Annotated in this window: 75 protein-coding genes and 1 other annotated feature (1 of these 76 only partly in view); of the genes, 29 read left to right on the top strand and 46 right to left on the bottom strand. The window is 42.4% G+C overall.

Annotated features, from left to right (window positions below; all coding sequences use genetic code 11):
* Positions 1-558 precede the first annotated feature (558 nt).
* The 3 genes from clpB to rluD all read right to left on the bottom strand — a co-directional run bounded on the left by clpB (position 559) and on the right by rluD (position 4,998).
* A complete protein-coding gene (gene clpB, locus L4D20_RS19795; protein ID WP_428803309.1) occupies positions 559-3,132 on the bottom strand; it encodes an ATP-dependent chaperone ClpB in 2,574 nt (857 codons plus the stop codon).
* Between the two features lie 151 nt (positions 3,133-3,283).
* A complete protein-coding gene (gene pgeF, locus L4D20_RS19790; protein WP_428803308.1) occupies positions 3,284-4,021 on the bottom strand; it encodes a peptidoglycan editing factor PgeF in 738 nt (245 codons plus the stop codon).
* Complete coding sequence (gene rluD / locus L4D20_RS19785; RefSeq protein WP_428803307.1) at positions 4,021-4,998, bottom strand: 23S rRNA pseudouridine(1911/1915/1917) synthase RluD; 978 nt, start codon at positions 4,996-4,998, stop codon at positions 4,021-4,023. Before rluD ends, pgeF begins: the two co-directional genes overlap by 1 nt.
* A 129-nt stretch (positions 4,999-5,127) precedes the next feature.
* Between rluD and L4D20_RS19780 the strand changes: the two genes are divergently transcribed.
* The 6 genes from L4D20_RS19780 to yjjX all read left to right on the top strand — a co-directional run bounded on the left by L4D20_RS19780 (position 5,128) and on the right by yjjX (position 12,625).
* Positions 5,128-5,850, top strand: coding sequence for an outer membrane protein assembly factor BamD (locus tag L4D20_RS19780; protein WP_428803306.1), 723 nt, complete (start codon positions 5,128-5,130; stop codon positions 5,848-5,850).
* A 117-nt stretch (positions 5,851-5,967) separates the two neighbouring features.
* Complete coding sequence (locus L4D20_RS19775; protein ID WP_428803305.1) at positions 5,968-7,416, top strand: MltF family protein; 1,449 nt, start codon at positions 5,968-5,970, stop codon at positions 7,414-7,416.
* A gap of 328 nt (positions 7,417-7,744) precedes the next feature.
* The gene (gene hpf / locus L4D20_RS19770; protein WP_428803304.1) at positions 7,745-8,071 is read left to right on the top strand and encodes a ribosome hibernation-promoting factor, HPF/YfiA family; all 327 of its coding nucleotides are present in this window, start codon (positions 7,745-7,747) and stop codon (positions 8,069-8,071) included.
* Between the two features lie 108 nt (positions 8,072-8,179).
* Positions 8,180-8,302, top strand: a sequence feature (Phe leader region).
* A gap of 11 nt (positions 8,303-8,313) precedes the next feature.
* Positions 8,314-9,489, top strand: coding sequence for a prephenate dehydratase (gene pheA / locus L4D20_RS19765; RefSeq protein WP_428803303.1), 1,176 nt, complete (start codon positions 8,314-8,316; stop codon positions 9,487-9,489).
* Between the two features lie 252 nt (positions 9,490-9,741).
* A complete protein-coding gene (locus L4D20_RS19760) occupies positions 9,742-12,126 on the top strand; it encodes a putative bifunctional diguanylate cyclase/phosphodiesterase (RefSeq protein ID WP_428803302.1) in 2,385 nt (794 codons plus the stop codon).
* Complete coding sequence (gene yjjX / locus L4D20_RS19755; RefSeq protein ID WP_428803301.1) at positions 12,089-12,625, top strand: inosine/xanthosine triphosphatase; 537 nt, start codon at positions 12,089-12,091, stop codon at positions 12,623-12,625. Before L4D20_RS19760 ends, yjjX begins: the two co-directional genes overlap by 38 nt.
* Positions 12,626-12,737: 112 nt before the next feature.
* On the opposite strand, the gene trpR is transcribed toward yjjX, so the two are convergent.
* Positions 12,738-13,031 carry a trp operon repressor gene (gene trpR, locus L4D20_RS19750; protein ID WP_428803300.1) on the bottom strand — a complete coding sequence of 98 codons (294 nt, stop codon included), beginning with the start codon at positions 13,029-13,031 and terminating at the stop codon, positions 12,738-12,740.
* 58 nt (positions 13,032-13,089) lie between these two features.
* The gene (gene sltY, locus L4D20_RS19745; protein ID WP_428803299.1) at positions 13,090-15,039 is read right to left on the bottom strand and encodes a murein transglycosylase; all 1,950 of its coding nucleotides are present in this window, start codon (positions 15,037-15,039) and stop codon (positions 13,090-13,092) included.
* A 255-nt stretch (positions 15,040-15,294) separates the two neighbouring features.
* Between sltY and ettA the strand changes: the two genes are divergently transcribed.
* Positions 15,295-16,962 (top strand): energy-dependent translational throttle protein EttA, encoded by a 1,668-nt coding sequence (gene ettA / locus L4D20_RS19740; protein WP_428803298.1) that lies wholly within the window; start codon positions 15,295-15,297, stop codon positions 16,960-16,962.
* A 222-nt stretch (positions 16,963-17,184) separates the two neighbouring features.
* The gene (locus L4D20_RS19735) at positions 17,185-17,559 is read left to right on the top strand and encodes a PilZ domain-containing protein (protein WP_428803297.1); all 375 of its coding nucleotides are present in this window, start codon (positions 17,185-17,187) and stop codon (positions 17,557-17,559) included.
* Positions 17,560-17,653: 94 nt separating this feature from the next.
* Here the strand turns inward: L4D20_RS19735 and tyrA are convergent, their stop codons facing one another.
* Together tyrA and L4D20_RS19725 are read right to left on the bottom strand one after the other, a co-directional pair.
* Positions 17,654-18,781, bottom strand: a complete 1,128-nt coding sequence (tyrA, locus tag L4D20_RS19730) for a bifunctional chorismate mutase/prephenate dehydrogenase (protein ID WP_428803296.1) — start codon at positions 18,779-18,781, stop codon at positions 17,654-17,656.
* A 13-nt stretch (positions 18,782-18,794) separates the two neighbouring features.
* Positions 18,795-19,868, bottom strand: a complete 1,074-nt coding sequence (locus L4D20_RS19725; protein WP_428803295.1) for a 3-deoxy-7-phosphoheptulonate synthase — start codon at positions 19,866-19,868, stop codon at positions 18,795-18,797.
* Between the two features lie 236 nt (positions 19,869-20,104).
* Between L4D20_RS19725 and L4D20_RS19720 the strand changes: the two genes are divergently transcribed.
* Complete coding sequence (locus tag L4D20_RS19720; protein WP_428803294.1) at positions 20,105-21,781, top strand: LytS/YhcK type 5TM receptor domain-containing protein; 1,677 nt, start codon at positions 20,105-20,107, stop codon at positions 21,779-21,781.
* Positions 21,782-21,790: 9 nt separating this feature from the next.
* The gene (btsR, locus tag L4D20_RS19715; RefSeq protein WP_428803293.1) at positions 21,791-22,510 is read left to right on the top strand and encodes a two-component system response regulator BtsR; all 720 of its coding nucleotides are present in this window, start codon (positions 21,791-21,793) and stop codon (positions 22,508-22,510) included.
* A 98-nt stretch (positions 22,511-22,608) separates the two neighbouring features.
* On the opposite strand, the gene nagZ is transcribed toward btsR, so the two are convergent.
* The gene (gene nagZ / locus L4D20_RS19710) at positions 22,609-23,592 is read right to left on the bottom strand and encodes a beta-N-acetylhexosaminidase (RefSeq protein ID WP_428803292.1); all 984 of its coding nucleotides are present in this window, start codon (positions 23,590-23,592) and stop codon (positions 22,609-22,611) included.
* Positions 23,593-23,710: 118 nt separating this feature from the next.
* On the opposite strand from nagZ, the gene L4D20_RS19705 reads away from it, so the two are divergent.
* Positions 23,711-24,826 carry an anhydro-N-acetylmuramic acid kinase gene (locus L4D20_RS19705; RefSeq protein ID WP_428803291.1) on the top strand — a complete coding sequence of 372 codons (1,116 nt, stop codon included), beginning with the start codon at positions 23,711-23,713 and terminating at the stop codon, positions 24,824-24,826.
* A gap of 17 nt (positions 24,827-24,843) precedes the next feature.
* Positions 24,844-25,779 (top strand): N-acetylmuramic acid 6-phosphate etherase, encoded by a 936-nt coding sequence (gene murQ / locus L4D20_RS19700; RefSeq protein WP_428803290.1) that lies wholly within the window; start codon positions 24,844-24,846, stop codon positions 25,777-25,779.
* Positions 25,780-25,903: 124 nt separating this feature from the next.
* Here murQ and L4D20_RS19695 read toward each other — a convergent pair whose 3' ends face one another.
* Positions 25,904-26,245 (bottom strand): DUF2799 domain-containing protein, encoded by a 342-nt coding sequence (locus L4D20_RS19695; protein ID WP_428803289.1) that lies wholly within the window; start codon positions 26,243-26,245, stop codon positions 25,904-25,906.
* 280 nt (positions 26,246-26,525) lie between these two features.
* On the opposite strand from L4D20_RS19695, the gene L4D20_RS19690 reads away from it, so the two are divergent.
* Positions 26,526-28,010 carry a carbon starvation CstA family protein gene (locus L4D20_RS19690; RefSeq protein WP_428803288.1) on the top strand — a complete coding sequence of 495 codons (1,485 nt, stop codon included), beginning with the start codon at positions 26,526-26,528 and terminating at the stop codon, positions 28,008-28,010.
* A gap of 193 nt (positions 28,011-28,203) precedes the next feature.
* On the top strand, positions 28,204-28,506 hold the full coding sequence (locus L4D20_RS19685; protein WP_428803287.1) for a hypothetical protein: 303 nt from the start codon (positions 28,204-28,206) through the stop codon (positions 28,504-28,506).
* 35 nt (positions 28,507-28,541) lie between these two features.
* Here L4D20_RS19685 and L4D20_RS19680 read toward each other — a convergent pair whose 3' ends face one another.
* Positions 28,542-29,423 (bottom strand): LysR family transcriptional regulator, encoded by an 882-nt coding sequence (locus tag L4D20_RS19680; protein WP_428803286.1) that lies wholly within the window; start codon positions 29,421-29,423, stop codon positions 28,542-28,544.
* A gap of 176 nt (positions 29,424-29,599) precedes the next feature.
* Here L4D20_RS19680 and L4D20_RS19675 point away from each other — a divergent pair, with 176 nt between their 5' ends.
* Positions 29,600-30,031 carry a DoxX family protein gene (locus L4D20_RS19675; protein WP_428803285.1) on the top strand — a complete coding sequence of 144 codons (432 nt, stop codon included), beginning with the start codon at positions 29,600-29,602 and terminating at the stop codon, positions 30,029-30,031.
* A 90-nt stretch (positions 30,032-30,121) separates the two neighbouring features.
* Here L4D20_RS19675 and ispH read toward each other — a convergent pair whose 3' ends face one another.
* The 6 genes from ispH to murJ form a co-directional block, all read right to left on the bottom strand.
* Entirely contained in the window at positions 30,122-31,084 is a 963-nt protein-coding gene (ispH, locus tag L4D20_RS19670) for a 4-hydroxy-3-methylbut-2-enyl diphosphate reductase (RefSeq protein ID WP_428803284.1), read from the bottom strand.
* A gap of 36 nt (positions 31,085-31,120) precedes the next feature.
* Positions 31,121-31,552: an FKBP-type peptidyl-prolyl cis-trans isomerase gene (fkpB, locus tag L4D20_RS19665; protein WP_428803283.1), complete on the bottom strand. Its 432-nt coding sequence runs from the start codon at positions 31,550-31,552 to the stop codon at positions 31,121-31,123.
* Positions 31,553-31,686: 134 nt separating this feature from the next.
* Positions 31,687-32,202 carry a signal peptidase II gene (gene lspA / locus L4D20_RS19660; protein ID WP_428803282.1) on the bottom strand — a complete coding sequence of 172 codons (516 nt, stop codon included), beginning with the start codon at positions 32,200-32,202 and terminating at the stop codon, positions 31,687-31,689.
* 83 nt (positions 32,203-32,285) lie between these two features.
* On the bottom strand, positions 32,286-35,126 hold the full coding sequence (ileS, locus tag L4D20_RS19655) for an isoleucine--tRNA ligase (RefSeq protein WP_428803281.1): 2,841 nt from the start codon (positions 35,124-35,126) through the stop codon (positions 32,286-32,288).
* A gap of 63 nt (positions 35,127-35,189) precedes the next feature.
* Positions 35,190-36,125, bottom strand: a complete 936-nt coding sequence (gene ribF / locus L4D20_RS19650) for a bifunctional riboflavin kinase/FAD synthetase (RefSeq protein WP_428803280.1) — start codon at positions 36,123-36,125, stop codon at positions 35,190-35,192.
* 68 nt (positions 36,126-36,193) lie between these two features.
* Complete coding sequence (gene murJ / locus L4D20_RS19645; RefSeq protein ID WP_428803317.1) at positions 36,194-37,756, bottom strand: murein biosynthesis integral membrane protein MurJ; 1,563 nt, start codon at positions 37,754-37,756, stop codon at positions 36,194-36,196.
* Between the two features lie 257 nt (positions 37,757-38,013).
* Here murJ and rpsT point away from each other — a divergent pair, with 257 nt between their 5' ends.
* Entirely contained in the window at positions 38,014-38,274 is a 261-nt protein-coding gene (rpsT, locus tag L4D20_RS19640) for a 30S ribosomal protein S20 (RefSeq protein ID WP_248009945.1), read from the top strand.
* Positions 38,275-38,430: 156 nt separating this feature from the next.
* Here rpsT and L4D20_RS19635 read toward each other — a convergent pair whose 3' ends face one another.
* Together L4D20_RS19635 and nhaR are read right to left on the bottom strand one after the other, a co-directional pair.
* A complete protein-coding gene (locus L4D20_RS19635) occupies positions 38,431-38,733 on the bottom strand; it encodes an ArsR/SmtB family transcription factor (RefSeq protein WP_428803279.1) in 303 nt (100 codons plus the stop codon).
* Between the two features lie 147 nt (positions 38,734-38,880).
* Entirely contained in the window at positions 38,881-39,768 is an 888-nt protein-coding gene (nhaR, locus tag L4D20_RS19630; RefSeq protein ID WP_428803278.1) for a transcriptional activator NhaR, read from the bottom strand.
* A gap of 401 nt (positions 39,769-40,169) precedes the next feature.
* On the opposite strand from nhaR, the gene L4D20_RS19625 reads away from it, so the two are divergent.
* Positions 40,170-41,315: a Na/Pi symporter gene (locus tag L4D20_RS19625; protein ID WP_428803316.1), complete on the top strand. Its 1,146-nt coding sequence runs from the start codon at positions 40,170-40,172 to the stop codon at positions 41,313-41,315.
* A gap of 200 nt (positions 41,316-41,515) precedes the next feature.
* Here L4D20_RS19625 and L4D20_RS19620 read toward each other — a convergent pair whose 3' ends face one another.
* The 5 genes from L4D20_RS19620 to rppH form a co-directional block, all read right to left on the bottom strand.
* Positions 41,516-42,367, bottom strand: coding sequence for a thymidylate synthase (locus L4D20_RS19620; RefSeq protein WP_428803277.1), 852 nt, complete (start codon positions 42,365-42,367; stop codon positions 41,516-41,518).
* A 9-nt stretch (positions 42,368-42,376) separates the two neighbouring features.
* The gene (gene lgt, locus L4D20_RS19615; RefSeq protein ID WP_428803276.1) at positions 42,377-43,192 is read right to left on the bottom strand and encodes a prolipoprotein diacylglyceryl transferase; all 816 of its coding nucleotides are present in this window, start codon (positions 43,190-43,192) and stop codon (positions 42,377-42,379) included.
* An 80-nt stretch (positions 43,193-43,272) separates the two neighbouring features.
* Positions 43,273-44,064: a sulfite exporter TauE/SafE family protein gene (locus L4D20_RS19610; protein ID WP_428803275.1), complete on the bottom strand. Its 792-nt coding sequence runs from the start codon at positions 44,062-44,064 to the stop codon at positions 43,273-43,275.
* An 8-nt stretch (positions 44,065-44,072) separates the two neighbouring features.
* Positions 44,073-46,319 carry a phosphoenolpyruvate--protein phosphotransferase gene (ptsP, locus tag L4D20_RS19605; RefSeq protein ID WP_428803274.1) on the bottom strand — a complete coding sequence of 749 codons (2,247 nt, stop codon included), beginning with the start codon at positions 46,317-46,319 and terminating at the stop codon, positions 44,073-44,075.
* 7 nt (positions 46,320-46,326) lie between these two features.
* Positions 46,327-46,845 (bottom strand): RNA pyrophosphohydrolase, encoded by a 519-nt coding sequence (rppH, locus tag L4D20_RS19600; RefSeq protein ID WP_428803273.1) that lies wholly within the window; start codon positions 46,843-46,845, stop codon positions 46,327-46,329.
* Positions 46,846-47,467: 622 nt separating this feature from the next.
* Here rppH and mutH point away from each other — a divergent pair.
* On the top strand, positions 47,468-48,133 hold the full coding sequence (gene mutH, locus L4D20_RS19595; protein ID WP_428803272.1) for a DNA mismatch repair endonuclease MutH: 666 nt from the start codon (positions 47,468-47,470) through the stop codon (positions 48,131-48,133).
* An 8-nt stretch (positions 48,134-48,141) separates the two neighbouring features.
* Here mutH and L4D20_RS19590 read toward each other — a convergent pair whose 3' ends face one another.
* Complete coding sequence (locus tag L4D20_RS19590; protein ID WP_428803271.1) at positions 48,142-48,453, bottom strand: DUF6482 family protein; 312 nt, start codon at positions 48,451-48,453, stop codon at positions 48,142-48,144.
* Between the two features lie 144 nt (positions 48,454-48,597).
* On the opposite strand from L4D20_RS19590, the gene L4D20_RS19585 reads away from it, so the two are divergent.
* A complete protein-coding gene (locus L4D20_RS19585; RefSeq protein WP_428803270.1) occupies positions 48,598-49,632 on the top strand; it encodes an NADP(H)-dependent aldo-keto reductase in 1,035 nt (344 codons plus the stop codon).
* Positions 49,633-49,673: 41 nt separating this feature from the next.
* Here L4D20_RS19585 and L4D20_RS19580 read toward each other — a convergent pair whose 3' ends face one another.
* The 5 genes from L4D20_RS19580 to brnQ form a co-directional block, all read right to left on the bottom strand.
* A complete protein-coding gene (locus L4D20_RS19580) occupies positions 49,674-49,925 on the bottom strand; it encodes a DUF1127 domain-containing protein (protein WP_428803269.1) in 252 nt (83 codons plus the stop codon).
* A gap of 509 nt (positions 49,926-50,434) precedes the next feature.
* Positions 50,435-51,772: a cyclic-di-GMP-binding transcriptional regulator VpsR gene (gene vpsR, locus L4D20_RS19575; RefSeq protein WP_428803268.1), complete on the bottom strand. Its 1,338-nt coding sequence runs from the start codon at positions 51,770-51,772 to the stop codon at positions 50,435-50,437.
* A 326-nt stretch (positions 51,773-52,098) separates the two neighbouring features.
* Complete coding sequence (lysS, locus tag L4D20_RS19570) at positions 52,099-53,631, bottom strand: lysine--tRNA ligase (protein ID WP_428803267.1); 1,533 nt, start codon at positions 53,629-53,631, stop codon at positions 52,099-52,101.
* Between the two features lie 30 nt (positions 53,632-53,661).
* Positions 53,662-54,760, bottom strand: a protein-coding gene (prfB, locus tag L4D20_RS19565; protein WP_428803266.1) for a peptide chain release factor 2 whose coding sequence is annotated in 2 segments (ribosomal slippage) — positions 53,662-54,684 and positions 54,686-54,760 — 1,098 coding nt in all. Because the reading frame shifts where the segments join, the coding sequence is not laid out codon by codon here.
* A 143-nt stretch (positions 54,761-54,903) separates the two neighbouring features.
* Complete coding sequence (brnQ, locus tag L4D20_RS19560) at positions 54,904-56,220, bottom strand: branched-chain amino acid transport system II carrier protein (protein WP_428803265.1); 1,317 nt, start codon at positions 56,218-56,220, stop codon at positions 54,904-54,906.
* Positions 56,221-56,527: 307 nt separating this feature from the next.
* On the opposite strand from brnQ, the gene L4D20_RS19555 reads away from it, so the two are divergent.
* Both L4D20_RS19555 and srmB read left to right on the top strand, forming a co-directional pair.
* A complete protein-coding gene (locus L4D20_RS19555) occupies positions 56,528-57,247 on the top strand; it encodes a tRNA1(Val) (adenine(37)-N6)-methyltransferase (protein WP_428803264.1) in 720 nt (239 codons plus the stop codon).
* 90 nt (positions 57,248-57,337) lie between these two features.
* Positions 57,338-58,558 (top strand): ATP-dependent RNA helicase SrmB, encoded by a 1,221-nt coding sequence (gene srmB, locus L4D20_RS19550; protein WP_428803263.1) that lies wholly within the window; start codon positions 57,338-57,340, stop codon positions 58,556-58,558.
* A 210-nt stretch (positions 58,559-58,768) separates the two neighbouring features.
* On the opposite strand, the gene prfC is transcribed toward srmB, so the two are convergent.
* Positions 58,769-60,358: a peptide chain release factor 3 gene (gene prfC, locus L4D20_RS19545; protein ID WP_428803262.1), complete on the bottom strand. Its 1,590-nt coding sequence runs from the start codon at positions 60,356-60,358 to the stop codon at positions 58,769-58,771.
* A gap of 218 nt (positions 60,359-60,576) precedes the next feature.
* On the opposite strand from prfC, the gene L4D20_RS19540 reads away from it, so the two are divergent.
* Positions 60,577-62,640, top strand: coding sequence for an EAL domain-containing protein (locus L4D20_RS19540; RefSeq protein WP_428803315.1), 2,064 nt, complete (start codon positions 60,577-60,579; stop codon positions 62,638-62,640).
* Between the two features lie 12 nt (positions 62,641-62,652).
* Here L4D20_RS19540 and rimI read toward each other — a convergent pair whose 3' ends face one another.
* From rimI to ubiT, 4 genes are all read right to left on the bottom strand, one after another.
* Positions 62,653-63,096: a ribosomal protein S18-alanine N-acetyltransferase gene (gene rimI, locus L4D20_RS19535; RefSeq protein ID WP_428803261.1), complete on the bottom strand. Its 444-nt coding sequence runs from the start codon at positions 63,094-63,096 to the stop codon at positions 62,653-62,655.
* Positions 63,097-63,104: 8 nt separating this feature from the next.
* Positions 63,105-63,506 (bottom strand): DNA polymerase III subunit psi, encoded by a 402-nt coding sequence (locus tag L4D20_RS19530; protein ID WP_428803260.1) that lies wholly within the window; start codon positions 63,504-63,506, stop codon positions 63,105-63,107.
* 65 nt (positions 63,507-63,571) lie between these two features.
* Positions 63,572-64,078, bottom strand: coding sequence for a GNAT family N-acetyltransferase (locus L4D20_RS19525; protein WP_428803259.1), 507 nt, complete (start codon positions 64,076-64,078; stop codon positions 63,572-63,574).
* Positions 64,062-64,589 (bottom strand): ubiquinone anaerobic biosynthesis accessory factor UbiT, encoded by a 528-nt coding sequence (gene ubiT / locus L4D20_RS19520; protein ID WP_428803258.1) that lies wholly within the window; start codon positions 64,587-64,589, stop codon positions 64,062-64,064. The genes L4D20_RS19525 and ubiT overlap by 17 nt, the downstream gene beginning before the upstream one ends.
* A gap of 252 nt (positions 64,590-64,841) precedes the next feature.
* Here ubiT and L4D20_RS19515 point away from each other — a divergent pair, with 252 nt between their 5' ends.
* The 3 genes from L4D20_RS19515 to L4D20_RS19505 all read left to right on the top strand — a co-directional run bounded on the left by L4D20_RS19515 (position 64,842) and on the right by L4D20_RS19505 (position 68,954).
* On the top strand, positions 64,842-66,881 hold the full coding sequence (locus tag L4D20_RS19515; protein ID WP_428803257.1) for an EAL domain-containing protein: 2,040 nt from the start codon (positions 64,842-64,844) through the stop codon (positions 66,879-66,881).
* Positions 66,882-67,027: 146 nt separating this feature from the next.
* A complete protein-coding gene (gene ubiU, locus L4D20_RS19510) occupies positions 67,028-68,041 on the top strand; it encodes a ubiquinone anaerobic biosynthesis protein UbiU (protein WP_428803256.1) in 1,014 nt (337 codons plus the stop codon).
* A 34-nt stretch (positions 68,042-68,075) separates the two neighbouring features.
* Positions 68,076-68,954 carry a U32 family peptidase gene (locus L4D20_RS19505; RefSeq protein ID WP_428803314.1) on the top strand — a complete coding sequence of 293 codons (879 nt, stop codon included), beginning with the start codon at positions 68,076-68,078 and terminating at the stop codon, positions 68,952-68,954.
* 70 nt (positions 68,955-69,024) lie between these two features.
* Here L4D20_RS19505 and L4D20_RS19500 read toward each other — a convergent pair whose 3' ends face one another.
* The 5 genes from L4D20_RS19500 to rpsO form a co-directional block, all read right to left on the bottom strand.
* Positions 69,025-70,362, bottom strand: coding sequence for an MATE family efflux transporter (locus L4D20_RS19500; RefSeq protein ID WP_428803255.1), 1,338 nt, complete (start codon positions 70,360-70,362; stop codon positions 69,025-69,027).
* A gap of 100 nt (positions 70,363-70,462) precedes the next feature.
* Positions 70,463-70,870, bottom strand: a complete 408-nt coding sequence (locus L4D20_RS19495; protein ID WP_428803254.1) for a MarR family winged helix-turn-helix transcriptional regulator — start codon at positions 70,868-70,870, stop codon at positions 70,463-70,465.
* A 140-nt stretch (positions 70,871-71,010) separates the two neighbouring features.
* Entirely contained in the window at positions 71,011-71,958 is a 948-nt protein-coding gene (nlpI, locus tag L4D20_RS19490; RefSeq protein WP_428803253.1) for a lipoprotein NlpI, read from the bottom strand.
* Positions 71,959-72,085: 127 nt separating this feature from the next.
* On the bottom strand, positions 72,086-74,209 hold the full coding sequence (gene pnp, locus L4D20_RS19485) for a polyribonucleotide nucleotidyltransferase (protein WP_428803252.1): 2,124 nt from the start codon (positions 74,207-74,209) through the stop codon (positions 72,086-72,088).
* A gap of 425 nt (positions 74,210-74,634) precedes the next feature.
* Entirely contained in the window at positions 74,635-74,904 is a 270-nt protein-coding gene (rpsO, locus tag L4D20_RS19480) for a 30S ribosomal protein S15 (RefSeq protein WP_017035498.1), read from the bottom strand.
* A gap of 222 nt (positions 74,905-75,126) precedes the next feature.
* Here rpsO and mtnN point away from each other — a divergent pair, with 222 nt between their 5' ends.
* The 4 genes from mtnN to L4D20_RS19460 all read left to right on the top strand — a co-directional run bounded on the left by mtnN (position 75,127) and on the right by L4D20_RS19460 (position 78,363).
* Positions 75,127-75,822, top strand: a complete 696-nt coding sequence (mtnN, locus tag L4D20_RS19475) for a 5'-methylthioadenosine/S-adenosylhomocysteine nucleosidase (protein ID WP_428803251.1) — start codon at positions 75,127-75,129, stop codon at positions 75,820-75,822.
* A 45-nt stretch (positions 75,823-75,867) separates the two neighbouring features.
* Positions 75,868-76,821, top strand: a complete 954-nt coding sequence (locus tag L4D20_RS19470) for a cobalamin biosynthesis family protein (protein WP_428803250.1) — start codon at positions 75,868-75,870, stop codon at positions 76,819-76,821.
* Complete coding sequence (gene btuF / locus L4D20_RS19465) at positions 76,822-77,673, top strand: vitamin B12 ABC transporter substrate-binding protein BtuF (RefSeq protein WP_428803249.1); 852 nt, start codon at positions 76,822-76,824, stop codon at positions 77,671-77,673.
* Positions 77,674-77,742: 69 nt separating this feature from the next.
* Positions 77,743-78,363, top strand: coding sequence for a TRIC cation channel family protein (locus L4D20_RS19460; RefSeq protein WP_428803248.1), 621 nt, complete (start codon positions 77,743-77,745; stop codon positions 78,361-78,363).
* Between the two features lie 143 nt (positions 78,364-78,506).
* On the opposite strand, the gene L4D20_RS19455 is transcribed toward L4D20_RS19460, so the two are convergent.
* From L4D20_RS19455 to secA, 7 genes are all read right to left on the bottom strand, one after another.
* Positions 78,507-80,537 carry an oxidoreductase gene (locus L4D20_RS19455; protein WP_428803247.1) on the bottom strand — a complete coding sequence of 677 codons (2,031 nt, stop codon included), beginning with the start codon at positions 80,535-80,537 and terminating at the stop codon, positions 78,507-78,509.
* Between the two features lie 160 nt (positions 80,538-80,697).
* Positions 80,698-81,711, bottom strand: a complete 1,014-nt coding sequence (locus L4D20_RS19450; RefSeq protein ID WP_428803246.1) for a helix-turn-helix domain-containing protein — start codon at positions 81,709-81,711, stop codon at positions 80,698-80,700.
* Positions 81,712-81,799: 88 nt separating this feature from the next.
* On the bottom strand, positions 81,800-85,030 hold the full coding sequence (gene carB, locus L4D20_RS19445) for a carbamoyl-phosphate synthase large subunit (RefSeq protein WP_428803245.1): 3,231 nt from the start codon (positions 85,028-85,030) through the stop codon (positions 81,800-81,802).
* A gap of 16 nt (positions 85,031-85,046) precedes the next feature.
* The gene (carA, locus tag L4D20_RS19440) at positions 85,047-86,186 is read right to left on the bottom strand and encodes a glutamine-hydrolyzing carbamoyl-phosphate synthase small subunit (RefSeq protein ID WP_428803244.1); all 1,140 of its coding nucleotides are present in this window, start codon (positions 86,184-86,186) and stop codon (positions 85,047-85,049) included.
* A 535-nt stretch (positions 86,187-86,721) separates the two neighbouring features.
* Positions 86,722-87,531, bottom strand: a complete 810-nt coding sequence (dapB, locus tag L4D20_RS19435; protein ID WP_428803243.1) for a 4-hydroxy-tetrahydrodipicolinate reductase — start codon at positions 87,529-87,531, stop codon at positions 86,722-86,724.
* Between the two features lie 114 nt (positions 87,532-87,645).
* Positions 87,646-88,044: an 8-oxo-dGTP diphosphatase MutT gene (mutT, locus tag L4D20_RS19430; protein ID WP_428803242.1), complete on the bottom strand. Its 399-nt coding sequence runs from the start codon at positions 88,042-88,044 to the stop codon at positions 87,646-87,648.
* Positions 88,045-88,129: 85 nt separating this feature from the next.
* A protein-coding gene (gene secA, locus L4D20_RS19425) for a preprotein translocase subunit SecA (RefSeq protein ID WP_428803241.1) crosses the window boundary here: on the bottom strand, positions 88,130-88,426 show its 3' portion. Its footprint extends 2,436 nt past the window's final position; only the last 297 of its 2,733 coding nucleotides appear in the window; its start codon lies off the right edge, out of view; the stop codon is at positions 88,130-88,132.

Raw genomic sequence — 88,426 nt, 5'->3', positions numbered from 1 at the left:
GCTCAATGAATACTGACTTCAAAACTAATATTTACCGAAGTAAATATGTAACTTTAAAGCTATTACCATTCCAACAGAATGGTAATGAATTGACTGTGCCAAATAACTACAAGTAGTTATTCGTATTGGTCACTCAGTTCATTGAAGCCCAAGTGTTTCCGAAGAAACTGTTTTACCGCTCTTTATAAAAAGAGAAGAAAACATTTTGGATTTTCATCAACGAGTGCCCACACAGATTGATAGGTTTAAATTATTAAAGAGCTTTGCTTATCGAAGTCTTCTTCTCTAAGCGGACGGCCATTCTATCGATTTAAGTTTCAGTGTCAAACACTTTTTGAAATTTAATTCTTTCTGACTTTCCGTCTAACTGATTACCGCTGAAGCCTTATGGCGTCTGCCGTCTCAGTGGTTGCGCATTATAGAGTTATTCGATTCCTACGCAAGCCTAAATTCAATAAAAGTTGGCTTTTCCGCTTCGCTAGCACAACAAAGCATCGATACGCACAAAAAAGGAGCGAAACAATATGTTTAACTCCTTTTTTCTATCATCAAAGCAAACTATTGATGAGCAATAATTCGTTCATCATTAACAAGTAACTGTACTTTTTTATCTGGATCGACTTTCCCAGCCAATATTGCTTTCGCCAGAGGGTTTTCTACACTTTGCTGTATTGCTCGTTTTAATGGTCTTGCACCGTACACAGGATCAAACCCAACTTTTGCAATGAATTCTAACGCTTCATCGGATACCTCTAATTGGTATCCACTCTCGTCCATACGTTGACCCAAACGATCAAGCTGTATTGAAGCTATGGATTTGATGTGCTCTTTACCTAAAGGATGGAATACGACACTTTCATCGACGCGATTGAGAAATTCAGGTCTGAAGTGTTTATTTACCACCTCCATGACGGCATCTTTGATTCCTTGGTAATCAAGAGACGCAAAATTTTCTTGAATTCTCGTAGAGCCTAAATTGGATGTCATAATTACAACGGTATTACGAAAATCAACAGTACGACCCTGTCCATCGGTTAAGCGACCATCATCTAATACTTGTAGAAGAATGTTAAATACATCCGGATGCGCTTTCTCTACTTCATCGAGTAAGATAACGGAATAAGGTTTACGACGAACGGCCTCCGTTATATAGCCACCTTCTTCATAACCGACATAACCAGGGGGAGCACCAACTAACCTAGCCACAGAGTGTTTTTCCATAAACTCTGACATATCGATGCGAACCATTGCGTCTTCGCTATCAAACATAAAGTTTGCCAGTGTTTTACAAAGCTCGGTTTTTCCTACACCAGTAGGCCCTAAAAACAGAAAGGAACCAATCGGTTTATTTGGATCCGATAAACCCGCCCTACTGCGGCGGATAGCATTAGATACAACTTCTACTGCTTCTGTTTGTCCAATAACTCGTTTATGTAACACGTCTTCCATTTGCAGTAATTTTTCTTTCTCTGCCTCTAACATTTTGGAAACAGGTATGCCTGTTTGTTTGGAAAGGACTTCCGCGATCTCATTATTGGTGACTTTATTACGTAACAGTGTCATTTCTTGCATTTCAGCTTGAGTGGCAAGATCCAACTGTTTTTCTAACTCAGGAATTCGTCCGTATTGGAGTTCAGACATTCGGCTTAAATCGCCAGCGCGACGAGCAAAGTCCATGTCCATTCTGGACTGTTCTAGTTCAAATTTTATATGTTGCGTACCTGATAATGCCGCTTTTTCTGCATTCCACACTTCTTCAAGCTCCGAAAATGCACGCCCTTTCTCTTGAAGCTCTTCCTCTATAACAAGTAGGCGCTTAGTACTGCCATCATCATGTTCGTTAATAAGGGCCTGTTGCTCGATTTTTAACTGAATAATTTTCCGCTCTAATTTATCAAGCGATTCAGGTTTGGAGTCTATTTGCATTCGTATGCTAGAAGCTGCTTCATCGATGAGATCAATGGCTTTATCTGGTAACTGACGATCCGATACATAGCGATGAGATAAACTCGCAGCGGCAACAATGGCGGGATCGGTAATCTCGACATGATGGTGAAGCTCATAACGCTCTTTAAGACCACGTAAAATAGCAACGGTATCTTCGACCGTTGGTTCTTCGACAATCACTTTTTGAAAACGGCGCTCTAAGGCTGGATCTTTCTCAAGGTATCGACGGTATTCATCAAGTGTTGTGGCACCAACGCAATGAAGTTCTCCGCGAGCAAGCGCTGGCTTTAACATATTGCCAGCATCCATGGAGCCCTCACCCTTGCCTGCGCCGACCATGGTGTGAAGTTCATCAATGAAGAGAATGACATTTCCCTCTTCTTTCGCAAGTTCATTAAGTACTGACTTCAAGCGCTCTTCAAACTCACCTCGGTACTTGGCACCAGCAACAAGCGAACCCATATCAAGAGAGAGTACACGTCGGCCTCTTAGACCTTCGGGTACTTCACCATTAATGATTCTTTGTGCAAGACCTTCAACAATTGCTGTTTTACCTACACCCGGCTCACCGATAATGACAGGGTTATTTTTGGTACGGCGTTGTAAGACTTGGATCGTGCGTCGAATTTCATCGTCACGGCCAATAACAGGATCTAATTTCCCTTGCTCGGCTCGTTCAGTCAGATCGATGGTAAACTTTTCCAATGCCTGTCTTAACTCTTCTGCATTTTGGTCATTTACTTTTTGCCCACCGCGAATTTTATCAATTGCTCCACTGACCTTCTTCTCTGTTAGCCCAACTTCTTTTAATAACGTACCAAGAGCGCCGTTATCTTCTAGAGCTGCGAGTAGAAATACTTCAGAGGAAATAAATGAGTCTTGACGTTTTTGAGCGACTTTGTCACACATGTTAAACAGTGTACCCATTGCACCTGATAACTGAACATCGCCACCAATACCACTGACTTTTGGTAAGCGATCAAGGATTTCACTCAACTTAGATCTTAAATGAGGAACATCTACATCTAGCATGGTGAATAAAGGACGAATAGGGCTACCGTTTTGATCAAGCAAAGAGACCATCAAATGAACAGGTTCAATATATTGATGATCACGCCCAAGCGCTAATGACTGCGCATCCGAAATGGCGATTTGAAATTTGCTCGTAAACCTATCTAAGCGCATGCCAATGTTCCTAACCTAATAAATGAGTGACTATTTACTAGAAAGATGGCTACTGGCGGCTAGATTTTCAAGGGGAAAGGTAATGAACTGATCGAAAAGGTGATACTTACAGTGCTATAGAGAGTTATTAGCGATTATATAGAGCTATATACTAAGAGGGCTCGATCCAAATAAATACAGCTTGGCGGCCTGTAATACCGTCGCGTCGATATGAAAAGAACTGTTCTTTCTGCTGATAAGTACACAAATCACTGGAATAAATATTATCTACGCCTAATTTATTTAGACGCTGTGTCGCTAACATTGTCATATTTGCTAGCCACTTATTCGCTCTTTTCGTCGGCCTAAAAGCTTGTTCAGCCTTTATATCAAACGAGGTAAATGCTTCTAATACATCTCCGCCCACTTCAAAAGACTCCGCGCCTATGGCGGGACCTAACCACGCAATGACATCACTACTGCTATCGAACTGAGCAATCGCATTCTCTAGAATACCATCGGCTAACCCACGCCAACCCGCATGAACAGCCGCCACTTGAGTACCTGAAGAATTGGTTAATAGAACAGGAAGACAATCAGCCGTCATGGCACTACACACGACATTCGGTGAACGAGTATACGAGCCATCAGCGTCGAATACATGTTGCGTAGGATGAGTCACTTCAACAACGGTTGTAGAGTGAGTTTGATTTAGCCAGATAGGAGCTGTCGGCATTGCTGATTGTTGAGCAAATAGATCTCTATTTTGCTCAACAATGGCAAGTTCATCCCCAACATGGGTTCCTAGATTTAACGCTTCATAAGGTGATATTGAAAAACCACCTATGCGTGTCGAAGCAACAGCTTTTATACAGCTAGGAACATTCCAGTTAGGAACGAGAACATTCATCAATAATCGTCTTCAGAATGGTTTTCTTTTGCATCTTCACGTAATGCGTCTGTTATCGCAACCATGTCATCAGGCACAGGGGCATGGAATTCCATGGTTTCACCTGTTACTGGATGCTCAAAGCGCAGCATTACAGCGTGTAGTGCTTGGCGTTGAAAGCCACGAATCATCTCTGTCACTTCTTCACTTGCATCTCTAGGAATACGCGCTCGGCCACCGTATGCAGTATCACCCAATAGTGGATGTTGCAGGTAAGACATATGAACACGGATTTGGTGAGTACGACCAGATTCAAGGCGTAAACGGATACGAGTATGCTCTCTAAAATGTTCAGCAACGCGGTAGTGAGTAACAGCCGGTTTACCCATTGGAGCAACAGCCATTAGAGTACGCTTTGTAGAGTGACGGCCAATAGGCTGGTCAACTTTACCACCTGCGGTCATTTTACCAATCGCGATTGCTTCATATTCACGAGTAATCTTACGCTTTTGCAGCGCACGAACCAATCGCGTTTGAGCCGGTACCGTTTTAGCTACAACCATTAAACCGGTTGTGTCTTTATCTAGACGGTGCACGATTCCTGCACGCGGAACTTCGGCGATATCAGGGTAATGAAAAAGCAAAGCGTTTAGCACTGTGCGATCTGGAGTTCCAGCTCCTGGGTGAACAACAAAGCCAATAGGCTTATTGATAACCAAAAGATCATCATCTTCATAGACAATATCAAGAGGAATATCTTGCGCTTCCCAACGTTGTTCATCTTCAAGCTCGGCTTGAACTGTGATCACTTCACCACCCATCACTTTTACGCGGGGTACGGTAACCACTACACCATCAACTTGAATTTTACTGGCCAAAATCCACTCTTTAATGCGAGAGCGTGAGAAATCGGCGAATAATTCCGCAACTGCTTGGTCTAATCTTTGACCGAGCTGGCTATCTTTTACTGTATTTGTTAATTCTATCTGCTGGGCCATATCGAACTTTTTCAAAAACTGTGAGACTAATGCTCACTACTGTGGAAAAATAAGCGCCATTGTATCTGTTACGACGAAGAAAGTAACGGAAGCTTAAGAAATATTTAATTCAAGGAATCAGCTCCTGACATGAAACACTATACTTTATCCGGTTTACTCGCTCTCACATTACTGGTTGGTTGCTCTAGCAGCGATGAAATCGTTCCAGACGTTCCGCCATCAGAGCTTTACTCAGAAGCTCAATTGTCATTACGCTCTGGAAACTGGTTAACAGCAATAGACCAACTAGAAGCGCTTGATTCTCGTTACCCTTTCGGTGCTTACTCTGAGCAAGTTCAACTCGATCTCATCTATGCGTACTACAAAAATGATGATTTGGCGTTGGGTCTTGCAACCATTGAACGCTTTAGTCGCTTAAATCCAACTCATGATAGATTGGACTGGGTGCTATACATGCGTGGCCTAACACATATGGCCCAAGATCGTAATTTCATGCATGACATATTTAATGTTGATCGAAGTGATCGAGATCCTGAGCCAGTTAAATCAGCCTTTGCTGACTTTAGTAAGCTTCTTCAACGTTACCCTGATAGCCAGTATGCCAATGATGCTAAAAAACGTATGCATGCGTTAAAAAACCGCTTAGCTGACTATGATTTAGCAACCGCTGATTTCTATTTACGACGTGAAGCATGGATTGCAGCGATTAACCGAAGCCAAGAATTGCAGAAAACCTATCCAAATACTGAAGCCGCTCGAAAATCACTTAAGATTCAGCTAGAAGCTTACGAAAAGTTAGGCCTTGAGGACTCTGTCACTAGAACAAAAGAGCTCATTGAATTAAATAAGTAAACAATTAAGCTTTTGATTTAAAACCGCTTCTTAGAGGCGGTTTTTTTATGTCCATATTTGCTCATGCGCCCATTTAGTCTTACCCTTACAGTATCAATTAGTAAAGGATGACTTATTGTGCCGCTCAAATACCGCCACTGGCTTTTATTGATAATTTTCGTTATAAGCATACCAATAGCTTCCGCGTTAGAATTATCTCCACTACAAAAAACACCTTATAAGGGAGATTTCGACGCTCTCAAAAATAAAGGCGTTATTCGCGTCTTAGTTGCTGCGGACTTGGGGTTTTACTATATAGAGGGCGGGCGTCCAAAAGGAATAATTGCGGAGCTGCTTTATCATTTTGAAAAACAGTTAAAGAAAACCTCACCTTACTTGAACCTGCAAGTTATCCCTATCCATCGAGATGATTTATTACAATCGATTGAAAATGGCTATGGTGACCTTGCCGTTGCTAATCTAACAATTACAGATAAACGTAAACAGCGCGTTGACTTTAGCTCTCCAGTAATCCGAAACGTAAGTGAGCTTATTGTCACCCAGCAATCAGAAGCCGAACTCACCTCTTTTGAGCAGCTTAGCGGTAAAGAAATTTGGGTTCGTGCTAGCTCTAGTTATTTTGAGAGTCTCCAAGCGATCAACAATCACTTAAATTCAATCGATGAACCACCGGTGTTCATTCAATTCATCGAAGAAACTCTGCAAGACTATGAATTGATGGAGATGATTAATTTAGGCCATATTAAAGCGACCGTTCTCGATAGCCACAAAGCTGAGCTATGGATGAATACGCTCGAAAATTTGCAAGTTCACCATGCTTTACCATTACGTGAAAATGGTGAAATAGCATGGGCAATGAGAAAGAATAGCCCCCAGCTAAAAAAAATCACCGACCAATTTCTTCGCTCTTCTCGCTCAGGAACGCTATTAGGTAATGTCATTTACAATAAATATATCGACGATACCCGCTGGCTGGCTCGCCTTCTAAACCCCAAAAAGATAGAGCGACTAGAGTCCTTATATTCCATTTTTGAGCTCTACTCTGAACAGTATGAGTTTGATCCTCTCATGATGTCCGCACAAGGCTTTCAAGAATCAGGTTTGGACCAAAGTAAGGTTTCTCATAAAGGCGCTGTTGGGGTAATGCAGGTACTCCCCAGTACAGCCAAGGACCCAAACGTTAATATTCCGAACATTAAAAAGGTCGACAACAATATCCATGCTGGTGTGAAGTACATGCGCTTTATACAAGATCGTTACTTTACCAACGATGATATTACCGAAGACGATCAAGTTTACTTCACTTTAGCAGCTTATAATGCAGGGCCCGCTAATATCAGAAAAATGAGACGACTCGCCAAGAAACATGGCTATGATCCAAATGTGTGGTTTAAAAATGTCGAAATTATCACCAGGCGAAATATTGGCAGAGAGCCTGTCACCTATGTCGCTAATATAAATCGCTACTATGTAGTCTATAAGCAGCTTTCCGCATTGGAGCAACTTAGAGCAGAAAGAAACGCGAGCGTAACCCAAACAGATCTTCTGCCGATAGAGGCTAAATAAGCTAAAAACTGTTCTAGTTATAAGGTGAGAAACTGGTGTGATCATCGTCACATCAGTTGCTGATTGTAAAATAGACAGGGAGATTTATTAGGCTGTAGAAAGGCCCCAAAAGTCGGATAATATTTTGCGTGCTACCTTACTCAATTTAATTATATTTCGTTAAATAACAAGCTTTTCTTTTGTCGAACAACAAGACTCTTTGCGTAAGATCACATTTAGTTTTCATTAGTAATAATCGGCAATAAATAATGACAAAGATCACATTTTTTTCTCCTCAGATAAGTAATCTGGAGTTAACCCATAAGGGACGACACAGAGGAAAGCATCTATGAAAGTAAACATCACTGGTAAAAATATTGAAATCACCTCTGCTATCCGTGAGCATATAGAAAGTAAATTTAGCAAACTAGAAAAGTGGCAAGTCGATATCATTAAATGCCAAACAAGCTTTAGCGAAGAGCCTAACAAGCAAAAGAAATTTGAAGCAGTCCTTACTGTACCAAAAGGCCAGCTAGTCGCTTCAGCAACCCATGAAGATTTATACACTGCTGTTAATGAGGTCGAACAGAAAATTGAACGTCAGTTGAACAAGTTACGTCACAAGCCGGAAGCTCGCCGAGCTGAAAAACCTGAGCTAGAAGAAGAAGTCGAATAAACCCAAATTGAATGAAAGTAAAAATAGCGCTGAAAAGCGCTATTTTTTTGCTTGACGCTCTAAGCTTGCTTGCTTATTGTGGTTAAATATTCACTTGCCCGTGACCACTATGCAAATTCAGCTGTTTTTTTTCGACTTCTTTTTTCTCCAATAATTTTTGGAGGCTAGACCGTTTGTAGAAGATAAGTCAAAAACGAACAGAAAGCCTCCCAAGTGGGAGGCTTTTTTATAAAGGAAATATAATGACCGACAGACAATACTCACTTGAAGAAATTCGTAATCGCCTCAACGAATTAGATGATCAATTACTCAGCCTGATCTCTGAGCGACGAAAAATGAGTATTGAGGTAGCAAAAAGTAAAGTTGAAACCTCAAAGCCAGTTCGTGATGCAGACCGAGAGCAACAGCTTCTCGTTAAGCTAATTAACAATGGCCAGAGTAAATACGACCTTGATGCTCCATACATTACAAAACTCTTTCATACCATCATCGAAGATTCAGTGTTACTTCAGCAAGCTTACTTGCAAAACTTAGCGAATCCTCAGAGCCGTAAACCGCTAGCACGAGTCGCATTTCTTGGTTCACAAGGATCTTATTCGCATCTTGCAAGTCGCGAGTTTTTCAGCCGTAAGAACACGGAACTGGTTGAGCTAAACTGTGAGAGCTTCAGAGATATTGCAAGCACTGTTGAATCAGGCCATGCCGATTACGGTGTCCTGCCAATTGAGAACACAAGCTCAGGTTCCATCAATGAAGTGTACGACTTACTGCAACACACCACGCTTTATATCGTCGGTGAGCTCACTCAACGTATTGAACATTGCTTAGTTGCAACCGATGAAATTCGCATCGAAGAAATTAAAACGCTTTATTCACACCCTCAACCCCACCAGCAGTGCAGTGAGTTCCTTAATCACTTAAAAGGGGTGACGTTAGAGTCTTGTGCCAGTACTGCTGATGCAATGCAAAAGGTTAAGCAATTGAATCGCCGTGACGTCGCAGCTATTGGCAATGCATCAAGCGGTAAGATTTATGGCTTGCAGCCAATTCAAGGCAACATTGCCAACCAAACAGAGAATCACACCCGCTTTATCGTAGTGGCTCGTAAGCCTGTCGAAGTGTCACAACAAATACCAGCTAAAACAACACTCATCATGTCAACATCCCAAAAAGCGGGCTCACTGGTTGAAACCCTACTGATACTGCAACGCTATGGGATTAATATGACGAAATTAGAATCTCGTCCAATCATGGGGAACCCTTGGGAAGAGATGTTCTACGTCGATTTACAAGCGCATTTAGATTCCGAACACATGCAATCAGCGATTCAAGAGCTGACAAAAATCACCAAACACCTCAAGGTATTAGGCTGCTATCCGACTGAGAACGTGAAACCAACTCAAGTCAAGCTTCAATAACTCTACATCTGTCTAATAATTAGTCGTAACTAGCTGACACTTTAATACGCAACCCGTAGAATGTTTAATTCGAATGGATTCGTGATAAAGGTCAGCTTTTTTTATACGTGTAAAATAGCTGACCTTTATCGATATATTGAAAAGTTAATAACTCAAGGTTTAACTCACTATTATGATGTTAAGGATGACACCAAAATATTGGGCAAACGTAGGTCTAACTATGGCTATCGTATTACTTATGGCTAGGACACTATGAAGCTCAATACTCGAATCTTACTGCTTGTCGCTCCCGTTATAGCTTTAAGCGCCGCTCTCTCGGGCTATTCTATTTTTGAAAGCCAAAAGGATGCACTACTTAAACGAGAAGAGAGCTATCTGCAACTCAATATGGAAAAGCTTGCTGGCCACTTTCGTCATTCTGTCTCTGTATTAAACAGTTACTCCTATACCCTGACTAAAAGTGACATCATTCGATACTACTTCCACAATGAAAATAGCCCTTATCGAGACTTGGAATTAATCGACAACCTAAAACGATCGATTACTTCCCTAGAGTCCGGCGCTGATGTAAATGGTCGACTGGCTATATTGGATAAGAATCGTAAGACAAAGTTCTACGTCGACAGCAGAAGAGATAGCTTAGACACTTTGGACCCTAAAATACGAACTTACGCTGACCATATTTTTACCACGACAAAAAGCGTAACTCACATTGGCTATACACAAAACTCACAAGGGGAAGGCGTACTGGTCCGTTACGATGTTCTTAATCGAGACAGTTTAAAACCACCAACGGATTTTAAAAATGAAGATGCCTTTTTCGTAGTAGTTTCTGTCTCCCTTAATGCATTCAATCAACTTCGTCAGCAGATCGAGTTTGATACCAAAAGCAGTATTTTCTTTACCGAAGACTCAGTCATCCCTGAACTGCTTGTTCCTGAACCCTCTGAGTTAACTCAAACGGTTAAGCTTAAAAACGATTTCTACGCAACACTCGATCCGGCGCATTTCATCATTAACAATAAAATCTATGCTATGGGGAAAAACTTGGCTGCCGCCTTTGGGATTTCGTCGTTATTGACAGTTTTAATTCTGACATTTTTGCTCTACCGGCACGTGATTAGTCCCATATCTCGTTTGGATAAGCAATTGAGTGAAGTTGAAAATAACCAAAGAAAAAACATTGAGTTATTTGAAGGGGACGATGAGGTTGCCCACCTTTCTCGACGCTTTCATGAAATGTATCAAGAGTTAAATACCACCTATCAAAAAACCAAAGCTCTCGCTGAAAATGATCATCTGACCCAATTGGCAAATCGCCATCAGTTTCACCAACTTGCCGAACGAGCGTTGTCGCATAAGCGTTCCAACAAACAAGTTTGGATCCTTTACATCGACCTAGATAATTTCAAATATGTAAACGATAAATACGGCCATACCGTAGGTGATAAGTTGCTTGTTAACTTTGCCCATCACATTCAAGCGCTAAGTAATGAGTTCCATAAAAAACACAAAGTAAAATGCCTTGCCTCTCGATTATCTGGTGATGAATTTGCCATTTTCATCTCATCAAAACACCATGATAGTGATGGTCATATTATTAAGACCTTTACTGATAAACTGCTTGAGCCTATTCAAAAGAATCACGACTCGTTACTAGGTAGCTTCCCTGTAACCGCAAGTGTCGGAATCGCAACTTACCCTAAAGATGGGCAAGACATTCACTCCCTTATATCTAGAGCCGATACCGCTATGTATCAAGCTAAAAGAGCGGGTAAAAATCAAATTGGTTACTACTCCAAAGAGATGGACCTAGTGGTCAAACGTCGCACTCAAATTGAACGCGCGTTAAGAAATGGCGACATTGAAAAAGAATTCCACTTAGTCTATCAACCCTACTTTGACCGACAAGGCAAGAATGTGGCTGGAGTAGAAGCACTGCTTCGCTGGAACTCAGTAAAATTAGGTATCGTTCCTCCTAGCGAGTTTATTCCTATTGCGGAGCAAACAGGGCTATTTGGTAGGATTGATCGCTGGGTTATTCAAGCCGCATTTACTGATTTCAATGCCTTACAAGCCTTATTCGATTATGATATACAACTCGCTATTAACCTCTCATCGGCAGAGTTAGACTCTCTCCAGTTGGCTAATTACATTCAACAACATGCTCAAAAGAAAAACGTAAGACCGAATCTTATCGATTTTGAAATCACTGAAACCTTTGCTGGTGACTCACAAAGCTTCCCATTACTTCATGAGCTAACGATTCAAGACTACCGTTTGGCGATTGATGACTTTGGTTCAGGCTACACGTCTATTACTCACTTGGTTCAATACCCAGTCCAAAAAATTAAACTTGATCGCTTTTTCTTAGAAACTCTGATAAAAACAGGCAATGAAAAAGTCATTAAACCTTTGATTGATCTCTGTCATTCACAATCAATGGTTGTCACTGCCGAAGGTATTGAAAACGAAGAGATGCACTACTGGCTCTCAGCGTATCAATGTGATTATATGCAAGGCTTTCACTTTGCCCATCCACTTTCATTAGATGAACTGAGAATATGGCGTGAGAACTTGATTGAAGGAAATTTAGAACATGAGCGTAAAGAACAAAGTCGTCATAGCTTCGCTTAACCCCGCTAAGATACGTGCGGTTGAGAGTGCATTTAGCGAAACATTTCCGGAAATGTGTTTTGAATTTGTTGGAGTATCTGTTGCTAGCGAAGTCGATGACCAGCCGATGTCGAATCAGGAAACTCATCTAGGCGCACTAAATCGAGTAAAAAATGCCAAGCTTGAACAACCTAATGCTGATTACTACGTTGGGCTAGAAGCTGGTATAGAAGATAACATAACCTTTGCATGGATGGTAATAGAGTCCCTGCATCAACGTGGAGAGTCTCGCTCTGCAAGTTTAATGTTGCCACCAGAAGTCATTAAAAAGCTCGCAACGGCTAACGAGTTAGGTGATGTGATGGACGAGGTATTTGGTACTCACAATATCAAACAGCAAGGTGGTGCTATTGGGTTACTCACTAAAAATCAACTCAGCCGAAGCGGTGTTTACCATCAGGCATTAATCTTAGCATTAATACCATTTGTAAACCCAAGCCACTTCCCTAGCAATTTATAATCAAATGTCACACTAAGTTCAGTTCAACACCTTACAAATCAAATCTGTAGCTTTTTCCTTAAGCTTATACCCCGAAAGAAAACTAGGCTATCTAGTCATCGATAGCCTAAGTTTACTTCAGTAGTAGCTTCGCTATCTGCTCTCTTTCTTCTTCAGATTTGGCTTTTAGCTCATTAGATCCGCGAGTAATCGTTGCTACACCTACCCCAAGCATTTGGCTTACTTGTCTTTGTGATATTTCACCTTTTAATAACTCACAAACAATATTGGCTCGAGCTAACAGCGCATCTCTTTCATCAGATGTCATTAACATCGTCAGCAGCAACTCATGTTGCTGCGTATCTGCTGCATGTTTAACTAAATCCATTAATTGTTGCCAATCACGGTATTGAGGCTCTAATGACATATTACCACTCGATTCAAAATTAATGACTCTATTGTAGAGCCTTCAAACGCCATTGGAATCAATATTTTGTTTTCACTTCATGTTCGTTGAGAAATGCACCATCAACGCCCATTAAATCTCGGTAATAGGTCTCAAACATCAATATATTTTGCACGTATCCGCGCGTCTCTTTAAAAGGAATAGATTCGATAAACGCATAAGCGTCCAGCTTTTCATCGGTTCGTTTACGCCACTGTGTCACACGATGTGGCCCAGCGTTATACGCTGCTAATGCAAAAATTCGATTATTGTCATACCGCTCAAGTAGTCCATCTAGATAGTGGCTTCCTATTTCAATATTTTTACCCACTTCATAGAGATCGTTTTTCCCTTGATAGCTTAATTGGTATTTTTTAGCCGTGTACTTCGCGGTCGAAGGCATAATCTGCATGATGCCTCGAGCCCCAACGGGTGAACGAGCTTCACTGTCTAATGCACTCTCTTGACGTGCCAGTGACATTAAGGTGATGGGATCTATATCATGTTTATTGGCATAGAGATTAAACCATTGCTGGTGAGCAATAGGAAAACGAATGCTGGTGTTATCCCACATCTTGGCTGATATTGAGGCAGTTACCGATAAATGGTGCCAACGTTGAATTGACGCATATGCAGCAAGCATCTCCTTCTCCTTGCTTCCACTGCGTTGTAATAACCAGCGCCACTCACTTTTAGCTGCGGTGATCTTATCAAGTTCAATCAACTCCTGAATTCGAGCCAATGCTGCTTTGTGGTGCTGAATTCGGTTTTTATCTAACGTTATCGTTGTGACTGGATATTGAATAGATTGCTTCATCTCCTTTGCGGCTGCGACACTATAAAAGTTTCTAAGACCAACAATTTTCTCAAGACGGTTATGTCCGCTATAGGCGTCACCCAATTCAATTTCAGAGCGGCCCAACCAATACTGCCAACGTGGGTCTTGCTGATAAGATTTAGGTAACAGCGCGGCCCAACTCTGGACCCCTTGCCAGTCGACATGCTGAATAGCAAGTCTGATTCTTCGTTCGATTAACGAACGATTTTCCGTTGTTTTTATCGCTTTGTCACGCCACTTAGAAAGCTCTTCAGAGTCAGTATTTATCAAACGAAAAGCGATGAAATCAGCCAATTCTTGTTTTTTATCTAAAGTGTAGTGCTGCCCTTCAACAACCTTATCAAACACTTTTTGAGCTTTTTCCACATCTTTTCGAGCTAGCTTTTTTAATGCGTATTCACTTAGCTGTTGATTGTAACTGTTTACTTTTTGCTTTTTAGCAAAGACACCGACAGATTCAGGGTTGCGATACAGTGACTTCATCTGCTTTGCTTGATTAATGGCTGATGGGCTATTCAACTGCTTCATCAGATAACCCATAAGATTGCTATTTCTCTCTTTAAAGGCGAGTAACATACGCTCTAAGACTAATTGTTCTGTTTTTAGACCCGCAGTATCCCATGCATCAAATAAAGGGTCACAGGCGTCAGCGACACTACCTCCACTCAACCAAAGCTTTTTAGCACCTTCAAAAGCTTTCTCTTTATCCCCTACTTGCGAATGAGCATTGTAGTAGTGACATAAATAAGTCTCCCCTTTTGGCGGCTTAGTTTGAAACTCCAAAAGAGTTTTCCAATCCCCCTTCTTTGCGAGCAAATCTAAATAGGGCGCTCTTATGCGATAAGAGAATGGAAAGCTTTCATAGCTCTCGATAAAGTCATTAACTTGCGTAGGGCTCTTAGAGTCTAACTCAGAAAAGAAGGCACGATAGTCCACATAAGGAGTCAGTGGATAAGACGCTATTTTAGAGCGCATCAGGCGAAATTGGTCAACTTGATGGTTGTCTAATAGCTCTTGCGCCTGTTGATAGAGTTCGCGTTGACTGGATAAATCGGACGATGATTGTGCATACGAAGTACCGCAAATCAATGAGCTAACTGCGATCATTGACGTTAGAAGGCGCTGCGGCGGAGTGAATAGCGTAAACTTCATTAGCTCTCTTCCTGTTGAGATGAGTTTAGGTAAGACTTAATTACGCTAATTCTAGTCTCAAATGTAAAGCCTTTGTTCACAAAAATAGATAATTTAATAAATTTGCGACAAATTTATTTAAGTTTATCTGAATCCCTTTTTTCTTTGAGACTTGTTCATATTATTCCTGAGACAAAAGATACGTCCTCGGTAACAAAACCATCTCAATTGGTATAAAATAACTCCTTTGTACCCTTAAATTAGGAACGATCGGCAATGGCTGAATACGTATATACCATGTCTCGGGTGAGCAAAACTGTGCCACCTAAACGTCAGATTCTAAAAGACATCTCACTAAGCTTTTTTCCTGGTGCCAAAATTGGTGTTTTAGGTCTTAACGGTTCTGGTAAATCAACCCTACTGCGTATTATGGCAGGCATCGATACTGATATTGATGGTGAAGCACGTGCACAACCAGGTCTAAAAGTCGGTTACCTACCTCAAGAGCCTATTCTTGATGAATCAAAAACCGTTCGTGAAATCGTTGAAGAAGCCGTTTCTGATGTTGCAGGTGCTCTAACTCGCTTAGATGCGGTTTATGCTGCTTATGCAGAACCTGATGCAGACTTTGATGCGCTAGCGAAAGAGCAAGGCGAGCTAGAGGCGTTAATTCAAGCAAAAGATGGGCACAACCTAGATAACGCTCTAGAACGCGCTGCTGATGCACTACGTCTTCCTGAGTGGGACGCAAAGGTTGAATTCTTATCAGGTGGTGAACGCCGCCGTGTAGCTATCTGTCGCTTACTTCTTGAAAAGCCTGACATGTTGCTACTTGATGAACCAACCAACCACTTGGATGCAGAATCTGTTGCATGGCTTGAGCACTTCCTCGTTGATTACAACGGTACTGTTGTGGCGATTACCCACGACCGTTATTTCCTGGATAATGCAGCCGGTTGGATTCTTGAGCTTGACCGTGGTGAAGGTATTCCATGGGAAGGTAACTACACGTCTTGGCTAGAGCAGAAAGATGAGCGTCTAAAGCAAGAGAAATCAGGTGAAAGTGCTCGTCAGAAGACCATTGAGAAAGAACTTGAATGGGTTCGTCAAAATCCTAAAGGCCGTCAAGCTAAATCTAAAGCACGTATGGCACGTTTTGAAGAGCTAACAACTAACGATTACCAAAAACGAAATGAAACTAATGAGCTGTTCATTCCGCCTGGTGAGCGCTTAGGTGACAAAGTTCTTGAAGTAAACAACTTAACTAAGTCTTTCGGTGATCGCGTTCTTATTGATGACCTATCGTTTAGCATGCCTAAAGGTGCCATCGTGGGTATCGTAGGTGCCAATGGCGCTGGTAAATCAACACTATTCAAGATGTTAAGTGGTGCAGAGCAACCAGACTCAGGAACCGTTGAGCTTGGTGAAACCGTTAAACTGGCTTCTGTTGATCAATTCCGTGACAGCATGGACGATAAGAAAACAGTATTCCAAGAGATCTCTGAAGGCGCTGATATTATTAAGATCAACAACTTCGAAATCCCTGCTCGCGCATACTGCTCTCGTTTCAACTTCAAAGGCAATGACCAACAGAAGATCATTGGTGATTTGTCTGGTGGTGAACGCAACCGTGTTCACCTAGCTAAACTTCTAAAAACGGGTGGTAACGTACTGCTACTCGATGAGCCAACCAATGACCTTGATGTTGAAACACTACGAGCTTTAGAAGAAGCGCTTCTTGAGTTCCCTGGCTGTGCCATGGTTATCTCGCATGACCGTTGGTTCCTAGACCGTATCGCAACACACATTCTAGATTACCGCGATGAAGGACAGGTTAACTTCTACGAAGGCAACTATACTGAATACAGTGAATGGCTGAAAAAGACACTTGGTGCTGCGGCAGTAGAGCCACATCGTATCAAGTACAAGCGTATTACTAAGTAACTCTTATTTATTAATACTCTGATAGACCTGTAATCAAAGGCCGCTCAACTCTGCGGCCTTTGTTGTTTCTGCTGTATGATACTTTTATTCTAAATTGACTGTGTAAAAGTCGTTCTACGAGCTGCAACACATTGATGCTACAGTCGCTTTGCTATGATAAGAAAATATGTGTTTAGAGTACGCATGCATTAACATGAGTACTTAAAAAGAAGAGAGTTTACTATGGTTGAAAAACGTCGATTTTCAAGAGTTATATACCAAGCACCAGCGGCTATAACGCAAGGACATATAGCGGTAGATGCTAGTATTCAAGATCTATCACTGCATGGGGTACTATTGAGTGCTGAAGCAAGCTGTGAAGATCTTGACCTAAACATGATGGCCGACATCCAGTTCACCCTTCCAGACAGTGATATTGTTATTGATATGGTGGTGAACTTGGTCAACATAAATAACAACATAATTCACGCTAGTATCGATCATATCGATATCGAAAGTATTAGCCACCTAAAACGATTGATTGAATTGAATGTCGGTGATGACAGCTTACTTCATCGTGATATTGAGCATCTATCTGATTTGGGTGAGCACCTGTAGCCTAATCAGTACAAAGCCCAATGAACAAAAAGAGCAGCTTTAAGCTGCTCTTTTTAAAATTATCGTCTGCTGTATAAGTTAGCAGCGGAGTAAATTAGCCACGGTGAATCGCATCATTTGCTTGTTTTAACAAGTTTTGGCTTTCATTCATAAACTGTGATGAATAATCACCAAACCAACTACTTACCCCATTAAAACTCTCGATAAAGCCCGCTTTGTCTTGGCCTTCCAATATTTCTAAAGCATCACCGAAGCATTGGTGGAATCGCTTAATCATGTCTATATTTTCTTGCGAAGAGAAAATGATATCACCATAAAGGTTCGGATCTTGACCAAATAGACGCCCGACCATTGCCAGTTCAAGGCGATAAATTGGAGAACTTAACTGCAGTAATTGATCAATGTTTGGATTTTCTTTACTTAGATGCAGACCGTATGCAAAAGAAGTAAAGTGACGTAACGCCTGAATCAAAGTCATGCCATGATCATGCTCACTGGCATCTATTGGGCACAAAGACGCTCCCCAGATAGAAAACTGTTTCAACAACCATTGGTATCTATCTTCACCACGACCATTACAATAAACAATTACCTGTTTAGCCATGCTAGGTACATCAGGACCAAACATTGGGTGCAAGCCAACAACTGGACCTTGGTGAACCTCAAGCATTGATTGTAGTGGCTTAGACTTAATGGACGTTAAGTCGCATAAGATACAATCTGAAGGCAAGTTAGATAGTTTTTCAATTACGCCTTGAGTTAAATGAATTGGAACCGTAACAACAACAAGCCCTGCATCGTCTAGAATTTCATCCGCTCGGTCCCAATCTTGGCTACCCAACACTTTTACTTGGTAGCCAGACAAAGTAAACATGCGACCGAACAGGCCACCTAATTGGCCTTTACCACCAACAATCACGACAGAACGTAATTCAGGGTTTAGACATTTAAAGCCGGAGTCTTTTTCACTGGCATAAGATTCACGCATAGTACGGCGTAAAATATCTTCGATTAGCTGAGGTGGCACACCTTTCTTTTCTGCCTCCAAACGTCGAGATGCCAACATTGCCGCCTCTCTGTCTGGTGCATAAATAGGTAATCCATGTTCACTTTTTACTTCACCGACTTTTTCTACCAATGACAAACGCTGTGCCAATAGATCTAAGATTTGTTTATCTACTGCATCAATTTGATCACGTAACTCGTTTAACTCAACGGCCATTCTAATTCCTTTATTACCCTTTTAGGCGATTTTCCAAAAACGGCACTAATTCTGTGTGCGCGTGTCTTAATAGTGCCTCAGTTGATTGCCAATTGATACACGCATCCGTGATGGAAATACCATATTCCATCTCATCAAGAGCGAGATCAGATGACTGGCTACCTTCATTGATATGACTTTCAATCATAAGGCCGATAATCGACTGATTACCCTCACGAATTTGATGGATAACATCTTCTGCAACCAGTGGCTGACGACGGTAATCTTTACGTGAATTAGCATGACTACAGTCCACCATTAGCGAGGCATCTAACCCATACTTAGCCATCTCCTGCTCGCACTCAGTAACGGATACTGAATCGTAGTTTGTCTGCTTACCACCACGAAGAATAACGTGGCCATTTGGGTTACCTTGTGTCGTTAATAGTGCAACTTGACCTTCTCGATTTATCCCCATAAAACGGTGACTAGAAGAGGCTGCTTGCATAGCATTAATCGCTGTTGATAGATTGCCATCCGTGCCATTTTTAAAACCGATTGGCATAGAAAGGCCGCTCGCCATTTCACGGTGAGTTTGTGATTCTGTAGTACGAGCACCAATCGCAGCCCAGCTGAATGTGTCAGCCAAATATTGTGGACTGATAGGGTCAAGCGCTTCTGTCGCCAGTGGAATTTCCATCTCTGCGAGCTCAACCAGAAGTTCGCGCCCAACATGCAACCCATGCTCAATATCGAAAGAACCATCTAGATGAGGGTCATTGATAAGCCCTTTCCAGCCAACCGTTGTACGTGGTTTTTCAAAGTAAACACGCATAACAAGGTATATTTGATCACTCAGTTGCTCAGAAAGCGCTTTTAGTCGCTTTGCATACTCTCTTGCTGCATCTAGATCGTGAATAGAACACGGACCACATACGACTAATAAACGGTGATCTTTTTTATGAATAATATCAGCGATTGTTTGACGTGATTCTTGTATAAATCGGCGTGCGTTATCACTTAAAGGTAGTTTTATCTTTAGCTCTTCAGGCGTAATTAACACCTGCTCATCGCTAATATTAATATTACTTAACTCACTTTTCTGCATAACCACACCTGTACATTTAAGTTTACAAATAGTGAGAGAGACCTCTCACAACAATCTTAATTGATAACTTAACAGGATGTATTTAGATTTCAAGTGTAAACTTTAAAAAGCACCAAGTGTAAGATAAAGTTTACACATCATCATTATCAGCGCTAAATTAAAAAATCACAACTAAACGGTATTTTCTTGCCTTTTTCTTATCTAAAATATCACTAAGACTATTACTGGATGTCATTATGGATCTTATCCTCTCCTTACTTCAACAGATGTGTGTCTACCTTGTTTTAGCTTACATGCTCAGTAAGACCCCGATTTTTCTACCACTCTTGAGTATTTCGAATCGACTCAGCCATAAAGTTAGCGTCTATATACTTTTTTCATTGTTCTGTATTTTGGGTACCTATTTCGGCCTCCAAATCAATGATGCTATCGCTAATACACGTGCTATTGGTGCGGTCATGGGAGGGTTATTCGGTGGACCTGTTGTCGGCTTCTTCGTTGGCCTAACGGGGGGAATGCATCGCTATTCTTTAGGCGGATTTACCGATGTCGCTTGCGCAATTTCAACAACAGCAGAAGGTCTTATTGGCGGATTACTGCATATATACTTTGTTAGAAAAAACAAAATAAGCCTATTATTTAGCCCTACCGTTGTATTTGGTGTCACTCTATTTGCTGAAATCGTACAGATGCTGATTATTTTGGTCGTCGCAAAACCGTTTGTGCAAGCGTATGCCCTAGTCTCAGATATTGCTGCGCCGATGATCATTGCCAATTCTTTTGGTGCCGCTCTGTTTATGAGTATCTTACAAGATAGAAAAACCATTTTTGAAGAGTACTCAGCCACCTTTTCACGCAGAGCATTAAATATAGCGGAACGTTCTGTAGGAATTCTAGCTCTTGGCTTTAATAGTCAAAATGCAGAAAAAATCGCCCGTATCGTGTATGAAGAAACCAATGTTGGCGCGGTTTCCATTACCGATGACAAAAAGATACTGGCCTTTGTTGGCATTGGCGATGATCACCATGAACCAAATACTCCAATCTCCTCAACAAGCACGCTGGATGCGATAAAAGAAAATAAGATCAAGTACCTTGATGGCAAAGAAGCCCCCTATCAATGCTCACTTTCTGCGAACTGTAAGTTAGGCTCGGCATTGATCATTCCGCTGCGTGCTGGCGATGAAGTGATCGGCACCATTAAGCTTTACGAACCAAAACGAAAACTGTTTTCAACAATCAATATGTCGATGGGAGAAGGCATTGCACAGCTGTTATCAAGCCAGATCCTTTTTGGTGATTATCAGCGAAAACAGATGTTATTGTCGCAAGCCGAAATCAAACTGCTTCATGCTCAAGTCAACCCACATTTCTTGTTCAATGCTCTCAATACCATCAATGCAGTGATTCGTCGTAATCCGGATAAAGCGCGTAATCTCATTCAACACCTCTCTCAATTCTTTCGAAGCAACCTGAAACAGAACATTGAGACCGTCACCGTCAAAGAAGAACTAGCGCACGTGAACTCTTATCTAACCATTGAAAAAGCTCGTTTTAGTGATCGATTAGATGTTGATGTTAATATTGATGACGCCCTGCTAGCACGCAGATTACCAAGCTTTACACTCCAACCTTTGGTTGAAAATGCGATAAAACACGGCACGTCTCAGCTTTTAGAAGGCGGTCGAGTTCGTATTTACAATCAACCAGTATTGAAAGGTCAACGCATTGTGGTCGAAGATAACGCTGGTAGCTACCAAACACCGGATGAAGATCACTCTGGTTTGGGGATGTCGATTGTTGATAAACGTTTAACCAATAAATTTGGTCGTGACGCAGCACTAAAAATTGAAGTTGAAGAGAATCAATATACTCGAATGAGCTTTATTATCCCTTCTCAAGAAAACCATTAAGGAATGAGCATGCTTTCAGCTTTGGTGATTGATGATGAATTGTTTGCTCGAGAAGAGCTATCAGAGCTTCTAGAAGAGACAGGCAAAGTGACTGTACTTGATACCGCAAGCAATGCGATTGAAGGGTTGAAAAAAATCAATCAATTAAAACCTGATGTGGTGTTTCTAGATATTCAAATGCCCCAGATTACGGGGATTGAATTACTGGGTATGCTCGACCCTGATACCATGCCACACGTCGTGTTTGTCACCGCGTATGATGAATATGCCATTCAGGCCTTTGAAGACAATGCGTTTGATTATTTACTTAAGCCTGTCGACACTTCTCGCCTCAATAAAACAATAGCCCGACTGCAAAAACACACAAGCCCATTGCCACAAAATATATCAGCCATCGCGCCACAAACACTTGAACAGGTCCCTTGTATCGGTCTGAATCGAATCATGATTATTCCCACGGCTGATGTTGAGTTCGCTTGCACGGATATTAGCGGTGTTCAAGTTCAGACGACAGACCAAACCGCAACTTGTCAGCTGACGCTAAAGGTATTGGAAGAAAAAACGCCACTGGTTCGCTGTCATAGACAGTACCTAGTGAATACCAAATCGATTAAAGAGATAAAGCTTCTAGAAAACGGCTTAGCCGAGATCATTACCTCTTCCGATCATCAAGTTCCAGTAAGCCGACGTTACTTAAAGAATCTGAAAGAGATGCTTGGATTTCATTAACCCTTGTATCTATGGATTAATAATACTGAAAGCGAAAATTAAAAAAGCCACATTCCTGTGGCTTTAATCAACTCAGCTTTTAAACTAAAAAGTGGAGACTAACCAAGCGCCACTTTCATTGCTTCCGACGCCTGTTTCCATTCATTTGAACTTTGCAGTTGAGACAAATTGAACGACTGCTTCTTGAGTAACTCATCGGCAGTTGGTACATCCATAATTGGCAAGTTATCTAATACTTCCACTTGGGCATCTCGCTTGTTACATACTAACAGCATGTCACACCCCGCAACCAATGACTGATGTGCACGCTCTGCTGGGCTTCCCATAATAGAAGCGCCTTCCATCGTTAAGTCATCTGAAAAAACTAGTCCTTTGAAGCCAAGTTCTTGGCGTAGGATCTGTTTAAGCCAATACTCAGAACCACTTGCTGGTTGATCGTTGTAGTGCGGGTAAATAACATGTGCAGGCATCATCGCATCCAAAATACCCGATTCAATCTGAGCTTTAAAAATTGCCATATCTGATTGGAAGATATCTTCTCGATGATCGTATGGCGTCTCCAAATGCGAATCGGCAATCACACCACCGTGACCAGGAAAGTGCTTACCCGTCGTCGCCATTCCAACTGACTTCATCCCTTTCATGTAAGCACTACTGTGACGAATAATTACATCATCCGTTTCACCAAAGGCACGGCTTCCGATTGCTTTACAGTCATGCCCTTTATCCAGCACAGGAGCGAAACTCAGGTCAATATCGTGAGCAATAAGTTCAGCCGCCATCAACCAACCAGCTTGTTGCGCGAGCTCTTCGCCTTGCTTATGTTTAGCGAATTCTTGGGCGGCTGGAATAATGGAAAAACCGTCTCGGAAGCGTTGGACGCGGCCACCTTCTTGATCGACACCAATTAATATTGGGCGTTTAGCGGCTTTGCGAATCTCTTTATTAAGAGCAAGAAGCTGTTTACTGTCATGATAATTTCGAGAGAATAGGATCAAGCCTCCCACCGTTGGGTGCTCAAGAATTTCTTTATCTTCTGCTGTCAGTTCATAACCCGCGACATCGATCCACAATGGTCCCATAACTTCGTATACCTACTCATAAATTCGCTAAGTTATCGAGATTATTCGCTTTAAAATTGCTTTACAATGATTTTAGGTTAGAACTAAGTGAATATATCGATATTCATCGGAGTAACAATTGAAACAGCCTGAACTATATATTGGCGTAATGTCAGGAACGAGTATGGACGGGGTTGATACGGCTTTAGTCAGTATTGACGATACAAAAGTAGAGATGATCGCCCATGATGAATTCCCGATGCCTGATACCCTTAAGCAAGACCTTTTGAATATCTGCATTGGCCAGACAACTAGCCTTGTGAATATTGGTCAAATCGATCATCAGTTGGGCCACCTTTTTGGTGATGCCGTATTGCAGCTGTTAGAAAAATCGAATATTAAAGCCAGTGAAATCACCGCCATCGGTAATCATGGGCAAACGGTGTTCCATAAACCTACAGGGGCACTACCCTTTACGATGCAAATCGGCGACGCCAATATTATTGCGGCAAAAACCGGCATCAATACCGTCGCCGACTTTAGGCGCAAAGACATGGCTCTTGGTGGGCAAGGTGCGCCATTAGTGCCTGCCTTTCACAACACCATTTTCAACGCCCATAACAGTACCGTTGTTGCTTTGAATATAGGTGGCATTTCAAATATCTCAGTATTACGCCCTGAGAAAAAAGCACTGGGCTACGATACAGGCCCAGGAAATATGTTGATGGACGCTTGGGGATATAAGCACACCGGATTAAAGTTCGATAAAGATGCACAGTTCGCAATGAAGGGGAATGTTAGCCAAGCATTATTAGCGAAGTTATTAGAAGAGTCCTATCTGTCGCTAGCACCACCTAAAAGCACTGGTCGTGAATTATTTAACCTACCTTGGTTAGAAGAAAAACTAATACACTTTTCCCATCTAACACCAGAAGATGTTCAGAGAACACTATGCGAATTTACTGCCGTCACCATCGCAGAGGAAGTAACTCGTTATCAATGTGGTGATTATCCAGAACTTCTAGTCTGTGGTGGCGGTGTACGTAACCCACTGCTCATGGCTAGATTAGCAACGCTATTGCCACAATGGCACGTTGCTTCAACTTCCTCAAAAGGCGTCGATGCTGATTTTATGGAGGCCATCGCATTTGCATGGCTAGCACAGCGCCGCATTCACAACTTACCGAGTAACCTTCCAGAGGTTACAGGGGCCAGTAAATCCGCCTCACTAGGCGTATTGTATTTTGCTAATTAATTTCCCTAAGGATAATCATGACTAACGATGCTCTCATTTCTGCACTTTCTCACCTTGTGTCTGAAGGGCGTAATCCTGAAACAATGGATATTGATCTGCTCTCAGCGGAGCAAATCGTACAGCGACTTAATCAACAAGACATGCAAGTGCCTATTGCGGTGGAAAAAGAACTGCCGAATATAGCCAACGCGGTAGATACCATCACCGAAGCGTTTAAAGTTGGCGGCCGTCTTATCTATATGGGTGCCGGCACTAGTGGACGACTTGGTGTCTTGGATGCATCCGAATGCCCTCCGACTTTTGGCGTTTCAGACCAAATGGTTATTGGCCTCATCGCAGGTGGGCCAGAAGCAATACTGAAAGCAAAAGAAGGGGCAGAAGACTCGCTAACACTTGGTGTCGACGATCTAAAAAACATCAACTTCACTAACAAGGATGTTGTAGTCGGAATAGCGGCAAGTGGCCGTACCCCTTATGTTATTGGCGCTCTAGAGTACGCGAATGATATAGGAGCCGAGACAGTTGCGTTGTCATGTAACCCTGATTCACCTATTGCCGACATTGCCAAAATTGCCATAAGCCCAGTCGTGGGCCCAGAAGCTCTAACTGGCTCTACTCGATTAAAATCAGGAACGGCGCAAAAGCTCGTACTGAATATGCTAACCACGGCCAGTATGATTCGACTTGGGAAGAGCTATCAAAACCTAATGGTTGATGTAAAAGCAACCAACAAAAAACTAGTCGCTCGTGCCGCTCGCATCGTCACTCAAGCCACAGAGTGTAATACCACCCAAGCTACTGAAACGCTTAAACAGACAGACTACGATGTAAAACTGGCTATTCTAATGATACTGACGGGATTAGATTTAAAGAGTGCGAAGCAACAACTTTGTCATCAAGATGGCTTCTTGAGAAAAGCAGTTGAAGAGAATCAAACTGCATTAAAAGGGTAATCCAAACGATTACTTTCAAAATATATAAGGTCAAAAACAGTGATTATGTACTTAAACCTAATCACTGTTTTTATTGAGATCTATCACCATGATGTAACTGACTAAGGTAATTGTATCGCCAAAACTAGTTACTGTATTCAGCCCAACCTCGTTGCCATTCCATACGAAATTTTTGTGAATCTGGCATACCTTCACATACGCCTTCATAGTACTGGCCAGATATTCCCATCTGATACGCAAAGTTTGGATTGCAGTACTCAGTAACACCTTCCGTATAACCTTCAGTGTATTCTGATTGCTTCGCTCCACCCAGTTTGGCTAAGTCTTTGTATGAGCGCTCTGTGTGTCCTTTAACTCCATCTTGGTATCCTATTTGATACCAGTCACCACTTTCAGCTAACTGCTCGGTACTGCTTACGCAACCAACTAAAGAGCCAACTAATGCTAATGCGATAATTTTTTTCATTATTTTCCTTTCGCTTATGAAGTCATATCTCTATTTACTGTAGGCCAACATGCCAGTTATTTTACTATCCTGCCACTTAATTTTATCGTCCCACCTTTTATTTTGCTTATCGACCACTCGATACAACACTTCATCCATTGAGCTTGCTCCAGAACCACTTAATTGTATAAAACACCATTAAAAACACGATATGACCACTGAGTGCTTTAGTGGATGTTTCTATCAATAGGGCTGGTTAATATACAAACTGAACTGATAATTTAATCCAAAGGACGACCCTATGTTGTGGTTTCTAACTTGTGTTGCGGCTCTAATCGGCGGCTACTTTATTTACGGCGCTTTCATTGAGAAAGTATTCGGCATCAATGAAAAACGTCAAACCCCAGCTCACACTAAAACTGACGGCGTTGACTATGTTCCAATGTCTACCCCTAAAGTTTACCTAGTTCAACTGCTAAACATTGCTGGTGTTGGCCCAATTTTCGGACCTATCATGGGTGCGCTTTATGGCCCAGCCGCGATGCTTTGGATTGTTATCGGTTGTATCTTTGCTGGTGCGACTCATGACTACTTCTCAGGTATGCTTTCTGTGCGTAATGGCGGTGCTTCGGTACCAACAATCACAGGCCGCTACTTAGGCAAAGGCGCCAAACATTTTATGAACATTTTTGCCATTGTCTTGTTGCTGCTTGTTGGTGTCGTATTCGTATCTGCACCTGCAGGAATGATTACTAACCTAATCAACGATCAAACTGACTTGAACGTTAGCATGACAACCTTGGTTGCTATCATCTTTGGTTACTACGTTATCGCAACGATTGTACCTGTTGATAAAATCATTGGTCGCTTCTACCCACTGTTTGGCGCACTACTGATCTTCATGTCTGTTGGCCTAATCACAGCGGTTGCCGTATCAAGTGAGCACACTGTTCTTGGTGGATTTGAAGTTAGCGACATGTTCAACAACATGAACCCTAACGATATGCCACTTTGGCCTGCACTATTTATCACCATAGCTTGTGGTGCTATCTCTGGCTTCCACGCAACTCAGTCTCCACTAATGGCTCGTTGTATGGAAAATGAAAAGAATGGCCGCTTTGTATTCTACGGAGCAATGATCGGTGAAGGTATTATCGCTCTAATCTGGTGTGCACTTGCTCTGTCATTCTTTGGTTCAGTTGAGTCACTTGGTGATGCAGTGGCAAATGGCGGTCCTGGTGCGGTTGTTTACAGCGCTTCATTTGGTCTTCTGGGCGTATTTGGCGGTATCTTAGCGTTCCTAGGCGTGGTTATTCTACCAATCACTTCTGGCGATACGGCTTTCCGTTCAAGCCGTCTGATCCTTGCTGAGTACTTCAACATGGAACAGAAAACATTGCGTAACCGTCTACTGATGGCTCTACCACTGTTCGTTCTTGGTGGCATCCTAACTCAGGTTGATTTCGGTATCATCTGGCGCTACTTCGGCTTTGCTAACCAAACAACAGCAGTAATGATGCTTTGGACAGCTTCTGCATTCCTACTACGCCACAACAAACTACACTGGGTAACAACAGTTCCTGCAATCTTTATGACCAGTGTTGTCGTGACTTTCATCCTAAACAACAGCACGCTTGGCTTCGGTCTAGCAATGCCAGTTTCAACTATTACTGGTGTTCTATTTGCACTCGCTGTTGCTGCTTATGTAATTAAGATTTCAAAAGGCAAAGGTGATACAGATTTAGCGGATGAAGAAAAACCAAAAGCAGTGACTGACACGGTATAACATTACCACTTAAGTACTTCTTATTTAGGAAGCCAGTCTTACCAGACTGGCTTTTTTACGTCACTTCTATCAATAAATTTTATTTGTTTAGCTATCCTAAACTTTAGAACAACTCGTTATATTCTTTGCGTTATCAAACCGCTCTGCGGAAACGTATATTCATTTCATTCCCAAACACTCTAAGAGAATGAAAATGAAAAAATATCCACTAGTTATCGCGCTGTTCACTTCAATCAGTTTTACAGCTCATGCGCAGCTCGCGATGTCTTTTGAAGACTTTCACAACAAAGTGAGAGTCACGGTCACTGAAAATGGTCAACCTGTTGAGGATGCTCAAATAGAGAGCTCACTATTGGGGCAAAAAAATAAGGTTACCGATAAGAACGGAAGAGCATTTTTTTATAAAAAGAATAACCAGAGAGTTCATAAGTTTACCGCTACCACAGAGGAAGGTAAGCAAGCTGAAGCCTCAAAATTTATTGCTAGAAATCGATAAATAATAAGGGCTCTACTAAGTAGAGCCCTTTCTTTCTAAACGGCGATAGACTCGAGCGTTTTTATACACAGTGACTTGGCCTTCCCCATCTCTGCGCGCTTCCAAGCAACGACAAGATCGACCTTCTTCGCCAAACCAAATTCGATCAATTCCCCTGAATTAAGTTCATGTTTAATCAAGTTTCTAGGTAGGGTGCCGATCCCTATGTTGGCTTTAATTGCGCTCAATTTATCTTGCATCGAGCCGACGGTAAATACCGGCTGATTGTATAAGATATTTTTCGTCGCTTTTGGCGCGTCTACGGCGGAATCAGCGACCGCAACGACTTTGTATTGCTTCCTCACTACATCATTAGTAGGATCTAATTCAGACAATATAGGGCTTAAATTGGAAGCTACCCAAATCATCTCTATCTCACCTACTTTTTTAACTTTTATCGAGCCGGGTAGCTCTATACTCGGATGTGAAGATATCAATATATCTGTACGTTCTTGTATTAATGCTTCCCATCCTCCAACCAGTATCTCTTCTTTGGTTTTAAGCTGAGTAATACATGTATCGCTCAGTATCTTGACCAGTTTTAGTATCTGCTCTTGGCCAACAATCCCATCGTAAGATATTGATAGCGTTTCTTCCCAGCCAGATGCCACTTCCTTAAGGGCCGATACCGTATCATCGGATGCCTTCAGTAATAGTCGTCCCCTATCTAATAGAAACTCTCCAGCCTTGGTAAAGGTTGCGCGATGTCCAGAACGGTCGAGAAGCAATACGTCTAACTCATCCTCCAATTTCTGGATCTGGTAACTTATCGCCGAAATAGAACGATTAACGCGTACAGCAGCTGTCGCAAAAGAACCCTCACGATCGAGAGCATCTAATATTTGTAACGTATCTAATGGAAGCGTCTTTTTTAACACAATAACTCAGACTCTTTGACTAAAGTGCCATCAGGGTAGCAGTAGAACGAGAGATAATAGGAGATAAAATTGTGTAAATCTGTGTCTACTAAAATTCAAAATAACCTGTCCTGATTTTCAGAATATCTTCTAGAAAAAGCCTCAGCTAGGCTACAAGAAATTTTTAGGAGATCATTATGAATACACAACTCAGAGATATTGCCACCTTGGTATCCAGGCTTTTACTTAGCATTATTTTTATTCAAGCGGGCTGGGGAAAGCTACACAACTTTTCAGCCACGCAAGGTTTCATGGAGTCGATGTCGATTCCCGGGATTTTGTTACCAGCGGTGATTTTACTAGAACTGGGGGGCGGTCTTGCAATACTGTTAGGCTTCTCGACTCGCGCTATCGCAGCTATTTTATCGGTTTTTTCGGTCGTCTCGGGATTCATATTTCACTTTGACCCAAGCTCATCAGGGCAAATGATTCACTTTTATAAAAACGTCGCACTAGCCGGCGGTTTCTTAGCACTCTGTCAAATTGGCCCCATCAAATGGAGCTTAGATTTTCACCTTCGATCACTCCCTATTATCAAACGCAAGAAGCTAGAGGTACTGTTTAGCTAGCCGATCGGGTTATTGCTAGTTAATAGTATTATTCGTAGTAATAAAAAACCCACTGAGTTCAGTGGGTTTTCTTAAGTCTTTATATTGAAATCAATCGATCTGTTTTATTTGAAGCTCTTTAGGAACTTCAAAGAACATATTCTCTTCTCTTCCTAACACATTCTCAATTGACGTCGCCCCAAGCTCTTGGATACGACCTAATATCTGATCAACAAGTTCTTCAGGTGCAGAAGCTCCCGCCGTAACCCCTACCTTCACTTTGCCGTCAAACCATTCTGGTTTAATATCTTCAGGGCAATCCGTTAAATAGCCAGGTGTACCGAGTTTTTCTGCTAACTCTTTAAGGCGCGTAGAGTTGGAGGAGTTCTTTGATCCAACAACAACGACAACATCGACATCGTTAGCCAGTTCTCGAACCGCATCTTGGCGGTTTTGAGTGGCGTAACAGATATCATCTTTACGTGGTCCCTGAATGTCTGGGAATACACGGCGAAGCTCATCAATAACGTCAGCGGTTTCATCAACCGAGAGCGTTGTTTGGCTTACATAGTGAAGATGAGACGCATCTTTTACTTTGCTCTTTAGTATCTCAACATCAGCAGGGACTTCTACGAGGTACATACCACCTTCGTCACTCGCATACTGACCCATTGTGCCTTCGACTTCTGGGTGACCAGCATGACCAATCAACACGACTTCCATGTGTTTTCGGCTGGCTCTCGCCACTTCCATATGAACTTTCGTTACCAATGGGCAAGTTGCATCAAAGACAGTCAGTTCACGTTTTTTTGCTTGCTGTCGAACCGCTTGAGATACGCCATGTGCAGAGAAAATAACAATCTGACCGTCTGGCACTTCATCAAGTTCTTCAACAAACACAGCACCGCGCTGTTTAAGCCCTTCAACAACAAATCGGTTATGGACGACTTCATGACGAACATAAATAGGCGGCTGGTACATTTCAAGCGCACGCTCAACGATACTGATAGCGCGATCGACACCAGCACAAAAACCGCGAGGGTTAGCTAAAAGGATTTTCATGTCATTACTCATGCGAGTTCTTCTTAATTGGTCGCTATTCTACACAAGTTACTCGACAGACAAAATATCTACGTCGAAGGTCACATCTTGCCCAGCTAATGGGTGATTAAAATCAACCGTCACTGAGTCACCGGCAATGTCGGTAATAATTCCAGGGATCTCAACGCCATCAGGTCCAGAAAAAGCCATGACTGTACCGACTTCAACTTCAGAGTCTCCAACAAATTTCGCTCTATCCATGTAATGAACATTATCAGGATTAGGCATACCAAATGCGTCTTGCGCTTTTAGTTCAATAGATCGCTTTTCACCTGAAGATAACCCTATCAAGCACTGCTCAAAATTATCACTTAGGCTACCATCTCCAATAATTAGCTTGGCTGGTTTACCCATATTATGAGTGCTGTCAGCGACTGAGCCGTCATTAAGTTTTATTGTAAAATGAAGCGTTACTGCGGAGTCTTTTTGTATGCTTGTCACGATTCGTGTCTTCCTTGGTATTTGATGTAAATGCAGGGTAAACAAAAAGCGCTAACTGAACAACAGATAGCGCTTAGGGTTATTTCAATTTTGAAGGGCTGAACCAGTCAGATTAACTTTAGCTCAAGCTGTTTCTATTTTGATTTCTTAGCTTCGTCTTTCTTACGAAAGCCATCCAAGATAATCATCGCAGCACCAATACAAATAGCAGCATCCGCTAAGTTAAACGCTGGCCAGTGGTAGCTACCCCAAAAGAAATCTAAGTAATCCACAACAAAGCCATGAACCACACGATCAAAAACATTACCTAGTGCTCCGCCAATAATGGCTGCGTAAGCGATGTTATTCCATTTATCGGTAGAAGGTAACTTACTCATCCAGTAAGTCAGCATTCCTGTCACCAAGAAAGCGATGCCACTGAAAAACCACCGTTGCCAACCCGGCTGATCAGCTAGAAAGCTAAATGCTGCGCCATAGTTATGTACATAGAGAAAGTTAAAGAATGGCAAAACCTCGATACGATTTGCCCAACCATAACCCATGGTGTCCATCACAAATAATTTGATAGCAATATCAGCAATAAACACTAAGACCGCAAGCCAAAGCCAGCGAACCCCAGATTGTTTCAATGTTAGCGTTTGTTCGCTCATAATCTTCCTAAAAAAATAACCCCAGCTAATACTGGGGCTATGATAACGATAAAAAGTTCACTAATACTCAGAACGAAGTAAAATTAAGCGAATTTACGAACTTCGCCTTCACCTTCTACATTCGACACACAGCGACCACATACTTTCTCGTGACCTTCGATGGTGCCAACGTCTGGAGTGTGGTGCCAGCAACGGTCACACTTCTCAGCTTCGGTTGCGGCTACTTCAACAAATAGACCTTCAACTTCTGTTGTATGAGCCGTATCTGTTTTTTCAGTCAGAGGTTTAATTTCAACTTTAGAAGTAAGAAGAACAAATCTCAGTTCATCTTCAAGCTTGTTGATTTTCGCCACTAGAGCATCGTCTGCATACAGTGTTACTTCAGCTTGTAATGAGCCACCAATGGTTTTCTCTTTACGAGCTTCTTCTAGCAACTTGTTCACTGCGCCACGAACCGCTTGGATTTCAGTCCAGAATTCGTTGTTCAGCTCTTCACCTTCAGCAAGATCAACTAGACCTTGATACCATTCACCAGTGAAGACGAACTTATCACGAGCACCCGGCATTTCATTCCAGATCTCATCAGCAGTGAATGACATGATTGGCGCCATCCAACGAACCAGTGCTTCTACGATGTAGTAAAGTGCAGATTGACAGCTGCGTTGAGCGTGGCCGCCCAGTTTTGCTGTGTACTGACGATCTTTAATTACGTCTAGGTAGAAAGAACCCATTTCAATTGAACAGAACTGCATTAAGCGTTGAGTTACAGCGTGCGTGTTGTACTCATCGTATGCTTTAACAATCTCTTCTTGCGCAGCAAATGCACGACCAACAGCCCAGCGATCCAGAGCAACCATCTCTTCAACAGGTACTAAATCTGTTTCTGGGTTGAAACCATTAAGGTTAGCAAGGAAGAAACGCGCTGTATTACGAATACGACGGTAAGCGTCAGCAGAACGTTTTAGGATTTCATCAGAAACCGCAACTTCACCCGTGTAGTCGGTAGAAGCAACCCATAGACGAAGAATGTCAGCACCTAACTTGTTAGTCACATCTTTTGGCGCAACAACGTTACCGATCGACTTAGACATCTTGCGGCCATTACCATCTACAACGAAACCGTGTGTAAGCACTTGCTTGTATGGTGCTTCATCTTTCATCGCAATAGATGAAATTAGAGAAGACTGGAACCAACCACGGTGTTGATCTGAACCTTCAAGGTAAAGATCGGCGCTGTTGCCGTTGTACTCTTCACGAGCATCAACAACTGAGTAGTGAGTCACACCAGAGTCGAACCATACATCTAGCGTATCCAGTACTTTTTCGTATTTCTCAGCATCAGCGTCGCCCATAAGCTCAGCGGCATCAACATCCCACCACGCTTGAATGCCTTTCTCTTCAACAAGCTTTGCTACTTTTTCGATAAGAGCAGGGCTGTCTGGGTGAAGATCTGATGTCTCTTTGTGAACGAACAGAGCAATTGGTACACCCCAAGTACGTTGACGAGAAACACACCACTCAGGACGACCTTCAATCATACCTTCGATGCGGCTTTGGCCCCACTCAGGCATCCATTCAACACTCTTGATTGACTCAAGTGCTTTTGCACGTAAGCCAGCTTGATCCATTGAGATGAACCACTGTGGTGTCGCGCGGAAGATGATTGGTGTTTTGTGTCTCCAGCAATGTGGATAGCTGTGCTCGTACGCGTGATGATGTAAAAGCGCGCCTTTTTCTTTCAATACTTCAAGTACTGAGTCGTTCGCTTTAAATACGTGCTGACCTGCAAATAGCTCTGTATCTGGTAAGTAGACACCATTAGAACCAACTGGGTTTGCAACTTCAAGATCGTACTGTTTACCAACAACGAAATCTTCTTGACCGTGGCCCGGAGCTGTATGAACAACACCTGTACCTGCGTCTGTTGTTACGTGATCACCTAAAATAGCTGGCACTGTAAAATCATAGAACGGATGGTTGAATTGCATCAATTCAAGTTCAGCACCTGATGCAAAACCAAGATTGTGGTAATGCTCGATACCTGCGCGATCCATAACATCTTTAGCTAGCTCAGAAGCAACGATAAGACGCTGTTCTTGTTGCTCGCCTTTCGCTTCTACTTGAATTAGAACGTATTCTAGGTCATCACGTAAACATACCGCACGGTTTGCAGGTAGTGTCCAAGGTGTTGTTGTCCAGATCACGACTGAAATATCACCTTGGCCTACGTGTTCGTTTGCCAATGTGAACTTGTTAATTAGAGCCGCTTCATCAGCCGCTGCAAATTTCACATCAATCGATGGTGATACTTTGTCTTTGTATTCAACTTCCGCTTCAGCAAGTGCACTTCCACAGTCTGTACACCAGTGAACAGGTTTGAAACCTTTTAACAAGTGACCGTTGTCTGCAATTTTACCTAATGCACGAATGATGTTCGCTTCAGTGCCAAAATCCATAGTGCGGTAAGGTTTTTCCCACTCGCCCATGATACCAAGACGCTTGAAGCTCTCTTTTTGACCTTCAACTTGCTTAGCTGCGTATTTACGACACTCTTCGCGGAAATCTGAAGCAGAGATCTTTTGACCAGGCTTGCCTTTCTTTTTCTCTACCATTAATTCAATTGGTAGACCGTGACAGTCCCAACCAGGAATATATGGTGCATCAAAGCCAGACAGTGTTTTTGATTTAACAATAATGTCTTTAAGAATCTTATTTAATGCATGACCAATATGAATGTCACCGTTAGCGTACGGAGGGCCGTCATGCAAAATGAACGACTTTTTGCCTTTCTTAGCTTTACGAATCTCGCCGTAAAGATCTTCTTTATACCAACGCTTTAGCATTTCAGGTTCGCGGTTCGCTAGATTACCGCGCATTGGAAACCCTGTTTCTGGTAAGTTCAGGGTATTTTTGTAATCACTCATCGATTCTTAATTCCGTTATATTGGGCGAAGTTAGACATTATGTTATTCGGTGGAATAAACCGATTAACGATTGAGCTGAAGCAACCACACCCTTGCGGCTTCAGCATCCAATTCTATTTGTTGTTTGAGTTGTTCAAATGACTCAAACTTGTGCTCATTTCTGAGCTTGTGTAACAGTAACACTTCTAACTGCTGGCCATATAAATTGCCATTAAAGTCAAACAAGTGCACTTCTAATTGCTGACGAATACCATTAACCGTAGGTCTTTGACCGATATTCGCCACACCACCAATTTTTTTATTTCCCAGACCTAATGCTTCGACAACATAAACGCCTGAAACTGGTGATACGCATCGCTTAAGCGGAATGTTGGCAGTAGGGAAACCAATCGTTCTCCCTAGCTTTCGTCCGTGCGACACTCGACCACTAATACTGTAATCACGCCCTAACATATGACTGGCGGCATCTAATGAATCATCAGCCAGTGCATTACGAATTGCGGTGCTGCTTACACGTTGTTGCTGAACACAGAAACTATTCGTACTTACAACGTCAAAACCAAATTGTTGACCTGCTTTTTGCAACATAGCAAAGTCGCCAGTGCGCCCTTTCCCAAAGCAAAAATCATCACCAACAACTAAGTATTTAACACCAAGCTTGGCAACCAGTAAGTCTCGAATAAATGCTTCTGCAGACAATGATGCAAAGTAGTCGTTAAAATTAACACACAGTAATCGGTCTAGGTTTAGCTTGCTTAGCTGAACAAATTTATCTCTTAAACGAGTTAAACGAGCTGGCGCTCTGTCTTTACTAAACAACTCCATTGGTTGTGGTTCAAATGTCATCACAACAGAGGGTAGATCGAGAGCGTTCGCTTTTTTGCTCACTTGCTCTAAGACTTGTTGATGACCTAAATGAACACCATCAAAGTTACCAATCGTTAAGACACAACCTTTATGTTGAGGCTTAATATTGTGAATACCACGAATTAATTCCATTGGGATTAACTAAATACCTATTTATCAATTACTATGCGTGAAACCGACGGATTATATACTAATCAAGTTCACTCTGTCGCTGCTTTTACATCTTTTAAGCGAATGCCTAATGCGAGTAACACAAAAATATATACGCTTGCTCCAATAGCAATAGCCAGTGCTAACATCATCACCCGTTCACTAAATGCCCAAGTTAACCACAATGACATATCTTCAAGGTGCCATAATAATACAGCGACCATAGCTGTTCCCGCCACCACTAGCTTGCTCATGAATACCATGGTTTTTTTCGTTACTTTATAAACATTGGATATATGAAGACCACGATAAAGCAGTGCCATATTGACAAAAGCGGACAGAGCCGTCGCCATGGCTAATCCGACGTAACCGTAGTGCCAAGCAAAAATAGCATTAAATACCATGTTGGTGACCATCGCTATGATCCCGTACTTCACGGGAGTCTTTGTATCTTGCCTAGAATAGTAGCCCGGTGCTAACACTTTAATCAGCATAAAGTTAAGCAGCCCTGAAGCGTAAGCAAACAGTGACAATGATGCTTGGTGTACATCATGAGGGGTAAATTCACCACGCATAAATAACACCATCAGCATTGGCTTAGCTAACACCATCAAACCAAGCATTGCCGGAACACCTAGCAGTGTCACCATACGAACGCCCCAGTCCATCGTTTGGGCAAAGCCATCACTTTGAGCATCCACATGTTTTCTTGATAGAGCTGGCAAAATCACAGTAGCAATCGCTATTCCAAAAAGTCCTAATGGAAACTCAAGCAAGCGATCCGAGTAATAGAGCCAGCTGATCGAACCTGTAGCAAGGAAACTCGCAATAAAAGTATCAAACAACAAATTAATCTGACTGACAGAAACACCAAATAACGCAGGAATCATTAATGTTCGAATTTTAACGACACCAGGATCTTTCCAACCCCATTTAGGCTTAACTAAGACCCCAGCTTTAATAAGAAAAGGCAGTTGAAACAAAAACTGAACCAGACCGCCAAGAAAGACGCCAATCGCTAGACCGATCTCTGGCGTACTCATTATTGGAGAGATAAACCAAGCAGACCCTATGATCATCACATTGAGGAAAACAGGAGTAAACGAAGAAACGGCAAATTTCCCTAGAGTGTTAAGAATGGCTCCAGATAAAGCAACAAAAGTAATAAACCACAGATACGGGAACGTAATTTTTAGCATAAAGCTGGCCAATTCAAATTTCTCTGCTGACGGCCCGCCATTTAACCAGTCGAGAAACCAGCCCGCACCAAACAGCGCAGTAATAACACCTGAGCCTAATACGCCCAGTACTGTTACAATGGACACAATAACGCCTAACGTACCTGATGCCTTAGCGATGAGTTGTCGAGTTTCATTCATATCACCTTTAGCATGATACTCAGTTAGAACCGGTACAAAGGCTTGCGAAAACGCACCTTCTGCAAATAGTCGACGTAGAAAGTTAGGGATTTTATTTGCAAAGAAAAAAACATCAGCGCTGGCTCCAGCGCCCATTAGATTAGCAACAACAACATCACGAACTAAGCCTAACACTCGTGAAATCAACGTCATTGCGCTGACAATCATGCCTGATTTTAGAAGACGTTTACTCAAAATAACCTCAATCACCACGTTCAATACAGCTGTATCTTCAATCACAATTAACGAATGCTAAAGTAACGGAAGATAAGTATTAGCAATGGTATAAAAATACTGTTAGAATCCACGCCATCTTAACCGTGATAACCTTTTCATACCAAACTTGTTTGGCTTCGATTGGTTTTTGCACAAATTATTTGACATTTAAGCGCAAATAGAGGATATTCCTCGCCCTTAAATTGTCACCGAACTATGTTTTTGGGAGTTAGACCTTGGCAAACAGTAAATCTGCTAAGAAGCGCGCTATCCAAGCTGAGAAACGTCGTCAGCATAACGCTAGCCGTCGCTCTATGATGCGCACTTACATGAAAAAAACTATTGCAGCTATTGAAGCAGGCAATAAAGAAGCAGCAGCTGCTGCTCTAGTAGAAGTAACACCACTTCTAGACCGTATGGCGACTAAAGGCCTTATTCATAAGAATAAAGCTGCACGTCATAAGGCTCGTTTCTCTGCTGCAATCAAAGCTCTTTAATTAGAACTTAGATTTCTTTGAGAACAAAAAAAACCGGCTTCTGCCGGTTTTTTTATATCCAAATTTTCTTATCTGGCTTTTTACTCAAAAACAGTCATTACTTATTTAGTCTACTACTGCGCACTAAATTCATTGCATGGGACAACTAACCTAAAGTTAGCTGTCTGTATCGCAATACAAACCGTAGAGTAATTTAATCATAGCTTTCACTTCATCACTACTAAGTGAATAGAAAACAGTTTGCGCTTCTTTTCTCGTATTCACTAGCCCATCGCGACGTAACCAAGCCAAATGCTGAGACAATGCGGATTGGCTTAATGCTAATTGGGAACCTAATTCACCGACAGATAGCTCACGAGTATGCAGTAAACATAAAATCTGCAATCGTTTTTCGTTTGCCATTGCTTTAAGCAATACAACTGCCTGAGCTGAGTTTTTATCCATGTCTTCTAAGTTCATTAGATACTTCCACATTCATAAACATCAGTGATACACATATCGTTCACTATTCAATAAATAATATAACGATATCGCCTTATCAACAACTTACAAGCCATATCGAATATCACATTTCATTAAGTATGACATTACACATATAACATTGGCTTATTTGAATAGACTATTGAAGTCTGCATCAAATATATTTTTCACTGCCGGATGTTGAATCATTCTCTCAGCGAAAATGATGTAATACTCTTCTTTTAAATCTTCTATTGTGCCGATTAAGGTTAGTGGTGAATGCTCATCGACTTCGTTCATATAGATAGTTGGCGCTAATAAAACGACATCTTTATGCTGGTGAAAGAACGCCTTCATAAGAGCGATGTCGTCAAACTCACCTAAAATGTCTGGTTTTATTCCATGCTGATCAAACCATTGAAATACTTTACGCCCCATTGCTGTTTGACCACTTGGGATCAATAGCTTTGACTGCTCAAGCCCTTCTGGTAATGAGATCCCTTTATTACCATAACTAAAGAAGCTCATATCGAACTCACACAATCTTTTACTGTATAAGCCGGGGCTTTGGCTAGAGTCTACAGGGCAATCCGATAAGATCATATCTAGCTTATGTTGAGATAACTGCTCTAGCAGTAACTCGTGAGTCGACTCATAACAGCGTAGATGGATACTATTATCTTGTGGCACAGCACTAAGTAGGATTTTACTCACTAAGTTCTTCGATAGAGAATCAGCAACACCAACTTCAAACAACATATTTGAACGCTGGCTGTAATTAACGATATCAATCATTTCATAACTTAGACCAAACATTCTATCGGCATACTTAAATACTAACTGACCAAGTTCTGTCGGCTCAACACTACGGCCATTACGCTTAGTTAGCTTTCCATCCATACGCTCTTCAAGTGCTTTAATCTGGCCAGTTACCGTTTGAGGCGTTAAAAAAAGCGCATCAGCTGCTTTTGTCACCGAACCTTGCTTGCACACCATCCAAAAGTAATAAAGGTGGTTGTAGTTTAAATGGTACATCGCTTCACCAAATTAAAAATCAGTTCAGTCTATTTTAATCACTATATTCCACAAGTTAAATAGTCATTTCGGAAAAAACATCAATTAGCAAACTTCACCCTTGGTTTTTCCGATTTCGTGGTTTTTAAATATTACAGATATGACATCTTTACGGTAGAAACCAATGAAAAAATTGTATAAACCCTCATTATTCACACCTCCGCCACAAACCAATAAAACACTTTAAATTCAATAGTTTAAACAAAACCAAAGTGTACAGATATTATTACAAACTAGCAGAATCACAAAAATTACAGCTACTGAGTGAATTGTAATAATAGTGAAATATTTGCGGTCTAGTATCGCTATCAGATTCAACTACAGACCAAAACTAACTTAAACGGTCAACGGAGAAAACTATGATGAACCAAGCTACTTCTACAGCGGCACCAACAGTGGGAAGATCCCAATGGTTACGCTGGGCTAACTTGGCATTCATGCTGTACCTACTTCTTTTAGCAGTATCAATGGTAGGAAGCGGTTTCAAATGGGCAACAGGCGAGCACGCAAAGGTTTTATTTGAATTTGCCTCTCACCCAATTGCGGGCCTAATGATCGGTCTTATCGCAACCGCGTTAATTCAATCATCTAGTACAGTTACGTCAATCATCGTTGGCTTAGTTGCTGGTGGACTACCAGTAGAAACAGCAATTCCTATGGTTATGGGTGCTAACATAGGCACAACCGTAACGAATACCATTGTTAGTTTAGGTCATGTTCGTTGTAAGGTAGAGTTTAAGCGCGCTTTCGCAAGTGCCACTATTCATGACTTCTTTAACTTGCTTGCAGTAGCTATTTTCTTACCGTTAGAAATGATGTTTGGCATTCTCGATAAGATTTCTCACTGGTTAGTGTCTCCTTTCCTAGCTACAGGTGATATGAGCATTAAAGGTTTGAACTTTATCAGCCCTATCACTAAACCCGTTGTCGGTGCGATTAAAGGCCCACTGTCTACATTCAGTGATGTCACCGCTGGCGTTATGTTGATTATCCTAGGTATTGTTACTATCGTCGTTGCTATTACTGTAATGGGTAAACTGATGAAAAGCCTGATGGTTGGCCGTGCTCGTGAAATCCTAAAGAATGCAATTGGTCGTGGTCCACTACATGGCATCGCTTCAGGTTCAATCGTAACAATCTTAGTACAGTCATCTTCAACAACGACAAGCCTAATGGTTCCACTTGTAGGCTCTGGCGTTCTAAAAGTTCGCGATATTTACCCATTTACTTTGGGTTCTAACATCGGCACTTGTATTACCGCTCTACTAGCTGCGACAGCGGTATCTGGTGAGTTTGCGGTGTTTGCACTACAAATTGCGTTGGTACACCTAGTATTCAATATTCTAGCTACGGTATTTATCTACGGTATTCCTTTCCTTCGAGAGCTACCGGTTAAAGGTTCAGAGTTCATTGCAGAGATGGCAGTGAAAAATAAATGGGTTGTTGCGGGTTACCTAGCAAGCGTGTTTATTGTTATGCCTGGTACTGTTCTTGCGCTAACTGCTTAAAGTGAATAGTAAGAGATAATCGGTACAAGCCAAAAGCACATTCAATAAAAAGGCCGCTAAACTTTAACCAGTTTAGCGGCCTTTTTGTATCTACTCTTTCCTGACAGCCTACGTCTCACCCTGTAGTTGAAAGCAAAGCTTGCTTAATTCAATCAAGCTTTATAAATCAAACCAACAGCAGGCTTTAGAACAAAGTATCTTTATACTGAAAACGGGTACTTAATCGCTTCATGGCATTCATAACCTTCGACCCAAAAATCGTCTAGCGTTACCCATGTTTCAAGGTCTTCTAGTGACGTGATTTTAGGATTGATATGGAATGTCGCGGCTTTCAAAGGTTCGCGAGTAAGCTGAATATCTCGCATAGGGGCTAGCTGATCTTCATAGATATGCGCGTTAACAATTTTATGATAAGCCACACCCGCTTTCTTACCTGTGATTTGAGCCATTAGTGCTAAGAACACATAGACCTGAACCATATTGAAATTCAAACCAAGCGGCACATCACAAGAGCGTTGAGTGCTGTTTAAATACAGTGTGTCACCAAGTAAAGAGAAGTGATGGCTATACATGCATGGACGTAGACAGCCCATATGAAATTCACCCGGATTGTAGAAGTTTAAGATCTCACCTCGATCATCCACACCACTTGTTAAATCATCAACAATCTTACGTAGCTGATCGATATGCCCGCCATCTGGTTTCGCCCAAGAGCGACCTTGAACACCATAAACACGACCCATGTCGTCTTCGCCTTTACGGTATTCATTGTTTAACCAAGCTTGATTTAAATTCGAGTTAGCATCCCACGTTTTGGTGCCCAACTTTCTAAAATCTTCAGCATTATCATAGCCACGAATATAACCTAGCAACTCAGCTACAGCCGACTTCCAAAAGCTTTTACGAGTCGTCACTAAAGGAAATTGGTTATTGGCAACGTCATAGTGAAGATCCGCGTTAATCACGGTTAAACAACGTTTCCCTGTTCTCTCATTTTCAATCCAAGTGCCACTATCAACAATGCGATGACAAAGATCTAAATACTGTTTCACGATTTATCCTTACTTTACTGCTTTACTATCGTTGAATTGACCACGCTTGTAAGCCCATAGCATCATCAATACACCACCTATGATCATTGGTAGTGACAAAATTTGTCCCATTGAAATGAAATCACCGAATAAACCTAGATGCGCATCAGGTTCACGGACATATTCAACAAGGAAGCGGAATGTACCATATCCGGCTAAGAATAACCCTGATACAGAACCGAGTGGGCGTGGTTTTTTAATGAACCAGTTTAGGATAAAGAACAGCACGATCCCTTCTAAAGCCATTTCATACAACTGAGATGGATGACGTGGCAGAGGGCCGCCATTTGGGAAGACGATACCCCAAGGCGCATCTGTCACTCTTCCCCACAATTCGCTATTCATAAAGTTACCAAGACGCCCCATCCCTAGTCCAAATGGAACCAATGGTGCAATAAAGTCTGCGACGCCAAAAAACGTTCTGCCATTCTTTTTCGCGTACCAGAACATGGCACTAATCACGCCAAGAAGCCCGCCATGGAAAGACATGCCTCCGGTCCAAACTTTAAAAAGATAGAGAGGATCTTGTAGAAATATCTCAAAGTTATAGAAAAGAACGTAGCCAACTCGGCCACCAATCACTACCCCTAAAAAACCAGCAAACAATAAGTCAGATACTTGTTCACGAGTCCAACCACTGTTTGGTTTATCTGCACGACGGTTTGCAAGCCACATCGCAAAGGCAAAGCCGACTAGGTACATAAGCCCATACCATCGGATTGAGATCGGACCTAATGAAATAAGAACAGGATCGATATTGGGAAATTGAATGAGCCCCTGAGACATAAACGATTACTCTTTAATTGAAGTTAGTAAACTAAAATATTAGTCCGCTAAAGTGTTATAAGTTATAGGTTGAGACGAGATTACAGCAGCATAGTTCCAGCGACAAACATTAAAAATAAGGCAAATACCTTTTTTAACATCGCTGTTGGTAGAGTACTTGCGAGTCTTGCACCTATTTTGGTGGTAAACATTGAAGTCGACGCTATCGCAATTAGGGCAGGAAGATACACATAACCAACACTGTAGTTTGGCAAGCCTTCTGCTCTATAGCCATGCAATATGAAGCCTGTCATCCCTGATATCGCAATCATACAACCACATACCGATGATGAACCAACCGCTTTACGCATTTGGACGCCATAGCGACTCAAGAATGGAACAGACAACGATCCCCCACCAATTCCAGCAAGGCTTGAAACCACACCAATGCAGGAACCACATAGTAGTGTCACAGGGTTACTGGGCATCTCTCTCACACGGGTCGACTTAACTGATATCAACATTTGAATAGCAAGGAGCGTAACGATAGCGGCAAAAATTCTTGGTAGGTATTCCGAAGGCACCCAGTCAGCAATGTAACTTCCCACAAAACCACCAACAACCACGCCTGGCATCAACCACTTAATGATATCCATGTCGACGTTGCCGAGTTTTAAATGATTAACAGCCGAAGAACCAGAAGTTAAAATGATAGTAGCTAGTGATGTCGCTAATGCAACCAGCATGACACTTTCAGAACCGATACCAATAGAAGGAAGTAAATAGAGCAGCGCAGGGACAACTATAAGCCCACCGCCGATACCTAGTAACCCCGCCATTACGCCAACAAACGCACCAAGCAAAACTAATAAAAACAACAACTCGATATGCACAGCAACCTCTATTTTTTGCCTGCTCTAATGAACCCAGCAAAACCTTTATCTTCAAAATGAGACGACATCATAGTATAGATGTCCTTGCCATACGCATGTTTCAAGGCTTTGTTAGCAAATTGCTGTAATTCGTTTGTATCAGAGTGGCGTAGCAAGTACTTCACTTTAGCCACATTCGAGGTATTCATACTTAACGAGGTGTAACCCAGCCCCACTAATAGCAAAGAACCTATCGGGTCTCCGGCCAACTCACCGCATACACAAACCGGTAGATTGAGATTCTGACACGTGTCGTGGATATGCTTTAGCGCCATGATGACGGCTGGATGTATAGACTCATACACATCAGCAACGTGCGAGTTATTTCGATCAACTGCCAGTAAATACTGAGTTAAATCGTTAGTCCCAACCGATACAAAATCTATCTTATTCGCAATAAGAGGAAGTAAATACAACATCGAAGGGACTTCTATCATAATGCCTACCTCAGGCATGGATAGACTAGGATCAACTTTTGATACTTCTTCGTAGGCTTGATTAATGAGTAGCAATGCGTCATCCAGTTCTTGGGCGCTCGCAATCATTGGTAATAAAATACTTAGGTTATGGTGATCAGAACTTGCTCTCATCATCGCTCGGATCTGGATCAGAAATATATCGGGATGATCCAAAGTAAATCGAATACCGCGCCAACCTAAAAACGGATTATCTTCTTCTATAGGCAGGTAAGGTAAGGCTTTATCTCCACCCACATCCAAAGTCCGCATAACAACTCGTTTATTCTGGTATGTATTTAACACACTTCGATACTGTTGAATTTGTTCATCTTCAGAGGGGAAACGGTGCTGAAGCAAAAAAGAGATCTCTGTACGATACAACCCAACACCATCAACGCCTTGGTTGATCGCAATATTAGTATCGGCACTTAACCCCGCATTGAGAAACATTTCAATCCGTTGCCCATCTGCCGTTATTGCTGGTTCTTCTGATCTCTTACTTACCATTGAGGTCAGTTCGCGCTCTTCATTTGCAAGTGCGCGGTACTCTTTTAGCAAGTGTCGATTCGGCGAGACTAACACTTTTCCGCTGTAACCATCTACAACGCCACGCTTGCCGTTAATCTCCTTAAGGTTAAGGTTTATCCCCATAACAGCAGGAATGCCTAAGGCTCGAGACAAAATAGCTGCGTGTGAGTTTGCCGCACCTTCAAGTGCTACGACGGCTAATAATTTATCTTTCGGTATGGAGGCAAGAATCGACGCGGTAAGTTCTCTTACAACTAATATCACCGGCCTATCTAACTGTTGCTGCTCTTTTTGGGTGTTGTACAAAAAATACAATAACCGCTGACCAAGCTCTCGAATATCTTGTGCTCGTTCTCTTAGGTACACATCAGACATTCGTGCAAAGCGGTTAGAATACGACTCCACAACCTGACGCAGTGCCCAGTCAGCTCTATCACCTTTTTGAACCTGTGCTTTGAGATCTTTACGCAACATAGGATCGTTTAACAGGTGGGTAAACAGATCAAAGATGGCGAGTGTTTCTTTATTGATTTCGCCACGCAGCTTTTTTCTCATGCGACCAAAATCATTACGCGCATCTTCAATCGCTAACATTAGCCACTCTTGCTCTTGGCTGATATTAATGGTGGAGGCAGGTCGTACATCCGATAACTGTGGCTGAGCATCATCCCACCAGAACTCACCAATTGCGACACCAGAAGATGCAGGTATTCCAACGGTTGCTAACTGCTTCTTAGAAAGGCTCCAGTGCCCTTGCATTTGAGCATGAGCAATAATAACAGCGAGCTGTGCAGCTAAGGTAACCAGAAAAGATTCTTCGATTTCATTGAATAGCCTAGGGGACTTTTGCTGCACAACTAAAACGCCAAGGACTTTTTTTCGATGAATAACCGGTGTGCCAAGAAAGCTGTGATAGACCTGTTCGCCTAGCTCAGGAAAGAGCTTGAAATCAGGGTGTTTAGAAGCATGGGCGATATTGATAGGCTCGGCGCTGCGTTTAACTAAGCCGACGAGCCCTTCATTGAATTGAATATGAATCTTATCGCCTGAAAACTCCAACCCTTGTGTGGCCATGAGCTCCAGACGATTTTGTTCTTCATTGGCAAGATAGATAGTACAGCACTCCGTCTCCATAGCGCTGCATGTTTGCTTAACTAAAATATCAAATGCTTGATAAACATCATCTACTTTTGAAACCTGTTCAACTATTTCCCTTAGTTGAGAAAGCATGTCTATTCTACCCTCTTTGGAATTTTCGTTTACCTTTCAATTTTCGCTCTTTAAATGGCATAGCCATCGAGGCGAATTCCTTCATTGCACGGCGATATACGTCTCGTTTGAAAGAAACTACTTGTCGTACAGGGTACCAATAACTCACCCAACGCCAACCATCAAATTCAGGGGTGTTACCACGCTGCATATTAATTTGTGATTCATCACAATCTAAGCGCAATAAAAACCATTTCTGTTTTTGTCCGATACAGACAGGCTTTGAATCCCAACGAACTAGGCGCTTTGGCAATTTGTATCTTAGCCAATGACGACTCGTCGCTACAATTTTCACGTCCTTTTTAGTAAGACCGACCTCTTCGTACAGCTCTCTAAACATGGCTTGTTCAGCTGTTTCACCCTCATCAATTCCCCCTTGAGGGAACTGCCATGAGTGTTGTCCGTATCGTTTAGCCCAGAAGACCTGACCATGGTTGTTACAGATTACAATTCCCACATTTAAGCGGTAACCATCGCCATCTATCACTGGCCAACCTCAAATAAAATCTTTAATAACAGTGATTTTTCCACATATCCCCAACGGGAGCAAACTTACTAGTGTGATTAGCACGTGATTTATTGGTAACAACAGAGAACATGGATAACTATTAAGCAAAGAACTAGTTATCAACACAACAATGAGACCTAAGCCACATTTATTCACCTTTTCTGTGAATAACTATGTGCAGAAAGTTTTAGAAACAGATCATTTAACATTCAGCATAACTTATAAAACAATCAACATCGATACAGAACCAACAAATAAACACAACAAAACAATAAGTTAAAGATAAACGCGCAATGTATCTCATGTCACCTTTGTTACTGTTTTCACACAAAAACAAACATGGTTAAAGATCAACCAATAGCAACCTTATCCACATAAACAACCTAAAACTTGGTGTTAATTTAATTTTTCAAGCATTTTAGCAACAAAAAAGCACTGTTTTTTTATACATGAACATAATTATTGCCGTATATTCACTTTTTACCTGTGGATAAGTAACCAAGCGACGATCTTTTAATCTTAATGATCATTTATTCTCCATTACGAATGTCATAACATTTGATATCATTACTGACTCTAAATTCATTATTATCTACTTTTTATGAAGCCAGAACCCTCCACTGAAACCGAACTACTTAACCGAGCTAAAGCGATTGCTGGACTCTCTCTTCAAGAGCTTGCAGAAGAGGCCAATATCACAGTTCCTGAAAACCTAAAGCGCGATAAAGGCTGGGTAGGTCAATTACTAGAGTGGCATTTAGGGGCAACTGCTGGCAGCAAGCCTCAGCAAGATTTTGAAGATCTGGGTATTGAACTTAAGAGTATTCCTATCGGATACAATGGCAAGCCACTAGAAACAACCTTTGTTTGCGTCGCTCCTTTGATTGGCGTGCACGGGCTATGTTGGGAGAATAGTCACGTAAAAAATAAGCTTTCTCGCGTGCTTTGGGTACCCGTTGAAGGAGAAAGAGAGATCCCGTTAGCGGATAGAAAAGTAGGTTCACCTCTTATCTGGTCTCCATCTAAACAAGAAGAACAGCAACTAAAAGCCGATTGGGAAGAGTTGATGGAGCTGATTGTCTTAGGCCAAGTAGAGCAAATTACCGCTAGACATGGAGAAGTTCTACAACTCAGACCAAAAGCCGCAAATAGCCGCGTTTTAACCGATGCCTTTGGAGCGAGTGGGAAACCGATTAAAACACGCCCAAGAGGGTTCTATCTACGAACCCAATTTACAGCTAGCCTACTTGAACAGTACTTTATTTAGCGACATCTTTAATGCGTAGCTAAAGATAACTCTTCATCATTGTATAAGGGGCCATTTTCACTACCGAATTCATCATACGCATTATGTAAACGTAGAAATGCCTTATCCACGCCGAGTCTAACTAACTCCTCTTTCACCTTCTCCAAAGAATCAAAGTGTATTGGCTCTTCATCAAGCTTTATCGGTTCAAGCTTGTGCTTATACTCCACCGCAATTTGGTATTGAGAGAGATCGGAACATCCTATGACAAACACCTTTGGTGTCTGAGACGAGTCTTTATGAAAGCCATGAATCCATTTATCTAATTGTCTTTTTTGCATATGTAACTCCATTTACTTTTCTAGACTCCAATTACCATTCTAGACAAAGACTTCACTTTTGCGAATTCTTACATCAATACGTTTGATCCTAAGTTGGTTTCACTTATATTGGATTCATGCCGATAAGATTCACAAGGACGTACAATGCAATACACTAAATTGCCACACTCAAGCTTAGAAGTGAGCAAGATCTGCTTAGGCACCATGACATTTGGTGAACAAAACAGCCAAGAAGATGCTTCAAATCAATTAGATTATGCTCTTGAAAGAGGCATCAACTTCATTGATACCGCAGAGATGTACCCTGTTCCCCCAAAGGCGAAGACACAAGGGTTGACTGAAAGCTATATAGGAAACTGGCTTGATAAATCGGGTAAAAGAGAAAAGGTCGTCTTGGCAACTAAAGTGGCAGGCCCGCGCAACGTGCCTTATATTCGAGACAATATGAGTCTCGATAGAAGAAACATTCATCAAGCCATTGATGATAGCCTGAAACGACTAAAAACAGACTATATCGATCTCTATCAATTACACTGGCCTCAGCGACAAACAAACTGTTTCGGCCAGTTAAACTACCCTGACACGGCAGAGCAACAAGAAGTAACGTTGATTGAAACTCTAGAAGCGACGACAGAACTGGTGAAAGCAGGAAAAATTCGTTATATCGGAGTATCTAATGAGACGCCATGGGGGGTAATGAGCTTACTTAGGCTCGCCGAAAAACACGATTTACCAAGAATAGTGTCCATACAAAACCCATATAACCTGCTCAACCGCAGTTTTGAAGTCGGCTTATCAGAGATTAGTCATTATGAAGGTGTGAAGTTACTTGCCTACTCACCCCTTGCGTTTGGTTGCTTAAGTGGAAAGTACCTCAATAACCAAAAGCCAAAAGATGCCCGTTGTAGCCTTTTTGAACGTTTTGTTCGCTATTTCACTCCACAAGGAGTTGCGGCGACAAAAGCCTATGTTGATCTTGCCAACAAACACTCAGTTGATCCCGCTCAGATGGCACTTGCCTTTGTTAATCAACGTCCATTTGTTGCCTCCAATATTATTGGCGCAACAAATATGGAACAGTTGAAAATGAATATTGATAGTTTAGATGTCGTTCTTAGTGATGAATTGCTTCAGGGATTACAAGAGGTTGGTACGACTTATTCCAACCCTTGTCCTTAACATTGATAGCTAGGGGTAGGTGAAGCGCCTACCCCTATCGATTACGTCGCTATTCGCGCACTTAAAACTCGGCGAAGATGACGAACACGACGTTCCGCTTTGACTGCATCCGGCTCTGTAAAACCAATTGGGCGACCATCAGACTCTAGGCCAATATCACGCAACAGATGTGTGTTTTCCCATGGAATATCGTAGGTGCTTCGACGCAGTTTTCGCTTCCACGTTTGCTCTTCTCGACGAAGATCAGCACGTACAAGTAAAGTAGCAAGTTTTAGATAAATTGAATGACGCATAGTAATTCTCCAGCTTAATAAACGTAACTGGGGAAGTGGCCTTGGGGAAATATAATGATCCCTGTTTTGCTGCCATTTCCCGCAGCCAAAACAAGGTTACGGATTCGTTATTTAGTTGATTTGGTTCGATCTGATGCCATCATGAAATTACAGGCATCTATGGCCATCGCCATATTTTGATCAACAGAAGTACAAACAAAATGAATGATTGATAAATGTTTCATCGGTACCTCCTAACTAAATAATAAATCCAAAGAAATGTGTGGTGTGAAGCTATTGCTCACGGTTAAATTCTATGCAATTGAGATAATAATTCAACAGCTGTTTATAAATTAAACGAAAAACATTTTATTACTCTAATATTCTAAAACGAGTCGGGTCAAAAACAACACATTCACCAAACCAATAACAATTTACCAACATAATAATTGGCATTAAAAAACCACGCTATTTCAGCGTGGCTTCAGTAGGGTGCTGTATCTACAGTATTTATAGTGAGATAACTATTATTAGCTCACTGCATCTTCTGTAATTAGATTGTGTTTGTTTAACAATCGGTACATCGTCGCACGAGATACGCCCAACTCTTTAGCTGCAATTGATACCTGCCCTGAATGAGACTCTAAAACCAGCAGCAGAGCATCTCGCTCACTTCGCTCTCGAATACTCTTTAAGCTTCGTTTACCATCGTTTCGTTTTGGCAGTTCAAGCTGGGCCTCACCAATCATGACGTTATCAGACATCAGTACAATACGTTTAACCTGATTCATCAGCTCTCTAATATTTCCAGGCCAATGATAACGTGTTAAATCTCGGATAGCGTCTTCAGAAAAGCTACGAGCTTGAGCATTGAATTCTTTTGAGTACTCTTGTAAGAAATGACGAGCTAAAATGGCCACATCGCCCGCCCTCTCTTTCATGCTTGGTACATTAATACGTAACACATTGATGTAATGATAGAGCTCTTCATTAAAGTCACCATCGATAAGCGCCTTCTCAATATCTGATGAGTTTGCAGCCAAGATCCGTACATCAACCTCTTTTTGCCCTTTCAGGGTATCAACCATTCCATCTTGTAAAAATCGTAATAGGTTAAGCTGCTGACTTTTAGGTAAGGTCAAAATATCATTGAGCAGAATTGTTCCACCATCAGCTTTCTCAAGCATTGAAATTTGAGTGTTATCTTCCTGATCAATACCGAAAAGATCGCACTCTATGCGCCTCTCTGACATCGCACGACAGTTCACCGAGATGAACTCTTTTTGAGAGCGAGCCGATGTTTTATGGACGGCTCTAGCAACGGTCTCTTTCCCTGTTCCACTTTCACCATAGATAAGAATGGATACATCAGTTGGACCAATACGCTTGATTTGATCGCGAAGTCGCTTCATTGGAATTGAATCCCCAATTAAGCCCATATCATTGGTTGAACCATAATTAGGCCACACTTTCTTCTCAAGCTTGAGCATCCCCAACTGATGACCAATTGTACTCATTAACTGAGCGTCAGGAATTGGAGAGGTGAAGAAATCAATGCAGAAGTTAACAATGAACTGGCAAATGGTGTCTGAACTGAGTTGAGACTCGCGTATAAACGCTAGCCAACGAACTTGCTTATGCTTACTTACTAGATTAGCAATACCATTAAGGCTAAATTCATCATGACTTAAATCTACGATACCAATACATGGTCCAGTCTCACTAAAGAGTACATCAGCCTTACGTAAATCTGCACATAAAGTGCAACGCCATCCGACTTGTTCCAACACTGAAAGCCAAGGTTCGTATGTCCCACCAACAACGACAAGTGAACCAGGGACAGAATCCATTCGGAATTGACTACCCATTACTATGTTCCTTATATTGATTTCTTATTTTAGTCGCACGCATGTGAGCCCTGCAACGCATATCAATCTACATCAACCGCTACATTATCGAGACTTGATGAGATAATCTGTCTCAATACTAAGACTAGGTCGCGAATAATCAATCATACAACTATTTACTCAATATACATTCAAATAAACTATAAAACCAGACTCATAACACACCGTTCTTAGTCAATAATGTGATAAGAATCAGATACAAAAAAACCACCATGAAGGTGGTTTCATCAATTAGATTTTCTTACCCAAAGCACTACTTAGTCAGTATTACTCTAGCAAACATCACTCTATGCTTGAGGACGCATTGCAGGGAATAAGATCACGTCACGGATTGTGTGCGTGTTTGTAAATAGCATCGCTAGACGGTCGATACCAATACCTTGACCTGCTGTTGGCGGTAGGCCGTGCTCTAGTGCTGTAATGTAGTCAGCATCGTAGTACATTGCTTCATCATCACCCGCATCTTTCGCGTTCACTTGCGCTTTGAAACGCTCGTCTTGGTCTTGCGCATCATTAAGCTCAGAGAAGCCATTCGCTACTTCACGACCACCGATGAAGAACTCAAAACGGTCGGTGAAGAATGGGTTGCTGTCGCTACGACGTGCCAGTGGAGAGATATCTGCTGGGTAACCAGTAATGAATGTTGGTTGAATTAACTGAGGCTCAGCCGTTTCACCAAAGATCTCTTCAAGAAGTTGACCGCATGTCCAGAAAGTTTCTACGTCTACGTGTACTGATTTTGCAATCGCTACCATCTTCTCACGGTCTTGCAGATCAGCTTCTGTTAATGCTTGAATCTCAGCATGCTCAGGATTGTAGTGCTTGATTGCATCGAACATGCTCATGCGAGCGTAAGTGCCGCCAAACTCTACTGTTTCATCACCGTAAGGCATTGAAGTAGAGCCAAGAACGTCCATTGCAGCCGTGCTTAGCATCTCTTCAGTTAGATCCATTAGATCTTTATAGTCAGAGTAAGCTTGGTAGAATTCCATCATTGTGAATTCTGGGTTGTGACGTGGAGACAGACCTTCGTTACGGAAGTTACGGTTGATCTCGAATACACGGTCAAAACCACCAACCACTAGACGCTTAAGGTAAAGCTCTGGTGCAACACGTAGGTACATGTCGATGTCTAGTGCATTGTGGTGAGTGATGAATGGACGCGCAGTCGCACCACCAGGGATCACATGCATCATTGGCGTTTCAACTTCTAGGTAGCCTTTTGAGCTCATGAAGTTACGGATTGAAGAGACAAGCTTCGAGCGCACGATGAATGCGTTGCGAGAATCTTCGTTAACGATTAGGTCAACGTAACGCTGGCGGTAACGCATCTCTTGATCAGTCAGACCGTGGAATTTCTCAGGAAGTGGACGAAGTGCTTTAGTTAGCAGTTCAAACTCTTCCATGTTCACGTAAAGATCGCCTTTACCTGATTTATGAAGCGCACCTTTAACACCAATGATGTCACCGATATCAAGGCCTTGGTACTTCTCTTTCAATACTTTCTGAACGTCTTTCGCGGCGTATGCTTGAATACGGCCAGATGTTTCTTGAATCGCTAGGAATGGGCCACGCTTAGCCATTACACGACCAGCAATGGCAACAATGTGGTTAAGCTCTTCTAGCTCTTCTTTGCTCTTTTCACCAAACTCAGCTTGCAGATCTCCAGCAAGGCTGTCACGACGGAAATCATTCGGGTGACCGTTAGCACTACAGTTCTGGCGGATGTGATCTAATTTTCCACGACGCTCTGCAATGAGTTTGTTTTCTTCAGGTGAAGAAGCTTCTTGTGTGCTTTCGTTTTGAGTAGCATCAGTCATTTTCAAAGGACCCTATCTGTCGGTGTAAGCTTATAAACCTGATTTCAGGCTAGCTTCAATAAATTTGTCTAAGTCACCGTCAAGAACCGCTTGAGTGTTACGGTTTTCAACGCCTGTACGTAAATCTTTAATGCGAGAATCATCGAGTACATAAGAGCGGATTTGGCTGCCCCACCCGATGTCTGATTTCGTTTCTTCGCTTGCTTGTTTTTCAGCATTTTGCTTTTGGATTTCAAGTTCAAAAAGCTTTGCACGTAGCTGCTTCATCGCTTGGTCTTTGTTCTTATGCTGAGAACGATCATTCTGACACTGAACGACTGTATTTGTCGGAACGTGAGTAATACGTACCGCCGATTCAGTCGTGTTTACGTGTTGACCACCCGCGCCTGAAGCTCGGTAAACATCAATACGTAAGTCAGACGGGTTAATATCGATCGTAATGTTGTCATCAATCTCTGGATAGATAAACGCAGAAGCAAATGAAGTATGGCGACGACCACTAGAATCAAACGGAGACTTACGAACTAAACGGTGCACGCCTGTTTCAGTACGTAACCAACCATAAGCATACTCGCCAGAGATTCGTATCGTTGCGCCTTTAAGACCGGCGACATCACCATCAGATACTTCGATAACTTCGGTTTTGAAGCCCTTCGCTTCAGCCCAACGCAAATACATGCGGAGCATCATTGAAGTCCAGTCTTGTGCTTCTGTACCACCAGAACCTGACTGTAAATCGATGTAGCAATCTGACGCGTCATGATCACCTGAGAACATACGACGGAACTCAAGTTTGCCTAGCTTCTCTTCAAGCTCTGCAAGTTCTGGTTCAATTTCGTCAAACGTTTCTTGATCACCTTCTTCAACCGCAAGCTCAAGTAAGCCATCGACATCTTCAACACCTTGGTCAAGTAAATCGATCGTTTCAACTATCGCTTCTAGTGATGCACGTTCTTTACCAAGTGCTTGAGCACGTTCTGGTTCATTCCATACATCGGGTTGTTCTAGCTCTGCATTTACTTCTTCTAGACGCTCTTTTCTTGCGTCATAGTCAAAGGTACCCCCTCAGGATATTTGTGCGCTCAGACACATCCTGAAGACGGTTTTTTATAGGATTGATTTCAAACATTTTAGCTCATCGGTTATGAGTAGAATTTAACCGAAGAAGTTTACTCAAAAATGTGACGAAGATACAGAAAAAACCGATGGAAATAGAAATAAAAAAGGCTGATGTATTCATCAGCCTTTGTTCATTGTTACTAAAAGAAACGCTTATGAAGCGGTCTTTTCCGTTAACTCTTGCTCAACTGATTTACCAATGAAGAACATAGATACGATGGCTGCGGATGTAGGCAATAACCACCCCATACCAATCTCGAATAACGGTAACATATTCAATGCAGAAACATCGACACCCGCTACTTTCGCAGCGTCAATTAGTGCAAAGATTAATGCAACAAGTACCACAACACGATAAGCAACTTCTGGGTTTGGCAATCTGTCACGCACAAATGCTAACGCAACTAGCGCAATTGCAACTGGGTAAAGCGCAAAGAGAACAGGTACAGACAGTGTGATCAACTGAGATAACCCAACGTTCGCTACCGTCGCACAAATACTGCCAATAATAAGTACCCATTTTTTATAAGAGACAGATGTAAGCGAGCTAAAGTAATCTGAACATGCCGAGATTAGGCCAATCGCGGTGGTTAGGCACGCAAGAAGAACAATCACAGACAAAACAATCTGACCATAAGGACCAAAGAGAGCCTGAACGTATAAACTCAGTACAGCGCCACCGTTATCTGCGCCCGCAGCAACTACAGCACTTGTTGCACCCAAGTAGAAAAGAGAGATATAGACAAACGCCAAACCAGCCGCTGCAATACAAGCAGATGTAATAAGGTACTTAGCTGTCGCGCTACGCTCCGTGATCCCTTTATTACGTAAAGCATCAACGATTAGCATACCAAACATCAACGAACCAAACGTATCCATCGTGTTGTAGCCTTCCAAGAAACCTTTGGTTAGTGGTTGTGTCGCGTAGTCGCCTTGAGCAGCAATCATCTCACCTTGAGGATCGACAAAAACGGCAACAGCTAAAATAATGAGACCGAGGAACAAAACAGGCGTAAGTACCTTACCTATCACATCAATTAAGCGTCCTTGAGACCAAGCAAAGAACATAGCGATGGCAAAAAAGGCAATAGAGAATAGTGCGAGATCAGATTGAGCAGCATCGGCTAAAAATGGACGAATCGCCATCTCGTAAGCAACTAAACCAGTACGAGGGGCAGCAAAAGCAGGGCCGATGATGATAAAAATAAGTACTGCAATGATTGTTGCTGCGCGTACTGGTAAATCTTTCGTAAGGTGTTCCCATGTACCGCCCGCTTTAGCCACGGCAATAATGGTAATAAGTGGAAGGCCTACTGCTGTCAGTAGAAAACCAAGCATCGCTGGCATTAAGTTCTCGCCCGCTAATTGCCCTGCCAATGGTGGAAATATGATGTTGCCTGCTCCTAAGAAGAAAGCAAACAGCATGAAGCCAACGGCTATAATGTCTGTCAATTTTAAAGTCTGCTTCACAGCTAACCCTTACTATAATGTTGAACGATATTGTATTTGCATATGTGCGCTTAATCAGCACAATACACTTTAATTTGGTCGCGAATAATGAAGAAACACTTATCAATTGGCAACCTTAAAGAAAAAAACACAATATTAATCTACACTTTCAACAATAAGGCAGTTGATAACACTGGTTAATTATAAATTTCCAGAATATAAATAAGATCAACTTAGCTACCTGTTAGAAAACAAATAGAATAAAAAACCAAACATTAAATTAACAACAGACAAACTTACCGACAAAGAGTTAGAAAGCAAAATAATCATGAAGAGTGGCACGTTAAATACTAAAGACTTTAATTTTAAGCAGTTTTCCATCTACGGTGGGCAATCAGGCATGCCTGTCAGCACCGATGGGGTTTTATTAGGGGCTTGGACAAGACTAGATGGCATTCAAACCCTACTAGATATAGGAACGGGAACCGGTCTATTGTCTCTGATGAGTGCACAACGAAATTCAACTCTAAAAGTCACAGCGATTGATATTGATCAGCATGCGATTGAAAGTGCATTACACAACTTTCAACAATCACCGTGGAATGATCGCTTAGATCTAATCGAAGGTGATGTTTTAGCGACAAGCATAGAGCCGGTGTATGACGCGATTATATGTAACCCTCCATATTTCAACTCTGGAGAGCAATCTCAAGTCAATCAACGAGCCAAAGCCAGACATACCAGCACTCTGGATCACCAAACATTGCTTCAATGCTGTTTTGACCTAACAACACCTCTCGCTACAGCCAGTTTTATCTTGCCGTTATATGAAGGAAAGCAATTTATTGAACTGGCTAAATTGTTAAATTGGCACGCTGTACGTGTCTGTCACGTGAAAACAACCGAGAAGAAAAACACATCTAGGTTGTTGATAGAGTTAAGTAAAGTAGCAAGAGAGACTGAAGAGAGTGAGTTAATCATCCACGCCGATGGACAATACAGCGCTGCGTTTCGCGCCTTAACTCATAACTTTTATCTAAAGATGTAGAAATATCATGTGATCATAATCACTAATACATCTATAATATCCGACCTAAATTTTGCCATAACACGCCTACCGGCTTGTGGAGATACTATAGTGATCAGAACTTTTGCTGACCTTGATCTAGACGAAACCCTTATTACAGCTATTGAAGAGCTGGGTTTTGAGCGCCCAACACAAATTCAAGAAGATGCGATCCCACAAGCTTTAGACGGTAAAGACATTCTTGCCTCTGCTCCGACAGGGACAGGTAAAACCGCAGCGTTTGCCATTCCGGCCCTACAGTACTTGCTTGACTTCCCTCGTAAAAGACCTGGGCCAGCTCGTGTTTTAGTCTTAGTACCTACACGTGAACTTGCGATGCAAGTGGCCGATCAAGCGCGTGCACTGGCAAAAAACACACGTTTAAACGTCTTTACCATTACTGGTGGTGTTCAATACCAAGAACACGCAGACATTCTTGCTCAAACTCAGGATATCGTCGTTGCAACGCCGGGTCGTTTAATGGAATACATTGAATCAGAGCGTTTTGATTGTCGTGCTATTGAATGGCTTATCTTAGATGAAGCCGATCGCATGTTGGACATGGGTTTTGCTCCTGTCGTTGACCGTTTAGCCGCAGAGTGTCGCTGGCGTAAGCAAACGTTGCTATTCTCTGCAACGTTAGAAGGTCGTGGCGTTGAAGGCTTCACTGCCGATCTTCTTAAAAACCCAGCGGAAGTTTCAGCTGAACCTTCTCGTCGTGAGCGCAAAAAGATTACTCAGTGGTATCACCGTGCCGATAGCATGGAACACAAACTGGCACTACTTAAAAAGATCCTAACCGATCAAGCTGAACGTTCTATCGTCTTTTTGAAAACTCGCGAACGATTAGCAGAACTGCGTATCGAACTTGAAAAAGCGCAGATCCCATGTGCATGGATCCAAGGTGAAATGCCACAAGATCGTCGCAACAACGCGATTGCTCGTTTCCGCGATGGCTCTGTGAATGTATTACTTGCAACCGACGTTGCCGCTCGTGGTATCGATCTTCCTGACGTAAGCCACGTTATTAACTACGACATGCCACGTTCAGCAGATATCTACCTGCACCGTATTGGTCGTACAGCTCGTGCTGGTAAAAAAGGCAACGCACTCTCAATCGTAGAAGCACACGACCAAGCAATGCTTGAACGTGTCGCTCGTTATATTGATGAAGATATTAAAGAGCGTTTCATTAAAGAGATGCGTCCTCAACATAAAAAAACATCGACCAAGAAAAAGAAGAAAGATGTAAAGAAAAAGGTCGTTAAGAAAAAGAACACCAAGAAGAAATAAACCCCTTCCGATAGACGAAAAAATGCCGCTGTTTATTAATAAACAGCGGCATTTTTGTATCTAAAGCAAGCAGATTCTTAAACCAAATATTCAAAATAGTTGCTGCTGTAGCAAGGCAACAAGCGAAGCTTACCCTAGGAGCATAGTAAACTATGTGACTAGGGAAGCTGAGCGTAGTTAACGCAGCTACAGTATCAAATATGAAGAATATTAGTGTTCGCGAGTCGCTCGGAATTCAATATCAGGAAAACGCTCTTTCGCTAAGTTCAAGTTCACCATCGTTGGTGCAACGTAAGATAAATTATCACCACCATCCAAAGCTAGATTCGCTTGGCTCTTACGCTTAAATTCTTCAAGCTTCTTATCATCATCACACTCAACCCAACGAGCCGTTGCAACGTTCACACTTTCGTAAATCGCTTCAACGTTATATTCAGATTTCAGACGAGCAACAACCACATCAAACTGTAGAACACCTACCGCGCCAACAATTAGGTCATTATTTTGCAGTGGACGGAATACTTGTACAGCGCCCTCTTCAGATAACTGAACTAACCCTTTTAGAAGCTGCTTTTGCTTCAATGGATCACGAAGGCGAATACGACGGAACAGTTCAGGAGCAAAGTTAGGAATCCCCGAGAACTTCAGGTTTTCACCTTGAGTGAAGGTATCACCAATCTGAATCTTACCGTGGTTATGCAGACCGATAATATCACCCGCGTATGCCGTTTCAGCACGAGAGCGATCGCCTGCCATAAACGTTACGGCATCTGAAATACTGACACTCTTACCAGTACGAACATGATTCATCTTCATACCTTGATTGTAAGTGCCCGACACTATGCGCATGAAGGCAATGCGGTCACGGTGTTTAGGATCCATGTTTGCTTGAATCTTAAATACGAAGCCTGAGAACTTCTCTTCAGTCGCGACAACTTCACGCTCATTAGCTTGACGAGTTTGAGGACCTGGAGCCCACTCTGTTAGACCATCTAGCATATGATCCACACCGAAGTTACCCAGTGCTGTACCAAAGTAGACAGGCGTTAACTCACCCGCTAAGAAAAGCTCTTGGTCGAACTCTGGGCATGCACCCATAACCAGTTCAATCTCTTCACGAACACTTTCAGCAAGATCAGCACCGACAGCTTCATCAAGCTCAGGGTTATCTAGACCTTTGATCGTGCGAACTTCCTGAATCTCATGACCATGACCTGATTCATACAAAATCGTCTCATCACGGTGAATGTGATAAACACCTTTGAACTCTTTACCACAACCAATTGGCCATGAAATCGGAGCACAAGCCATACCCAGCTCGCTTTCAACTTCATCGAGTACTTCCATTGGGTCACGAACATCACGGTCAAGTTTGTTCATAAAGGTAACGATAGGCGTATCGCGCAGACGAGTAACTTCCATCAGTTTGCGAGTACGATCTTCGACACCTTTCGCCGCATCAATCACCATCAAGCAAGAATCAACCGCTGTTAACGTTCGGTAGGTATCTTCTGAGAAGTCTTCGTGCCCTGGAGTATCTAGAAGGTTAACCAAACACTCATTGTATGGAAACTGCATTACTGAGGTTGTTACCGAGATGCCACGCTCTTTTTCCATCTCCATCCAGTCTGATTTTGCATGCTGGTTAGAGCCACGACCTTTTACCGTTCCCGCTTTTTGAATAGCGTTTCCGAACAACAATACTTTTTCAGTAATGGTGGTTTTACCCGCATCCGGGTGAGAGATAATAGCGAACGTTCTACGTTTAGAAACTTCACCAATAAATGGAGTATTTGACATGAAAAGGTCTTCTTTTGGGCTAGTGAGCTAAGGTGACAAAGAAACAGTGCCGAGCTAGCAGTTCGATTCAATTTTGCGCGATATTCTCGCTTATATTTGCACTTTGAGCAACTAAAGCCCGACTACAGGCACGATTAATTCCTTTCAATGCGCTTTGTTGTTAATTTATCGATGATTATGGGCTATAACTAAGTAAGTAGGTGGAACTTAAAGTAGCTATGTATAAATCCAAACAGATAAATTCTCTCGCATTTCGTCAAGCAAAAACCGTATTTCTAGTATCTGTGATACTGGGGCTCTGTTTTAGTTTTTATCATATATTGGTTGACCTTCATAAAGAACAAACGCGTATTGAAGAACACTACCAATTCAAACTACTACAAAATTACTCAAATGCCAGCCAGGCCGCTTACCATCTCAATCACTTACTTGCAGAGCAAGTCGCTTCAAGCCTGATGATGGACGATGCCATTTATAGAGTTGAAATTATTGATGATTTCGGCGATACCTTAACGGAAAACGAACGCCATATAGTCTCACAAAGCTCTCTTATTGAAGTGTTATCTGATTACTTAACGCCGACAGCTCCCATATATAAATCAGCGCTACACCAACCTAATTCAAAGCTAATCGTTGGCGAATTAAGTTTCTCTGTTAACGGAACCAATATTGCGAAAGACTTTTTAACCAAGATGACTCAGGCCATTTTGTTTGACTTGATTCGAAACATACTGCTGACCACGATTTTGCTGGCTTTTTTCTATTACAAACTCTCTAAGCCAATTGTCACTTTAATTACATGGGTTAAGTCGCTGCAAGATAAAGACAGTTCAGTCCCGATTCCCGCCCAAAAACACCACGACGAACTCGGAGAGCTTGCGGTTTCTTTTCATAATTTATGGCAACAACGAGAAGCCGCTGAAGCTCAATTAAATAAGTTAGCCTACTACGACACGCTAACGGGGTTGGCAAATCGAGCGCTATTGCTACAAACATTGAGTGACTATATCGACGAAGCAAATAGAACAAACTCAACAGGTGTGTTGTTCTACCTAGATCTTGATCGCTTTAAAACCATCAATGATTCATTGGGCCACACGATTGGGGATAACTTACTCAAAGCGATTTCTAAACGGTTAGAAGCTTGGCTAAAAGAAGATTATATCGCTGCAAGAATTGGTGGTGATGAGTTTGTCATTTTAATTCCTCACCTCACCACAGACAAAGCCGCTGATATCGCGAAACAGCTATTGGCGTTGATTTCCAACCCCTACTCTATTGATGAACACCAACTATATTGTACCGTCACCATTGGTATCTCCGTCTTCCCTTCGGTAGGCAGTACCAATATCGATGTCCTGCGCCAAGCAGATACGGCTTTATATCGAGCAAAAGGTTCAGGTAGAAATAACTACATGTTTTATGAACCTGAAATGCAGGCTCAGGTCGAGTCTTTTCTGGAAATTGAAAAAGGTCTTCATGAGGCTCTGAATAAGGACCAGCTTGAACTCTACTATCAACCTCAAGTGAATGAGAAACATCAAATTGTCGGCGTAGAAGCGCTAATCCGTTGGAATCATCCAGAGAGAGGCTTGCTACCGCCGGGCGTGTTTATGCCTATCGCAGAAGAGACGGGGCAAATCCTACCTATCGGTGATTGGATCATCGAGCAGGCTTGTTATCAATACTCAATTTGGAAAAAACAGGGCGTGCTGCCTAGTACTTTTCGCCGCCTTGCCATTAACATCAGTCCTCTGCAGTTTTCTAAAGACTCTTTTGTCGAACACATCACTCAAGCGCTTTCTCAATCAGGCATTACTGGTGAACACCTAGAGCTTGAAATAACAGAGAGCTTATTACTGGAAAACGTAGAAAGTGCCATTCAAAAGATGGCATTACTTAAAGAGCATCAGCTAAAAATATCCATTGATGATTTTGGGACTGGTTACTCATCACTGCGATATCTAAAGCTACTTTCAGCTGATGTACTTAAAATTGATCGCTCATTTGTGACTAAATTGCATCTAGATGAAAGTGATCAGGCCATCGTCGACACCATAGTGATGACAGCGAGACGATTGAATTTGGAAGTGATTGCGGAAGGAGTGGAAGATCAATATGAACTGCATGCGCTAAAGCAATTGGGGTGTGACCAGTTCCAAGGTTATTTATTTGATAAGCCACTACCTGCATCTGAAGTGGTTAGTCGATTTGAGAAGAACCTATACCAAGTGCCTGAAAGAGAGGTCAAGGAACACGTTGTTAAAGCGCTCCCTAAATAACCGGATTGAATCTTATAAGAACAGATAGCTCATGATAATGGCATCTTCCTTACCTTTATCGGTTGGATAATAATTTACGCGTCGATCGAGTTCATTAAACCCTGCCGACTCATACAGCTGATATGCTTTCTTATTACTTTCTCTCACTTCAAGCCAAGCACTCTCAGCATTTACTTTTTCACACATTTCTAAAAAGAACTCTGTTAGCTCTTTACCGTAGCCTTTTCCTTGCGACTTAGGATCGACGGCAATATTGAGTAGTGTCACTTCACCGACTATATTCTGCGCGTAAAAATAGCCTACAACCTGCTTATCCACCAGCATCACATGATGGCACGCTCCACGACTATTCACATCACGGATCATGGATTCAGCCCACGGATGAGAATGAGCACTCTGCTCAATTGAAAAAACAGACGTTAGGTGAGACTCGTTAAGAGGGATAATTTCAAACATTTATATCATTACTCGTAAGAACAAATTTGCTGCCAAAGTGCTCTTCGGTGCTCATTGTGGCCATTAATTGATGAAAGGAGTGGTGATTCTAATTTTTTAGCTGTGATGGCGCCCTCTACAGACGCCTCACCCGCATACCAGATCCAAGTAAGCTGATGCTCACCTAAAGATGCTAATTGCTCAGGGTAGATGTGCAGCGCTTGATCTAACGAAAGCTTAATACTTTTGAGTACACGTTCGAACATCACGGCTAACTCACCACTTGGTCGCTCACAGGAAACCAACAACAACTTACAACTAGATGGTAAGTTAAAGTGAGGCGATTGATAGCCTTCTATCCGCTCAGGATGACTTAACTGCCAAGTGTCGATTCCCATTTCCTGCAAATATTGAAGTTCAGTTTGTGACATTGACAGTAACCTGCGAAACGTAAAAACGCGTCGATCCTAACAAATATAACCAATAAAGAAAGCGCTTAATCTAGCTCACTAAATTCAGGACAATATTCAATCAAACCAGAGCGCGACGCTAATTGCCCGTCCGCAAGCTCAACTATTTGAAACGCCCCTTCAGGCACGTCCCATTGGCAATGAAAACCGTGTTGGCTAGCACTTACAAAACCAAAACGAGAGTAGTAACTAGGATCACCCAGCACCACACATACCGGGTATCCAAACTCAAGTAGCGAAGAGAGCCCTTCTTTCACTAAAGATTCAGCAATGCCTTGATTGCGATACTCTTCTTTTACACAGACTGGAGCTAAGCCCTGCCAGTGATGATCTTCGCCTTCAACGACAATTGGGCTAAACATTGCGTGGGCAATCACTTCGCCTTCATCGGTGCAGGCCACTAACGAAAGCGTTAGATGACTATTCTCACGAAGTTTCATGACCAGATTCGCTTCAGCTTCTGTATCAAAGGCTGATTTGACTAAACGGTCAATTGGTAAAATATCAACTGGAGCTTCAGTTCGTATAAGCATTGGCTACCTCATTATTGCTCACAGATGCTTGAACACCTTTTTGTACAAAGTCTGCTAACTGCGCTAAAACAAGCTGCATCGGCTTAGGCAAAAGTTCTAAATCAACGCTATCCATTAAGTTCTTTACTTCCAAACCCAGCTCAGTATCGCCTTCAATAGAAAGTCTGCGTTGGAAAAATAGTGTATCTGGGTCTTCTTTTCGCCCTGCAATAAGAACTAGGTCGTTAAGGTCTCCAGAAAAGCTCACATCTTCGGTGACTGGATTATCCGCAACAATTAATTTCTCTTGCTGATAACTGATATACCAACACAGTTCCATATCGCGAACTTCAACCTTTAACCACTTATCTTCTAAAAACTCAAAATCACCATCTTCAAGCGCTTCTTTAAAGACCGCTTTCATTGCTTCTAGTAAGGCTTTTTTTTGAACAATTTGAGGCAAAAAGTGGACTGGGGATCGCAAAATTGATGCTGCATTTTGAACTAGTTGAGTACGAATCTTGTTTATCACGCGTGTTATCCGTTACTTTGTAAATATAATGTTTCATCATAATTGATGTACTGGTACAGATTCCTGTTATGTGTCAAAAAACTCAACATTGTGTTTTTTACTTTATATAGCATTAAAGCTTTATATAAAACAAAAGCTTTATAGCGAGCAGAAGCTTTTACATATAAGGAATCACGGGTATAGTTAATGTATCGTCTCATGTTTCACGACATCTGTGAAACTCTAAACGCAATGGAGAGTTGGTAGTTATTGATGCCTGCGCAACAATTACAGCACTGGTTTGAAAAAATCACACTACACAGCCCTTTCTTTTTTGCCGTCTTAGACGAGCAGCATAGCTACAGTATGGTCAATGAGCGGTACTGTGACATTGCAGGCCTTTCGTTAAACGAACTCACTGGTATGAATGATACTCAAATTCTTGGGAGTCATTTTTATCAGCACATCAAACCTTATTATGACCGAGCCTTTAAAGGCGAAACACTTGAAGCAGAAATAACGCTTCATGAGATAGATGTTGATACCAGCTTACACTTCAGCTTATCCCCTATCATCAATGGTAATAAGGTTGAGCAAATTGTTTTTCATGCTATCGATACGTCTGAAAAACAGATCTTAATTCGCTCTCTCGAAGAGTCGGAAAGTAAATACTCAACACTTGCATCACTTCTTCCTGACGGACTGCTTCTCGTGGAAGACGACTGTATTATCTCTGCTAACCCATCGGCTATTCGTTTGCTGGGGATGAATTCAACCGCAGACCTGCTAGGCGAAGACCTTACTCGACTGTTTGTTGATGAAAAAAGTAAAACCGTATTTAACACCCCTTTAAGCACGCTCATTGCCGACGCTCCATTTATTTGTCTTACCGGACCTCGTTGCGGCTTAGAGAGAAAAGTACAACTTCATGCTGACTCCACTATTGTGCTCGGCAATAAATCACAATTGGTGTTGATTCAAGACGCTGAAAGCGCTTCCAAGCAGCTTTCTAGCTCTTCACAAGAAGATGCACATATCGATACGTTGACGGGATCGTTCAATCGCTTTGGTTTTACCAAACGTTTAGAGCAGTTCATTCAAAATGAAACACCACTCATCATGCTCTATCTCGATATCGATAACTTCAAAAACATTAACGACTCTTTAGGTCATCACATTGGCGATAAGGTCATTAAAGAAGTTTCTTCTCGTCTAAAGCGCTTATTGCCTCAACAAGCCATTCTTGGCCATTTAGGTGGCGATGAATTTGGTTTGATTTTGCCTCAACCTGAAAACAATCGAATGGCGGAGATCCTAGCTGAACGAATTATTGGTCTAATTAATCAACCCTTTGATCTTCACCACTTTAGTAAGCGCCTATCATGCTCAATTGGTAGCGTTGCCTACCCTGGTGATGGTAACGATGCACGGATCTTACTGCAAAATGCTGATACTGCGATGTACGAAGCGAAAGATCGTGGTCGAAATCGTTTGATTAAATTTAATGATCAGATGAACAAAGAAGCTCGGATGAGATTATGGCTAGAGATCGAACTACAAAAAGCACTCCAGCAAAATGGCTTAGAGGTTTGGTATCAACCTAAGGTTAATGCCCGTGATTTTAGCATCAACGGCGCTGAAGCTTTAATACGCTGGAAGCACCCGGTAGAGGGCTATATCAGCCCATCTTCCTTCATTCCTGTTGCTGAAAAAGCCGGGCTAATTGAGCATCTAGGTCGAGTAGTCATGCGTGAAGTATTCGCCACGGTAAAACGCTGGAAGCTTCAAGGTATTTTACCGGGTCGAGTGGCGATCAATTTATCTCCTGAGCAGTTTGGAAACCCTAAATTGATTGATTATATGGAGAAACTACTCCGTTCAACCGATCTTGATCCTAACTGTATTACCTTTGAGCTGACAGAAAGCGCCGTAATGAGTGACAGTGAGCATACGATTCAAATGCTCAACGCCATCAAGAAGCTAGGCTTTTCACTCTCAATCGATGACTTTGGTACTGGCTACTCATCTCTCTCTTATTTGGCTCGCTTCCCTATCGATGAGCTTAAAATAGATCGCGCTTTCATCAGTGATATAGACACCCTACCAAAACAGATTACTGTTATTGAAAACATCATCAATCTTGGTAAATCATTAGATTTGTCTGTGGTTGCAGAAGGTGTCGAAACACAGCAGCAAGCGACACTCCTGTCTAATCTCAATTGCCATTCAATACAAGGATTCCATTTCTATCGCCCTCAACCAAAGCAAGAAGTTGAAGAGCTCTTTGTCCAGAATCGTCGACATAAAAGTTAACCTCTGATCTCGCTACCCCCATTTAGCTATTTGTCACTAATTGCTCATTGAAACCTGATTTATTCACCGAAACCTGCCTTACATCAAATTCGCTATTCATAATTCTTCATAAAATGCGGTCACTTTGAAAAAATTGGTACTGAGCAATGGAACTCCTATGCCCAGCAGGTAATTTGCCTGCACTCAAAACGGCCATCGATTGTGGTGCTGATGCGGTATATATTGGCTTTAAAGATGATACGAATGCGCGTCATTTTGCAGGTCTTAACTTTGCCGGAAAAAAATTAGATAAAGCGGTGCAATATGTTCACGACCGCAGTAAAAAAATTCATGTCGCACTAAATACTTTTGCACACCCTAATGGGTTTGAGCGTTGGACGAGTGCCGTCGATAATGCCGCGGCTTTGGGTGTCGATGCGCTAATTGTTGCCGATATTGCAGTTCTTGAATACGCGGCTAATAAATACCCTGATCTTGAATTACATTTGTCGGTTCAAGCGTCTGCCACTAACGTAGCCGCCATCAATTTCTATCAGCAAAACTTCAACGTGAAGCGTGTTGTTCTGCCACGTGTTTTATCCATTCATCAGGTTAAACAGCTATCCCGTAACATCCCTCAAGGCGTTGAACTTGAAGTGTTCGCTTTTGGCAGCCTGTGTATCATGGCTGAAGGGCGTTGCTACCTATCGTCGTACATGACAGGTGAATCACCAAATACAGTAGGGGCCTGCTCCCCAGCTAAATACGTACGTTGGCAAGAGACCGATTCTGGCCTAGAGTCTCGTTTAAATGAGATCCTTATTGATAAATATGCTGCGGGTGAAAACGCGGGCTACCCTACATTATGCAAAGGCAGATTTGAAGCCGATGTTGACGGTGAGCGTAAGCTTTATCACGCGCTAGAAGAGCCAACCAGTTTAAATACTTTATCGATGTTACCAGAGCTTTTTGCTGCGAATGTCGCTTCGGTAAAGATTGAAGGTCGACAGCGTAGCCCTGCTTATGTAGAACAGGTGACTCGCACATGGAGAGCAGCGATTGATCGCTACCTTGCCAATCCTGAAGCCTACCAAGTTGAAGCCGCTTGGAACGCAGCACTTGCCAACGTTTCAGAAGGTACTCAAACGACGTTGGGTGCATACCACCGTAAGTGGCAATAGAGCCTCAGTTATGGAGAACAGTATGGAAAACACTATGAAATATGCACTAGGTCCTCTCCTTTATTTCTGGCCAAAACAAGACGTTGACAGTTTTTATCAACAGGCGAAAGAGAGCTCTTCGGACATCATTTACCTTGGAGAGGCCGTCTGCTCTAAGCGTCGTGAAATGAAAGCTGCCCACTGGTTTGATATTGCCAAAGAGCTAACAGGCAGTGGTAAGCAGGTTATACTATCCACAATGGCTCTGTTGGAAGCGCCGAGCGAAGTCAATGTGATGAAACGATATATTGATAACGGAGATTTTGCGATTGAAGCGAATGATGTCTCTGCAATACAGCTTGCGCATGAACACAAAACCCCTTTCGTTGTTGGCCCGGCAGTGAATACTTATAATGCGCACACGCTGAAGCTGTTCTTAAAACAGGGCATGATTCGTTGGTGTATGCCGGTTGAACTATCAAGAGATTGGCTAAACAACGTTCTTACTCAGTGTGATGATATTGGCATAAGAAATCAGTTTGAAGTGGAAGTCTTTAGTCACGGTTACTTGCCTCTCGCTTACTCCGCACGGTGCTTTACAGCCCGCGCAGAAAACAAGGCAAAGGATGATTGTGAAACTTGCTGTATTAAGTATCCAACTGGTATGCAGGTAGACAGCCAAGAAGGCCAAACGGTATTTAACCTAAACGGCATTCAGACACAATCAGGGTATTGTTATAACTTGATCAATGACTTACCAAGTATGAAAGGGTTAGTTGATGTGGTGCGTTTAAGCCCTCTTGGTCTAGACACATTTAGCGATGTCGATCAGTTCAGAGCAAACGAACACGGTCAGAAGCCGCAGACTATTCAAGATAAACAGTGCAATGGTTACTGGCATCAATTAGCAGGACTTGATGTGAAAAATATCTGATTAGCGTCCTTGCCAATCAAAAATAAATTCAAAGGTTTAGCTTATGTTAAACCTTTTTTATGTTTGCTCCTTACGCTTGAACCATGTCACTTTGCTGGTGTTCAAACTGTTTAAGGTCTCTTAATAACATGACAATCACGACTAGGCTAAGTGCGATATTAGACAGAGGATAAGCAATCCAAACTCCATCTATTCCCCACATCTTCGGCAAGAAGTATAAAAATGGCAGCTGAATGAGCATATTTCCTATCGTCACAAACATCGCCTTACTGCCTCGGTTGACGGCCTGATAATATGCGGCGGTCACCACTAAGAACCCATCTAAAAACAGAGCAAACAGGTGTAAACGAATACCCAATACAGCCGCTTCGATAAGTTCATTATCAGCTGAATTGAATATCATCACCGTTTGATATGGAAACAGATTGAGTAGTGCCATAAACGCGATACCGCCAAGAACGGAGGTAGCCATTGCTATTTTCAAGAGCTTACGCATATTATCGAATTTCTTAGCGCCAAAATTATAGCTCACTAAAGGCTGCATTCCGTTGGCTACCCCTTCAACCGTTAGATAATAAACAGTGACGATATAACCTAATACGGCATAAGCACCTATGTACATCACACTGCCATATTGAGTAAATAGAACATTGTGCAAAGCAACCATCATCGAACCATAAGCGTACATAAAAAAGCTCGATGCACCTATAAAGAGAATCTTGGGTAACGCATCCCATCGCATGACCAAGCAAGTCGCTGTCAATCGAACCTTTGCACGTTTTGAGAAGAAGTAAGCCAAGCCCAATACAGTAACAATTGCCTGAGCGATACCAGTGGCGACAGCTGCTCCCAATAATGCCCAATCAAGCCACGCAATGAATACAAAATCTAAAACGATATTGATTAACGCACCAATGATCATCAAGATTGTCGCCAAATTCGGACTGTCATCATTTCTAAGCAAGAATGGCATCGCGATTGACCCTAGCGTAAAGACGCTCGTCACAATCAAAACGTCTAGATACTGGATACCAAGCGCTAATACATTGCCAGATCCACCTTGTAACAGCAGAAAGTCGTCAGATAAAAACCATAAACTGACCGAGACAATTGGCGCAAGAGAAAATAAGGCAAGCAGCCCAGTTGCGAGTACTTGTTTTGCCTCTAATGCCTTTTTTTCACCTTGCTTAATAGATACAAAAGCGCCAGTCCCGACACCAATCATCATCCCTAAACCCATGATGGTTCCGATAACGGGCCACGCTAGGTTAATACTTGCTAATCCATCTGCGCCAACATAGTGACCAATGAATATTCCATCAACAACTTGATACAAACCATTGACCAGCATTGCGGCTACGGTAGGGATCGTATAACGCCAGAACTGACGGTATATGCTGTTACTCATAATGACTTCTCACTGAATTTTTATATATTTAAGGAAGCACGTGTTCATTAACACGAGCCAATCTCATTTAGTTAACATAGCTAACTAAATAATTAAATGTTTATTTAAGCGCTTTTTTTAGAAGGCTATTTAATTGCTCTACTTGTTCATTGGATAAATTCAGCTCTAGTTTTTGTGCCATGACTTCATACACTCGACTTTCATCCTCTAACCCAACAATTGCCTTCTCTGTTAATATGACCCGTTTTGAACGCGCATCCTCAGGGCAGCTTAAGCGCTGAACCAAATCTTTTCTCTCTAGCCGTTTAACCATGTTGGTCGCTGAAGGTTTAGAGACTTGCATCTCGCTGGCAAGATCCGTTAATCGAATCGCTTCTTTTGAAGATTGAATCACCTTCAAATAGTCGTATTCGTTAAAGCTCAGCTGACCAATAGGGTCGGCTTTGCTCTGTACTCGCCATATTTTCGAAGCAAATCGTTCAATTTTTTCTAGGTTATCACTTAGCACAGTCGAAGCCACTTAGTTAGCAAGGCTAACTATAATAATGCATAATTTATAAAAGACAATAAAAAACCGCTTTTTACTCGACACTACTTTCAGTAGCTACAGTAAAAAACGGTTCTATTTAGAGCGTATTGGACGTTCGGTTATTGATCGCTCTTAGCTTGCTGTTCGGCCTGTTTCTCTGTTTCAGCTTCAAGCTTCGCCTTGGCTAACTGTTCGGCTTTAACTTGATTGTAAATACGGCTCAGTTCTAAGAATGAATAGCGGTGCTCAACATACTCAAAAACATTGCCAGCTAATGCTAGCTTGTACAAAGAGATAGCACTTGCAAAATCACCGTCTTGTTGGTGACGCTTCGCCATATAGAAGTAAACTTCAGTCAGTCGCTGAGCTAGTAACGTGTTGTCTCGCGTGCCAACTAAGATCGCTTTAAATGCGTTTTCTTCTGAAATTTCATTGAGTGTTAAACCGACGAGAACCCAGCCCCACTCTTCACTACGAGCATCATATCGAGTTTTCAGGTCTGCTTTTGCAACTTCATAATCTAATTCAGACTGGATAATGTAAAGCCAAAGTGCGCCAAATGGATCACTCGTATCACGTTCAAAGTGCTGAGACATTTCTTCAAACGCTAAATCAATACGTCCACCATAATATAACGCTATAGCACGATTGCGTTCCGCATAAGAGTTATCAGGATCCAGTTCCAAAGTAGAGTCAAATGCTTCGTAGGCTGCATCGAACTCACCCACTTGAGTAAAGTAGACACCCAGTAAGTTAAAGATATCTGGTTGTGCAGGGTTTAATGAAAGTGATTGATTGAAATCCAATCGAGCTAAATCACGTAAGCCAACACTGTCATAGTAGTTGCCACGTTCATAATGCATTTTAGCTCTTACTTCATCTTTTAAATCAGCACGTTGAAGAAGCTGAGTTAAACGAGCAATTTGAACTTCTTGCTGGACACTTGCCTGCAGAGGCACCGCCATAGGTGGATAAATCCACTGTTCTTGATCAGTTGTAGAGGTAGATGCACAACCCGCTGTTACCAACAAAATTGCACTGATAGTGGCGCTACGAAACCATTTCACAAATAGATACTCCTGTCGCCCAACATGAATTTGCTGGAATTTAGATAATAAAAAAGGGAGCGATAATGCTCCCTTTATAACATGCTTTATACTCAATAGGTTAAATTACCTAGTTAAGTATAGCGAATTACTCAGCGTCAGTTGCTGGAGTTTCTTCAGCAGGCTTATCTACCGCTTCTTTCATGCTTAGACGTACACGGCCTTGACGGTCGATTTCAAGAACTTTAACTTTTACTTCTTGACCTTCAGTCAGGTAATCAGACACTTTCTCGATACGCTTGTCAGCGATTTGAGAAATGTGTACTAGACCATCTTTACCAGGAAGAATAGTAACGAAAGCACCGAAGTCAGCTAGACGTGCAACTTTACCTGTGTAGATAGTACCAACTTCAACTTCAGCAGTAAGTGCTTTGATGCGGTTGATTGCGTCGTCAGCTTGCTCACCAGACGTTGCAGCGATCTTAACTGTACCGTCGTCTTCGATTTCGATTGTTGTACCAGTCTCTTCACAAAGAGCACGGATAACTGCGCCACCTTTACCGATTACATCACGGATCTTATCAGTGTTGATTTTCAGCGTGTGGATACGTGGAGCAAATTCAGAGATATCATCACGAGCACCACCAAGCGCTTCATCCATAACAGTAAGGATGTGCTTACGCGCACCTTGTGCTTGGTTTAGAGCGATCTGCATGATCTCTTTAGTGATACCTTCGATCTTGATGTCCATTTGAAGTGCAGTAATACCTTCGTTAGTACCTGCTACTTTAAAGTCCATGTCACCTAGGTGATCTTCGTCGCCAAGGATGTCAGAAAGAACAACGAAATCGTCGCCTTCTTTAACAAGACCCATTGCAATACCTGCAACAGAAGCTTTGATTGGAACACCAGCATCCATAAGCGCTAGAGATGTACCACATACAGAAGCCATTGAAGAAGAACCGTTAGATTCAGTGATTTCCGATACAACACGTACTGTGTATGGGAATTCTTCAATTGAAGGCATAACCGCAGCAATACCGCGCTTAGCTAGTTTACCGTGGCCGATTTCACGACGCTTAGGAGAACCAACGAAACCAGTCTCACCTACACAGTATGGAGGGAAGTTGTAGTGTAGAAGGAAGTGATCTTTCTTCTCACCCATTAGGCTATCGATAATTTGTGCATCACGTTGTGTACCAAGCGTTGCAGTAACAAGTGCTTGAGTTTCACCACGAGTGAATAGAGAAGAACCGTGTGTACGTGGAAGAACGCCAGTACGTACATCTAGTGCACGAACCATGTCTTTTTCACGGCCATCGATACGTGGGTTACCAGCAATGATGCGGCTACGTACAACGTTTTTCTCTAGAGAACCAAGCATGCCGCGGATTTCGCGCTCGTCCAGTTCTTCGTTTTGTGAAACTAGAGCAGCAACTGCTTCGTTCTTAATTGCGCCAACTTGCTCGTAGCGAGCCATCTTTTCAGTAATTTGGTAAGCTTCAGAAAGACGAGTTTCAGCAAGCTCAGCAACTTGTGCTTTAAGCTCTGCGTTTACTTCTGGCGCTGTCCAGTTCCAAGAAGGAGTTGCAACTTCAGCAGCAAACTCGTTGATCGCTTTGATTACTACTTGTTGTTGGTCGTGACCGTAAACAACAGCAGAAAGCATCTCTTCTTCTGAAAGGTTATCAGCTTCAGATTCAACCATAAGTACCGCGCCTTCAGTACCAGATACAACAAGATCCAGTTTAGAGCTTTCAAGCTCAGTGTTTGAAGGGTTAAGTACTAGTTGACCATCAACGTGACCAACACGTGCAGCACCGATAGGACCATTGAATGGTGCACCAGAGATAGCAAGAGCTGCAGACGTTGCGATCATAGTGATCATGTCTGGATTTACGTCTGGGTTGATAGACACAACCGTAGCGATAACCTGAACTTCGTTTTTAAACGCACTTGGGAAAAGTGGACGAATTGGACGGTCAATTAGACGTGCTGTTAGTGTCTCAGCTTCTGAAGGACGACCTTCACGCTTGAAGAAACCACCAGGGATTTTACCAGCAGCGTATGTACGCTCTTGGTAGTTAACTGTTAGCGGGAAGAAGTCTTGACCTGCAACCGCTTCTTTTTTAGCAACAACAGAAACGAATACTGATGTATCGTCCATAGTCGCCATTACAGCAGCAGTAGCTTGACGTGCGATAACGCCAGTTTCTAGAGTAACTGTGTGATTGCCGTATTGAAACGACTTTACAACTGGTTTTTCAAACATTATATATCCTTGATCTAAAGAGTAACTTTAGAATAAGTAAGTGACAGTTCAAGAGATTACCAATCGCGACTAGTGAAAAGAGACTAAGGGTAATAGTTGATTAACCTAATCGCTTTTGAATAGTCGCGACCAATAGGCCGACATCTGTGACTGTAATTCTTGAACAATTTTATCTGCCAAATGCGAGAGCATTACAGGCGAGGCGTAGTATAAACCATATGAGTGGTGTTTTGCTATTCCCCTTTTCTCTGACCGAAAATAAATAAGCTATCACCGAGAATAAATGGGGATTGAGTTGGAATAAATGCGCAAGGGAAGTTTAAAAACAAGAAGGTAAAGACAAGATATAACAAAAGCAGTAAATCGCAGGCAACAAAAAAGGGGCATATAGCCCCTTTCTAAACAAACTTTCTATGCAGCTACTATTAGCGACGTAGACCTTGACGTTTGATTAGATCTTGGTAACGAGCTAGGTCTTTGCCTTTCAAGTAATCAAGAAGTTTACGACGGCTAGATACCATGCGTAGAAGACCACGGCGGCTGTGGTGATCGCCTTTGTGAGCTTTGAAGTGACCTTGAAGGTGGTTGATAGAAGCAGTAAGTAGTGCTACTTGAACTTCTGGTGAACCAGTGTCGCCTTCAGATTGTGCGTATTCTGCAACGATTGCTGCTTTAGTTTCTGCATTCAGAGACATAATGCTCTCCTAATAAGAGTAGGTTTGTAGTTGTAGCAGCCAATCTCTGATTCAGCCACTACGCGAAGCGCGGATTATAGGGGAATCTCAGAACTATGGCAACTGAATATGGTAACTTGAATTTGCCCACACCCTCACCCTATCGCTTAAAGATTATTTGCGTCGAATTTTTTCATGTTAAACTTAGGCTTAACACCTTTAATTAATTTACTAGGAACAAACATGAAAATCGGCATCATTGGCGCAATGGAACAAGAAGTAAGCATCCTAAAGCAAGCCATTACGAACTGCAAAGAAGTCAGCAAAGCTGGCTGTACTTTCTTCTCTGGTGAATTAAACGGTGTTGATGTAGTTGTTTTACAATCAGGTATTGGTAAAGTAGCCGCTGCTATTGGCACAACAGTATTACTTGATGAATATCAACCAGATGTTGTAATTAATACAGGCTCTGCCGGTGGTTTTGATTCAACGCTTAACCTTGGCGATGTGGTTATTTCAACAGAAGTTCGCCATCATGACGCTGATGTAACTGCATTTGGTTATGAAATTGGTCAAATGGCTGGTCAACCTGCCGCTTTCACCGCAGACCAAAAATTAATGGATATCGCAGAGCAAGCGCTGACACAAATGGAAGATAAGCATGCCGTTCGTGGCCTAATTTGCACTGGCGATGCGTTCGTTTGTAGCGCTGAGCGCCAAGAGTTCATTCGCAAGCATTTCCCATCAGTAATTGCTGTTGAAATGGAAGCGTCTGCAATTGCACAAACTTGTCATCAGTTTAACGTTCCATTTGTTGTTGTGCGTGCTATTTCGGATGTGGCCGATAAAGAGTCACCAATGAGTTTTGAAGAGTTTTTACCATTAGCAGCGCAAAGCTCATCAGAAATGGTAATTAAAATGGTGCAACTGCTTAAGTAGTAAATTGAAGAGTCACTGACGCTAGAGTAATTAACGACAAATATCATGGAAGAAATTTTTAGTCAGCTATATTCAAATGGAACGCTCCTCGTTATGTGGGGAGCATTGCTATTTCATCTAATTATCCCCATTCCCAGAGAAGCTCACCCAGTCACGTTATGGCATAAATTCGCCGAGCAACTGGCTGACAAAGTGAATATCAACAGCAATTACTCTCAAAGTCTTATTTCCGGTACTTTGGCTTGGCTGTTAATGGTTATACCGACTCTGCTGGTCCTTTGGGCGTTAAAGCCGCTAGTTTGGCAACCGCAACTGTTTGAACTTGCTTTATTACTCTTAGCAATAGACTGGCGAAGTAATGAAAAACTGGCGAATGGATTAACCAAAGCATTGGCGCATGATGATAAAGCAGGGGCAAGAACATTACTCTCTCCTGTACTTAATCGAGACACCAGCAGCTTATCAGCCTTAGGGTTAGGGAAAGCAGGTGCTGAGACCATTATTATGGGCTACGGTCGTAATGTCGTATGCGTTCTTTTTTGGTTTGCCATTGCTGGAGGCGGAGGGGCGTTGGTGTATCGTTTATCCGCAGAATTAGCTAGGGCTTGGTCACCGTCTCGCTTAACCTTTTCACCATTTGGAATCACTGTTACTCGAGCCGTTGCTGTACTGGATTTTATTCCTTTGCGTCTATTCGCACTGTTTATTGTCTGCGGAAACAAAGCAACCTATACATTCAAAGCTATGCTAACTCAAAGTTCATCATGGCCACTACCGGGGCCAGCATGGTTACTGTCTTCGGTTGGAAACAAGCTTGAACTCTCGCTCGGTGGCCCAGCCATTTATGAAAAACGCAAAAGTGTACGAGCTAAAATAGGCGGGCGTATAGCCCCTGCTGCTATCCACTTATCTCAGATCCAGACTCTCATTGCATGGCGTGTATTTGCTTGGGTCCTTATTCAAAGCACCGTTCTTTTTATCATTTATCAAGGGTTTTAAATGCCTCGCTTCATTTTTGTTTTACTGCACCTCGCTTCTGGCTCTTTATTTTCTCTATCCGTACAAGCGACAACAATCGATTCAACTCCCGTAGAGCGCATTATCTCTTTGGCACCACACGCAACTGAAATAGCTTTCGCCGCAGGCCTTGGCGATAAGCTTATTGCAGTCAGTGCCATGAGTGATTACCCCGAATCAGTCCAAAGCCTTGAAAAAGTCGCTAACTATCAAGGTATGAAGCTTGAAAGAATCATTGCACTTCAACCCGACCTCATTATTGCTTGGCCATCAGGAAACCCGCAAAAAGAGTTAGAGATGCTTGAACGATTTGGCTTTAATATCTACTACTCAACGACGTCAACCCTTGATGATATTGCTGACAATATCGAACAGCTAAGTCACTACAGCGACAACCCTGAATACGGTTATCATCAAGCTAAAGAATTTCGTAAGCGACTCACTGAGTTATCGAATAAATACCAAGTAGATGAGCCTGTTCGCTATTTTTATCAGCTCAGCGAAAAACCGATCATTACCGTGGCCCAGGGACACTGGCCTAGTGAGGTCTTCTCATTTTGTGGTGGAGTAAATATATTTGAGAAGAGCCCAACGTCATACCCTCAAGTTGGTATTGAACAAGTCGTTGTCGCTCAACCAGAAGCACTGTTTTTATCTGAGCACGCAATGAGCGATGGCAATATGTGGCTAAAATGGCAAGAGCAACTGCCTGCAATTAAAAATGAGTCGGTTTGGACACTTCAATCTGACTGGTTAAATCGACCAACACCAAGAACACTTTTGGCTATCGAACAAGTATGCGAACACTTACAGTCAATTCGAGAAAAACGCTAACGTTTTGATGGAGAATTACGTACAATTTCGGCCTGAAATTTTCCACACTAAATAAGAGTAATCTGTAACATGGACTCCATGGCGCTTTATCTATTTGATCTATTTGGCACCGCCATTTTCGCTATCTCTGGCGTGCTACTGGCTGGGCGACTAAAAATGGATCCTTTTGGTGTGATTGTACTAGGAAGTGTGACCGCAATTGGTGGCGGTACCATCCGTGATATGGCCTTAGGTGCTACGCCCGTTTTTTGGATTACCGATACCACCTACCTTTGGGTCATCTTTATTACCTGTCTCATTACCATGTTGATTGTTCGTCGACCAAAACGACTCGCTTGGTGGATCTTGCCCGTTTGCGATGCTATTGGTTTGGCTGTATTCGTTGGCATTGGTGTTGAAAAATCGTTGATGTACCAAGATTCAGCTATGGTTGCTGTCATCATGGGAGTGATCACCGGCTGCGGAGGTGGCATTATTCGCGATATGCTCGCCCGTGAAGTCCCTATGGTACTTAGAAGTGAGGTATACGCAACGGCTTGTATTGTTGGCGGTATTATCCATACCATGGCTTTATTGATGGGTCTCGACACCACGACCGCCTTCCTTGCTGGATTGGGCTGCACCCTAATCATTCGTCTCGGTGCGATCCGCTGGCACTTATCTCTACCTACTTTTGCGTTAGGTAAATAATTCACAGTTCATAAACTCTTTGAATAAAGCAAAAAAGACGGTATCAGCGCTAGTCCGATACCGTCAAAGTGATTAGCTTAATAGGAGATTATTATGCTTATCTTTGTTAAACCTTTTGTTGTTAATAGATGTATTATCAAAAGCTACAGAGAACGAGTGACCTCGTAGGCATCCCAAATCGCCGTCATAATCGTACGTGCTTGTTTGCTGTCACCGATGTTGTAGATGTTTTCTACATCTAGGTTCGTCTCTAACTCTTTAAACATATCGTTTTCTGCACGGTAACCAATAGCTACGATAACGTGGTCTGCTGCTATAGCTTCAATCTCATCTGCTTTATCCGCAGGGTGCAACTCAACACCTGAATCCGTAATCTGTGACAAGAAGGTTGAAGTCTTCACCGTCACTTTCTCTTTCACTAACAGCTCTTTCATCATTAAGTAATTAGCGAAACATGTCCCGTGTGGGCCACCGATGATGTCATCTGCTGCATCAACAAGTGTTACCGTCTTACCTTCTTGAGCCATCCATAGAGCCGCTTCCGCGCCTACAAGGCCCGCACCAATAACCGTTACGTTCTGACCGGTGATTTTTTCTGGGTGCATCAACATATCTTCAGCGATGATCACGTGAGACTTATCAATACCTTTAATGCTTTGTGGTACAACAGGACGAGAGCCCGTCGCGAAGATCACCGTATCTGGTTTTTCAGCATTGATTACATCAACATTTGCAGCTGTATTCATACGAACATCAACATTCTTACGCTTCATCTCGCCTTCATACCAGCTTAGAAGTGTCGCATCATCGTGTTTAAATGGTGCTTGGCTACCAGGAATTACATTGCCACCTAAGCGATCGGACTTTTCAAACAGAACCACTTCGTGACCACGGTCCGCAGCTGTACGTGCCGCTTCCATACCACCAACACCACCACCAATAACCACAAGCTTCTGCTTTTTGTATAGCGGCTCTGGCTTGTACTCTTCTTCACGACCACATTGAGGGTTCACTGCGCATGATACGTTACCAACTTCTGCCATGCGGCCTAAACAACCTAGGTGACACGATAAACATGGACGAACTTCTTCAGGGCGACCACGACGAATCTTATTCACGATCTCAGGATCTGCTAATAATGGACGACCTAAAGAGATATTTTGCGCCACACCTTCGTTTACAGCGCGTGAAGCCATGTTTGGTTCATCCATACGACCAGCCATGATTACAGGCACATCAACCACTTCAGCGACTGCTTTACAATATGGCTTATACATACCCGGTTTGAAGTAGTTTGGCGGGTGGTTCCAATACCACGCATCATAAGTACCGGCATCAACGTTCAATGCGTCACAACCTGCTTCTACAAGGTACTTCGCTGCTTTTAGGCCTTCATCTAAATCACGACCCACTTCTTTTGCTTCTTCACCAGGAAGGATCCCTTGACCGAAGCCTTTGGTATTACTTTTTACTGAGTAACGAAGTGTGATAGCAAAATCATCGCCACATACATGACGTATGCCCTTAATGATCTCTACAGCAAAGCGGTAACGGTTTTCAAATGAACCACCGTATTGGTCAGTACGCTTATTAAAGAACTCGAGTGTAAACTGATCCAGTAAATAGCCTTCGTGTACTGCGTGAACTTCTACACCGTCAAAGCCTGCTTTTTTCATAATTGCAGCAGTTTGAATGAACTGACGGATGTAGTACTGAACTTCTTCTGTCGTCAATTCACGGTGAATGATGGAAGGATCAAAACGGTTTGGACACTCTGAAGGAGCAACTGCTTTCCCTGGAGGCGTAAAGCCAGGGATCATTGAACGACCCCAGCCTGCTGTGATCTGACCGATGATCTTAGCGCCGTGGCTGTGGACACGTTCACACATCTCTTTTGCACTACGCAGGTAAGCCGTAGGGTTTAAAGTTGGGCAAGGAAGAGAAGGCATTGGCAATGGCTCTAACTCGTTCTCTGCCATATGGATACCGGTAATGATAAGACCAACACCGCCTTTCGCACGTGCAACGTAGTAATCAATACCACGTTTGTTGTATGCGCCATCACCATCTACTAAACCCAACGTCCCCATAGGTGCCATTGAGTATCGGTTTTTCAATTCCATTGGGCCAATTTTGTTTGGCTCAAATAGTACTCGATGTTCTTGTTTCATCATCTTGTTATTACCCTAATATTTAATATGGCTGTTAACCAAAAACTGCCGCTATTAGAACAATAATCAAAAAATGAAAGCTGACATTTTGAGACATTATAATGACTAATCAAGACATCGAAACATTGCCTGATTTAGATCAGTTTTATCTTTTACCCAATCATTACCGATAATCTGAAGGTGCATTGCCGGTCCATCGTCTAAATGCTCTAGAAAATGCCGTCACATCCGAGAACCCAAGGTTTTCGGCGATAATTGAAATACTTAGATTACTTTTACTTAACATACCGAGTGCTTTTTCGAGCTTATAGTTATCTAATACCACACGATAATGAGTGCTAACTTCATTCAATTTACGATTAAGTGTCCGAGCCGTCATACCCATATTTTGAGACACAAAATTAACATTTGCCAATGAGAGATCATTCAAGCTATCAAGTGTCTTTCTCACCCGCAATACAATATTGTTTGTACTAAGTTCCGTCATCTGCTCCCGCAATAGAACCATGTTTACTCGGTGAATATCTTGCTCAGATGTTTTCAACGGTGTGAACATTCCCTTTCGCTGAAAAATAATTTTCCGAGATATATAGCCAGATTGAAAATGACAAGAGAAAGTCTGCTCAACCACTTTAAAGCTTACTGAATTTTCACTAAATAAAGAGTCTAGTTGAACCTCAACCCCCTCTAGTTGAGAGCGGCAAGTCCGGTTCAATAGAGTCAAGAGCATTGCCACATACAGTAAAATACCTCGATTAGTAACGTAACCGTCCTTATCTCCTACTTCATTCGTTACAAACCATATTTCAATACTCCCTTGACGGCTTTCATAGAACTGCAAATCAATGGGCATACCTAAGACAACACAATAGTCACAAGCGACTTTAAGTAAGGTATACAGATCTGGCGCTGTCCAAAGAGCAAGGCTGTAACTACCAAAAGTAAGCGGATCAATGTAGTTCGAGACGGCTATTGGTAACTTATGATCGTGTGACTCATTCTGCAGTTCAAAATAATATTGCCTAGCTTTTCGAACATCCATATAGCGCCCCTCAATCGCATCAATATCAAATACGAAAGCACTAAGATGATCACGCCGATAGCTATCCAGTAACTTGAACCAGCCGGAGTGAACTAAATACTTAGAACGGGTTGCTATTATTGAAGAGGAAGTCATCAAGTCGTCTCTGGTATTACAGGCAGGTGTAATTAAAGCATAAAAAAACCCGCTCTAGTGAGCGGGTTCTTGTTTAATCTGAATCAGATTATGCTTCGTTTGCTTTAACTTGAGCGTGTAGCTCTTGTACTGAAGTAACCGAAGTTTTCGCGTCTGCTGTATGCGCCATACATGTGGCAAATGCAGCGTTTAGCGTTGTTGTGTAGTTCACTTTCTCAGCAAGTGCACCACGACGAAGTACTTTAGAATCTTCAATCGCTTGACGACCAGCTGCAGTATTCACAATGTAGGTGTACTCATTGTTCTTGATACGGTCAAGAATGTGAGGACGGCCTTCGTGTACTTTGTTCACTAGACGTGGGTTAATACCCGCTTCGCCTAGAATAACTGCAGTACCGTGAGTGGCATCTAATTGATAGCCAAGTTTAGTTAGCTTAGATGCAAGGTCAACAACACGCTCTTTATCGCCTTCACGAACAGAAAGAAGTGCACGACCGCCTTCTGGGTAAATGTTGCCACAACCCAATTCAGCTTTAGAGTACGCTTCAGCGAATGTTGTACCAACACCCATAACTTCACCAGTAGAGCGCATTTCTGGACCTAATAGTGGGTCAACACCAGGGAACTTGTTGAACGGTAGAACCACTTCTTTCACTGAGTAGTAAGGTGGGATGATCTCTTTTGTGAAGCCTTGAGCTTCTAGAGATTGACCAGCCATTACACGTGCTGCGATTTTAGCGATTGGCGCGCCAGTTGCTTTAGATACAAATGGAACTGTACGTGCTGCACGAGGGTTAACCTCGATTAGGTACACTTCATTGTTCTTAACCGCGAACTGTGTATTCATAAGACCACGAACACCTAGCTCAAATGCTAGCTTTTCAACTTGCTCACGCATTACGTCTTGGATTTCTTCGCTTAACGTGTAAGCAGGAAGAGAACATGCTGAGTCACCAGAGTGAACACCCGCTTGCTCGATATGCTCCATGATACCGCCGATAACAACGCGCTCACCGTCACAAATCGCATCAACATCCACTTCAACAGCGTCATCTAGGAAGCTATCAAGTAGAACTGGAGATTCGTTTGAAACGCTCACAGCTTCGTTGAAGTAACGACGTAGATCTTGCTCATCGTATACGATTTCCATCGCACGACCACCAAGAACATAAGAAGGACGCACAACTAATGGGAAGCCAATTTCACGAGATTTCTCTACCGCTTGCTCCATTGTTGTTACTGTTGCGTTTTCTGGTTGTAGAAGGCCTAAACGGTCAACGGCAACTTGGAAACGCTCACGGTCTTCTGCGCGGTCAATAGCGTCTGGGCTAGTACCGATAATTGGAACGCCAGCAGCTTCAAGTTCACGAGCCAGTTTAAGTGGTGTTTGACCACCATACTGAACGATAACGCCTTTTGGCTTCTCAACGCGTACGATTGCTAATACGTCTTCCAGAGTTACTGGTTCGAAATACAAGCGGTCTGAAGTATCGTAGTCTGTCGAAACCGTTTCAGGGTTACAGTTAACCATGATTGTTTCGTAGCCATCTTCACGAAGTGCTAGTGAAGCGTGTACACAACAGTAATCAAATTCAATACCTTGGCCGATACGGTTTGGACCGCCGCCTAAGATCATGATCTTTTCTTTATCTGTCGGGTTTGATTCACACTCATCATCGTAAGTAGAGTACATGTAAGCTGTATCTGAAGAGAATTCAGCAGCACATGTATCAACGCGTTTGTAGACAGGGTGGATATCGTATTGGTCACGTAGACGACGAATTTCGCTCTCAGCAACACCTAAGATTGATGACAGACGAGCATCAGCGAAACCTTTACGCTTAAGCTTATTCAGCAGTTCTTTATTAAGACCAGCAAAACCACCTGCTTTTACTTTTTGCTCAAGTAAAACGATGTCTTCAATCTGAACTAGGAACCAACGGTCAATTTGCGTTAGGTTAAATACACCATCTACTGACATACCAGCACGGAATGCATCGGCGATGTACCAGATACGATCTGAACCCGCTTCTTTAAGTTCATGACGAATAGTTGTTAGTGCGTCTGGAGCATCTAAATCAACCATTTCATCAAAACCATTAACGCCAACTTCTAGTCCACGCAATGCTTTTTGTAAAGATTCTTGTTGGTTACGGCCAATAGCCATAACTTCACCAACTGATTTCATTTGCGTTGTTAAACGGTCGTTTGCACCAGCAAATTTCTCGAAGTTAAAACGAGGAATCTTAGTAACAACGTAATCAATCGTTGGTTCAAAAGAAGCAGGAGTTGCACCGCCAGTGATGTCGTTCATTAGCTCGTCAAGCGTAAAACCAACAGCCAGTTTCGCGGCAATCTTAGCGATTGGGAAACCTGTTGCTTTAGACGCTAGAGCAGAAGAGCGAGATACACGAGGGTTCATCTCAATGATAACCATACGGCCATCGACAGGGTTGATACCAAACTGTACGTTTGAACCACCTGTTTCAACACCAATCTCACGCAATACTGCAAGAGATGCATTACGCATTAATTGGTATTCTTTATCTGTTAACGTTTGAGCCGGAGCCACGGTGATTGAGTCACCAGTGTGAATGCCCATTGGGTCAAAGTTTTCAATCGCACATACGATAATGCAGTTGTCGTTTTTATCACGAACCACTTCCATCTCGTACTCTTTCCAACCGATAAGAGACTCATCGATTAGAAGTTCGTTGGTTGGAGAAAGATCCAAACCGCGACGACAGATTTCTTCGAATTCTTCTTTGTTATAAGCGATACCGCCACCAGTACCACCCATCGTAAACGATGGACGAATGATACAAGGGAAGCCAACCATTTCTTGAACTTTGTAAGCTTCTTCCATGGTTTTAGCAGTATCAGCAGTTGGACACTCAAGACCAATCGCTTTCATCGCTTTATCAAAGCGAGAACGGTCTTCTGCTTTATCGATAGCGTCAGCAGTAGCACCTATCATCTCAACGCCGAACTCTTCAAGAACGCCGTATTTTTCTAGGTCTAATGCACAGTTAAGAGCAGTTTGGCCACCCATTGTAGGTAGAACAGCATCTGGCTTTTCTTTCGCGATGATATTACGAACAACTTCCCACTGAATTGGTTCAATGTAAGTTGCGTCCGCCATATCTGGGTCAGTCATGATTGTCGCAGGGTTCGAGTTTACAAGAATAACTCGGTAGCCTTCTTCACGAAGTGCTTTACAAGCTTGAGCACCAGAGTAATCAAACTCACATGCTTGACCGATAACAATCGGGCCAGCACCTAGAATTAGAATACTTTTAATGTCAGTACGTTTTGGCATTGTCTACTACTCCGAATTAAGCTTTGTGCTGTTTAATGAGTTCGATAAAGTGGTCGAATAACGGCGCTGCGTCTTCTGGACCTGGGCTAGCTTCTGGGTGACCTTGGAAGCTAAATGCTGGCTTATCTGTACGGTGAATCCCCTGCAGTGAACCATCAAATAGTGATTTGTGGGTCGCGCGCAGAGTTTCAGGAAGCGTGTCTTCATCAGCAGCAAAACCGTGGTTTTGTGAAGTAATCATCACAACATCACGATCTAAATCTTTCACTGGGTGGTTTGCACCGTGGTGACCAAACTTCATTTTAACCGTTTGAGCACCTGACGCTAGCGCAAGAATTTGGTGACCTAAACAGATACCAAAGATTGGCAGACCTTTATCTAGAAAAACTTTTGTCGCTTCAATTGCGTAGTCACATGGAGCTGGGTCACCAGGGCCGTTTGAAAGGAATACGCCATCTGGATTTAACGCCAACACTTCTTCCGCAGAAGTCTGAGCAGGTACAACCGTTAAGCGGCAGCCTCGGTCGACAAGCATGCGCAGGATGTTTCGTTTTGCACCGAAGTCGTAGGCAACAACGTGGAATGGTAATTCGCTGTCATCTTTCGCTTCAGGAAGACCACCCGTAAGCGTCCACGAACCCTGTTTCCATTGGTACGCTTCTTTTGTTGTAACCTCTTTCGCAAGATCCATACCTTTTAGGCCAGGGAACTCTTTTGCTTTAGCTAACGCTAATGCTTCATCAATATTGCTACCAGCAACAATACATCCGTTCTGAGCGCCTTTTTCACGCAAAATACGCGTTAGCTTGCGAGTATCAATCTCGGCAATGCCAACTATATTTTGTGATTTAAGGTAATCAGAGAGAGAACGTTCATTACGGAAGTTTGAAGCAAGAAGAGGAAGATCACGAATAACGAGGCCTTGGGCATGAATCGCTGAGGATTCTTCGTCTTCGGAATTAGTTCCGGTGTTACCAATATGGGGATAAGTAAGGGTTACAATCTGTTGAGAATAGGAAGGATCAGTGAGGATTTCTTGGTACCCCGTCATCGAGGTGTTAAAAACGACTTCTCCAACAGCGGAACCATCTGCGCCGATGGATTCACCGTGGAATACTGTCCCATCTTCTAGGACTAGCAGTGCTGACTTAATCAAGGCAACCTCCAAAATAAAAATGCATTAAAAATGAATTAATTTGCAAATCTACCTTCCTTTTCGCTGAAAAACAGCGTTTTTATGGAAATTAGACAAATTGGCGGTATTCTAATTACGGTTGTGACATGTGTCAAGTTTTACTATTAATAAATTACTACTTTAATGGGGTAGCACTGATATCCCATGCAAAGCGGCTAAAAAAACAAGTTTTACCAGCAAAGCCATATCGACAACCGATAAAATAGTAAAATAATCACCAGCAGAGTCTAAAGAAGCGACAAGAATTTTGGTTAGCCAATAGCAATCGTTCAACAACCAGAGTTAACATGTACTTTTGAGCAACTTACCCCAATAAGAAGGTGTAACACTGAAAATTAACACAATAAAAAGCAGTTAAAAGCCTAATATTGCCTTTGGAATTTGTAGGAGGGATTAAAAAGGACAAATGCGCTGAAGTTCTCCAACGCATAATTACTCAACTTGCGCAGAGTGATACTCTAGCACTCATATAGAGCACTAGAGTTATTGGCACAATTTAGAGATCGTTCAAACCGAGTACATCTGTCATGGTGTAAAAACCAGCTGGTTTTTCATTAAGCCAAACTGCGGCCTTAATTGCACCATTAGCAAACGTCATTCGATCTGTGGCTTTATGGGTTATCTCAACACGCTCACCGATATCTGCAAACATTGCCGTGTGCTCACCAATGATGTCTCCTGCACGAATCGTCGCAAAGCCTATCTCATCCTTAGTTCTTTCACCTGTGATCCCTTCGCGTGCCCAAACAGCAACATCATTAAGCTCATTGCCCATTGCACCAGCAATTGCTTCGCCCATACCTATCGCAGTACCAGACGGAGCATCGACTTTATGGCGATGGTGAGCTTCAACAATTTCAACATCGCAGTAGTCGCCCATCACTTTGGCCGCTTTTTCTAGCAATTTGAAAACAAGGTTGACACCTACGCTGTAGTTAGGCGCCATCACGATAGCAATCTCTTTAGCCGCAGCATCAATTTGCTGTTTTTCTTCTTCAGAGAAGCCAGTAGTACCAATAACAATCTGCTTACCGTACTTTCTGCACAATTCGATATTGGCTAAAGTATTTACAGGTGCAGTAAAGTCGACAATAACGTCATATTCTTCAATCGACTTTTCTAGGCTATCGACAATCGCAATATCAAACTTGCCCTCACCACAAAGCTCCCCTAGATCAATACCGACCAACGATGACTCTGGACGTTCAGATCCTGAAGCCACTTTCGCATCTTGATTGATAAATGTCGCTTTAACTAGGTTTCTTCCCATGCGGCCTGCAGCACCGGCGATTGCAACTCGTACCATTGACTATTTCTCCTTAAAATTGGCCCGCCAGTTACGGCAACCCATTATTTGATCTAACTCACACTAAGCTCTTATCACTATAAACTAACAACAATCGTTAATCTTGACTAGGGCTTAGGTAAACTCTTTTATAACTCGCTGCATGATTGGCCGATTTGCTTCAGGGAAAGTGTATTTAACAAGATCTGCAACTTCCACCCACAGGCCTAACTGACCCTCTTTGCCATAAGGCTCTTTTTCAAAATCATGAACTACAATAAAATCGAACTCGAGCGATTTATCGGAGTAGTCATATTCTAAATGCTCAAACTGCGATTGCTTAGTTACAATAATACCAATTTCTTCATCAAGCTCACGAGCCATCGCTGTTTCGACACTCTCTCCCGCTTCGACTTTACCACCAGGAAATTCCCAATAGCCCCCCTTATGCAAATGGCTTGGTCGTTGAGTAATATAGACTTTTGATTTGTCACGATTGAAAATAATTCCGGCGACAATATGAATTTGTTTCATCTCTGATTCTTCAATTATGATGGTTAAATATTTTATAGATAAAAAAAGAGCCGCTTACGCGACTCAATTTTATTACACAATATGCTTAAGCAATTTTTCCATGACACTGCTTGTACTTCTTACCGCTACCACATGGGCAAGGTTCATTACGGCCAACTTTACGTTCCTCACGAACGACAGGTTGATGCCCTTCCTCTTGCTCTGACTCGCTGTTATCGGCAAGTTGGTTTTCTGCCGTCGCATGTTGAGCTTGAGCGCGAAGTGCTGCAGCTTCTGCTTGCTGACGTCTTTGAGCTTCCATACGTTCAACTTCTTCTTGCTGTTGAACTCGAACTTTAGACAAGATAGTGATCACATCAAATTTAAGCGTATCAAGCAAACC

The sequence above is a fragment of the Vibrio kyushuensis genome (genome assembly GCF_050337325.1).
GTDB classification, from domain to species: domain Bacteria; phylum Pseudomonadota; class Gammaproteobacteria; order Enterobacterales; family Vibrionaceae; genus Vibrio; species Vibrio kyushuensis.
This window is presented reverse-complemented; position numbering and strand designations above follow the sequence as displayed.

Coding starts and splice junctions, on each gene's coding strand:
- L4D20_RS19540 (WP_428803315.1), top strand. CDS start 60,577: ATGTATAAATCCAAACAGATAAATTCTCTCGCATTTCGTCAAGCAAAA.
- sltY (WP_428803299.1), bottom strand. CDS start 15,039: ATGAAGTTTACGCTATTCACTCCGCCGCAGCGCCTTCTAACGTCAATG.
- L4D20_RS19590 (WP_428803271.1), bottom strand. CDS start 48,453: ATGCAAAAAAGACAATTAGATAAATGGATTCATGGCTTTCATAAAGAC.
- L4D20_RS19685 (WP_428803287.1), top strand. CDS start 28,204: ATGAAAAAATATCCACTAGTTATCGCGCTGTTCACTTCAATCAGTTTT.
- L4D20_RS19460 (WP_428803248.1), top strand. CDS start 77,743: ATGGACTCCATGGCGCTTTATCTATTTGATCTATTTGGCACCGCCATT.
- rpsO (WP_017035498.1), bottom strand. CDS start 74,904: ATGTCTCTGAATGCAGAAACTAAAGCAGCAATCGTTGCAGAATACGCA.
- L4D20_RS19720 (WP_428803294.1), top strand. CDS start 20,105: ATGGATCTTATCCTCTCCTTACTTCAACAGATGTGTGTCTACCTTGTT.
- L4D20_RS19580 (WP_428803269.1), bottom strand. CDS start 49,925: ATGCGTCATTCAATTTATCTAAAACTTGCTACTTTACTTGTACGTGCT.
- mutH (WP_428803272.1), top strand. CDS start 47,468: ATGAAGCCAGAACCCTCCACTGAAACCGAACTACTTAACCGAGCTAAA.
- L4D20_RS19455 (WP_428803247.1), bottom strand. CDS start 80,537: ATGATGAAACAAGAACATCGAGTACTATTTGAGCCAAACAAAATTGGC.
- L4D20_RS19525 (WP_428803259.1), bottom strand. CDS start 64,078: ATGCTTATACGAACTGAAGCTCCAGTTGATATTTTACCAATTGACCGT.
- L4D20_RS19695 (WP_428803289.1), bottom strand. CDS start 26,245: ATGAAAAAAATTATCGCATTAGCATTAGTTGGCTCTTTAGTTGGTTGC.
- pgeF (WP_428803308.1), bottom strand. CDS start 4,021: ATGAATGTTCTCGTTCCTAACTGGAATGTTCCTAGCTGTATAAAAGCT.
- yjjX (WP_428803301.1), top strand. CDS start 12,089: ATGAGCGTAAAGAACAAAGTCGTCATAGCTTCGCTTAACCCCGCTAAG.
- vpsR (WP_428803268.1), bottom strand. CDS start 51,772: ATGGGTAGTCAATTCCGAATGGATTCTGTCCCTGGTTCACTTGTCGTT.
- mtnN (WP_428803251.1), top strand. CDS start 75,127: ATGAAAATCGGCATCATTGGCGCAATGGAACAAGAAGTAAGCATCCTA.
- L4D20_RS19690 (WP_428803288.1), top strand. CDS start 26,526: ATGTTGTGGTTTCTAACTTGTGTTGCGGCTCTAATCGGCGGCTACTTT.
- tyrA (WP_428803296.1), bottom strand. CDS start 18,781: ATGGCCGTTGAGTTAAACGAGTTACGTGATCAAATTGATGCAGTAGAT.
- L4D20_RS19450 (WP_428803246.1), bottom strand. CDS start 81,711: ATGACTTCCTCTTCAATAATAGCAACCCGTTCTAAGTATTTAGTTCAC.
- rluD (WP_428803307.1), bottom strand. CDS start 4,998: ATGGCCCAGCAGATAGAATTAACAAATACAGTAAAAGATAGCCAGCTC.
- L4D20_RS19530 (WP_428803260.1), bottom strand. CDS start 63,506: ATGTCACAAACTGAACTTCAATATTTGCAGGAAATGGGAATCGACACT.
- carB (WP_428803245.1), bottom strand. CDS start 85,030: ATGCCAAAACGTACTGACATTAAAAGTATTCTAATTCTAGGTGCTGGC.
- trpR (WP_428803300.1), bottom strand. CDS start 13,031: ATGTCATTAGAGCCTCAATACCGTGATTGGCAACAATTAATGGATTTA.
- lysS (WP_428803267.1), bottom strand. CDS start 53,631: ATGACTGATGCTACTCAAAACGAAAGCACACAAGAAGCTTCTTCACCT.
- L4D20_RS19505 (WP_428803314.1), top strand. CDS start 68,076: ATGAAATATGCACTAGGTCCTCTCCTTTATTTCTGGCCAAAACAAGAC.
- murQ (WP_428803290.1), top strand. CDS start 24,844: ATGACTAACGATGCTCTCATTTCTGCACTTTCTCACCTTGTGTCTGAA.
- prfC (WP_428803262.1), bottom strand. CDS start 60,358: ATGTCAAATACTCCATTTATTGGTGAAGTTTCTAAACGTAGAACGTTC.
- btsR (WP_428803293.1), top strand. CDS start 21,791: ATGCTTTCAGCTTTGGTGATTGATGATGAATTGTTTGCTCGAGAAGAG.
- L4D20_RS19515 (WP_428803257.1), top strand. CDS start 64,842: ATGCCTGCGCAACAATTACAGCACTGGTTTGAAAAAATCACACTACAC.
- L4D20_RS19470 (WP_428803250.1), top strand. CDS start 75,868: ATGGAAGAAATTTTTAGTCAGCTATATTCAAATGGAACGCTCCTCGTT.
- L4D20_RS19725 (WP_428803295.1), bottom strand. CDS start 19,868: ATGCAGAAAAGTGAGTTAAGTAATATTAATATTAGCGATGAGCAGGTG.
- L4D20_RS19735 (WP_428803297.1), top strand. CDS start 17,185: ATGGTTGAAAAACGTCGATTTTCAAGAGTTATATACCAAGCACCAGCG.
- nagZ (WP_428803292.1), bottom strand. CDS start 23,592: ATGGGACCATTGTGGATCGATGTCGCGGGTTATGAACTGACAGCAGAA.
- ubiU (WP_428803256.1), top strand. CDS start 67,028: ATGGAACTCCTATGCCCAGCAGGTAATTTGCCTGCACTCAAAACGGCC.
- nhaR (WP_428803278.1), bottom strand. CDS start 39,768: ATGTACCATTTAAACTACAACCACCTTTATTACTTTTGGATGGTGTGC.
- pheA (WP_428803303.1), top strand. CDS start 8,314: ATGACCGACAGACAATACTCACTTGAAGAAATTCGTAATCGCCTCAAC.
- clpB (WP_428803309.1), bottom strand. CDS start 3,132: ATGCGCTTAGATAGGTTTACGAGCAAATTTCAAATCGCCATTTCGGAT.
- L4D20_RS19500 (WP_428803255.1), bottom strand. CDS start 70,362: ATGAGTAACAGCATATACCGTCAGTTCTGGCGTTATACGATCCCTACC.
- ettA (WP_428803298.1), top strand. CDS start 15,295: ATGGCTGAATACGTATATACCATGTCTCGGGTGAGCAAAACTGTGCCA.
- L4D20_RS19555 (WP_428803264.1), top strand. CDS start 56,528: ATGAAGAGTGGCACGTTAAATACTAAAGACTTTAATTTTAAGCAGTTT.
- rimI (WP_428803261.1), bottom strand. CDS start 63,096: ATGTTTGAAATTATCCCTCTTAACGAGTCTCACCTAACGTCTGTTTTT.
- L4D20_RS19585 (WP_428803270.1), top strand. CDS start 48,598: ATGCAATACACTAAATTGCCACACTCAAGCTTAGAAGTGAGCAAGATC.
- lgt (WP_428803276.1), bottom strand. CDS start 43,192: ATGTCTCAGGGGCTCATTCAATTTCCCAATATCGATCCTGTTCTTATT.
- ptsP (WP_428803274.1), bottom strand. CDS start 46,319: ATGCTTTCTCAACTAAGGGAAATAGTTGAACAGGTTTCAAAAGTAGAT.
- L4D20_RS19760 (WP_428803302.1), top strand. CDS start 9,742: ATGAAGCTCAATACTCGAATCTTACTGCTTGTCGCTCCCGTTATAGCT.
- L4D20_RS19780 (WP_428803306.1), top strand. CDS start 5,128: ATGAAACACTATACTTTATCCGGTTTACTCGCTCTCACATTACTGGTT.
- ileS (WP_428803281.1), bottom strand. CDS start 35,126: ATGAGTGATTACAAAAATACCCTGAACTTACCAGAAACAGGGTTTCCA.
- pnp (WP_428803252.1), bottom strand. CDS start 74,209: ATGTTTGAAAAACCAGTTGTAAAGTCGTTTCAATACGGCAATCACACA.
- L4D20_RS19635 (WP_428803279.1), bottom strand. CDS start 38,733: ATGAACTTAGAAGACATGGATAAAAACTCAGCTCAGGCAGTTGTATTG.
- L4D20_RS19625 (WP_428803316.1), top strand. CDS start 40,170: ATGAACCAAGCTACTTCTACAGCGGCACCAACAGTGGGAAGATCCCAA.
- lspA (WP_428803282.1), bottom strand. CDS start 32,202: ATGAGCGAACAAACGCTAACATTGAAACAATCTGGGGTTCGCTGGCTT.
- dapB (WP_428803243.1), bottom strand. CDS start 87,531: ATGGTACGAGTTGCAATCGCCGGTGCTGCAGGCCGCATGGGAAGAAAC.
- L4D20_RS19675 (WP_428803285.1), top strand. CDS start 29,600: ATGAATACACAACTCAGAGATATTGCCACCTTGGTATCCAGGCTTTTA.
- ribF (WP_428803280.1), bottom strand. CDS start 36,125: ATGGAATTAATTCGTGGTATTCACAATATTAAGCCTCAACATAAAGGT.
- mutT (WP_428803242.1), bottom strand. CDS start 88,044: ATGAAACAAATTCATATTGTCGCCGGAATTATTTTCAATCGTGACAAA.
- btuF (WP_428803249.1), top strand. CDS start 76,822: ATGCCTCGCTTCATTTTTGTTTTACTGCACCTCGCTTCTGGCTCTTTA.
- hpf (WP_428803304.1), top strand. CDS start 7,745: ATGAAAGTAAACATCACTGGTAAAAATATTGAAATCACCTCTGCTATC.
- ispH (WP_428803284.1), bottom strand. CDS start 31,084: ATGAGTAATGACATGAAAATCCTTTTAGCTAACCCTCGCGGTTTTTGT.